Origin of the sequence: Parvibaculum sp. (assembly GCF_035325945.1) — a bacterium.
Lineage (GTDB): Bacteria > Pseudomonadota > Alphaproteobacteria > Parvibaculales > Parvibaculaceae > Parvibaculum.
The window spans coordinates 30,260-126,776 of sequence record NZ_DAOKYX010000006.1 but is presented as its reverse complement, the minus strand read 5'-3'; the positions used below and the strand labels follow the sequence as shown (position 1 = coordinate 126,776).

The window sequence follows — 96,517 nt, the reverse complement described above, 5'->3', positions numbered from 1 at the left end:
CGAAAATGCGGGCAGAGGAATAAAGCATTTTCAGGCGAAGTGGATACCGGTTCGCCGCGCTGGCGATCGTCCGGCCCCTGCCATTGCCAAATTGCGCCTTCCAGCGCAAGGTCGGCACGATTTCACCCGAGCGCAGCGAATATGAAGCCCCAGACCCCTCGCGCATCCCGCCTCGCCCCCGGCCTCTATGTCACGGCGACGCCCATCGGCAATGCTGCGGACATCAGTCTGCGCGGGCTCGAAGTGCTGCGCGAGGCCGATCTTGTTCTCTGCGAGGATACGCGGGTGACGGCGAAGCTCTTCGCCATTCACGGTATCTCGACGAAGATGGCGCCCTATCACGATCACAATGCCGCCGAGATGCGGCCGAAGATCCTGAACCGGCTCGCGGCGGGCGAGGCGATCGCACTTGTTTCGGATGCAGGTACGCCGCTCATCTCCGATCCCGGTTACAAGCTCGTGCGCGAGGCGGTGGAGGCCGGTCACATGGTGACCGCGCTGCCCGGCGCCTCCTCGGTGCTCGCCGCGCTCATGGTGTCCGGCCTTCCGACCGATCGCTTCCTTTTCGCGGGCTTCCTCTCCGCAAAGCGCGAGGCGCGGCGCAAGGAGCTTGCCGAGCTTGCGACGGTTCCGGCAACGCTCGTCTTTCTCGAAAGCGCGAACCGCCTCGCCGCCTCGCTTGCCGACATGGCGGAGGCGCTTGGCGAGCGCGAGGCTGCGGTTGCCCGCGAACTGACGAAGAAATTCGAGGAGGTGCGGCGCGGGCCGCTTGCCGAACTTGCGCGTCATTATGAGGAAGCGGGCGCGCCCAAGGGCGAGATCGTCATCGTCGTCGGCCCGCCAGCCGCCCGCGCGCCGCTCTGCGCGCATGAGATCGACGCCATGCTCGAAAACGCCCTTGCTCGCGCGAGCCTCAAGGATGCGGTGGCCGAAATCGTGGCGATGACGGGGCTTCCCCGCCGCGAGATCTATGCCCGCGCGCTCGCCCTTTCGCGGAACGGCGACTGATGCGGGGCCGTGCGGCGCGGGGCCGCGCCGCACATGAGGCGGGCTTGCGCGCGGAGGCGCTGGCCGCGCTCGTCCTTCGCCTCAAGGGCTATCGCATCCTCGCCCGGCGCATCAGGACCAGGGCCGGTGAAATCGATCTCATTGCCCGCCGTGGCCGGACGATCGCCTTCGTCGAGGTCAAGGCGCGCGCCGGTCTTGACGGCGCCGCCGAGGCGCTGCTGGCCCGCCAACGCGCCCGTCTCGTCCGTGCGGCCGAACTCTTCGTGGCTGGCCGCCCCGCCCTCTCCGGCCTCGACATGCGCTTCGACATGGTGCTGGTCGCGCCCCGTCGCTGGCCGCGCCATCTCGCCGATGCCTGGCGGCCCTGATCGATTCCGGCGACGGGCGGGGACATTCGGGCCCCGCGCCGCCATAATGTCGCCTCATGCGGATTGTCACCTCCGAACATGGATTCGTGTGACGAAAAGGGATGGAACCCATGCGCTATCTGCCGGAGCAGCTTTCCGCCTTCGCCGCCGGGCGGCGTTCGCTTGTAGGTGTGACGCTTCTCTCGGCGCTATGCGCCTCGGCCTGCGTGCCCCTCGTGATCGGCGCGGGCGCCACCGGCGGCGTGATGGCGGCTCAGGACAGGGGCCTCGAGCAGGGTGTCAACGACAATGAAATCGCCTTCGAGATCAATCGCAAGCTGGCGGAAAAGGATTCCAGGCTCTTCAGGCGCGTGTCCACGCAGGTTTCGCATGGCCGCGTCGTCCTGCTCGGCTTCGTCGAGAAGCCGGAGGATCGCGCCGCCGCCACCAAGGTCGCCTGGGGAGTTGGCGGCGTGAAACAGGTGATCGACGAATTGCAGGTCGGCCAGGGCCGCAGCTTCTCCGAAAGCACCGACGACACGCTCATCACGACCAAGCTCCGCGCCGCCATCACCGGCGACAACCGCATCGTCAGCATCAACTATTCGCTCGAGACGCTGCGCGGTACGGTCTATCTCATGGGCGTCGCACAGGATCAGGCGGAGCTCAATCGCGTCATCGCGCATGCGCGGGGAATCTCCGGCGTACGCAACGTCATTTCGAATGTTCAGGTAAAATCCTCCGCTGTCGCGCAATGAATCGCTAACGAATCCGGCCGCGATTTGATTGTTGGCCTTGCCGTCCCGCCGCCTCCCGCGCCATGATCCGGCATGGGCAAGGCGGAAGACGATATCGAGGCTGAACTGCGCGCGGCGGGCGAAGCGCCCGACGAAGACCTCGACCTCGCTTCGCTGGCACTCGCGCTTGCGCGTCTCGACAGACCCTCCGAACCTCTCGCGCCTTACCAGGATCATCTGGCGGAACTGGTGAATGCGGCGCGCGCGGCGCTCGGCAGCGCGGACCCCTCGCGTGCCGAGAATACCGCCATCGTCTCGGGCGCTCTCTCGGGCGTGCTCGCCGGCGAATTCGGCTATCGCGGCGACGAGATGAATTACGACGATCTCCGCAACGCCAATCTCATGTATGTGATCGACAGGCGCAGAGGCTTGCCGGTCACGCTCGGCATTCTCTATCTGCATGTCGGGCGCCTGCTCGGCCTCGATATTTGCGGGCTAAATTTCCCGGGCCATTTCGTGCTCAGGCTTCAGACCGGCGCGAGCGCGTCGATCATCGATCCCTTCAATCGCGGCGAAACGCTTTCTCCCGCCGATCTTCTTCGGCTGATCCGTGACATCGAGGGGCCGGGGGCGACGCTTTCGCCCGATGTCTATGCGTCCGTGACCTCGCGCGAAATTCTGCTGCGGCTCCAGAACAATATATTGAGCCGCGCCATCCGCCTCGGCGAACTCGATCATGCCCGCCTCGTCGTCACACGGATGATCTGGCTGGCGCCACGCCGCGCCGGCCTTCACTTCGAGCTGGGGCGCATCGAGGTCCATGCCGGACGCATGGCCGCCGCCGCCACCGCCTTCGAGATCTGCCGCAGCATGGCGTCGGACGATGGCGAGATGCGGATCGCCGGCATGGCCGAGGAGGCGCTGCGGCGCCTCAGGTCGAAGCTCAACTAGAGCGTTTCCAGCAGAAGAGGAAACCGCTTTTGCGGCTCGGAAGGGCGACGGCTCAGGATGTGCTAGAAGCCGTCCGGGCGCGGCATGGGCATGGATTGCATCGTCATGATGAAGGCGCGGATCGCCTCGCCCGTTCCGGTCAGAACCATTTCGACGCCGACGGTCGCCACGATGAGGCCCATGAGCCGCGTGATGACGGTCATGTTCGTCTGCCCGAGCGCGCGCACGATCTTGTGGGCCTGGCGGAACATCAGATAGGTCACGCCCGCGATCACCGCGAAGGCGCCGATCGAGACGAGCGTATAGGCAAAGCCCGGATGCGCCGAAAAGCTCACCGCCGTCGCGATCGTGCCCGGCCCTGCGATCATCGGCATGCCGAGCGGCGAGATGGCGACCGAAAGCCGGGCCTGCAGCACGTCGGGCGGCGGCGTGCCCTCTCCTTCCACCTGATGCGGAATATGCGCGGCCGAGGAGCGGCCCTGCAGCATCTGAAAGCCGATGATCGAGACGAGGATGCCGCCCGCGATCCGCAGCGCGGCGATGGTGACGCCGAAGGTCTCGAAGATGAGCTTGCCCGCGACGCTGAACAGGATGACCACGGTGAGCGCCGTCAGCACGCTGTTCTGGGCGATGAGCCGCTGGATGCGCTGATCCTCGCCGGATGTCAGCGCGATGAAGATCGGCGTGCTCGAAATCGGATTGGCAATGGCGAAATAGCCCGCAAGCGCGGTCAGGCCGAAAGTGACGAGATCGTTCATCCTGCGCGGTACTCCGGACATTCGCTGCCCGATGGTCGCCCGTCTCGCCTCATTGCGGGCCGCTTCCCATCTTGCAATGATCATATAGTAACGAAATACGCTAGAAGAACGCCATCGCCATCACCGCTATCAGAAGCCCGGAGCCTCCATGAGCCTCAAAGTCGCCATTCAGATGGACCCGATCCATACGATCAACATCAATGCGGATTCCACATTCGCGCTGGGTCTGGAGGCGCAGGCGCGGGGCCATGAGCTTTATTATTACGAGCCGCGCGAACTCTCCATGCGCGACGGGCGCGTCTATGCCCACGGCCGCTCGATGACGCTGCGCCGCGAGATCGGCAACCACTCGACGCTCGGCAGCCTCGAAAAGCTCGAACTCGAAAAATTCGACGTCGTGCTGATGCGTCAGGATCCGCCTTTCGACATGGGCTACATCACCGTGACCCATATGCTCGAGACGATCCATCCCCGCACGCTCGTGGTGAACGATCCGGCCGAGGTAAGGAACGCGCCGGAGAAGCTCTTCGCGATCCGCTTCGAGGGGCTCCTTCCGCCGACGCTCATCAGCCGCGACCCGCAGGAAATCCGCGCCTTCCGCCGCGAGTTCGGCGACATCATCGTGAAGCCACTGTTCGGCAATGGCGGCATGGGCGTCTTCCGCCTGCGCGAGGGCGACGAGAACCTGAACTCGCTGCTCGAAATGTTCGGCCAGATGAATCGCGAGCCCGTCATCGTGCAGCAATATCTCCCCGATGTGCGCAAGGGCGACAAGCGCATCATCCTGGTCGATGGAAAGCCCGTCGGCGCCGTCAATCGCGTGCCGGCGGCCGACGAGGCGCGCTCCAATCTCCATGTCGGCGGCATGGCGGAAAAGACCGTGCTGACGAAGCGCGAGCACGAGATCTGTGAGATCATCGGCCCCGATCTCAGGAAGCGCGGCCTCATCTTTGTCGGCATTGATGTCATTGGCGACTATCTGACCGAGATCAACGTCACCTCGCCAACCGGCATTCAGGAGATCGACCGCTTCGACCAGACCAACATAGCCGCCACCGTCTGGGACGCGATCGAGGCGCGGAGGTAGGAATGGGCACATCGGACAAGCGCACGCGCTATCGCGAGAACCTGCAAGGGGAAGTCGATGGCGCAAGCCTCTACCGGGCGCTTGCCGATGTCGAAACCGATCCGAAGCTCGCCGAGGTCTATCGTCGCCTCGCCGCTGTCGAGGAAAGCCACGCCAGATATTGGGAGAAGGAGCTTGCGCGGCTCGGCGCCCGCATTCCGGGGCTGAGGCCCGGCTTCAGGACCCGCGCGCTCGCCTTCCTCGCCCGGCGCTTCGGCCCGGCCTTCGTTCTGCCCGTCATCAACACGCTCGAACAGTCCGATAGCGACGGCTACGACAAGCAACCGGAGGCGGTGGCGGGTGGCCTGCCCCAGGCCGAGCGCAGCCATGCGCGTCTTCTCTCCGCCATCGCCAATCCGCGAACAGGTCTTGAAGGCGGCACGATCGCTCGGCTCGAAGGCCGCCATCGCGCCATGGGCGGCAACAGCCTTCGCGCTGCCGTGCTCGGCGCCAATGACGGCCTCGTCTCCAACCTCTCGCTCGTCATGGGCGTGGCGGGCGCCGAAGCCTCGAATGCCTCGATCCTGCTCACCGGCCTCGCGGGTCTCGTCGCGGGCGCCTGTTCCATGGCGATGGGCGAATGGCTCTCGGTCAATTCCTCCCGCGAGCTTTATCAGAAGCAGATCGCGACCGAGGCAATGGAGCTTGAGGAGGTGCCGGAGGAAGAGAAGGAGGAACTCGTCCTCATCTATCAGGCCAAGGGGCTTTCCGAGGCGGAAGCACGCGCTCTGGCGAACCAGCTCCTCTCCGACAAGTCGACGGCGCTCGACACGCTGGTGCGCGAAGAACTCGGCATCGATCCGAAGGAGCTTGGCGGCTCCGCCTGGGGCGCGGCGGGGGTTTCGTTCCTTCTCTTTTCCTTCGGCGCGATCTTTCCGGTCGCGCCCTATTTCCTTCTCGAAGGCGCTTCTGCGCTCCTTGCGAGCCTCGGGCTGAGCGGGCTGGCCCTTGCCGGGATCGGCGCGGGCACCTCGCTTTTCACCGGGCGCGGCGCCCTCTTCTCCGCCTTCAGGCAGCTCGCCATCGGCTTTGCCGCGGCGGGTGTGACCTATGGCATCGGCCATCTCGTCGGCGTTAGTCTCGCCGGATGAGTTCCCTTTTCGTTCTTGCGCGTGATTTCACCCTTGGCTAATGTCTTCCCATAAGCAGGGGGGCAGGCAGGGGCATGGTCGCGCATATCGAGACGGTGGCGTTTCTGGGTGTCGAGGCACGGCCGGTCGACGTTCAGGTTCAGATCGCGGGCGGCGTGCCCGCCTTTTCGATTGTCGGGCTCGCCGACAAGGCCGTGGGCGAGAGCCGCGAGCGTGTCCGCGCCGCCCTGTCCGCCATCGGCCTCGGCCTGCCGCCGAAGCGCATCACCGTCAATCTCGCCCCGGCCGATCTGCCCAAGGAGGGAAGCCATTACGACCTTCCCATCGCGCTCGGGCTCCTCGTCGCCATGGGCGTGCTTCCGGCGCAGGAACTCGAGCGCTATGTCGTCATCGGCGAATTGTCGCTCGATGGCGCGATCAATGCCGTGGCGGGCGCGCTTCCCGCCGCCATCGCCGCCAACGGGCGCGGCCGCGGCCTGATCTGCCCCGACGATTGCGGGCCCGAGGCCGCCTGGGCGGGCATGGGCGCCGACAATCCGGGCGGCGTGCTTGCGCCGCGCTCGATCATCCAGCTCGTCAATCATTTCAAGGGCACGCAGGTGCTGGCCGAGCCCCGGCCCATGAAGTCGGTGGAGGGCCGTGCCGTGCCCGATCTGCGCGACATCAAGGGACAGGAGAGCGCCAAGCGCGCGCTCGAGGTGGCGGCGGCAGGCGGCCACAACATGCTGATGGTCGGCCCGCCCGGCTCCGGCAAGTCCATGCTCGCCTCGCGCCTGCCCGGCATCCTGCCGCCGCTCTCGCCGCGCGAAATGCTCGAAGTGTCGATGATCGCCTCGATCGCGGGCGAACTCACCGCAACCGGCATGGGCCGGGCGCGGGCCTTCCGCGCGCCGCATCATTCGGCGTCCATGGCGGCCCTTGTCGGCGGCGGATTGCGGGCGAAGCCGGGCGAGGTTTCGCTCGCCCATCGCGGCGTGCTCTTTCTCGACGAATTGCCCGAGTTTCCACGCCAGGTGCTGGATTCGCTTCGCCAGCCGCTCGAGACGGGCGAGGCCGTGGTCGCCCGCGCCAATGCGCATGTGACCTATCCGGCGCGCTTCCAGCTCGTCGCGGCGATGAACCCCTGCCGCTGCGGGCATGCGGGCGATGCCTCGCGCGCCTGTCCGCGCGTGCCGCGCTGCGTCGCCGACTATCAGTCGAAACTTTCAGGACCGCTGCTCGACCGCATCGACATTCATGTCGAGGTGCCGCCCGTCTCGCCCGCCGATCTCGCGCTGCCGCCGCCGGCCGAGGGTTCGGCCGAAGTGGCGGCGCGCATCGCCGCCGCCCGCGAGGTTCAGGAGGCGCGCTATGCCGATGTCGCCACCGCCGGGGGGCCGAGCCTCAATGCCCATGTGGAAGGCGAATTGCTCGACAAGGTCGCTACCCCCGATGCGCCCGGCCTCGCGCTGCTGACGGAAGCAGCCGAGCGCATGCGTCTCACCGCGCGCGGCTATCACCGGGTGCTCCGCGTGGCCCGGACGCTCGCCGATCTCGACGGCGCGGAGCATGTCCGCCGCATCCATGTCGCCGAGGCGCTTGCCTATCGCGAGCCCGTCGCTGGCCGGCTCGGCGCGGCCGTCTGAACGTCACGGGCGGAGGGTGAAGGTCCCGTCCCTTACCTGAAACGGTAAGTTCAATGTGAAATACGTGGTATGATTCCGCCCGGAATTCCGTTCGTGGGCAATCCGGAGAGCCACGGGAAATGGGCATTCTCGCGCGGATACTCGCCGTCACGTTGCTTTGCGTTTCACTCGTTGCGTGCGCGCGGGCCGGCGAGGATACGGCTGAAGGGTTTTTCCTCGATATCGCGGATGGCCGGACGGCGGCGGCTGTCGCGCGTTTCTCGCCCACGCTGCATGAGAAGTTCAGCGAGGATGAGTTGCAATCCGTGGTCAGGCGCTGGTCGGGCGAGATGAGGTCCCATGGGGGCCTCGACCGGATGAGCCTCACCGGCGGTGTCGTGACCTACAGGCAACTCGCTCTTTATGACGTCGTGCTCACCTTCCGGGACGGGACGGCGAAGCGGGTGAAGACGTCCCTCATCCATGTGGATGGTAGCTGGTACATCAATACCGCCCTATGATGCGTATACGGCACAATCGGCCCTCGTCGTGATGGATTTGACGCGCCTTCATAGCGTCTTCGCTTGATTTTTCCCTCCGTGGACGTATCAATTCCCCCCTCTTCAACAAGGGTCTCGGGGGCCTCCATGCGGATCGGACGTATCGCACTCTGGTCGGGGGCTGCTGTCGCGGCTCTGGCCGCCATCGGCCTTCTGGCCGTCTTCCTTGTCTTTCCGCGCGTGTCGGCCGCGCCCGATCTGAAGATCGAGGCGACGCCCGAACTCGTCGCGCGGGGCGACTATCTCTTCAATCACGAGCTGGCCTGCACGGGCTGCCACACGCCCGAGATAGAGCCGCACCGCTATTCGCGGGTCTTCGACAAGGCCCGTATCGCCGCCGGCCGCCACATGGGCGGCGTGCCCGCCTTCCCAACCGAGGTCAACGCGCCGAACCTGACGCCGGCCGCGCTCGGCGACTGGACCGACGGCGAAATCTATCGCGCGATCGTTTCGGGCGTCGATCGCACGGGACGTCCGCTCTTCCCCGTCATGCCCTATCCCTTCTATCGCAGCCTCGACCCCGAGGATGTGAAGGCGGTCGTCGCCTATCTGCGCACGCTGCCGCCGGAGCCCGTGACGCTGGCGCCCGTCGAGCTGCCCATGCCTCTTCCGATCTTCATGCGCTTCGTGCCCGCCGATCCGGCGCCGCAAAGCCGGCCCGATCCGAAGGACGAGGTCGCCTATGGCAAGTATCTCGCTTTCGCGGCCTCCTGCTTCGAGTGCCATACGAAGCGCAATGAGCGCGGCGAGCCGGTCGGCACGCCCTTCGCGGGCGGCAACGAGTTTCCGATCCCCGGCGGCGGCGTCGCCCGCTCGGCGAACATCACGCCGGACGAGGAGACGGGCATTGGCGGCTGGTCGCGCGAAGCCTTCATCGCCCGCTTCCGGAACATGTCGCCGGACGCCGCGGAGAAGATCACGCCCGGCGCGCAGGACGTCGATACCGAAATGCCCTGGACCGCCTATTCGGGCATGAAGGACGAGGATCTCGGCGCCATCTACGCCTATCTGCGCACAGTGGCGCCGGCAGAGGGGAAGATCGCCACCTTCTCGCCCCCCGCGGAGGGAACGGCACAGTAGAAGCCCGCCAAGGCGCGAGGAGCGGTAACGCTTTGGAAAGCATGCCCGGCGCAACCTGATGCCTGAAAAAATCAGGCATCAGGGGCATGTTGCTTACCGTCGGACACCAGAGCCTGCTTGTCCTTCTGGGCACGGCGGGAGGGCTTGCGTTCAGCATCGGGGCCTGGCACCGCGCCTCGCGGCGCGCCCGCGCGCTTGCGGCCGAGGTCGGCACGGTCCAGGCCGAGATGGAGGCGCTGCGCGACGAGACATGGGCGCTTGCCGAGCGCGAGGAGCGCTATCGCGATCTCGTCCAGTCGCAGGGCGAAGTCGTGATGAGGCGCGACCTGCTCGGCCGCCTCACCTATGTGAACGACATTTTCTGCGAGACATTCGACCGGCAGCGCCCTGAAGTGATCGGCGCGGCCTTCGTGCCAGACCTGCCCGAAGGCGAGAAGCCGCGTCTTCTCGGATCATTCGCCGGGCTTGCGCTCCCGCCATATCGCATCCGCTTCGACCAGCGCGTGATGACCGCGCGCGGCCCGCGCTGGTTCGCCTGGGAAGAATTCGCGCTGCGCGACGAGGAAGGCAAGCTCAAGGAAATCCAGACGGTCGGACGCGACATCACCGATCGCAAGGAAACCGAGGAGCGTCTGGCGATCGCGCTCGACGAGGCGCAGGCCGCCAACCGCGCCAAGAGCCAGTTCCTCGCCGCCATGAGCCATGAGATCCGCACGCCCATGAACGGCGTGCTCGGAATGACCGATCTCCTGCTCGACACGAGGCTGACGCCTGCCCAGCGTTCCTATGCCGAGGCGGTGAAGCGCTCGGGCGAGGCGCTTCTCGCCGTCATCAACGATATTCTCGACTATTCCAAGATCGAGGCCGGCAAGGTTCAGATCGAGGAAGCGCCGTTCGATCTTCGCGCGATGATCGAAGGCGTGTGCGAGCTTCTGAGCCCGCGCGCCTTCGACAAGGCGCTCGAGATCGCCGCCGAGGTCGAGCCGCACATGCCCCTGCGGCTCATCGGCGACGAGACGCGCATCCGCCAGATCCTCATCAACCTCGCGGGCAATGCGATCAAGTTCACGAAGGAAGGCGGCGTGCTCATTCGCGCCCGGCTCGAAAGCCATTCCTACACGGACGATCTCGCGAACATCGTCATCGAGGTGGAGGATACCGGCATCGGCATGGAGGCCGACGAACTCGAAGTCATCTTCGAGGAATTCTCACAGAGCGATCAGAGCCATGCGCGCCGCTTCGAGGGCACCGGGCTCGGGCTTGCGATCAGCCGCCATCTCGTGACCGCGATGGGCGGCACGATCGATGTCGAAAGCGAGCCCGGCCGGGGCTCGGCCTTCCGCGTCCGGCTCGGCCTTGGTATCGCCGAGCCCGCCGCGCATCAGCGCGCGCCGCTCCGAGGCGTCCGCATCGTGATGCTCTGCGACCGGCCGGTTCTTGCCGCTTCGCTCGGCCGCGTGGCGAGCCTTGCGGGCGCCGGGGTGCGCCTTGCCGCGACGGGCGACGAGGTTGTCGCCATGCTTCGCGAGGAGTCCGCCGATATTCTCGTCTGCCCGGTCGACACGGCCGAGGGGCCGGGCGCCGACATCGTGGCGCGCGCGCGCGGCGAGGTGCCCGATCTTGCCGCCATCGTCCTTCTTCGCCCGCAGGACCGTGACCGCCTGCCCGCCCTGATCGGCCAGGAGGCGGCGCCCGCGATCTTTCCCGCCCTCTTCGACGGCTATCTCGTGCGCCCTGTGCGCGCCTCGTCGCTCATCGCGCGTATCGAGGCCCTTGCGGCGGGAGAAAGGCGTGCCATCGCTCGCATCGAGGCCATTGAACAGTATACGGAAGAAAAGGCGCAGGCCGATGCATCGCCCGCCGGCCCCTCTTCCGAATGGGGCATCGCCCTCAACATTCTCGTCGCCGAGGACAACGACATCAACGCGCTGCTCACGCGCACGCTTCTCGAGCGCGACGGTCACACGGTCCGCGTCGCGCGCAATGGCAGCGAGGTTCTCGACATGCTCGATAAGCCCGAGCCCGTCGACATCGTGCTCATGGACCTCCACATGCCGGGCATGGACGGTTTCGAGGCGACGCGCCTCATCCGCGCCCTTCCCGACAGCCGTTCGAGCCTGCCCATAATCGCGCTCACGGCCAATGCCATGGCGGATGATCGCCAGCTTTGCCTCTCCGCCGGCATGGACGACTATCTCTCCAAACCCGTCGTTCCCGATGCCCTCGCCCGCACGCTCGCCTACTGGTCGAACAGGCGCAGCCCGCTCGGCCACGCCGCCGTTTCCGGCGACGACGGGCTAAAATCCGGCGCGATCCCCTTTTGACTTCGCCGGAACGGGAAATGCTCTAGACTTCGCCGCGCGGGAATCCATGCGGGGAAGACATGTCGGCGGAAACGATGGAACGGACGAGCCTCGGGGCGCGCCTCGCCGCGGCTTGGGCGATCTACACTGAGAAGCGGCTCGTCATCATTCTGCTGCTCGGCTTCTCGTCCGGTCTTCCACTGGCGCTGACGGGTTCGACGCTATCGGGCTGGATGCGCGATGAGGGCGTCGATCTGAAGACGATCGGCCTCTTCTCTCTCGTGGGTCTTCCCTACGTTCTCAAATTCATCTGGGCGCCGGTCATCGATCATGTCCGCCTGCCGTTTCTCACCCGCAGGCTCGGCCGCCGACGCGGCTGGCTGGTGACGACGCAACTCGCGCTTGCCGTCTCGCTCGTGCTGATGGGTCTCGTCAATCCGGTCGCGACGCCCGTGCTGATGGCTTTCGCCGCGCTTCTCGTCGCCTTCTGCTCCGCGACGCAGGACATCGTCATCGACGCTTTTCGCGTTGAAAGCCTGCCGAAGGACGAGCAGGCGGCAGGCATGGCGAATTATGTCGCCGCCTATCGCATCGCCATGCTGGTTTCGACCGGCGGCGCCGTCAGCCTCGTCGCCTTTCTCCAGTCGCACGGCCTCATGCGCGAGATGGGCTGGTCGCTCGGCTATGCGGCGATGGCGGCGCTGATGGGCGTGGGCCTCATCGCGTCGCTTCTGGCAACCGAGCCCGACGCGGCCGATGCGCGAACGGAGCCCGTGGGGCTTCTTCGCCAGATCCGCCATGCGGTGATCGACCCCTTCGCGGATTTCGCGAAGAAGCGGCAATGGGCGACGATCCTCGCCTTCGTGGTCTTCTACAAGCTCGCCGATGCCTATGCCGGCCACATGCTCTTTCCGTTCGCCCTCGATATCGGCTTCGACAAGGCGACCTATGCGGGCATATCGAGCACGGTAGGCCTTGCCGCGGCGCTTGCCGGCGGCTTTGTCGGCGGCTGGCTCGTGAACGCGCTGGGTCAGACCCGCGCGCTCTGGATCGGCGGCATCATCCAGACCGTGTCAAATCTCGTTTTCTGCTGGCTGGCCTATATGGGGCCCGACCCCATGGCGCTCGGTATCGCCATCACGGTCGAGAATTTCACCGGCGCCATCGGCACGGTGGTCTTCGTGGGCTGGATTTCGAGCCTCTGCACGGCGCGCTCCTTCACCGCCACGCAGTTCGCGCTGCTGTCGGCGCTGGCGGCGGTCGGCCGGACTTTCATTTCGGCGTCGACGGGCTATGTTGCCGCCGCGATCGGCTGGGTGCCCTTCTTCATCTTCGCCACCGTGACGGGGATTCCGGGCCTCCTGCTTCTCTGGTGGCTCGGCCGCGCCAATGCCATCGAATCGGGCGAAGAGGCGACGGAAAGTGCCGGGACGGCATGAGGCCGTGGATTAATTATTGTTAATTCAACGCGCTGGCACTGTCACACGGATGCCGCAGGAATGCGCGAGTGTCGCGCATTCCTCCACTCGTCCTGTTCTTGGCTTCCGGGCGTGTTAATGAAAGGATGGCAAAAATGGCCAGCCACACGACGACGGCCAATATCGCGCCAGAACGGCTTCGCGCCGGGCTGACGGGCGCCATTGCCTCAAGTGCAGGCCTGGGGGATGGAGTGATTACGAGGTTCGAATCCATGACGTTGCCGCATGCGGATGCGACCGTCGCAGATCCGGAAGGCACGCGCGCGAAAGCGCCGGCCGGCGGCGCTCCGGCGAGCTTTGGCCGCAAGGGTACGCTGGAAGTGCGGCTTGCTCACACGGCGGGCGAGATCGATGCCGCGCAGGCGCTGCGCTACCGTGTCTTCTACGAGGAGATGTCCGCGAAACCCGACGACGAGGCGCGCCGGACGAAGCGCGACGTCGATCGTTTCGACAGCTTCTGCGACCATCTTCTCGTCTTCGACCATGCGCTTGCGAACGGCGCGGAGGGCGACGAGCTTCCGACCGAAGCCGTTGTCGGCTGCTATCGCCTGCTGCGTCAGGAGGTGGCCGAGCGTCATGGCGGCTTCTACACGGCGAGCGAATACGACATCGCGCCGCTTCTGGAGGGGCGCGGAAAGGGCCTGCGCTTTCTCGAGCTCGGGCGCTCCTGCGTGCTCGCGCCCTATCGCAACAAGCCGACCGTGGAGCTTCTCTGGCACGGCATCGCGCGCTATCTCGAAATCCACAATCTGGATGTCATGTTCGGTTGCGCGAGTTTCGAGGGCACCGACCCCGAGGCGCTGGCGCTGCCGCTTTCCTATCTCTACCACCATCATCTGACGCCGCCAGAATGGTATGTGCGGGCGCTGCCGGAGCGCTTCGCCGAGATGAATCTCATTCCGAAGGAAAAGATCAACCCGCGCGAGGCCTGGCGCGAGCTACCGCCCATGATCAAGGGCTATCTGCGCGCGGGCTGCTATATCGGCGACGGAGCGGTGGTGGACGAGCAGTTCGGCACGACCGACGTGCTGATCCTTTTCCCCGTTACCCAGATCGCGGAACGCTATCGCACGAAATTCGGCTCGACGAGCGCGGGCTGAGACCCGCGCCCGCCGGACGGAACGGCGTCGGCCTTATTTCACGACGGTGATCGTGATCTTCTTCGAGACGACCGGCGGATTGTGCGGGATGTGATTCGCATCGCCCATGATGAGCTGCAGCGTGTGCTTGCCGGGCGTGAGTTCGACAGTGGTTTCGGTCTGTCCGCCGCCGAAATGCTTGTGGTGTTCATCGGCGGGAAGCGGCTCGTCGAGCGCCTCGCCCGTCGGCACATCGGTGTCGATGAGAAGATGGTGATGGCCCGTATGCGGCTTGTCGACGCCCGCGGGCGCGACGCCGAGCCCCTTGAGCCCGAACACCACCGTGACGGGGCTCTTCACCTTGGCGCCGTCCTTGGGCGAGATGATGTAGGCCTCGGCGCCTTCCGGCCACTGTCCCGCCTTTTCCTCCGCCTGAAGAGCAGGGGCAGCGGCGAGGCCCGCCAGCATGAGCGCGGCGGCGAAAGTCGTGGATCTGATCGAGAGCATCGCATCCTCCCTTTTCATGAATGACGAATGGTCGTCCACAGACGGAGCGGAAGCAAGCTTCCGCCCGTCCCTGCGGCGCTGCATTGCGGAGGTGGCGGCCTCAGCGGTCGAGATTATAGGCCGCCAGCGCCGCCATGTTCACGAGGTCGGAAACGTTCGAGCCCATGGGCACGATCTGTACCGGATGCTTGAGCCCGACGAGCAGCGGGCCGATCAGCGTCGCATGGCCGAGCACCTTGAGCATCTTGGTCGAGATCGACGCCGAGTGGATCGCCGGCATGATGAGGACGTTCGCCGTGTCGGAAAGACGGCAGAAGGGATGAAGCGCCATGGCCTCGCGGCTCAGCGCAACATCGGCCGCCATCTCGCCCTCGAACTCGAAATCGACCTGCCGCGCCTCGAGGATTTCGACGGCCTCGCGCAGCCTTTCGGAGCGCTCCAGCATCGGATTGCCGAATGTGGAGGAAGCGAGCATGGCGACGCGCGGCTCATAGCCGAGACGGCGCGCGACCTCGGCCGTCTGCACGGCGATGTCCGCAAGCTCCTCTGCGGTCGGCATTTCATGCACGTTCGTGTCGGCGACGAGCACGGTCTGCCCGCGCGAGACGACGAGCGTCACGCCGATGACGCGGCGGCCTTCGATCGGATCGATGACGCGGCACACATCCTCGAGCGCGACCGCATAGTTGCGCGTGATGCCCGTCACCATCGCGTCGGCGTCGCCCGCCGCGACCATGCAGGCGGAGAAGACGTTGCGATCGTTGTTGACGAGGCGCACGCAGTCGCGCGCGAGGTAGCCCTTGCGCTGGAGCCGCTTGTAGAGCATCTCCGCATAGAAGGGATTACGGTCGGAAAGCCGCGCGTTGCGGATGTCGAGATCGGTGTTCGGATCGAGCCCGATATCGCTCAGCATCTGGCGGATCAGATCCTCGCGGCCGACCAGGATCGGATGGCCGAGCCCCGTATCGCGGAAGGTGATGGCGGCGCGGATGACGCGCTCTTCCTCGCCCTCGGCGAAGACGACGCGCTTGGGATCGCGCTTCACCTTGTCGACGATCACCTGCAGCATGCCCGCCGTCGGCGAAAGACGCGCCGAAAGCTGATTCTTGTAGGCGTCCATATCGACGATGGGATGACGCGCGACGCCTGAATCCATTGCCGCCTTGGCGACGGCCGGCGGAATCTCGCGGATGAGGCGCGGATCGAACGGAACCGGGATGATGTAGTTCGGACCGAAGCGCGGACGCTCGCCCTGATAGGCGACGGCGACTTCGTCGGGCACATCCTCGCGCGCGAGCTTCGCCAGCGCTTCGGCGCAGGCGATCTTCATCTCCTCGTTGATCGAGGTCGCGCGCACGTCGAGCGCGCCGCGGAAGATGTAGGGAAAGCCGAGCACATTGTTGACCTGGTTCGGATAGTCCGAACGCCCCGTCGCCACGATGGCGTCGTCGCGGATCTGCGCCACTTCTTCAGGCGTGATCTCGGGATCGGGATTGGCCATGGCGAAGATGATGGGCTTGTCGGCCATGGAACGGATCATCTTCGGCGTGAAGGCGCCCTTCGCCGAAAGGCCGAGCACGACGTCGGCGCCGTCCATCGCCTCTTCCAGCGTGCGCGCGTCGGTGGCGACGGCATGGGCCGACTTCCACTGGTTCATGCCTTCGGTGCGGCCCTTGTAGATGACGCCCTTGGTGTCGCAGAGAATGGCGTTCTCATGCGGCAGGCCCATCGCCTTGACAAGTTCGAGGCAGGCGATGCCCGCCGAGCCCGCGCCGTTGACCACGAGCTTGATCTTGGTGATGTCGCGGCCGGTGAGATAGAGCGCGTTGATGAGGCCGGCCGCCGTGATGATCGCGGTGCCATGCTGGTCGTCATGGAAAACCGGAATGTTCATCAGCTCGCGCAGGCGGCTTTCGATGATGAAGCAGTCGGGAGCCGAGACGTCCTCGAGATTGATGCCGCCGAAGGAGGGGCCGAGATAGCGCACCGCATTGACGAAGGCGTCCGCGTCCTTGGTGTCGATTTCGAGGTCGATCGCATCGACATCGGCGAAGCGCTTGAAGAGAACGGCCTTGCCTTCCATGACGGGCTTCGAGGCGAGCGCGCCGAGATCGCCGAGGCCGAGAATGGCGGTGCCGTTCGAGATCACGGCGATGAGATTGCCCTTGGCGGTGAAGTCATAGGCCGCGTCCGGGTTTTCGGCGATGGCGCGCACAGGCACCGCGACGCCGGGGCTGTAGGCCAGCGAGAGATCCCGCTGGGTGGCCATCGGTTTCGTCGGGGTGATTTCGAGTTTCCCGGGCTTGCCCTGGGAGTGGAAGAGGAGCGCTTCCTCGTCGGTGAACTGGCGGCGTTTCTTGCTCATGATGGCTTCGGACCCGGCGGGCGAGGCGCCCTGAAAATTATCCACAAAGCGGGGAGCCCGCTTTGTAGGCCCCCGGACCGCTAATAACAAGCCAAGTTGGTTGATTTTGGCCGAACGGATGGCGTTTATGGGCCCTCTTTCCGGACAGGAACGATCTGTTAGGCTGCGGCGCCATGTCCGAACCCGAGATCCTGCGCCCCGAGGCGCTTTCAGACACATCCGACGACGAGGCCGGGGCCGCGCGCCCGGAGGCGGCCTCGGCCGCGCCCTCGCCCTCGCCCGCCATCCCGGCGGATGCGACGCCCATGATGGCGCAATATCTCGAGATCAAGCGGTCCTGTCCCGACGCGCTGCTTTTCTACCGGATGGGCGATTTCTACGAGATGTTCTTCGAGGACGCGGTCCGCGCCGCCGAGGCGCTCGACATCGCCCTCACCAAGCGGGGCAAGCATCTGGGCGAGGATATTCCCATGTGCGGCGTCCCGGTCCATTCCCATGAGAGCTATCTCGAACGGCTCATTCGCCAGGGCTTCAAGGTCGCCGTCTGCGAGCAGATGGAAGACCCGGCGGAGGCGAAGAAGCGCGGCTCAAAATCCGTCGTCCGCCGCGATGTCGTCCGGCTGGTGACGCCGGGGACGCTGACCGAGGACACGCTTCTCGACGCCCGCGCGCATAACTATCTGGCCGCGCTGGCCCGCACCGGCTCCGACGCCGCCCTCGGGCTCGCCTGGGCGGACATATCGACCGGCACTTTCGAGGTGATGCCGGTCGAGGCGGGCGCGCTCGCCGCCGAGCTTGCAAGGCTCGATCCGGGCGAGCTTCTCGTCGCCGACGGTTTCTTCCGCGACGAGGCGATGAGGGCGCTTTTCGATCAGCAGAACGGAACGGTGACGGCGCTGCCCTCCATGCGATTCGATTCGAGCGCCGCCGAGCGCCGGCTGAAGTCCCATCTCGGCGTCGGCGCGCTCGACGGCTTCGGCAGTTTCACACGGGCCGAGATCGCCGCCATGGGCGCGTTGCTCGACTATGTGGAGCTGACGCAGGTCGGCCGCATGCCTGCCTTGAGGCCGCCGCGCCGTGTCTCCATGGGTGCCGCCATGGGCATCGACGCGGCGACGCGCGCCAATCTCGAGCTTGTGCGGACGCTGAAGGGCGAGACGCGCGGGAGCCTGCTTTCGGTCATCGACCGGACGGTGACGGGCGCGGGCGCGCGCGATCTCGCCACCCGCCTCGCCGCCCCGCTCACCGACCCGGAAGCGATCAATGCAAGACTCGACGCCGTCGAATGCCTGCTCGATCAGCGCGACCTGCGCTCCAGGCTTCGCGCGCGGCTGAAAGAAGCGCCCGACATGGCGCGCTCGCTCACGAGGATTTCGCTCGGCCGTGGCGGTCCGCGCGATCTTGCCGCGATCAGGGACGGACTCGAGGCGAGCCATGAGCTTGCGGAACTCCTCGACCGGATGCCCGCGAGCCTTGCGCCGCTTCCCTCCGCGCTCGTCGAGGCGGCCGCCGCGCTCAGGGGCGTCGCCGCCGCGCTTTGCGACCGGCTCGCCGTGGCGCTCGACCGGGAGCTTCCGCTCATTGCGCGCGACGGCGGCTTCATCGCGCCGGGATTTTCCGCCGCCCTGGACGAGCTTCGCACGCTCCGCGACGAAAGCCGCAGGCTCATTGCCGGGCTTCAGTCGAAATATGCGGACGAAACGGGCGTCTCCGTTCTGAAGATCCGGCACAACAACGTGCTCGGCTACTATATCGAGGTGGGGCCGAAACATGCCGAGCGCCTGCTCCGCGAGCCCCTGAACCAGACCTATATTCACCGCCAGACGCTGGCGAATGCCGTGCGCTTCACGACGGGCGAACTCGCCGGTCTTGCAAGCCGCATCGCGGAAGCGGGCGGCCGCGCTCTCGAGATCGAGCTTGGGCTCTTCGACGAGCTTGTCCGCGCCGTGCTTGAAAAGAGCGAAGCGATCGCTGCCGCCGCCGCCGCTCTCGGCGCGCTCGACGCGACGGCGGCCCTTGCCGAGCTTGCCGCCGAGCGCCGCTATGCGCGCCCCCGCGTCGACCGGAGCCTCGCCTTCCGCATCAGGGGCGGGCGTCACCCGGTCGTCGAGGCGGCTCTCGAGCGCGAAGCGAGCGCGCAGCCCTTCGTGCCCAATGATTGCGACCTCAGCGGCGACGACAGCGCCGGGCAGGGAGAGGCGTCTCCCAAGAGGCTCTGGCTGCTGACGGGCCCCAACATGGCGGGCAAATCGACCTTCCTGCGCCAGAACGCGCTCATCGCCATTCTGGCGCAGATGGGAAGTTTCGTTCCCGCCGAGGAGGCGCATATCGGCGTCGTGGACCGGCTCTTCTCGCGCGTCGGCGCGGCGGACGATCTCGCCCGCGGCCGCTCGACCTTCATGGTCGAGATGGTGGAGACGGCGGCGATCCTCAATCAGGCGGGGCCGCGCTCGCTCGTCATCCTCGACGAGATCGGCCGCGGCACGGCCACTTTCGACGGCCTGTCCATCGCCTGGGCGACAGTCGAGAACCTGCATGAGGTGAACCGCTCGCGCGCGCTCTTCGCCACGCATTATCACGAGCTGACCGCGCTCGCCGAAAAGCTGCCCCATCTCGCCAACGCCACCATGCGCGTGAAGGAATGGCAGGGCGACGTGATCTTCCTGCATGAGGTGGGGCCGGGTGCGGCCGACCGCTCCTACGGCATTCAGGTGGCGAAGCTCGCCGGGCTTCCGCCCGCCGTCATCCACCGGGCGCAGGCCGTGCTTTCGGCGCTCGAAAAGGGCGGACAGGGCGACAGGGCCCATGCGCTCATCGACGATCTGCCACTTTTTTCCGCCGTGGCCAAGCCCATGCGCGAGGAGCCCCGCGAAAGCGTTCTCGAAACGGAGCTTGCCGCGATCAATCCCGACGAGCTGACGCCGAGAGAGGCGCTGGACCTGCTCTATCGCCTGAAGACGCTGGCGCGGAAGGAGGGCGAAGGGCGCTGACGGCGGAGGATGACGCGGGGCCTACTTCCGCGCCACATAGATGCACTCGTCGCGCAGCAGGCCCCATTTCGCCTCTTCCTCGGGCTTGCGGCGATAGGGCTCGACCGTGAACCCCGCCGCTTCGAGCTTCTTCTGGAAGTCGCGTCCGTAAAAGCGCTTGTGATCGGTGCCGCCGAAATGGACGAAGCGCTCGTCCGGGTCGGTGATTGCCGGGTTCTCGTAGGTCTCCTCGCGCGACAGGTTGATCGGCACCGAGAAGAAGCCGATGCCGCCGGGCTTCAGCACACGGAACATTTCCCGCATCGCGGCCGCGTCGTCATCGACATGCTCGAAGACATGGTTGGCGATCACGACATCGAAGAAATCGTCCGGCCGGTCGATCTTCGTGATGTCGAGCCGGTACTTGGCGATGGGCGAATAGAGATCGGCGGGCTCGTAGTCGGGATTGTTCTTCAGCATCCGCATCAGCCATTTTTCCGGGCCGAATTGCAGAACCTTCTTTGTCGAAAGGTCGATCCCGTGCTCGAGCATGTAGAGCTGCATCAGCCTGTGCCGCTCGCGCGAGCCGCAATTCGGGCAGCGCGTGTCCCAGCGCGACGGGCGGCCGACCGAGAGAAAGATCCCGTGATAGCCGCAGACGGGGCAATCGCGCGCGATCTTCCTGCGCGAGAACTGGCCGCGATCCTTCCACCAGCCCTGAAGAATGCGGCTGAAGATTTTGCGTTTGTCGATCGGCTGAGAGGCGGGCAAGGGGCGGGTCCTGACTGTTTCGTGAAGGCAGGCCGCCAGTCTTGGCATTGGCTCCCGCTTGTCAAGAAACGTGAAGGCGCGCCGCCGCCAGCCCGCATCCCGTGCCGGCCGGAAGGGCTCAGAGCGTATGGGGAAGCGCGTCGGGTTTCACATACATGTCGGAAATCGCCGACTGCATGGCCTCCGCGCCGGCGACCGACTTGCCTGCGGCGCATTCCTGCCGGCCCGTATGGAATTCCTCGCTCGCCTTCTTCCAGTAGGGCAGCCCCTCCTTGAAGGGCATGAGAAAGTCGAACTGGCTGGTGAGCCGGCCGCAAAGCGCCTTTGCGTCGTCCGGCGAGGGCGCGTTGTTCGCGGCCACAGCGGGCAGCGCGGAAATGCTCAAGGATGCCGCGATGAGCGCCGCTGAAACATGGAGCTTCTTCATGATGACCTCCTTCCCCAGTCCCGTATTCGTTTGCCCGGCCAGACCACTCGGCCAGAGCGGCCGGCACGGCACGGGCGAGCGCGGAGGCGGAAGGAAAGGCCACGCGGGATCGCCCGTGCCTTTCGAGATTGGAACCGGCCCCGGCGGGAAGCGGGCCAAAATGCGGCAACAACATGGAATTGCATGAAATCGCCGCAATGAACCGGCCATGCGCCGCGCCGCCTCGCCCGGAAATGTCGAATTTCCCCGCCGATCAACACTATATTGGAGGTGGCGCGTTATGATGCGCCCGCTCCCTGCGCTTCGGGGGCGCGATGCCGGGTCCCTCCCGGCTCCATCTGGGAAACGGCGCAATGGCCCGCATGTTGCCGAGCCTCCTTGAAATCGTCGATCCGGACCGGCTGCGTTCGGAACTCGATGCCGTCGCCGCGCGCCATGAGGGCGACGGCGATGCCATGAAGCGCGCGCTGGTCGAGGTGCTGAAGCGCACGCTGGCGGCGGGCCGGGCCAAGGCGCGCGAGAGGCTGGAGCAGGGCGCCCATCGCGGCCGCATCTGCGCCCAGAACCTCTCCTATCTTCAGGACACGATCATCCGCGCGCTCTACGCCTTCACGACGCGCTATGTCTATCGCGTTTCCAATCCGAGCACGGCGGAGGGGCTCTGCGTTGCCGCCGTCGGCGGCTATGGGCGCGGCACGCTGGCGCCGGGCTCCGACATCGACCTGCTCTTCCTGCTGCCCTACAAGCAGACCCCCTGGGGCGAGAGCGTGGTCGAATACATGCTCTACGTGCTCTGGGATCTCGGCCACAAGGTCGGCCACTCCACCCGCTCGGTCAATGATTGCGTGCGGCTCGCGCGGGAGGATTTCACCATCCGCACGGCGCTTCTCGAGGCGCGCTATCTCATCGGCGACAAGTCGCTTTTCGACGAGCTTGAAAAGCGCTTCGACGCCGAGGTGGTGAAGGGCACGGGCAACGAATTCGTCGAGGCGAAGCTCGCCGAACGCGACGAGCGCCACGCGCGGGCCGGCGAAAGCCGCTATCTCGTCGAGCCGAATGTGAAGGACGGCAAGGGCGGCCTGCGCGATCTCAACACGCTCTTCTGGATCGGCAAGTATCTCTACCGCGTGAAGCAGCCTTCCGATCTCGTCGCGGCGGGCGTTTTCACGCGAACGGAATTCGCGACCTTCCGCAAGGCGGAGGATTTCCTCTGGGCGGTGCGCTGCGAATTGCACTTCCTGACCGGCCGCGCCGTCGATCGCATCACCTTCGATCTCCAGACCGAAATGGCCGACCGGCTGGGCTATCAGGGCCATCGCGGGCTGAAGGCGGTCGAGCGCTTCATGAAGCACTATTTCCTGATCGCCAAGGATGTGGGCGATCTCACGCGCATCTTTTGCGCCGCGCTCGAGGAACAGGAAAAGAAGAAGAAGCCCGGCATCGGCCGTTTCATGCAGGCGCTGCGCCGCAAGAAGAAAATGACCAAGGGCTTCAGGATCGAAGGCGGCCGCCTAGCCTTCGAGAACGACAAGCTCGTCGAACAGGACCCGGTCAATCTCATCCGCATCTTCCACCTCGCTGACCAGCACCTTCTGGAAATCCATCCCGATGCGCTCAGGCTCGTCACCCGCTCGCTCAAATATATCGGCGCCGAGCTTCGCGCCGACACTGAAGCGAACCGGCTCTTCTTCGAGATCCTCACCTCGCGCAAGGACCCGGAGCGCACGCTCCGCATGATGAACGAGGCAGGCGTTCTCGGCCGTTTCGTGCCCGATTTCGGCCGCATCGTCGCGCTGATGCAGTTCAACATGTATCACCACTACACGGCCGACGAACATCTCCTGCGCGCGATCGGCATCCTCTCCGAAACCGAAAAGTGCACCGAGCCCGGCGATCATCCGCTGGCGACCGAACTCATGGCCTCGATCAAGAACCGGGCCGTTCTCTATCTCGCGGTCTTCCTGCACGACATCGCCAAGGGCCGCGAGGAGGATCACTCGCATGCGGGCGAGCGCATCGCCGAGCATCTCTGCCCGCGCCTCGGCATGAGCCCCAGCGAAACGGAAACCGTCGCCTGGCTCGTCAGGAACCATCTCGTGATGAGCGACGTGGCGCAGAAGCGCGATATTTCGGATACGCGCACGGTGCGCGATTTCGCCAATATCGTGCAGAGCCCGGAGCGGCTGAAATTGCTCTTTATACTGACGGTCGTGGATATCAAGGCGGTCGGTCCCGGTGTCTGGAACGGCTGGAAGGCCCAGCTTCTGCGCGAGCTTTATTTCGAGACGCTGGCCGTTCTCCAGGGTGGTGACGCCCAGCTCAATCGCGCCGACCGCATCGTCGAGGCGAAGGCCGCGCTTGAAAAACGCCTGTCGGACTGGCCGCGGCAGGAATGGAACGCCTATGTCGCGCGTCACACAGAGGCCTACTGGCTCTCCTTCGATACGGATGTGCAGGAGCGCCACGCCCGCCTCATCGCTGGCGCGAAGGACGCGCTCACCGTCGCCGCCTTCTCCGAGCCGACGCGCGACGTGACCGAACTCACGCTCTATGCCGAGGACCATCCTGGCCTCTTCTCGCGCTTCGCCGGCGCCTGCGCCATCCTCGGCATGAACATCGTCGATGCCAAGATCTTCACCACGCGAGACGGCATGGCGCTCGATACGCTCTGGGTGCAGGATCAGCACGGCGGCGCGATCGCCGAGGAGCGCCGCGTGCAGCGCCTCGAGGCGACGATCCGCAAGGTGCTTGCGGGCGAGGTGCTGCCGCCCGACCTCATCGCCCAGCGTTTCAAGGGCGAGAGCCGGGCCGAAGCCTTCCAGGTCGCCCCGCAGGTCTATATCGACAACAACGCCTCCGACGTCTACACCGTCATCGAGGTGAACGGGCTCGACCGGCCGGGCCTTCTCCACGCGCTCACCAGGGCGCTCTTCCATCTCGGGCTTACCATCGCGTCTGCTCATGTCGCGACCTATGGCGAGCGCGCGGTGGACGTTTTCTATGTGAAGGATGTGATCGGCCAAAAGGTGACGAACGCCAACAAGGAGAAGGCGATCGAGCGCCATCTCCTCGACGCGCTGGCCGATCCCGTCAACAGGGCGCGGCCCGCCGGCGCGCGCCGCCGCGATACGAAGGCCGCGGCCGTATGAAACGGATGGGGCGCTCCTCTCGATGAATCTCTTCCGCTCAGCCGCCACTGTCGGCGGCACGACGTTCCTCTCCCGCGTGCTCGGCTTCGTGCGCGACATGATGGTCGCCGCCGCCATCGGCACCGGGCCGATCGCCGATGCCTTCATCGTCGCCTTCCGCTTTCCCAACATGTTCCGCTCGATCTTCGCGGAAGGTGCGTTCAACTCGGCTTTCGTGCCGCTCTTCGCCAAGCGCCTCGAAGGCGAGGGCGAGGCGTCTGCCCGCCGCTTCGCGGAGGATGCGACGGCGGTGCTCCTCGCCGCGCTTCTTATCCTCACCATCGCCTTCGAGATCGCCATGCCCTGGCTCATGTGGCTTTTCGCGCCGGGCTTCGGCGACGATCCGCAGAAGCAGGCATGGGCGGTGCAGTTCACGCGGGTGTGCTTTCCCTATCTTCTCTTCATCTCGCTGACGGCCGTGCAGACGGCGGTTCTCAATTCGCTGGGCAGGTTCTTCGCAGGGGCCGCCGCGCCCGTCATGCTCAATGTGACGATGATCGGGGCGCTTCTGCTGGTGGTGCCCTTGTCGGAAAATCCCGGCCTCGCGCTTTCCTGGGGCGTCATGGTGGCGGGCGTCATCCAGTTCGTCTGGCTCGCGATCTCCTGCCACCGGGCGGGCATGTCGCTGAGGTTGCGCCGTCCGCGCCTTACGCCCGAGGTGAAGCGGCTTCTCTCCCTCGGCGTGCCGGGGCTCATCTCGGGCGGCATCGGCCAGCTCAATCTCACCATCGGCACCATGATCGCCTCGCTCCAGGCGGGCGCCGTTTCCTGGCTCTATTACGCCGACCGCATCTATCAGTTCCCGCTCGGCATCATCGGCATCGCCATCGGCGTGGTGCTGCTGCCCGATCTGTCGCGGCGGCTGCGCGCGGGCGACGATGACGGCGCGCACAGAAGCCAGAACCGCGCCATCGAATATGCGATGCTGCTCACCGTGCCTGCGGCGGTGGCGCTCGCGGTCATTCCCTTCGACATCATCAAGGTGCTTTTCGAGCGCGGCCATTTCACCCGCGCCGACACCCATGCGACATCTCTCGCCCTGCTGATCTATGCTGTCGGCCTTCCCGCCTTCGTGCTCAACAAGGTCTTCTCGCCCGCCTTCTTCGCGCGCGAGGATACGAAGACGCCGCTGCGTTTCGCCGCCGTCTCCATCGCGGTCAACATCGTCTCGAGCTTCATCCTCTTCCAGTTCTTCGCCTTTGCGGGCATCGCGGCGGGAACGACCATCGCCGCCTGGACCAACACCGCCCAGCTCGGCCTGAGGCTCTGGAAGCACGGCCATTTCGTGCCGGACACGCAGCTTCTGCAGCGCCTGCCGCTGACGCTTCTCGCATCGGCGGGCATGGGCGGCGTGCTCTATGCGGGCTCGCGTGCGCTCGCGCCCTGGTTCGATCTGCACTTCCTCGCCAGCGTTTCGGTTCTGGGCGCGCTCGTCGTCGGAGGTATCGCCGCCTACGCGATCTTCTGCCAGCTCACTGGCGCGGCGCGCTATGCCGACATCGTCCGCCCGCTGCGGCGCGGCTGAACGGGCGGCGGAAAAGATTGCGGCCCCGGCCATGTCCCTCGCCGGAGCCGCTGGGGTGGCGCGGAGCGGAGGAAGGAGACCCCGTCCGCGCCGGACTCGCGATCAGATCTTCAGGCCGAGCCTTTTCGCCACGCCCGCGCCATAGGCGGGATCGGCCTTCGCGAAATGGCCCATCTGGCGGCGCTGGATTTCTTCCGGCACGCTCGCCATCGCGCCCGCGATCGACGTCATCAGCGCGTCGCGCTGCTTGTCGCTCATCAGGCGGAAGAGATCGCCCGCCTGTGTATAGTCGTCATTGCCCTCGCGGTGATCGTATCGGTCGGCATCGCCGGTAATCTTGAGCGGCGGCTCCTTGACGCTCGGGTCTTCCTTCGGTCCGCCGAAGGAGTTCGGCTCGTAATTCACGGCGCCGCCAAAATTGCCGTCGAAGCGCATCGCCCCGTCGCGGTGATAGGTATGCACGGGGCAGCGCGGACGGTTGACCGGCAGCGCATCGGCATTGACGCCGACGCGGTAGCGATGCGCATCCGCATAGGAGAAGATGCGGAATTGCAGCATCTTGTCCGGGCTGTGGCCGATGCCGGGCACGACATTGGCGGGCGAGAATGTCGATTGCTCGACTTCCGCATGGTAGTTGTCCGGATTGCGGTTGAGCTCCATCTCGCCGACTTCGATGAGCGGAAAATCCTTGTGCGGCCAGACTTTCGTCAGGTCGAAGGGATTGTAGGGTGTCTTCTCCGCCTGAGCTTCGGTCATGACCTGCACACAGACGCGCCACTTCGGATGGTCGCCGCGCTCGATCGCCTCGTAGAGGTCGCGCTGATGGCTCTCGCGATCATCGCCGATGAGCTTCGCCGCTTCCGCGTCGGTGAGGTTCTCGATGCCCTGCATGGTCTTGAAGTGGAACTTCACCCAGTGCCGCTCGTTCTTCGCATTGATGAAGCTGTAGGTATGCGAGCCGAAGCCATGCATGTGGCGCAGCGTTTTGGGAATGCCGCGATCGGAAAAGAGGATCGTCACCTGGTGCAGGCTTTCAGGGCTCAGTGACCAGAAATCCCACATCGCGGTCGGATTGCGCATGTTGGTGCGCGGGTCGCGCTTCTGCGTACGGATGAAGTCGGAGAATTTGTAAGGATCGCGCACGAAGAAGACCGGCGTGTTGTTGCCGACCAGATCCCAGTTGCCTTCATCCGTATAGAACTTGAGCGCGAAGCCGCGCACGTCGCGCTCGGCATCCGCCGCGCCGCGCTCGCCCGCCACCGTCGAGAAACGCAGGAACATGGGCGTCTCCTTGCCCACGGCCGAGAAGATGCTCGCCTTGGTGTATTTCGTGATGTCCCTGGTCACGCGGAAGGTGCCGAAGGCCGCCGAGCCCTTGGCATGAACGACGCGCTCGGGAATGCGCTCGCGGTTGAAATGGGCGTGCTTTTCGAAAAGCTGCCAGTCCTGCACGAGGAGCGGCCCTCTGGGGCCTGCCGTCAGCGCATTCTGGTTGTCGGGAACGGGAATGCCTGCGGATGTCGTCAGCCGCGCCGGTTTGCCCTGCTGGTCGCTCATGGCGTCCTCCTTGTTTAGAATTACTATAAGGTAGGAACCCCCATCCCCGCTGTCAACCTAATTTAGAATCATTCTTAAATGCGGTGGCAATCCATGGCCTTGCGGGAAATCGCACCGTTCCGCTCTGGGGATTGCCCCGGGGGATTGCCAATGCGGACGCGCCGCCGCATAACCCATGCGCGCTTCAGCGCCATGCCAAAAGTGACGGATTTCGCAATGGACCAGCCGACAAACCGCGTTTTTTCGGGCGTTCAGCCCACCGGGAACCTGCATCTCGGGAACTATCTCGGAGCCATCCGCAATTTCGTCGGCCTCCAGGATACGCATGAGTGCATCTATTGCGTGGTCGACATGCATGCGATCACCGTCTGGCAGGACCCGAGGGAACTCGCCGCGAATACGCGCGAAGTCGCCGCCGCCTACATTGCCGCCGGCATCGACCCGAAGCGCCACATCATATTCAACCAGTCCAAGGTTCCGGCCCATGCCGAGCTTGCCTGGGTTCTGAATTGCGTCGCCCGCATCGGCTGGCTCAACCGCATGACCCAGTTCAAGGACAAGGCCGGCAAGGACCGGGAGAAGGCATCCGTCGGACTCTACGCCTATCCGGTGCTGATGGCAGCCGACATTCTGGTTTATCGCGCGACCCATGTGCCGGTCGGCGAGGATCAGAAGCAGCATCTGGAACTTGCTCGCGACGTCGCGCAGAAGTTCAACAACGACTTCGCGGAGACGGGCGGCACGGACTTCTTCCCCCTGCCCGAGCCCCTCATCATGGGCCCGGCCACGCGCGTCATGTCGCTGCGCGACGGCACGAAGAAGATGTCGAAATCCGACCCTTCGGATTATTCGCGCATCACCCTGAAGGATACGGCCGACGATATCGCGCTCAAGATCCGCAAGGCCCAGACCGATCCCGAGCCGCTGCCGGAGACGGAAGAGGGGCTCGCGGGCCGTCCGGGGGCCGACAATCTCGTCGGCATCTATGCGGCGCTCTCGGGACGGAGCAAGAACGACGTGCTCGCCGAATTCGGCGGCAAGCAGTTCAGCATCTTCAAGCCCGCGCTCGCCGATCTCGCCGTCGCGAAACTTTCGCCCATTACCGGCGAAATGAAGCGCATGCTCGATCAGGATCGGAGCTATATTGACGAGGTGCTGGCGAGCGGCGCGGAGCGGGCGCATGCCATCGCCGATCCGATCTACAGGCGCGTGCGCGAGATCGTCGGCTTCATTTGAGGCGTGCGGACGAAATCGCGGGCTTGATCGCACGGATCGAATGCCCATCTCTGCCGCTCGGGAAGCGATGAGCGTCAGGAGCCTGTCACCCATGCCCTTGCGAGGCGGCCATGTCATTCCGTGATAATGTGGATCGTATGCGCGATTGGGGCCGGGAAGCCTTCGACGGCCTGCGCGACGGTTTGCGCCGCCGCTGGATGTATCGCAAGGGCCTGTCGTTCGGCGGCGCCGATGCGGGCGCGAAAGGCGCTGGCGACAGCTTTCTCTCCCGGCTCGATCAGCCGGGCTGGGCGGGTATCGCAAAGCGCGCGTTCGTCGCGCTCGCCGTCGTCGTCCTTCTCTACTATCCCATCGGCATGCTGATGGTGAACCGGATCGACGACGATCCGGATTTCACGCCGACCGGCGCCAATGCGATCGGCGAAGGCGGCAGTCAGGCGGTCGCCATGATGGCGGCGCTGATCGACCGCGAGGTCGACGAGAATTCCTGGACCGCGAACGATCCCTTCTTCCAGCCGGGCGCGCTCCTCGACAACATGCCGAACTTCCAGACCGGCATCATGAGCGCGCTGGCGCGTTTCGCCTTCGAGATGACGGATCAGGTGGGCCGTTCGCGCGGGTCGAGCGAGGCCGACGCCGATCTCCAGAAGGCGGCGGGGTTGCTGCAATATCCGGGTGATGTCTGGATCTGGAATCCGACCGTCTCGCTCGCGCCGCGCGCAAGCTCGGAATCGCAATACCGTCAGGCGCGCCGGGCGCTCCTCAGCTACAATGCGCGCCTCGTCCGGGGCGAAGCGCCCTTCGAGCGGCGCTCCGACAATCTGATGGCGACGCTGGAGCGTTTCGCGAGCGACCTCGGCTCGCAATCGGCGGTGATCGACACGGAAGTGCGCGAACACTCGCATGATTTCATCGACAGCAATGCCGACGATGTTTTCTACAACACCAAGGGCAAGCTCTATGGCTATTACATGATCCTGAAGGGGCTCGGTCAGGACTTCGCGCCCGTCATCAAGGAACGCGGCCTGCAGAAGAACTGGGCGCAGATGCTCGATACCTTCCGCGAGGCCGCCGCCCTCTCGCCATGGGTCGTCGTCAACGGTCCGCCCGACAGCCAGCTCGCGCCGAGCCATCTCGCCGCGCAGGGCTTCTACCTGCTGCGCGCCCGCACGCAGCTTCGCGAAATCGCCAATGTGCTGCTGAAGTAGCGCCGAAGCCCTACGGGCGCTGCCTTGCCGCCCGGCGGCCGAAATGGCAGCATGCGCCCCATGAACGAGCCGAATGTGACCGGGCAGCAATCTTCGACGAAGCGCCGCAAATTCCTCGTGGTCGCCGACGGCACGCCCGAATCCGCGATCGCGATCCATTTCGCGAGCCTGCGCGCCCGGCACACCAACGGCATCGTCACGCTCTTCACCGCCATCGATCCTGGCGAGACGGCGCAGCAATGGCTCGGCGTGCAGAAGATCATGCGCGAGGAAGCACGCGCCGAGGCCGAGAGCCTGCTCCACAAGCTCGCCGCCCAGGTGAATGAATATGCGGGCATCATGCCCGAACTTGTCATCCGCGAAGGCAGGCTCGCCGACGAGCTGGTGAAATTCATCGAGGACGACAAGAGCGTCGCCATCCTCGTTCTCGCCTCCGGCACCGGAAGCGACGGCCCCGGTCCGCTTGTCTCGACGCTCGCTGGCAAGGGCTTCCCGATCCCCGTGACAGTGGTGCCGGGCTCGCTCTCCGAAGAGGCGGTTCGGGAGCTTGCTTGATTCTGCGGCCCCGGCGGTCCATCTATAGCCCGGACCGGACCACGCCGCGGCAGGGCAAGCCCCTGATGCCATAAGGGTATTGCAACATGTTCATTCAGACCGAAGCGACGCCGAATCCGGCGACACTCAAGTTCATTCCCGGCCGCGAGGTCATGGGCGATGGCCGCGCCGTCGATTTCCCCGATGCGGAAGGCGCTCGCCGCTCGCCGCTCGCCATGCGGCTTTTCGCGGTCGATGGCGTCGCCGCCGTCTTCTTCGGTGCGGACTTCATCACCGTGACCAAGAGCGCGGGCGAATGGCAGCATTTGAAGCCCGCCCTTCTCGCCGCGATCATGGAGCATTTCACGGGCGGCGCGCCGATCCTCTTCGACGACACGCTGGAGGATGTCCACGCCGCGCATGAGGGCGAGGACGCCGAGATCGTGCGCGAGATCAAGGAAGTGCTCGATACGCGCATCCGCCCTGCCGTCGCGCAGGATGGCGGCGACATCACCTTTCAGGGCTATGAGGCGGGCATCGTCTATCTCAACATGCAAGGCTCCTGCGCGGGCTGCCCCTCCTCCACCGTCACGCTGAAGCGCGGCGTCGAGAACACGCTCAGGCATTACGTTCCCGAAGTGAAGGAAGTGCGCGCCGTCTGACCGATTGTTGCTCCGGGCGCGCATCACTGTTGCCGGGCACGGGGCTGGCAACGGCGCGCCGGGGCGCTATCTTCGGCGCATCCGCCTTTCACTCATCAGCCCGTTCATCCGCCAGGAGAGAGAGTTTTCATGAGCCGCATCTTGAGCGACGAAGCGCTCGACATCATTTTCCGCACCGCCCGCACGCAGAATGCCTGGACGGATGAGCCGGTTTCGGACGAAACGCTGCACAAGCTCTACGAACTGATGAAATGGGGCCCGACCAGCGCCAACTGTTCGCCCGCCCGCATCGTTTTCGTGAAGTCGAAAGAGGCCAAGGAAAAGCTCGCTCCGGCGCTTTCGGCGGGCAATCTGGAAAAGACCATGGCCGCGCCCGTGACCGCCATCGTCGGCTACGATGTCGAGTTCTACGAGCGGCTGGACTATCTCTTCCCCCACGATCTGACGGCGAAGACATGGTTCAACTGGTCGAAGGAATGGGCCGAGCAGACCGCGTTTCGCAACGGCTCGCTGCAGGGCGCCTATATGATGATCGCGGCCCGCTCTCTCGGTCTCGATTGCGGACCCATGTCCGGTTTCGATATGAAGAAGGTCGATGAAGCCTTTTTCGCGGGCACGACCGTCAAGTCGAACTTCCTCTGCAATCTCGGCCATGGCGATCCGAAGGGCGTATTCCCGCGCAGCCCGCGCCTTCCCTTCGACGACGCCTGCAAGATCGTCTGATCACGGAGCAGAAGCTGACCATCCTCGCCTTCGATACCGCGCAAGGGGCTCTCTCCGCCGCCATTCTCGGCGAGGAGGGCGATGTCCTTGCCCATCGCTTCGAGGCGCGGACGCGCGGCCATGCCGAGGCGCTGATGCCGCTGGTGGAGGAGGTGCTTGCCGATGCGGGGCTCGGTCTCGAGGCGATCGCCGCGCTCGCGGTGACCGTCGGGCCGGGAACCTTCACGGGGCTCAGGGTCGGCCTTGCGGCGGCGCGCGGCATCGCGCTTGCCCGCGCGCTCCCGCTTGTCGGCGTGACGACGCTCGAGGCGGTCGCGGCGCCGGTCGAGGCGCGGCCCGGTGAAACGGTCGCCGCCGCTTTCGATGCCCGCCGCGACGAGATCTACCTTCAGGCCTTCGATGCCGCCCATGCGCCGCTCTCCGACCCCATGCTCGTCGCGCTGGAGGATGCGGCCGCCCATGTGCCGGGCACGGCCGTCGTCATCGCCGGCACCGGCGCGGAGCTTCTCGCCGCGGAGCTGAAGGCGCGGGGTCTTGCCGCCCGCATCGCCCCGGCGGCGCCCCAGCCCGATGCGCTCTGGGTCGCCCGCATCGCGCGAGCGCGACTTGCCGCCCATGGGCCCGATCGTTTCCGCGCGCCGCCCGCCCCGCTCTATCTCCGGGCGCCGGATGCCAAGCTCCCGGGCGGTCGCGATCCGGCCCCCGATCCGGCTGAAGGGGACGCAAGGTCATGACGGATCTTTCCATCGTGCCTGCCGAAGCGGGCGCGGCGGAAAGCCTCGCGGCGCTCCATCGCGCCTCGTTCGACGAGCCCTGGGATGCGCCCTCCATCGCCGCCATTCTCGCCATGCCGGGCAGTTTCGCGCTCCTGGCGGTGCCGGACACGGACGGCGCCCGGAGCGCGTCGCCGGCCGGTTTCGTCCTGCTGCGTATCGCCGCCGACGAGGCGGAAATCCTGACCATCGCCGTCGATCCCGCCCTGAGGCGCGCGGGCGTCGGCCGTCGGCTTGTCGAGGCCGCGTCGGCGCTGGCGCTCGCCCATGGCGCCTCCGCCCTCTTTCTCGAAGTGGCCGAGGACAATGCCCCGGCCCTCGCTCTCTACGAGGGCGCGGGCTTCCGCACCGTCGGCACCCGGCCGGGCTATTACCGCCGCGCGGGCGGGGCAGTTTCGGCCTTCACCATGCGCCTCGATCTGGCCGGTTTCAGGCCGCAGGGGGCGGGCGCATAGCGCGGCGCCCGGCGGCGCTGGGTCCCGAGGTCGCAAAACTGTTATATTTCAGGTGCTTAGTATGCTATGAGGTGGGGCAGAGCGATTTGCCGCTTTCGTGACAAGACCACCCCTCAGAGCTATGATGACGGCAATGACGACGAACGACACCGCGACCGACAAGGCTCAGGCGCCATCCGCAGATGCGGAACGCATAGAAAATCTGTGCGTCGAAAAAGGCATGCGCATGACCGACCAGCGCCGCGTCATTGCGCGCGTGCTTTCCGTGGCCCATGACCACCCGGATGTGGAGGAGGTCTATCGCCGCGCTTCCAGGGTCGACAGCAAGATCTCGATCGCCACGGTCTATCGCACCGTGCGCCTCTTCGAGGAGGCCGGGATTCTGGAGCGGCACGATTTCCGCGACGGCCGCTCGCGCTACGAGCAGGTGACGGACGATCATCACGACCACCTGATCGACCTTTCGACCGGCAAGGTGATCGAGTTTCACAATGACGAGATCGAGCGTCTGCAGAAGGTCATCGCCCGCGAGCTTGGTTTCGATCTTGTCGATCATCGGCTGGAGCTTTATGGCGTTCCCCTCGACAGGGACAAGACCTCCGGGCCGAACGAGAACCGCAAGAAGGAATAGCCGGCGCTTGGGACCGACGGTGGCGTCGGCGTGAGGGACGGTCAACAGGAGATGCTCATGGGTCGCTTGCGCGCGAGCTTCCTACTCACCGGCTTCATTCTGTCCGCCCTGCTGCTGATGCCGGTTCAGGCCGTCGCCCTGAAATTCGGCCTTCCGCTGGCGAAGCGCCTGCCGAACCGCTATCACCGCTTCCTCTGCAAGCTGGTTGGCATCCGCGTCGTCACGCGGGGCGAGCCCTATGCGGGCGGCGCCTGCCTCATCGCGGCCAATCACACCTCCTGGCTCGACATTCCCGTCATGGCCTCGTTGCAGCCGAGTTCCTTCGTCGCCAAGAGCGAGGTTGCGGGCTGGCCCTTTTTTGGCACGCTCGCCCGGCTTCAGGAGACGGTCTTCGTCGAGCGCGAGCGGCGCACCCGAACGGCGGAATCGCGCAACGCCATCCATTCGCGTATCGCCGCCGGCGACCGTCTGGTGCTTTTCCCGGAAGGCACATCGAGCGACGGCAATCGCGTGCTCCCCTTCAAGAGCGCGCTGATGAGCGTCGCCCAGCTCACCATCGTCAATGGCGATGAAGACCGCGAGGACGATCTCGTGGTGCAGCCCGTCTCGGTCGCCTATGTGAAGCTTCACGGCCTGCCCATGGGCCGCCAGTTCCGCCCCTTCTTCGCCTGGTATGGCGACATGGAGCTTTTTCCCCATCTCTGGGAGGCGTTCTCGCTCGGGCCCATCGATGTCGTGGTCGAGTATCACAAGCCTGTGACGATCCGCGAAATTGGCAACCGGAAGGCGCTTGCCCTTTATTGCGAGGAGGCCTGCCGCCGCGGCGTTTCGCGGGCGCTTGTGGGCCGGTGGGACGCGGAGGAGGAAGCCGGCCGCATCGAGCCCTCTCGCCCGGCCGATGTGTCCATGCCCCGCGCCGCCACGCAGTAAATGGGTGCGTTGTCGCAAGGCCGCCTGATAGAGTGCAGCGAGAAGCAGACACCGGCCGGACGGCGGCCGGTCACGCGCAGGAGACGAGCTCTAACCTTGTATGAGAAGAAGACCGCGTATCCCGAATTTCAGCGCCGCGATCCGGCGGAACGGCGGGTTCGATGAGTGAACGGACCCCCTCCGCAGGAACCGCGCCGGAGCCATCGAGCCCGGAACCGTCCGCGTCGCAGAAGAAAATCTTCATCAAGACCTATGGCTGTCAGATGAACGTCTACGATTCCGCCCGCATGGCGGACGTCATGGCGCCTGAGGGCTATGTGGAAACGGCTTCCCCGGAAGACGCCGATCTCGTCATCCTGAATACCTGCCATATCCGCGAAAAGGCGGCGGAGAAGGTCTATTCCGAGCTTGGGCGGCTGCGCGAGCTGAAGGCGGAAAAGGCCGTGCGCGGCGAGGGCCTCGTCATCGGTGTCGCGGGCTGTGTCGCGCAGGCCGAGGGCAATGAGATGCGCCGGCGCGCGCCGGTCGTCGACATCATCGTCGGGCCCCAGACCTATCACCGCCTGCCCGATCTCGTCGCCCGCAGCGGCAATGGCGGCCCTGCGCTCGTCGAGACGGAATTCCCCGCCGAGGACAAGTTCGAGAGCCTGCCCGCGCCGGAAAGACGCAAGACCGTGGCGCGCGGGCCCACCGCCTTCCTCACCATTCAGGAAGGTTGCGACAAGTTCTGCACCTTCTGCGTCGTCCCCTATACGCGCGGCGCGGAATTCTCGCGGCCCGTCTCCCGCATCGCCGATGAGGCGCGCGCGCTCGTCGAGGCGGGCGTCCGCGAGATCACCCTTCTCGGCCAGAACGTCAACGCCTATCACGGCGAGGATGCTTCAGGCCGCTCTTCCTCGCTCGGCGCGCTGGTGCGCGAGCTTGCCGCGATCGACGGGCTCGACCGCATCCGCTACACGACGAGCCATCCGCGCGACATGGACGACGAGCTGATCTCCGCCCATGGCGAGATCGGCAAGCTCATGCCCTATCTGCATCTGCCGGTGCAATCGGGCTCCGATGCGATCCTCGACCAGATGAACCGTCAGCATACGGCGGAATTCTATCTGCGGATCGTCGAGCGCATCCGCGCCGCCCGCCCCGACATCGCGCTTTCCTCCGATTTCATCGTCGGCTTTCCCGGCGAGACGGAGGCCGATTTCGAGGCGACGCTCGCGCTCATCCGCGAGGTGCGATACGCGCAGGCCTATTCGTTCAAATACAGCCCCCGCCCCGGCACGCCCGCTGCGACCCGCGACGGACAGCTCCCCGAGGAGGTGAAGACCGAGCGCCTCCACCGCCTTCAGGCGCTGCTCTCCGAGCAGTCCGAGGCCTTCAACAAATCGCTCGCAGGCAAACGCCTGCCCGTGCTCTTCGACAGACGGGGCCGCGCGCCCGGTCAGCTCGTTGGCCGCAGCCCCTATCTTCAGCCCGTTCATCTCGACGGCGTGTCCGCGGACCTTTTCGGACAGATCGCCGATGTCGTGATCGAGGAAGGTTTGGCAAACAGTCTCCGTGGCCGCCTGGCGACAAGCGAGGCGGCTCCTGCCTGATGGAAAGGCCGGCCTGTTGGAAAGGCCCGCCTGGTGGAAAGGAAAGGGTGCAGTTGGGCGCAGCGAGCGGGATGAAGGCGTTCGGCGGTTCGAGGCGTGGTTCGGGGCGCGACCTTGCTCTGGGCCGGAATGACGGTGGGGGCGGCGGCGCCCCGGCGGACGGGGAGAGCCTCGTCATCGCCTTCGACGACAACAGGCTGTTGACGGAGCTTTTCGGAGAGCATGACCGCAATCTGGCCCGCATCGAGCAGAGCCTCGGCGTTCTCGCCAGTTCGCGCGGCAACAAGCTCGTCATCACCGGCGCGCCCGAGGCGCGCGCCCAGGCCGATCGCGTCCTTCGCGATCTCTATCAGCGATTGAAGTCGGGCCTCGAAGTCGGGGCCGGCGAGGTCGATGGAGCCATTCGCATGTCGCAGGTTCCCGGAGGCGGCAAGGAACAGGGCGCGGCCGCTGCCCGCCAGATCCACACCAAGCGGCGGCTGATCAGCCCGCGCTCGCCGGCGCAGGCCGCCTATATCGACGCGCTGATGAGGCACGAGCTTGTCTTCGGCATCGGCCCCGCGGGCACGGGCAAGACCTATCTCGCCGTCGCCGTCGCCGTGCAGATGCTGCTCCAGAAGCGCGTCGATCGCATCATTCTCTCGCGCCCGGCCGTCGAGGCGGGCGAGCGGCTCGGCTTTCTCCCCGGCGATCTCAAGGAAAAGATCGACCCCTATCTCCGCCCGCTCTATGACGCGCTCTACGACACGCTTCCCGGCGAGCAGGTGATGCGCGAGCTCGAATCGGGCGAGATCGAGGTGGCGCCGCTCGCCTTCATGCGCGGCCGCACGCTCGCCAATTCCTTCGTCATTCTCGACGAGGCGCAGAACACGACGCCCGTGCAGATGAAGATGTTCCTGACCCGCCTCGGCGAGAACAGCCGCATGGCGATCACCGGCGACCCCTCGCAGATCGACCTGCCGCTAGGCGCGAAATCCGGCTTGCGGGATGCGCTGGAAACCCTGGCCGATGTCGAGGGCATCGCCACCGTGCGCTTCTCCGAGGCCGACGTCGTGCGCCACCCCCTCGTGACGCGCGTGGTTAAGGCCTATAATGCCCGCGAGCGCGGGCTTCTCGACGCGCGTGGAGAGGATAAGGAATGACGCGCTCTTCGGTCCGCGCGCATCGTGCGCAGGACAGTCAGAGCCCCGTTTCCGGGCTCGAAATCGATATTCTGCGCGAAACCGGCGACTGGCCGGCCCCGGCGGAAGGCTGGGTTCGCCGGGCTGCCGAGCATGCCTATGTCGTCGCCGGCCCCTCGCAGGGGGCCGAGCTTTGCATCGTGCTCGCCGATGACGCCTTCGTGCGGAACCTCAACAGGACCTATCGCGGCATCGACAAGCCGACCAATGTGCTCTCCTTCCCGATGAGCGCCATGCCGGTCGCGGCGGGCGGCGAGCCCATGTGGGCGGGCGAGGGGCAGATGCTGCTTCTCGGCGATGTCGTGCTCGCGCAGGAAACGATTGCGCGCGAGGCGGCGGAGCAGGCCAAGAGCTTCGGCGACCACCTGTCGCACCTGGTGGTGCATGGCATCCTTCATCTCCTCGGGCACGATCACGAGGAAGATGCCGAGGCCGAGGAGATGGAAGCGCTCGAGCGCGACATTCTCGAAGACCTCGGCATCGCAGACCCTTACGCAGCGGAGCGCGCGCGCGGAGATGTCTGAAACGAAAGAACCTCCACAATCGGGCTCCAGAGCGAGCCTCGCCCAGCGTCTCCTTGCAACGTGGCGGCGCATGGCGGGCGCGCCCGCGGCGAGCGATCCGAGCCTGCGCGAAAGTCTCGAGGAAGCGCTGGAGAGCCGGGACGAGACGGGCCGCGCGCTCATGCCCGAAGAGCGCCACATGCTCGTCAACCTCCTGAGCTTCGGCAATCTGAGGGTCGATGACGTCATGGTGCCGCGCGCCGATGTCGTCGCCGTCGAGGAAGGCGACTCGCTGGAGGAGGTGCTTCGCATCTATCGCGAGGAAACCCATTCGCGCATGCCGATCTACCGCGAGACGCTCGACGATCCGATCGGCATGATCCACATCAAGGATGTCGTCGATTATCTGGCGCCGCTCGCCGAAGGCGGCGCGGGCGCGCAGATGAAGCCCTTTTCGCTGAAAGACATCAGGCGCGACGTTCTCTTCGTGCCGCCTTCCATGCCCGCGCTCGACCTTCTGGTGAAGATGCAGGCGACGCACATCCATCTTGCACTCGTCATCGACGAATATGGTGGCACGGACGGCCTCGTTTCGATCGAGGATCTCGTGGAAGAGATCGTCGGCGACATCGAGGACGAGCACGATATCGATGAGGGGCCCGCGCTTGCGCGGCGCGACGACGGAACGATCGACGCCGATGCGCGCGTGCCGATCGAGGATCTCGAGGCCATGATCGGCGCGACGCTTGTCGACGAGGAAAGCGAGGACGACATCGAGACGCTGGGCGGCCTCGTCTTCTCGCTGGTAGGCCGCATTCCCGTTCGTGGCGAACTCATCAAGCATCCGCTCGGTCTGGAATTCGAGGTGAAGGACGCGGACCCGCGCCGCATCAAGAAGCTGCGGATCCACCACGCGCCTCTCCCCGACGCGGCCGAGCCGCAGGAGGCGCAGGACGCGCCGGATCGGGCGGCGGGCTGACGGATGTTTCTCGATCGCGGGCTTCTGGCCACTCATTCCCTCATTGGCCGGCTGGCGCAGGGCGTTGCCGCGCTCAAGGGCTGGCGACGCCTCGTCGCCGCCTTTCTTGCCGGTGCCCTGAGCGTTCTCGCCTTGCCGCCGATCCAATTCCTCCCCATCTTCTTCGTCACCATTCCGCTGCTCGTCTGGCTGATCGACGGCACGGGCGTGGAAGAAAGGCTTTTCGCGCGCGAGGTTGCGAAGGCTGACCGCCGCCGCGCGCTGCGCGATGCCGCTTTCGTCGGCTGGTGTTTCGGCTTCGGCTATTTCCTCTTCGGCCTTTACTGGATCGGCTATGCCTTCATGGTCGAGGCGGAAAAATTCGCGGTCTTCATGCCTTTCGCGGTCACGCTGCTGCCTGCGGGGCTTGCGTTCTTCCCGGCCGTGGCCGTGGCGCTGGCGCGCCTCTTCTGGTTCGCCGGCTATGCCCGCATCGCGACGCTTGCGATCTCATGGACCGCGCTCGAATGGCTGCGCGGCCACATCTTCACAGGGTTCCCCTGGAACCTTTTCGGCGAAGGCTTCGCCTCATCCCCGGCCCTGATGCAATGGGCGGCGCTTTTCGGCGCCTATGGGCTTTCCTTCATCGCCATTCTCATCATGGGCGCGCCCGCGGCGCTCGATCCGCGCATGCGCGAAGAGGGCCTCGATGCATCGCGCGCGCCTGCTTCAGTTCGCCCGGTCCTGCTTCCGCTCCTGGTCGGCCTGCTCTCGCTCTCGCTTCTCTGGGCGGGCGGGCGTTTCCGCCTCGCCGCCGCGCCCGAGCCCGCCACGCCCGCCGACGGCATCATGCTTCGGATCGTGCAGCCGAATATTCCGCAGACGGAGAAATGGAAGCCGGAGCGCCGCATCGCCGTTCTCGGCGAATTCCTGCGCATGAGCGCCGAGCCCACGCCCGACGCGCCGGAAGGGCTCGGCCCCCGTTCGGTCGTCATCTGGCCTGAATCGGCGCTGGCGATCTTTCTTGCCCGCGAGCCTTATGTGCTCTCGGCCATTTCGCGGATGCTGCCCAGGGGCGCGCTTCTCATAGCCGGCAGCGTGCGCGGCGAGCCCGCGCCCGACGGCCCGCCCGATACGCTCCGGCATTTCTACAACAGCCTCTATGCGGTGAATTCCGACGGCCGGATCATCGCCACCTACGACAAGTTCCACCTCGTGCCCTTCGGCGAATATCTGCCCTATCGCCAGTGGCTGTCGCGGATCGGCCTGAGGAAGCTCACCCAGCTTCAGGGCAGTTTCGACACCGGGCCCGGCCCGCAGACGCTCGCGCTTCCCGGTCTGCCGCCGGTGAGCCCTCTCATCTGCTACGAGATCATCTTCGCCGACGGGGTCGTCGAACGGGGCGAGCGGCCGGGCTGGATCGTCAATGTCACGAACGACGCCTGGTTCGGCACATCGAGTGGGCCCTATCAGCATCTCTCGCAGGTCAGGCTTCGCGCCGTCGAGCAGGGGTTGCCTGTCGCACGCGCGGCCAATACGGGCATTTCCGCGGTCATCGATCCCTATGGGCGGATCGTTGCCGAAAGGGCGCTCAACACGGCCGGCGTGATCGATGCGCGACTGCCGGCCGCCCTCGCGCCCACGCCCTATGCGCGCTTCGGCGACTGGCTCCCGGTCCTGCTCCTCGCCGTCGCGGCCGGGCTCGTCGGCTGGAGCCGCCGGGTGGCGGGCCTGCGGTCGCTCCCGGCTGAATGAAACTCTTGCAGCCGGTGCCGACTGGGGGTTGTATTCTGATGCCGCGAAGCCGGTAAGGGTTGCAGGGATGCGGAGCCTGCCATGGTTTTCGCGGGCATCGGGGTGAGCTGTCGCCATGTGCGGGTGGCAGGGGGCGTGAGGTTCAGACTAAGGCCGCCTTTTCCCGTTGGAACGGCCAAAACGAGGTTCAGCCGTGCCGAGAAAAACTCCCGATCCGATCGACGTTCATGTGGGCGGCCGCGTGCGCATGCGGCGCATGCTGGTCGGCATGAGCCAGGAAAAGCTCGGCGAAGGGCTCGGGCTGACCTTCCAGCAGATCCAGAAATACGAGAAGGGCGCCAATCGCATCGGCGCGAGCCGGCTTTACCAGATCGGCCGCGTTCTCGGCGTGCCGGTCGAATTCTTCTATGAAGGGGTGCAGATCGAAGCCGCTTCGGAGGATGGCGGCTTCGCCGAGGCGGAGCCCGCCAATTTCGACCTCGACATGCTCTCGACCTCGGAAGGCATCCAGCTCAACAGCGCCTTCTTCGCCATCCGCGATCCGAAGGTGAGGAAACGCATCCTCGATCTCGTGAAGGCGCTGGGCGAGGCGGAGGGCAGGGAGGCGTCCGGAACGCCGGGCGAAGTCCGTCGCGAGGGCGGCGAAAGCGCGGGCGGCGCCGACGGCGCCGATTAGCCGCGCCCGGCGATCTGGCGGTTGACGGGAGTTGACCCCGCCGCCGTTCCTTGCAAAAACCGTCTGCGTTGCGACCGGGCCCCGCCCGTTCCGCTTGCCGTCGAGAGTTCATCCATCCGTCATTTCCTCATAAAGGGGTACGAGAATTGGCACGGTCTAACTACCTGTTCACCAGCGAATCCGTCTCCGAGGGACATCCGGACAAGGTCTGCGACCGCATCTCGGACTCCGTGCTCGATCTCTACCTCTCGGCCGACCCCTATGCGCGCGTCGCCTGCGAAACGCTGACCACGACGAACAAGATCGTGCTGGCCGGCGAGATCCGCGGCCCCGCCTCCATCACCAGGGAGAAGATCGAGGAAACGGCGCGCGAGGCCGTGAAGGCGATTGGCTATGAGCAGGCCGGCTTCCACTGGAAGAACGCCGATGTGGAAGTGCTGCTCCACGCCCAGTCGGCCGACATCGCACAGGGCGTCGATGCCAGTGGCAACAAGGATGAAGGCGCGGGCGACCAGGGCATCATGTTCGGCTATGCCTGCACCGAGACGGACGTGCTCATGCCGGCGCCGCTCATCTATTCGCATCGCATCCTGAAGCGCATGGCCGAAGACCGCCATTCCGGCAAGCGTCCCGAATTCGAGCCGGACGCCAAGAGCCAGGTGACGCTGCGCTATGAGGGCGGAAAGCCCGTGGGCGTCACCTCGGTCGTCGTTTCGACCCAGCACAAGGAAGGCGTCTCGCAGCAGGAGCTGCGCGAGCTGGTGCGCGCCTATGTGAAGGAAGTTCTGCCCGAGGGCTGGTTCCCGCCGGAAGACGAGTTCTACGTCAACCCCACCGGCAAGTTCGTCATCGGCGGACCGGACGGCGATGCGGGCCTCACCGGCCGCAAGATCATCGTCGACACCTATGGCGGCGCGGCGCCCCATGGCGGCGGCGCCTTCTCGGGCAAGGACCCGACGAAGGTGGACCGCTCGGCCGCCTATGCCGCGCGCTATGTGGCGAAGAACATCGTTGCGGCGGGCTTCGCGGATCGCGCGACGATCCAGCTCGCCTATGCGATCGGCGTCTCGAAGCCGCTCTCGATCTATGTCGATCTGCACGGCACCGGCAAGGTCGACGAGGCCGCCGTCGAGGCCGCGATCCCGCGCGTCATCGACCTCTCGCCGCGCGGCATCCGCGAGCATCTCCAGCTCAACCGGCCGATCTATGCGCGCACGTCTGCCTATGGCCATTTCGGCCGCGCGCCGGAAGCCGATGGCGGCTTCTCATGGGAGAAGACCGACCTCGCGGAAAAGCTCAAGGCGGAGATCCGCTGAAGCGTGAGCGCTGAAGACAAAGTCCGGCGCCGCCGCCACGTCTATGGCCGCGTCCATGGCAAGACACTGAGATCCCGTCAGGCGAATTTGATGGAGACCCTTTATCCAAGGGTCTCCATTTCGCTTGAGCCCGAGGCGATCGACCCCGCCGCGCTCTTTTCAGCGCGTGTGGACGAGGTCTGGCTCGAGATCGGCTTCGGCGGGGGCGAGCATCTCGCCTGGCAGGCCGCGCGCAATCCTCACATCGGCGTCATCGGCTGCGAACCCTTCATCAACGGGATCGCGAAGCTCGTCTCCGAGATCGACGAGCAGGGCCTCGCCAATGTGCGCATTCATGGCGACGATGCGCGCTTTCTGCTGGAGAAGCTGACGCCCGGCTCGATTTCGCGCATTTTTCTTCTCTACCCCGATCCCTGGCCGAAAAAGCGCCATAACAAGCGCCGTTTCGTGAATGCGGAGACACTGGCGCTCCTCGCCCGCGCCCTGAAGGAAGGCGGCGAATTGCGGATCGCAAGCGACATCCCCGATTACGTCGCCTGGACGCTCGCCCATATCCGCCGCCACAATCTTGCGGGCGAAAGCCGCTTCGAATGGCTGGCCGAAAGCCCGGCCGACTGGCGGGAGCGGCCCGAAGACTGGCTGCGGACACGCTATGAGGCAAAGGCCGTCCGCGAAGGCCGGACGCCCGCCTATCTGCGCTTTCGGCGCGAACGGGCGGCAGGCACTTGCGAAAAGCCTCATAAAAGCGCTATATAGGCGCCAGGTTAGCTAAGACGCTTCTCACATAGCGAAGATCATCCTCGATCTTCGAACTAAGCGAGTGGGTTGTCTCCGGAAACGGGGGCCCGCTTTTTTTGTTTCTGGAGAGCGGTTTCATCGAAGAGGTTTCATTGGCGGGTCTGAAGGCGGATGAAGGGATGACGGCTGCGGCGGCGGCTTCGAAGGCCGAGGCGCCGGACACGCATCTCCCGGACACGCATCTCATTGCCGCGGCCGGACAGCCGAGGCGGATCTTCGACCTGGTCAATGCCTCCGTCGAGGCGGCCGGCTTCGAGATCGTGCGCGTGCGTTTCGGTCTTCACGACGGGCGCACGCTGCAGATCATGGCCGAGCGGCCCGACGGCACGATCACGGTCGCCGATTGCGAGGAGCTGTCCAGGCTTCTCTCCGCCCTTCTCGACGTCGAGGACCCGATCCCCGGCGAATACAATCTCGAGATTTCCTCACCCGGGATCGACCGGGCGCTGACGCGGCCCAAGGATTTCGTCCGCTGGGCCGGTTTCGAGGCGAAGCTCGAACTCAGCGAGCCCATCGACGGCAGAAAGCGCTTTCGCGGCATTCTGCACGGCTTCGAGGATGGCGAGGTTCTGATCGAGCACGAGATCGAAGGTTTCGCGGAGCCGCAGGTCATCGGCCTGCCGTTCCGCCTTGTGGGTGAGGCGAAGCTCGTCATGAACGACGACCTCATCAATGAAAGTTTGAAGCGACAGGACCGCAAGGGTCCGACCGACGGAGAATAGACATGGCAGTCAGCGCCAACCGGCTCGAATTGTTGCAGATCGCGGATGCAGTCGCGCGCGAGAAGTCGATCGATCGCGAGGTGGTCATCGAGGCGATGGCCGAGGCGATCCAGAAGGCGGCCCGCTCGCGCTACGGCGCGGAGAACGAGATCCGCGCCCGCATCAATCCCCAGACCGGCGAGATCAGGCTCGTGCGCCTTCTCGAAGTGGTGGACGAGGTCGAGAACGACGCCGTCCAGATCGACCTCCGGGACGCGCAGCGCCGCAATCCGGCCGCCCAGCTCGGCGATCTGATCGAGGACGAGCTTCCGCCCGTCGATTTCGGCCGCATCGCCGCGCAGACGGCCAAGCAGGTCATCGTGCAGAAGGTGCGCGACGCCGAGCGCGAGCGCCAGTATGACGAATATCGCGACCGCATCGGCGAGATCGTCCACGGCATCGTCAAGCGCGTCGAATATGGCAACGTCATCGTCGATCTCGGCCGTGGCGAGGCGATCGTGCGCCGCGACGAGCTGCTGCCGCGCGAAACCTTCCGCAATGGCGACCGCGTCCGCGCCTATATCTACGATGTGCGCCGCGAGCAGCGCGGGCCGCAGATCTTCCTCTCGCGCACCCATCCCCAGTTCATGGCCAAGCTCTTCGGCCAGGAAGTGCCGGAAATCTACGACGGCATCATCGAGATCAAGGCGGTTGCCCGCGATCCGGGCTCGCGCGCCAAGATCGCCGTGCTCTCGAACGACAGCTCCATCGACCCCGTCGGCGCCTGCGTCGGCATGAGGGGCGCGCGCGTGCAGGCCGTGGTGAGCGAGCTGCAGGGCGAGAAGATCGACATCATTCAGTGGTCGCCCGACCATGCGACCTTCATCGTCAATGCGCTGGCGCCGGCCGAAGTCGTCAAGGTCGTGCTCGATGAAGACACGAAGCGTATTGAAGTTGTGGTCCCGGATGACCAACTATCCCTTGCGATCGGCCGCCGCGGGCAGAATGTGCGGCTCGCCTCGCAGCTCACCGGCTGGGACATCGATATTCTGACCGAAGCCGAGGAAAGCGAGCGCCGTCAGGCCGAGTTCCAGAGCCGCAGCGTGCTCTTTGCCGATGCGCTCGATGTGGACGAGGTCATCGCCCAGCTTCTGGCCTCCGAAGGTTTCTCCTCGATCGAGGAAGTGGCTTACGTGCCGCTCGACGAAATCGCCGAGATCGAAGGCTTTGACGAAGAGACGGCACAGGAAATCCAGAGCCGCGCTCTCGATTATATCGACCGGCAGAACGCCGAATATGACGAGAAGCGCAAGGAGCTCGGCGTCGAGGACGCGGTGGGCGAGATCGAGGGCGTTACGCCCCGCATGCTCGTCGCCTTCGGCGAGAACGACATCAAGACCGTCGAGGATCTCGCCGGTTGCGCGACCGACGATCTGACCGGCTGGAACGAGACGGTCAATGGCGAGCGCAAGCATCAGAAGGGCGTTCTGGAGGATTTCGACCTCGGCCCCGACGAAGCGAACATGCTGATCATGCGCGCGCGTCTCGCCGCCGGCTGGATCACGGATGAGGATCTGAACGCGCGGGACGTTGCGGCGGACGAAGGGGTGGACAACCCCGAGGACGAGAACGAGATCGAGCAGGACGCGCAGGCCTGACGAGGTCATGAGTACGGAGGCTGAAGCGGCGGGCAGGCAGGCGGAAGAGCGCCGCTGCATCGTGACCGGCGAGACGGGGCCGAAGGAAGGTCTCATCCGTTTCGTGATCGGTCCGCAGGCGAGCCCCGTTCCCGATCTCGGCGAGCGTTTGCCGGGCCGGGGCATCTGGGTTTCCGCCCGGCGCGAGGCGGTCGAAACGGCGATCCGCAAGGGCCTTTTTTCGAGGGCCGCGCGGATGAAGGTCGAGGCGTCCGAAGCGCTCGCCGATGAGGTGGAGCGGCTTCTGGCGAAGCGGGCGATGGAAGCCCTGGGGTTGGCCCGCAAGGCGGGTTGCCTCATCCTCGGCTTCGAGAAGGTAATGGCGGCGATCGGCAAGGGTGAAGTCGCCCTTTTGATCGAGGCCCGGGACGGCTCCGAAGATGGCGCCCGCAAGCTCGCGGGAGCCTTGAAGGCAAGGGAACAGAGCGGCGGAAAACACGCCACGCCGATCCTGAGCCCGCTCTGGACGGCCGAAATGGGTTTGGCATTGGGTCGCGCAAATGTGGTACATGCAGCCCTGACCCAAGGCAGCATGAAGAATAAGGTCTTGGCGGACCTCGCCAGGCTGGAAAGTTATGGGCGCAAGGAGCGCCCTGCGGAGCGCAGTTCCGGGTAAGTACCGGCAACGGTGGGATTGCATCCGATCAAAGCGAGAGATGTAGGACAGGCATGAACGACTCGGCGGATTCGAGTGAACGCAAACTGAAAGCTTCGGGCGGCAAGACGCTGAGCCTGAATCGGACGGTCGAGTCTGGCCATGTGCGCCAGAACTTCTCCCATGGCCGGTCGAAATCGGTTGTCGTCGAGAAGAAGAAGAAGCGCACGATCAATCCGGGCGCTGCTGCCGCTGCCGCGCGCGCCGAGCATGTGGAAGAGCCCGCGGCGCCTGCCGCCGCTGCTCCGGCCCAGGCTCCGGCTGCCGCACCTGCGCCCGCAGCGGCCCCCGCCCCCGCCCCTCAGGCGGCCGCGCCTGCGCCCGCTGCGGAGAAACCCGCCGCTGTCGCCGCAGCTCCTGCTGCGGCCGCGCCGAAGCCCGCGAGCCCTGCCCGCGCCGAGACGCCTGCCGCGCCTGCGCCCGCCGCTCGCGCCGAGGCTCCGCGTGCCGCTGGCGCGCGTCCCGCCGCTGGCGGCCGTGCTGCCGGCAAGCCCGCGCCGCGCCCCGCCGAGCGCGCGCGTTCCGGCGTCGTGCTGCGGACGCTGACCGAGGAAGAGAAGAATGCCCGCGCCCAGGCGCTCGATCTTGCGCGTTCGCGCGAGGGCGAGGAGCGCCGCCGCGCCGAGGAAGATGCGCGTCGCCGCGCCGAGGAAGATGCTCGCCGCAAGCGCGAGCGCGAAGAGGCAGCCGCCCGCGAGGCCGAGGAGGCCGCGCGCCGCGAGAGCGAGGAAGCTTCACGCCGCCGCGCCGCGGAAGAAGCCAAGCGCCGCCTCGACGAGGAAGCCCGCACGACCGGCACGCCGCGTGGCGCCGCGCTGTTGCAGGAAGAAGTCGCCGACGAGGAGGACAAGCCGAAGCGCGCTCACGGCGCTCCGGGCGTCGCGCCCAAGGTTCCGGCCACGCGCCGCAACGAGCCCAAGCGCCGCACCGGCAAGCTCACCATCACCAAGGCTTTTGATGACGATGGCGATCGCCAGCGCTCGCTCGCCTCGATGCGCCGCCGCGTCGAACGCGAGAAGAAGAGGCTCGCGGGAATTCACGACGCGCCGCAGAAGGTCGTTCGCGAAGTCGTCATTCCCGAGGTCATCACCATTCAGGAACTCGCGAACCGCATGGCGGAGCGCGCGGTCGACGTGATCAAGATCCTCATGAAGCAGGGGATCATGCACAAGATCACGGATGTGATCGACAGCGACACGGCGCAGCTCGTGGCCGAAGAACTCGGCCACACGGTGAAGCGCGTCGCCGAATCCGACGTCGAAGAAGGCCTTGTCGGCGAGGACGATCCGGAGAGCGCGAAGAAGCCGCGCGCGCCCGTCGTCACCGTCATGGGCCATGTCGACCACGGCAAGACCTCGCTTCTCGACGCGCTTCGCAAGACCGCCGTTGCGGCGGGCGAGGCTGGCGGCATCACGCAGCATATCGGCGCCTATCAGGTCGATATGGGCTCGGGGGCGAAGATCACCTTCCTCGATACGCCCGGCCACGCCGCCTTCACCGCCATGCGCGCCCGCGGCGCCAAGGTGACGGATATCGTCGTGCTCGTCGTCGCGGCCGATGACGGCGTCATGCCGCAGACGGTCGAGGCGATCAGCCACGCCAAGGCGGCCGGCGTGCCGATCATCATCGCCATCAACAAGATGGACAAGCCCGAGGCCGATCCGGCCCGGGTGAAGAACGAGCTTCTCCAGCATGAAGTCGTGGTCGAGGATTTCGGCGGCGAAACGCTCGCCGTGCCGATTTCGGCCAAGACCCGGATGGGCCTCGACAAGCTCGAGGAAGCCATTCTGCTTCAGGCGGAAATTCTCGACCTCAGGGCCAATCCGGATCGCGCCGCCGAAGGCATCATCGTCGAGGCGAAGCTCGATCGCGGCCGCGGCCCCGTGGGCACGGTTCTGATCGAGCGCGGCACGCTCCATGTCGGCGACATCATCGTCGCGGGCACCGAATGGGGCCGCGTGCGCGCGCTCATCAACGATCGCGGCGAGAACGTTGAAAGCGCCGGTCCGTCGGTTCCGGTCGAGGTGCTCGGCCTTGGCGGCGCGCCGGAAGCGGGCGACGTGCTCTCCGTCGTCGAGAGCGAGGCCCGCGCGCGCGAAGTCACCGAATACCGCGAGCGCGTCCAGCGCGAGAAGCGCACGGGCGGCGGCGTTCGCACCTCGCTCGACCAGATGCTCTCGCAGCTCAAGGAGCAGAACAAGAAAGAGCTGCCGATCGTCGTCAAGGCGGACGTGCAGGGCTCGGCCGAAGCGATCGTGCAGGCGCTCGAGAAGCTCGGCACCGACGAAGTCACCGCGCGTGTCATTTCGGCAGGCGTCGGCGGCGTGACGGAAAGCGACATCACGCTCGCCATCGCGTCGGGTGCGCCGGTCATCGGCTTCAACGTCCGCGCCAACACGCAGGCCCGCGATGCCGCGCGCCATGCAGGCATCGAGATCCGCTACTACTCGGTGATCTACGACCTCGTCGATGACATCAAGGCGGCGATGTCCGGCCTGCTCTCGCCCGAGCTTCGCGAAACCTTCCTCGGCAACGCGCAGATCCTCGAAGTGTTCAACATCTCCAAGGTCGGCAAGGTTGCCGGCTGCCGCGTGACCGAAGGCGTCGTGCGTCGCGGCGCGAGCGTGCGTCTCATCCGCGACAACGTCGTGGTCCATGAGGGCAAGCTGTCCACGCTGAAGCGCTTCAAGGACGAAGTGAAGGAAGTGCAGTCCGGTCAGGAATGCGGCATGGCCTTCGAGGCCTATCAGGACATGCGTGCCGGCGACATCATCGAGTGCTTCGAGGTCGAGGTGATCAAGCGCACCCTCGCCTGACGGGGGAGCGCGCGCAGCAAATGCGGTGCCGTTCCGGATGATCTCCGGGACGGCCTCCGGTTCCACCGGCGTATCTGACGGACTGAACGGCCGCCATGCACAGAAAATCCCGATCGAAACCAGGCCACCGCGAGACGCGCGGGCCGAGCCAGCGCCAGTTGCGCGCGGGCGAGCTTGTGCGCCGTGCGCTGGCCGAGATCATCGCGCGCGGCGACATTCAGGACCCGGAGCTTTCGGGCCGCGTCATCACCGTGTCGGAAGTGCGCGTGAGCCCCGATCTTCGCCATGCGGCCTGCTTCGTCGCGCCGCTCGGCGGTGGCGATGCGGCGGCGCTCGCAAGGGCGCTCACCCGCGTCAAGGCCTATCTGCGCGGCCAGCTCGCCCATGAGGTCACATTCAAGTTCATGCCCGATCTGACCTTCGAGCCCGACACCTCCTTCGACCGGGCCGAGGCGGTCGACCGGCTCCTTCATTCGCCGGCCGTCTCGCGCGATCTCGACCGGGACGAGAGCGGCGAGACGGAAGCGGACGAGGACTGATCTCCATGTCCCGGCGCAAGAAGGGCGAGGCGATCTCGGGCTGGGTCGTCGTCGACAAGCCCCTTGGCCTCACCTCGACCGATGTCGTCTCCCGCGTCCGCCGCCTCTTCAATGCGCAGAAGGCGGGCCATGCCGGCACGCTCGATCCGCTGGCGACGGGGGTGCTGCCCGTGGCGCTCGGCGAGGCGACGAAGACCGTTCCCTTCATGCTCGACGCCTCGAAGCGCTATCGCTTCACCGTCCGCTTCGGCGAGGCGACCGCGACCGACGATGCCGAAGGCGTCGTGACCGACACGAGCCCCGTCCGCCCCTCGGATGCCGAGATCGAGGCCGCCCTTCCCCGCTTTTCCGGCGAGATCGAGCAGGTCCCGCCTGTCTTCTCGGCCATCAAGGTCGGTGGCGAGCGTGCCTATGACCTCGCGCGGGCGGGCGAGACGGTGGAATTGAAGGCCCGCCGGGTGACGATCCATGAAATCCGCTTCACCGGGCGGCCGGACCCGGACCATGTCGAGCTTGAAATCCTTTGCAGCAAAGGGACTTACGTCCGCTCGTTGGCCCGCGACCTCGCTCGCGCGCTGGGCACGGTCGGCCATGTCTCGGCGCTCCGGCGGACCGCTCATGGCCCCTTCCGGGAGCAGTCCGCGATTCCGCTGGATAATCTGATGGCGTTCGGCCATATTGCGCCCGCTTCCGAAGCCTTTTCGAGGCTTCTTCTGCCGCTCGAGACCGCGCTGGACGACATCCCGGCCCTGGCCCTGAGCGCTGAAGACGCCAGCCGTTTGAGACGGGGCCAGGGAGTGTTATTGCGCGGACGCGACGCTCCGATTCTGTCGGGGCCGGTCCTGGCGACACACCGGGGAGAACCGGTGGCTCTGACTGAGTATGGCCAGGGCGAGCTGAGGCCCGTGCGCGTGTTCAATCTCGGTTCATAGGAGATAACCCGATGTCGATTACGCCGGAGCGTAAGGCTCAGCTGATCAATGAATTCGCCGGCAAGGCTGGCGATACCGGTTCGCCCGAGGTGCAGGTCGCGATCCTCACCGAGCGGATCACCAACCTCACCGAGCACTTCAAGCACCATGCGAAGGACAATCATTCCCGCCGTGGCCTGCTGAAGCTGGTGAGCCAGCGCCGTTCGCTGCTCGACTACGTCAAGAAGCACGATCAGGCGCGCTACGAATCCCTGATTTCCCGTCTGGGAATCCGGAGGTAAGAACGGGGTGCATGTATCCCCATGGCCTGAACCTCATCGCTCATTCCGCCGCTGCGGCATCGTCCGGATCGGCGGTATGGGCAGGTTTGGCCCGAAGAGACAATCGTCCGTCAACGAATCATGGCAAGCGGGTGGACCTTTCGGCCGTCGTCTCACGGCGTCAGGTCCCTCATGTGTTGGTGCGGCGTGATCGCACGCCCCCGCCTGCCTGATCCTTTTGTCCGGCCGCGATGACAGCGGCAGAAAAGTGCGCCGTCCGCCTGATGGTGGCAAGAACGCGAAATGCGCGGCGGCGCGGAACAGGAAATTGAATATGTTCGAAATCACACGCGAAGAAATTGAATGGGGCGGCCGCAAGCTCGTCCTCGAGACGGGCAAAGTCGCCCGTCAGGCCGATGGCGCTGTGCTCGCGACCTATGGCGAGACGACCGTGCTCGCAACCGTCGTCGGTGAGCGCAAGCCGAAGCCCGGCCTCGACTTCTTTCCGCTGACAGTGAATTACCAGGAAAAGACCTACGCCGCCGGCAAGATCCCCGGCGGTTTCTTCAAGCGCGAAGGCCGTCCGAGCGAAAAGGAAACGCTCGTCTCCCGTCTGATCGACCGGCCCATCCGACCGCTCTTCGCCAAGGGCTTCAAGAATGAAACCCAGGTGATCGCGACCGTGATCAGCCACGACATGGAGAACGATCCCGATATCGTCGCCATGATCGCGGTTTCGGCGGCGCTCACCATTTCGGGCCTGCCCTTCCTCGGGCCGATCGGCGGCGCGCGCGTCGGCTACTTCAACGGCGAATACAAGCTCAACCCGATGATCGACGAGATGGTCGAGAGCGATCTCGATCTCGTTGTCGCCGGCACGTCGGACGCCGTGCTCATGGTCGAATCGGAAGCCAAGGAGCTTTCCGAGGACGTCATGCTCGGCGCCGTCATGTTCGGCCATCGCGAGTTCCAGCCGGTGATCGACGCGATCATCCGCATGGCGGAGCGCTGCGCGAAGGAGCCGCGCGCTTTCGCGGCGAAGGACGAATCCGAACTCGAGGCCAAGGTGCGCGCGCTCGTCGAGGACGATCTGCGCGCCGCTTATTCCGTCAAGGACAAGGGCCATCGCCACGAAGCCGTCGCCAGCGCGAAGGACAAGGTGTTTGCCGCGCTCTGCAACCCGGAAGACCCCGACGCGCCCGCCGAGACGACCCTTGGCGGCGTCTTCAAGGCGCTCGAGGCCAATATCGTCCGCAATGCGATTCTCGACACAGGGCTGCGCATCGACGGCCGCGATGTGAAGACGGTTCGTCCGATCGTGTCGGAAGTGGGCGTGCTGCCGCGCACCCACGGCTCGGCGCTCTTCACCCGCGGCGAGACGCAGGCGCTCGTCGTCTCGACCCTCGGCACGGGCGAGGACGAGCAGTTCATCGACGCGCTGGAAGGCACCTACAAGGAAAACTTCCTGCTGCACTACAATTTCCCGCCCTACTCGGTGGGTGAGACGGGCCGCGTCGGCTTCACCGGCCGCCGCGAAGTCGGCCATGGCAAGCTCGCCTGGCGCGCCCTGCGTGCGGTGCTCCCGTCGAAGACCGAATTCCCCTACACGATCCGCGTCGTCTCCGAGATCACCGAATCGAACGGTTCGTCTTCCATGGCGACCGTCTGCGGCTCCTCGCTGTCGATGATGGATGCGGGCGTGCCGCTGAAGCGCGCCGTCGCGGGCATCGCCATGGGCCTGATCCTCGAGGGCGAGCGCTTCGCGGTGCTCTCCGACATTCTCGGCGATGAGGATCACCTCGGCGACATGGACTTCAAGGTCGCGGGCACGGAAGAAGGTGTCACATCGCTCCAGATGGACATCAAGATCACCGGCATCACCGAAGGCATCATGAAGCAGGCTCTCGCCCAGGCGAAGGACGGCCGCGTCCATATCCTCGGCGAGATGGCGAAGGCGCTGAACACGGCTCGCACCGAGCTTGGCGAGCATGCCCCGCGCATCGAGGTCATCACCGTTCCGACCGACAAGATCCGCGAAGTCATCGGCACCGGCGGCAAGGTCGTTCGCGAGATCGTCGAGAAGACGGGCGCGAAGATCGACATTTCCGACGACGGCACGATCAAGGTCGCGTCCTCGGACGGCGCGTCGATCAAGAAGGCGATCGACTGGATCCGCGGCATCGTCGCGGAGCCCGAAGTCGGCGCCATCTATGAGGGCACGGTCGTGAAGGTCGTCGATTTCGGCGCCTTCGTGAACTTCTTCGGCCCCCGCGACGGCCTCGTCCACATCTCGCAGCTCGCGGCGAACCGCGTCGAGAAGGTGAACGATGTGGTCAACGAGGGCGACAAGGTGAAGGTGAAGCTCCTCGGCTTCGACGAGCGCGGCAAGGTCCGCCTCTCCATGAAGCATGTGAACCAGGAAACGGGCGAGGAAATCCACTACGAGAACGAGCCCGAGCCGCAGCCGCGCGAGAAGCGCGAAGGCGGCGGTGGCGGCCGTCGCCGCCGCGAGCGCGACTGAGCCGCGGACTTCTGAGAAAAGCGCAAAGGGCGCCGGTTTATCCGGCGCCCTTTTTTATTGTGCGCGCGGATGAAGGAACGCTGTCCGCTCCGTTCAGATCGGGTTCAGCCTCGATGCCCTAGCCTTCGATCATCGCGAAAGACACCCGGGTGTTCGCCGGGCCATCGAAGGAGACAGCCAATGAAACATCTGCTCGCCGCCGCCGTCACCCTCTCCATTCTGGCCGCGCCGGCAATGGCGGCGCCCTATGGTCAGCACCCGGATTATTCGCCCCGCCCCGGCCAGAGCCAGGGCCACCCGGGTCAGGGCAACTGGAATCAGGGTGCGGTCAAGCCGCCCGCGCCGAAGCCGCAATATACCTATGACGGCAAGCGCTACGACGCCTATCGCGGGCCCGCCTGGAAGGCGCCGAAAGGCTACAATGCGCGCCACAAGTGGAAGCGCGGCGAGAAACTGCCGAAGATCTATCGCGACCGCGTCTATGTGATTGATTATCGCGCCTATCGGCTCAAGGCGCCGCCGCGCGGCTATCAGTGGGTGCGCGTCGACCGCGACATCTATCTCGCCTCGATGCAGAACGGCCTGGTCTCGCAGATCGTCTTCAACTTCTTCTACTGACGAGAGCTGCTGAAAGCACAAAGGGCGTCGGATCGACCGGCGCCCTTTTTAGTTAGGGTAGCGGTGTGAGGACGGGCGATCAGCTCCCGTTGCCGCCGTCGAAATCGCTCGCCTTCATCTCCTCGGCGCGCGGCATGCCGATGATGTTGAAGCCGCTGTCGACGTGATGGATCTCGCCGGTGACGCGGGCCGAGAGATCGGAGAGCAGATAGAGGCCCGCGCCGCCGACATGCTCGAGTTCGATCGTCTCCTTCAGCGCCGAATGGGTCTTGTTCCACTTGTGAACGAAGCGCGCATCGCCGATGGCTGAACCGGCCAGCGTCCGCATCGGGCCTGCCGAGATTGCATTGACGCGGATACCGTCGCGGCCGAGATCAGCGGCGAGATAGCGCACGCTCGCCTCGAGGGCGGCCTTGGCGACGCCCATGACGTTGTAGTTCGGCATGACGCGCTGCGCGCCCTCATAGGTGAGGGTCACCATGGCGCCGCCATCGGGCATGATTTCGGCGGCGCGGCGCGCGACATCGGTGAAGGAGAAGCAGGAAATATCCATCGAGCGCAGGAAGTTCTCACGCGTCGTGTCGACATAGCGGCCCTTGAGCTCGTTCTTGTCGGAATAGGCGATCGCGTGAACGACGAAATCGAGCTTGCCCCATTCCTTGCGGAGCGTTGTGAAGACGCTGTCGAGGCTTTCAGGGTCCGTGACGTCGCAGGGAACGAGAATCTTCGAGCCGACCGATTCCGCCAGAGGCTTCACGCGCCGGCCGAAGGCTTCGCCCTGAAAGGTGAAGGCCATTTCCGCGCCATGCGCCGCCAGCGTCTTGGCGATGCCCCAGGCGATCGAGTGATCGTTCGCCACACCCATGACGAGACCGCGCCGCCCTTTCATGAGCGGCCCGTCGAGCACCAGCCCCTCGCCTGCCTTCTGATCCGACCCGTGCATTCTGTTCCGACCTTTTTTGTTGACCGGTTGATCCGACCCGTCGCTCCTCAGCCGCCGTAGCGCTGGAAAGCGAGCGACGCATTGGTGCCGCCGAAGCCGAAGCTGTTGGAGAGCGCCAGATTGATTTCGGCGCCGTCGATCCGCTCCCGCACGATATTGGCATCGGCGACTTCGGGGTCGATCTCCTCGATATTGGCGCTGGCCGCGATGAAGCCGTTCTGCATCATCAGAAGCGTGTAGATCGCTTCGTGGACGCCGGCCGCGCCCTGCGCGTGGCCCGTCAGCGACTTCGTGGCGCTGATGGGTGGCGTCTTCGCGCCGAAGACTTCGTGGATCGCCTTGATCTCGGGAATGTCGCCGACCGGCGTCGACGTCGCATGCGGATTGATGTAGTCGACCGGCGCCTTCACACCCTGAAGCGCCAGACGCATGCAGCGCACGGCGCCTTCGCCCGAGGGGGCCACCATGTCGGCGCCATCCGCCGTCGCGCCATAGCCGACGATCTCGGCATAGATTTTCGCGCCGCGCGCCTTGGCGTGCTCAAGCTCTTCGAGCACGAGAATGCCGCCACCGCCCGAAATGACGAAGCCGTCGCGGTTCCTGTCATAGGCGCGGGAGGCTTTCTCCGGCGTGTCGTTATATTTGGACGACATCGCGCCCATTGCGTCGAAGAGGACCGAGAGCGTCCAGTCGAGTTCCTCGCCGCCGCCGGCGAACATCACGTCCTGCTTGCCCCACTGGATCATCTCGGCCGCATTGCCGATGCAATTGGCGCTGGTCGAGCAGGCCGAGCTGATCGAGTAGTTGATGCCCTTGGTCTTGAACCAGGTGGAGAGATTGGCCGAGCAGGTCGACGACATCGCCTTGGGAACGGCGAAGGGGCCGACCTTCTTCGGGCCCTTGCCGGGTTCGCGCGTGATGTCGGCCGCGGCGACGATCGCCTTGGTCGAAGGCCCGCCCGAACCGACGATGAGGCCGGTGCGCTCGTTGCTGACCTCGCCGGGCTCGAGCCCCGCGTCCTGGATCGCCTGCTCCATCGCGACGGCCGCATAGGCCGCGCCATCGCCCATGAAGCGCCGCGCGCGCCGGTCCACCGCCGCGTCGAGGTCGATCTTCAGGCTGCCATGAACCTGGCTGCGGAAGCCCAGCTCCGCATAAGTGTCGGCCCTGACGATGCCGGATCTGCCTTCGCGCAGGCTCGCCAGCACTTCCTGCGAATTATTTCCGATCGAGGAGACGATCCCCATGCCGGTGACGACCACTCGTCTCATGGCAGCCTCTCTTTTCGTTTGGATCAAATCCGCCGCACCCGATCAGGCCGGCTGTTCCGCTGTCTGCAGGCCGACTTTCATGTCGGTAATTGTATAGGCGAGTTCGCCATCCGCCAGAATGGTGCAGTCGGCCACGCCGAGCACGAGCTTCCGATTGATGACGCGCTTCAGCTGGATAATGTACTCGATCTTCTTCACCGCGGGCGTGACCATGGCGGAGAATTTCACCTCGCCGACGCCGAGCGCGCGGCCCTTGCCCTGCCCGCCGATCCAGCCGAGGAAGAAGCCGAGAAGCTGCCATGCGCCGTCGAGGCCGAGGCAGCCCGGCATGATCGGGTCACCCTCGAAATGGCAGGGGAAGAACCAGAGGTCCGGTGTGATGTCGAACTCGGCCTTGATGAGGCCCTTGTCGTGGTCGCCGCCCTTGTCCGAGATATGCGTGATGCGCGAGATCATCAGCATGGGCGGCAGAGGAAGCTGGGCATTGCCGGGGCCGAACATGCGGCCATGGCTGCATTCGAGAAGTTCCTCGTAGGTGTAACTGGATTTTTGCTCCGCCATTCCCGTCCGCTCGATTTTGCCCTTGCGTCGCCGCGTTTCCGCTGGCCCGGCAGGCTTATCTTGTATGAGGGGCAAGGCTCACCCCCTCCCCCGGTTTTTCAGTAGCGCGCTTCCTAACATATTAGGGGGGCGGGCGGAAACCCATCACCGGGATACATGACCGGGGTGCCGATTGGGCATGGGCATCTTGACAAAACTGTGTACAGGAATACATCTTCGATTTGTAATGATTAAAAACTAGCGCGGGATGCCCTCCGTCAAGGGGCGAAAGGAACAGATACGTGACGCAGGACCGGCCATATAGCCAGACGCTTGCTCGCTTGCGGGAAGCGGGACTCCGCCCCACGCGCCAGCGCCTCGCGCTCGGCCGCCTTCTGTTCGATGGCGGCGACCGCCATGTCACCGCCGAGGCGCTGCATGACGAGGCCCAGGCCGTGGGCGTCAGCGTCTCGCTCGCCACCGTCTACAACACGCTCCATCAGTTCACCGAGGCAGGGCTGCTGCGCGAGGTCGTCGTCGACAGCGCGCGGACCTATTTCGACACCAATACCAGCGACCACCACCACTTCTTCGTCGAGAATTCGGGGGCGCTGATGGACATCGACGGCGACAGGATCGCGATCAGCGGCCTTCCCGAGGCGCCCGAGGGCACCAATGTCGCCCGCGTCGATGTGATCGTCCGCCTGCAGGGCGCGACGCGCCATAGCGGCTGAGTTTTCCCGATAAATATTATTTAGAACGATTCTGATCTGTTGACCAAACAGTGGCCGGGGCACTATGCTCGGCGTTAACCGTCCTCCTTATCCCGGAGGCGGGGGCCGGAACAGGCGGGGCGCGCGCAAATGCTCCGTCCGGCCGTCAATTCAACAATTCGGCCGCCGGCTCCCTGCTGCAGGGCCGCCTGCGTCCGCAAACAAGGTGAGGAGTTGATCATGTCGTCGCTCGCAAAATCCAAAACGGTCGAGAATTTGAAGGCCGCCTTCGCCGGCGAGAGCCAGGCGAACCGCCGCTATCTCTATTTCGCCCAGAAGGCCGACATCGAGGGCTACAACGACGTCGCCGCCGTGTTCCGCTCCACCGCGGAAGGCGAGACGGGCCATGCCCATGGCCATCTGGAGTTCCTCGAGGCCGTGGGCGACCCGGCGACGGGCGAGCCCATCGGTGACACGAAGCTGAACCTCAAGGCCGCGATCGCCGGCGAGACGCACGAATACACCGACATGTATCCGGGCATGGCGCGCACGGCGCGCGAAGAGGGCTTCGACGAGATCGCCGACTGGTTCGAGACGCTGGCGAAGGCTGAGAAGAGCCATGCCGGCCGCTTCCAGAAGGCGCTGGACACTCTCGGCAGCTAATATCACTCAGGGGCGGGGAGGCGGACCCATCCGCCTCCCTTACCTTTCGCATTGATGGACGCGGAGAGCGGAGAATGAAAGAAGGCAGCACGGAAGCACCCATTCGCCATCCGATCGATTGGCAGAACCCCGAGTTCTACGATCTCGACAAGCTTGATGAGGAAATTCGCCGGGTCTTCGACATCTGTCACACCTGCCGGCGCTGCTTCAATCTCTGCGACAGCTTCCCGCGCCTCTTCGATCTCATCGATGCATCGCCGACGGAAGAACTCGACAGCGTGAAGTCGGAAGACTTCGTGCCCGTGGTCGAGGCCTGCACGCTCTGCGACATGTGCTTCATGACGAAGTGTCCCTATGTGCCTCCGCATGAATTCAACATCGACTTCCCGCATCTGATGCTGCGTTACCGCGCCGCCACTGCGAAGCGCGACGGCCATTTCCCCTTCGTGCCCGCCCAGCTCGGCCAGACCGACCGCAACGGCAAGCTTGCCGCTCCCGTCGCCGGTCTCGCAAACTGGGGTTCATCGCGATCGAACAAGCTGACGCGCCCGCTCCTCGAGAGCGTCGCCGGCATCGACGCGCGCGCCGAACTGCCGAAATTCTACGGCAAGACTTTCACCATGCGCGCGAAAGCGCAGGACAGGACCGGCGAGGCCGCACCGAAGGATGCGCCCGCAAAGGGCCGCAAGGCGGCGCTCTTCGCCACCTGCTTCGTCAATTACAACAATCCGCAGGTCGGCGAGGCCGCGCGCAAGGTGCTCGCGCATAATGGCGTCGAGACAGTCGTCGCCTATCCCGGCTGTTGCGGCATGCCCTTCCTCGAGCAGGGCAATCTTGCCAAGGTCGCCGAGCAGGCCGAAAAGGTCGCGCGCGACATGTGCGAATGGATCGACAAGGGCTATGACATCATCACGCTGACGGCGTCCTGCGGCCTCATGTTCAAGTTCGAATGGCCGCTCGTCCTGCCGGACAACGAGCATGTGCAGAAGCTCTCCCGCGCGACCTACGACATCGATGAATATGTCGTCGACATCGCGAAGAAGGAGGGGCTCGCCCCCGGCATGAAGCCGGTGGAAGGCGGCGTCACCGCGCATCTCGCCTGTCACGCGCGTGCCCAGAACATGGGCCCGAAATCGGCCGAGATGATGCGCCTCATTCCGGGCATCCAGGTCGATGTCGTCGAGCGTTGCTCCGGCCACGGAGGAACTTTCGGCGTGATGAAGGAAACCTTCGAGACGGCCATGAAGGTCGGCAAGCCCGCCGCCCGCAACGTCGCGAAGACCGGAAACAGATATCTGACATCCGATTGCCCGCTGGCCGGCAAGCATCTCGTGCAGGAGATCGAGGAGCTTGGCGAGCCGCAGCGTCCGCAAATGCAGCACCCGATCGAGATCATGGCCCGTTCCTGGGGTCTGATCGACTGAAGTCAGTGGAGTAGCGACATGCCCGCCAGCAAACGTCTCATCGAGCGCAGCGACATTCTTCCTGCCGACGTCTATGCGCGCGAGCGCGGCGAACGCCGTGCCCGCGTCACCGCGATGAAGAGGGCGCGGCGCGTGGCCGTCGGCCCGTTCGCCACCTTCTATTTCGAGAATTACGAGACGATGTTCCAGCAGGTTCACGAAATGCTGCACATCGAGCGTGGCGGCGAGGAGCAGATCGCCGACGAGCTTGCCGCCTACAATCCGCTGATCCCCAAGGGCGACGAGCTGGTGGCGACGCTCATGTTCGAGATCGACGATGAGGGCCGCCGCGACCGCGAGCTTCGCCGCCTGACAGGCGTCGAGGATCACGTCTATCTGGATGTGGGCGGGCTTCGTGTGACGGCTGTGCCCGAACAGGATGTCGAGCGCACCAAGGCGGACGGCAAGACTTCATCCGTCCACTTCCTGCATTTTCCCTTCAAGGTGCAGGAGATCGAGAAGTTCCGCGACCCCGCCGTGCAGGTGACGCTGGCGATCGCGCATCCGAATTACGGGCACATGGCGCTCATCGCCGGCGAGACGCGCGCCTCGCTCGCAGCCGATTTCGCATGAGCTGAGGAGCCGGGTTCGCCCTCGCGCTACTCGAAATTCTCGCCCCGGTATGTGCCCCAGATCGTATCGCGGCGCACCCAGCCCTCATAGCCGCTCGCCTTGATCTCGCACCATTCGTCCTTGCAGGCGGAAAGCTGGGCGACCACGCCCGGCTCGCCATAGGCGACGATGGGTGCCGACATGTTCGGCTGGGTGTGAAGCGCGACTGGCATTCCGTCGCCGGACTTGTTCTGGATGATCGCGGTGCGCCGCCCGTCCAGCATCGAGTGCCAGACCCAGCCGCTGTCGCCTTCGCGGTCGCGTATGCGCCGCCAGCGATCGGACTCGGCCGTGACCTCGACCGGCAGGCCCTTTTTCTCGAACACCCATTCGATCGGGTAATCGTCGCCCGGTCCCCGGCGCACATTGATTCGCCCCGACTTGAGGCTGACGAAGCGCGGCACGGGCAGGCCGGAAACGGGGCCGACGATCTTCTTCGCCGGCGCTTCGGCCTTGCCGGCGGGGGCGAGGAGCTGTGTCGGCGCCGCTGGCGCGCTTGTGCCGGATTTGGCGGCGGCGGGCAGGGCGGTCGCCGCGACGAGGACGAATGCAGTCGCCGCCGCGCGCCGCATGGGCTTTGCTCCGGCGCGATCCCGGGAAAAGAGCATGGCGGTTTTCCGTTTGGATTCAGAGCGGCATGGCCGGAAAATTTCGATGATGGCGGCTTTCTTTCGCATGACCTTCACACCTTTATGGCAAGGGCTCTGCGAGCGGGTCAAGGCGGCGGGCATCCATGCCGTCTCCAGAAGGCGCTTGGTCGCCCCCCGCGCGACCTGCTAGACAAGGGTTTGCCGGACGAGGTGAGGTTCCGCCACATTCCGGCAGGAGCTGATGAAAGAGGCCTTTCCGAGCATGACCAAGCAGAAGCCGCTCGTCATCGTCACACGCAAGCTTCCCGAGACGATCGAAGCGCGGATGGAAGAACTCTTCGATGTGCGTCTGAACAAGGACAATCATCCGATGAGCGCCGCCGAGCTTGCCGCCGCCATGAAGGAAGCCGATGTGCTCGTGCCGACGGTGACGGACCGCATCGACGCGAAGTTGCTGGCGCAAGCAGGACCGCAACTCCGCCTGATCGCGCAATTCGGAACCGGGGTCGACAATATCGATGTGGAAACGGCGCTGCGTCGCGGCATTACGGTGACGAATACGCCGGGCGTCCTCACCGAGGATACGGCCGACATGACGATGGCGCTCATTCTCGCCGTGCCGCGCAGGCTCGCGGAAGGCGCGCGCTATCTGCGCGATCACGAGGGCCAGTGGCCTGGCTGGTCGCCGACCTGGATGCTCGGCCGGCGTATCTTCGGCAAGCGTCTCGGCATCATCGGCATGGGCCGCATCGGCCAGGCGGTGGCGCGCCGCGCTCGCGCCTTCGGCCTCGAGATCCATTATCACAATCGCAAGCCGGCCAATGCTGTCATCGAGAAGGAACTCGAGGCGACCTATTGGGAGAGCCTCGACCAGATGCTGCCCAAGGTCGACATCATCTCGGTGAATTGTCCGCACACGCCCGCAACCTATCACCTGCTGAGCGCGCGGCGCCTGAAGCTCGTGCGTCCCGATGCCTATATCGTCAACACCGCGCGCGGCGAGGTGATAGACGAGGGCGCGCTTCTGCGCGCGCTGGAGGCGGGAGAGATTGCGGGCGCGGGACTCGACGTGTTCGAGAAGGAGCCGGTTGTCGATCCGCGCTTCCTCAAGCTCGGCAATGTGGTGCTGCTGCCGCATATGAGTTCGGCGACGATCGAGGGCCGCGTGGAGATGGGCGGCAAGGTCATCGTCAACATCAAGACCTTCATGGACGGCCACCGTCCGCCCGACCGCGTGATCCCCGCCATCATGTGACGCCAATCTATTCGTGTACGGACAGATCGCGGATCGTTGCGTGCTCGCCCGATAGCGGATTTTGCGGATCGTGCCTCAGCGTCAGCGTGCGGAAGCGCGTTTCGAGCGCATCGTAGATGAGAAGCCGTCCGGCAAGGCTCGTGCCCGCGCCGGTGATCTCCTTGATGACTTCGAGCGCCATGAGCGAGCCGACGACGCCGGTGAGCGCGCCGAGCACGCCCGCTTCCTCGCAAGCCGGGATGGCGCCGGGCGGTGGCGCCTCGCCCACGAGATCGCGATAATTGGGATAGGGTTTTCCTTCCGCGTCGCGCAGATGGGACTTGAAGGTCGAGACCTGCCCCTCGAAGGGGCCGACCGCGCCGGAGACGAGCGTCACCCCAGCGAGATGGCAGGCATCGTTGACGAGGAAGCGCGTCGCGAAATTGTCGCAGCCATCGGCGACGATGTCATAGCGCGAGACGATGTCGAGCGCGTTCCGCGCCGTCAGGCGCTCGCCATGCGTCTCGACCTTCACATCGGGATTGAGGCGGGCGAGCTGCGCCTTCGCGCTCTCGACCTTGGGCCGGCCGAGCGAGGCCGTGTCGTGGATGATCTGGCGCTGAAGGTTCGAGAGCGAGACGGCGTCATGGTCGATGACGCCGAGCGTGCCGACGCCCGCCGCCGCCAGATACATGAGGCAGGGCGCGCCGAGCCCGCCCGCGCCGATCACGAGCACGCGGGCCTTGAGGAGCTTCTGCTGGCCCTGTCCTCCGATCTCCTTGAGGACGATGTGGCGCGCATAGCGTTCGAGCTGGGCATCGGTCAGCGACATGGGCGTCCTTCTCCGCCTTCTTTGCGCCACGCCTCCGCGGTGCTGTCAATGGCCGCGTGGCCGGCCCCGCCGGGCTCAGCGCGGCGTGATGACGACCGTCTGGCAGACGCGGCCAAGCGGGCCCGCCTGATCGTGGAGCCTCGAATCGGTGAGGCCCACGCCCTCCCGCCGCCAGTCGGAGGCGGGCTCGACGCCGACCCAGGGGCCCACCGGCGGGCGCGACACATGCACCGTGATGTCGATATTGGGGAAGCCCCATGGCGGCGGCCAGAACTCGGTGCCGGAGAGCCAGTAGGGCGTACCATTGTCGCCGAAGGCGAAAAGCTGCGCGAAGGGCGCATCGAAGGCGACGAGGCGCCGCTTCATGCGACCCCATTTGATGCCGTTGCCGCCGTCGCGAATATCGAGCGCATCGAAGAAGGTGGTCCGCTGCTGCGGTCCGCGCGCGCCCCAGATGACGAGCGGCGAGGGGTCGAAAGGCGCAGGCGCCGCCTCGGCCCGCTCGAGTTCGGGCACGGAAAGCGGCTTGATGAAGGAGGCGCTGGCCTTGGCGTAGAGCTTGTCGCCTGCCCAGAGCGTCGCCTCCGCCATCGCCACGCGCCCGCCCGCGCGCAGCACCTCGATCTTCGTTTCGAGCCGTTCGAGCGGCGCGGGCCGCAGAATGATGACGGAGGCTGTCATCGGCGCGCCCCAGTCCTCTTCCCGCGCGCGCTCTTCCATCGCCGCGACGAGCAGGCCGGAGACGGCGCCGCCATGAAGCCCCCGGAAGGGGCCGGATGCCTCGACATGGGGCTCCCAATAGGCGCCGTCGCGCGAAAAGACGGGCTCGGCAAGGTCCGCGATGACGTTCATGGGGTCGGTTCCTGATCGGCCGGAGAGCGGCTCATGGCGCCCATGGGAGGGGCGGGGCCTCGGCCGGAAATTCGAGTTCAGACAGGCGGCAAGATGGGTTCCAAAAAAGAACCTGTCAAGCTAAGCTCGGGCCCGAAGGAGATCTCGATGCGTTGGGAAGACCTCGACCGCGAAAACTGCTCGCTTGCCCGCACCCTGTCGGTCGTCGGCGATCGCTGGACGCTGATGGTGCTGCGCGAGTGCTTTCTCGGCCAGCGCCGCTTCGAGCAATTCGAGGGGCGCCTCGGCATCGCCCGCCATGTGCTGGCCGACCGGCTGAAGAAACTCACCGAGGCGGGCGTGCTCGCAAGGACCGCCTATCAGGAGCGCCCGAGGCGCGAGGAATATCGCCTCACCGAAAAGGGCCGCGATCTTCACGCCGCCATGCTCGCGCTCATCCAGTGGGGCGACAAATATATGGCGGGCGAGGAGGGGCCGCCCATCGAGCGGGTGCACAAGGCCTGCGGTCACGTCATGGAAACGGTGCCCGTCTGCTCGGAATGCGGCGAGCCCGTCTCCGCGCGCGATGTCACCGTGAGAGCGGGTCCCGGCGCCGGCGAGGACACGCTGCCCCGCACCGCGCATGGGCGCTGAGCGTCAGGCCGAAGCCCCGGCTTCCGCTTCCGCCCCTTGCGCGTAGCGGTTGGCGATGACGCTCACGATCACGAGCTGGAAGAAGTGAAAGATCATCAGCGGCGCGAGGATGAGGCCGAGCGCCGGCGTCGCGCCGAAGATCACATGTCCGAGCGGCACGCCCGTCGCCAGTGATTTCTTCGATCCGCAGAAGAGGCAGGCGATCGTGTCCTCGCGATTGAAGCCGAGCAGCTTGCAGGGCACCCGCATCAATTCGTAGATGACGAAGAAGAGCGCGATCGAGATGACGGTCATGGTCACGACAAGCCAGGGGTCGTTCGCGCTCCAGATGCCCCCCACGATCGAATCGCTGGTCGAGTTGTAGACGATGGCGAGAATGACGGCGCGGTCGCAGAATTTGAGCCAGCCCGCATTGCGCACGGTCCATTCCGCAAGCCAGCGATGCGCGATCTGTCCGAGCACGGTCGGCAGCAGGACGAGCAGCAGGATTTTCACGATCACCGATTCGAGGGGCATGGAGACGCCGGTCGTTTCCATGAACCAGGCCATCAGAATGGGCGTGACGAAAATCCCGAGAAAGGCCGAGAGCGTCGCATTGAAGATCGCCACGGGAACATTGCCGCGCGCGAGAGAGGTCATGGCGACGGATGAGGAGACAGTGCTCGGCAGCGCCGCGAGATAGAAGAAGCCGAGCCATGCGTCGGGCGGCAGAAGCGGGCGCAGAAGCGGGCCGCAGGCCAGCATGACGAGCGGAAAGAGCGCGAAGGTGCCGAGCTGCACCACGATGTGCACGCGCCACTTGGCAAGCCCCTGTCGCATGCGTTCCGGCGCGAGCGTGAGCCCGTAGAGAAAGAAGACGATGGATATGCCGTAACTCGCGACCCACTCGACGCGAAGCGGCCCGCCCGTGACGCCGCCCTCGGGCCACAGGATGGCGGCGAGAACGACGAGGAGCAGCGCGGTGAGGAACCCGTCGAGCTTGAACCTGGCGAGCATGTCGGAACCTTCGGTCGCGTCCGGCCTTCGCGGACGGTCGATGCGCCCTCCGGCGCCGAAGCGCCGGAAGGCGAAGAGGGGGAGCGGCGGGCCGCGCCCGGAACGGTGAGGGATCAGAGCCCGTCGAAAAGCGCCGTCGAGAGATAGCGTTCGGCGAAGGAGGGAATGATCGCGACGATCGTCTTGCCCTTCATCTCCGGCCTCGTCCCGACCTCGATCGCGGCGGCGATGGCCGCGCCCGACGAGATGCCGCATGGAATGCCTTCCATCCGCGCCGCCTTGCGGGCCGTCTCGAAGGCCGTCTCATTGCCGATGGTGATGACCTCGTCGATGAGCGTCTTGTCGAGATTGCCCGGCGCGAAGCCCGCGCCGATGCCCTGGATCTTGTGCGGGCCCGGCTGGCCGCCGGAAAGAACGGGGCTGTCCTCGGGCTCGACCGCGACCATGCGCAGGCCGGGCTTCCTCGGCTTGAGGAGCGAGCCGACGCCGGTGAAGGTGCCGCCCGTGCCGATACCCGAGATGACGACATCGACCTTGCCGGCGGTGTCGTTCCAGATTTCCTCGGCGGTGGTGCGCTTGTGGATTTCCGGGTTCGCCGGATTGTCGAACTGCTGGGGGCTGACCGAATTGGGATGCTCGCGCATCAGCTCCTCGACCCGCGCCATCGCCCCCTTCATGCCCTTGTCGGCGGGCGTGAGTTCGATCTGCGCGCCGAGCAGCGCGAGCATCTTGCGCCGCTCGATCGACATGCTTTCCGGCATGCAGAGGATGAGCTTGTAGCCCTTGGCCGCGCAGACGAAGGCGAGCGCGATGCCGGTATTGCCGGAAGTGGGCTCGATGATGATCGTGTCCTGCCTGATCTTGCCCTCGCGCTCCAGCGCCTCGATCATCGCCACGCCGATGCGGTCCTTGACGCTGGCCAGCGGATTGAAGAATTCGAGCTTGAGCAGGATGTCGGCGACGACGCCCGCTTCCTTCGCCATCCGGTTGAGCCGGACGAGCGGCGTGTCGCCAATGGTCTCGGTGATGTTGTCGTAGATGCGACCGCGACCGGGCACTTTGTTCGTATCGCTCATTCTCGTCTCCTGAATGGGTGATGTCTCGTGGTCAGATGGTGAAGTCGGCCGTGGGCTGGGCGTTCGCCGCGCCGGTATTCTCCGCCCGGCGGCACAGATCGTCGATGGTGATCTTTTCGAGCCGCTCCATGAGGTCGCGCTGCACTTCTTCCCAGAGCGGCGCGATGACGCGCTCGCCAAGCTCGGAAGGACCGCTCGTCACGGGATCGTCGGAGGATTCCATCGCGCCGACGACACGCACCACCTCGCCGACCGTGATGCGGCGGCGTTCGCGCGCGAGCCTGTAGCCGCCGCGCGGGCCCCGCACGCCCTTCAGGATGCCGGCATGCACGAGCTGCTGCATCACCTGTTCGAGATAGCGCTGCGGAATGCCCTGACGCTTGGTGATTTCTTTCGATTGCACGGGATCGGGCCGCGCATTGATGGCGACATCGACGACGGCTTCGAGGGCGAGCCAGGTTTTCTTGGAAAGACGCAGCATGATTTCCCGCTTTCTCTCGGCTTCTCTTCAATTCTCCCGGGCTTCGATGCCGGTCGATCCGAAACCGCCCGCACCGCGAAGGGTGTCATCGAGCGTTTCGACCTCGGCAAGTTGAGCCTGTGTCACCGGCGCCACCACCATCTGCGCGATCCGCGCGCCGCGTGTGACGACGAAAGGCTCCGCCCCCAGATTCACCAGAATGACCTTCACCTCGCCCCGGTAGTCGCAATCGATCGTGCCGGGCGAGTTGAGCACGGTGACGCCGTTCTTGGCGGCAAGCCCCGAGCGCGGCCGCACCTGCGCCTCGAAGCCTCGCGGCAGGGCGATGGCAAGCCCCGTCGGCACCAGCGCCCGCGCGCCGGGGGCGAGCGTCAGCGGCTCGGCCTCGGGCAGCGCGGCGAGAAGGTCCATGCCGGCCGCGCCCTCCGTCTCGTAGCGGGGAAGGCTGAGCCCCTCGCCATGCGCCAGCCGCTGGACGGCGATGCGGACGGTATTCGTCATGCGCGGGAACCCTTCTCGGTGAAATGGCTGAGGATGCGGCGGACGAGGCGCTCGGCGACGGCCTGCTTCGGCAGCAGCGGCCAGTCTTCCTGTCCCTCGCCCGTGATGAGATGAACGGTGTTGAGTTCGCCGCCCATCACGCCCGTCTCCGGCGAGACGTCGTTGGCGACGATCCAGTCGCAGCCCTTGCGCTTGCGCTTGGCGATGGCGTGCTCGATCACCTTTTCCGTCTCGGCGGCAAAGCCGATCACGAGTTCGGGCCGCCCGCTCTTGAGGTGCGAGATCGTGGCGAGCACGTCCGGGTTCTCGACGAGCCTGAGTTCCGGCGCGCTTGCTCCCGGCTCTTTCTTGATCTTCTGCGAGGCATCGACATCGACGCGCCAGTCCGCCACGGCGGCGGCGCAGATCGCCACATCGGCCGGAAGCGCCGCTTCGCAGGCCGCGAGCATCTCGCGCGCCGTCTCCACGCGCCGCACATCGACGCCCGGCGGATCGGGAAGGATCGTCGGCCCGGAGACGAGCACGGTTTCGGCGCCGAGCCGCGCCAGCGCGGCGGCGATGGCGTGCCCCTGCTTGCCCGAGGAGCGGTTGGCGAGATAGCGCACCGGGTCGATCGGCTCATGCGTCGGGCCCGAGGTCACGAGCGCCTTGAGCCCCTTGAGCGGCTGTTCGCCCGAGAAGGCGAATTCCGAGAAATGGTTTTCGATGGCGGCGAGAATTTCCGCCGGCTCCGCCATGCGGCCGGGGCCGAATTCGCCGCAGGCCATGTCGCCTTCATTCGGTCCGATGAAGCCGATCCCGTCGGCCATGAGCTGTTCGATATTGCGCTGCGTCGCGCGGTGGTTCCACATGCGGACGTTCATGGCCGGGGCGATGAGCACGGGCTTGTCGGTGGCGAGAAGCACCGTGGTTGCGAGATCGCCGGCAAGGCCCGCCGTCATCTTCGCCATAAGATCGGCGGTCGCCGGCGCGACGACAATGAGATCGGCGGAACGCGAAAGCTCGATATGGCCGATTTCGGCCTCGGTGGTGAGGTCGAAGAGTTCCCGGAACACCTTGTCCCCGGTGAGCGTGCCGACCGACAGCGGGGTCACGAATTCCGCCCCCGCGGTGGTGAGGATCGCGCGCACGCTCGCGCCCTTGTCGCGCAGGCGGCGGATCAGTTCGAGGCACTTATAGGCCGCGATTCCACCCCCGATGATGAGCAGGATGCGGCGGTTGCGGAGCGTCGCGGCGTCACTCACTTGGCTGGTTCTCCGGCTTGGGCGGTTCTGCCCGGGCGCGTTCCGGCCGGGCAGGGGGAATATAGGGTTCTACGCAATGAATGTGGAGATAAAAAACGTCACACTGCAGGATCGGTAAATTTTGGCGCCGATATAGGTGCGAACCCGCCCTGGGGCGCTCAGACGAGCTGCAGGACGAGAAGGGCGAGCGCCGCGCCTGCAATGGCCCAGAGAATGGCGGGCCCGTAGGCGCCCTTCTTCTGGGCGCGGGCGATGGCGTCGGTCGAGTCGGGATGGAGCTTCAGCCCCTGCTCGTCGATACTGTCTGAAAAGAACCGCCCCATGCGTTCGGCTCGGTCGATGAGGGTCGGGAGCTGGCCGACGAGACGGCCGAGCTGGGCCGCGCCCGCCGCCGCCTCCTCGAGCCGCGTTTCGGGCGCGAGCCGCTCCATCATCCACGCCTTGAGCACGGGCTCCGCGCTCTCCCAGATATTGTGGTCGGGATCGAAATGCCGCGCGACGCCCTCGATCACCACCATGGTCTTTTGCAGCAGGATGAGTTCCGGCCGCGTTTTCATGTCGAATTGCTCGGTGACCTGAAAGAGCTGCGCGAGAAGCCGCCCCATGGAGACGTCGCGCGCTGGACGCCCGAAGATCGGCTCGCCCACCGCGCGCAGTGCCTGTGCGAAAGCGTCGATGCTCTTCGTGTAGGGCACATAACCCGCCTGGAAATGGATCTCCGCCACGCGGCGGTAATCGCGCAGCACGAAGCCGTAGAGAATTTCCGCCATCATGCGGCGCTGCGTTTCGTCGAGCCTTCCCATGATGCCGAAATCGACCGCGACGAGCGTGCCCGCCTGATCGACGAAGAGGTTTCCCTGATGCATGTCGGCATGGAAGAAGCCGTCGCGCAGCGCATGGGTGAGGAAGGACTGGATGACCTGCGTGCCGAGCCTCTTCATGTCGTGACCGGCGGCGATCAGTGCCTCGCGATCGGAAGCGGGAATGCCGTCGATCCATTCGAGCGTCAGCACGCGGCGTGCCGTGTGCTCCCAATCGACGGCGGGCACGCGGAAGCCCTTGTCCTTGGCAACGTTCTCGGCCATCTCGGACATGGCGGCCGCCTCGAGCCGCAGATCCATCTCGATCTTCACGCTTTCGGCGAGCGTTTCGACGATCTCGACCGGCCTGAGCCTGCGCGCGGGCGGATAGGCGCGGTCGATGAGTTCGGCCGCCCAGTGGAAGCTGTCGAGATCGCGCGCGAAGCTCGCCTCGATGCCGGGTCTGAGCACCTTGACCGCGACGTCGCGGCCATCGGGATGCGTCTCGTCGGGTAGCGTCCGCGCCTTGTGGACCTGCGCAATGGAGGCGGCGGCGATGGGCTCGCTCAGGGAAGCGAAAATGGCGCCGATGGGCTGGCCGAGTTCCTCCTCGATCGTTTCGCGCGCCTGCGCCATCGGAAATGGCGGCAGCCTGTCCTGAAGCCGCGTCAGATCGCGCGCGAGATCGGCGCCGATGATGTCGGGTCTGGTGGCGAGAAACTGCCCGAGCTTGATGTAGGAGGGGCCGAGCGCCTCGAGCGCGGTCGCAAGCCGCGCCGCCGGTTCCTCGCCGCTTTCCGCCCGCTCTTCCCAGGGCATGCGGAGCTTCGCCGCCGCGAGAAGCATGAGCAGCGCCGCGGGCATCTCGCCCCTCAGCTCAAGGGGAAAGAGCGCATCGTGCCGCGCGAGCACGCGGCCGGCGCGCACGAGGCGCGTGAGATTGCGAATGGAGCGGAACATCGGCGCGTCTTTCCCTTAAAGACGCCAGCCGGAATGCATCGCGGCGACACCGCCGGTCAGATTCCTGTATTGGACGCGCGCGAAGCCTTGCGCCTCGATCATGGATTTGAAGCGTTGCTGCGGCGGAAAACGGCGGATGCTCTCGACGAGATATTGATAGGGCTCGCCATTCCCCGTGACCCATTCGCCCATTTTCGGGATCGCGCTGAAGGAATAGGCGTCATAGATGCTGTCGAGCACGGGCACCGACACTTGCGAGAATTCGAGGCACAGGAAGCGCCCGCCCGGCTTCAGCACACGGAAGGCCTCTTCCAGCGCCTTTTCGACATGCGTCACATTGCGGATGCCAAAGGCGATTGTGTAGGCATCGAAGGAACGGTCGGGAAAGGGAAGCGCCTCCGCATTGCCGCAGGCGAATTCGACGCGCCCGCCGAATTGCTGTGCCTCCGCGCGGGCCCGACCGACGGCGAGCATGTGCGGGTTGATGTCGCAGACCGAGACATGTGCCCCGGGCCCCGCCCGTTCGAGAAAGCGGAAGGCGATGTCGCCCGTGCCGCCCGCAACGTCGATGAGCCTGAAGGGCCGCGCGCCGCGCGGCGGGTTGAGCCAGTCGATCATCGCCTGTTTCCAGGCGCGATGAAGCCCGCCCGACATGAGATCGTTCATGAGATCGTAGCGCGAGGCAACCTGCTCGAACACGTCGTGAACGAGCTTCACCTTTTCCGCTTCGGGAACGGTCCTGAAGCCGAAATGCGTCGTCGGCTCGCCGCTTTCTCCGGCGCTTTCCCCCGCATGGGGGCGGGCGTCCGGGGCGGATTGCGTGTTCATTTCTTCGATCCTGGCGTTCATCGGCCGGACCATAGCGCAGGCCCCGGAACGGCGCTACTTTCGCGGGCATAGTTTGCGAAGGACAAAATGCCCGAACTTCCCGAAGTCGAAACGGTCCGCCGGGGCCTTGCTCCCGCGCTGGAGGGCCGGCGCATCGCGCGCGTGCTCCAGCGCCGCCCGGACCTGCGCTATCCGCTGCCCGAACGCTTCGCCGAAAGGCTCGCGGGACGGCGCGTCGAGCGGCTGGACCGGCGCGCCAAGTATATTCTCGCCCGCCTCGAAGGCGACGAGGTGCTGCTCGTCCATCTCGGCATGTCGGGCCGTTTCACCATTCACGCGCCCGATGCGGCGGCGCCTGACGCGCCCGGCCGCTTTCATCACGATGCGGCGGCGGGCACGGGCGGGGCGCCGCACGATCATGTCGTTTTCGATATGGAGGACGGCACACGTATCGTTTATTCCGATCACCGCCGCTTCGGCTTCATGGATCTCATAGCCGGGGCCGCGCTCGATGCGAACCGCCATCTGAAGGATCTCGGGCCCGAGCCCCTCGGCAATGAATTTTCGGCGGCCGTTCTCGGCGACAGGCTGAAGGGACGTCGCGCGCCGATCAAGGCGGCGCTTCTCGATCAGCGAACGGTCGCGGGCCTTGGCAATATCTATGTCTGCGAGGCGCTGCATCGCGCGGGCGTCTCGCCCAATCGCGCGGCGTCGGGTGTGGCCGGCCCCCTGCGCGCCGAAAGGCTCGCCCGCGCCATCCGCGACGTTCTGACGGATGCGATCGCGGCGGGCGGCTCCACCTTGCGCGACTATGCGCATACGGACGGGGAACTCGGCTATTTCCAGCACGCTTTCGCCGTTTACGACCGCGAAGGCGAGCCCTGTTCAAAACCGGGATGCGGCGGTACGGTCATGCGTATGGTGCAGTCCGGCCGCTCGACATTCTATTGTCCGCAATGCCAGCGGTAGCGCCGGAGGTGACGGATTGGGGGATCGCTCTTCGATGAAGATCAGGGCCTTGGCTGCCGGACTTCTTTTCTGTCTTGCGGGTTTCGCATGGAGCGCGGTGGCTGAGACCGCCGGCTATCTCGACGCGATCGAGGACATGCCGCTCATGGAAGGGCTCCGCGAAACGGGCGATGGCGGCATCGTCTTCGACAAGCCGAACGGGCGCATCGTGCGCAGCGTCGCCAGCGGCCATGTCCCCGCTGCCGATGTCCGACGCTTTTACGCCGACACCTTGCCCCAGCTCGGCTGGACGCGGCAGAAGAAGCTCGAACTGATCAGGGATCTTCTCGTTTTCCGCCGCGAGGGCGAGCGCCTCGAAATTCAGACCGTGCCCGCGAAGGATGGCGGCACGGAAGTACGTTTCTCGATCGAGCCCGATTGATACGCGACCGGGCGAGCGGGAACATCGAAGCAGAGGAAGCAGGAATGGCCTACCAGAACATTCTGGTCGAGACGAAGGATGCGGTCGGACTGATCACGCTGAACAGGCCGGATGCGCTCAACGCGCTCAACAAGGCGCTGATGGACGAATTGTCGCTTGCGCTCGATGTCTTCGAGGCCGACACGGCCATACACTGCATCGTCATCACCGGCTCGCAGAAGGCTTTTGCCGCCGGCGCCGACATCAAGGAGATGCAGTCGAAATCCTACATGGATGTTTATGGCGAGGATTTCATCACCGCGAACTGGGAGCGGGTGACGCGCTGCCGCAAGCCCGTCATCGCGGCGGTCGCGGGCTTCGCGCTTGGCGGCGGCTGCGAGCTTGCGATGATGTGCGACTTCATCATCTGCGCCGACAATGCACGCTTCGGCCAGCCCGAGATCAAGCTCGGCGTCATGCCGGGCGCGGGCGGCACCCAGCGCCTGACGCGCTTCGTCGGCAAGTCGAAGGCGATGGAGATGTGCCTCACCGGCCGCATGATGGACGCCGCCGAGGCCGAGCGGTCGGGCCTTGTGAGCCGTGTCGTGCCGCTCGCCGAGCTTCTCGACGAGGCTTTGAAGGTCGCAGCCCAGATCGCCGCCATGTCGCTCCCCATCGCCATGATGACCAAGGAATCGGTCAATCGCGCCTATGAAACGACGCTGGCCGAGGGCGTGCGCTTCGAGCGGCGGCTCTTCCATTCGATGTTCGCGACGGAGGATCAGAAGGAAGGCATGGCCGCCTTCATCGAAAAGCGGCAGCCCGTCTTCAGGAATCGCTGAATTCGCCGGATTTCCCGGCCGGTTGACGAGGGCGCGCCCCCCGCGTATAACGCGCCCTCTCGGAAAGAGCGGGCCCGTGCCTTCGGCGCGCGGCTGCTTGTTCCGAAAAAGGCGCGAGGCCCCTTTGGCCGGAATTTGGTTCACCGGAAAATCGGTGTCTCGCGATCCAGCATGAATTTTGCGCCGGCATCGTGGGATGTCCGGTGAGACAAAGGTCAAGGATCGATGGCGAACACACCCTCCGCAAAAAAGGCAATCCGCAAGATTGCGGCCCGCACCGAGGTCAACAAGGATCGCCGTTCGCGCATGCGCACCTTCATCCGCAAGGTCGAGGAAGCGATCGCCAGCGGCAACAAGGAAGCTGCTGCCGCAGCTCTGAAGACCGCACAGCCGGAAATCATGCGCGCCGCGCAGAAGGGCGTGATCCACAAGAATACCGCCTCGCGCAAGGTGTCGCGTCTGGCATCGCGTGTGAAGGCGCTCGGCGCCTGATCCTATCCTGAGACGGCGCGTTCATACGCGCATGTTTGAAGCCCGCGAACATCGCGGGCTTTTTCATTTCGCGTTTTGCGATGATGTCGAATTTGTATCTGCGCGAGCGCTTTTTCGTCATGCCGCGCGCGCACGTGCATGCTCGCAAACGCGAAGTGACGCAACTTGCGAACATCATTGCGGATTCGTTCGCACACGTCGCTCGCGCGTTTCCGCGCTTGCGAATTTTCATGCGTGCGAACGCAATGAAAGCGTTGCAGATGCGTCTCCGGCGCGAACTTTTTTTGACGCCGCCGATTCTTCCGCTTGCCTCCCCGAGCCTCGGCGGGTATGGTTGAAGACCTCGGGGGTACTAATGAATACTGTCGTTTTTCAGTAAAAATTCGTCCAATCACAGTATTCGATTGTACCGTTTCGGGCAGCCAAAAGTATCCAGACAGTTTTGAGTGACGGGACGGCGAAATTCCACTAGGAATTGTCGCCGCACAGGAATGCGCGCTCATGACGACCGGGTGCGCGAAGCGAATGTTTGGGAGAGCCGCCGATGCCGGGCAAGACGAACGAAAACGCGACACCGCAGATCCTCGGCCAGAAGCCGGCGGACTACGCTGGCGACGTTTCCGTCGATGAGGCCTGGCGCGTGCTCTCCGGCAATCCTGACGCGGTTCTCGTCGATGTGCGCACGCGCGCGGAGTGGTCCTTCGTCGGCGTTCCCGATCTCGGCTCGATCGGCAAGGAGCCGCTTCTTTCCGAATGGCAGGTTTTTCCGGCCATGTCGCTGAACCCTTCCTTCGTGGCCGATGTTGCAGGCGCGCTGGGCGAGGGGCGTAAATCCGCGCCGGTGCTCTTTCTGTGCCGCTCGGGCGCGCGCAGCAAGGCGGCGGCCGTCGCGCTGACGCAGGCGGGCTTCGGCGCCTGTTACAACGTCGTCGGTGGTTTCGAGGGCGATCTGGACGAGACGCGCCACAGGGGGCGGCGCACCGGCTGGAAGGCGGGCGGGCTGCCCTGGGTGCAGAGTTAGACCGGGAGGGAGTGTGCCGGCCCTGGGATGGGCCGGAGGAGATTGGAAGATACGGACGGCCGGATTGGGGAATCCGGTTTCAAATTCCGGCGATGTGCGGGGCCGGAGTGAGAATGAGGGGTAGAGGTCGTGAACGAGAACAAGCAGGTTTCCACGGCAAAATCTGCGTTCAGATCGGCGGACGACGGGCTGGCTGGTCCGTCCGGGCTTCCGGAGGGAGCGTCTTTGGGCATCGGCGATACATCATCGCCAGAGAGTTTTTCGGAATCTGAATCGGGAATTGGAGTGGTGTCGGAAGCTGGGCTCAATGATCAGTGGCGGCGCGTGCGCGCGCGTCTTCATGCCGAGCTGGGCGAGGCGACCTTCAATAGCTGGTTCAGGCAGATCGAACTGATCGGCGTCGAAGGCAACCGCATCATGCTGGGCGTGCCGACGCGCTTCATCCGCAACTGGCTGCTTTCGCACTATGAGGAGCGCCTCTCGACGCTCTGGAGCGAGGAGAATCCCGCCTTCACGCGCATCGACGTGCTGGTGCGGACCCGTCCGGCCAATATGGCCGCCGGCGAGGCTCCGGCCGCGCCGAGGAGCGTGCCCGTCGCGGCGCGCGAGCGCGAAGCGAAGCCCGCGGCGTCGCCCGCGCCGGTGAGGATGCAGTCCGCGCCCGCACTCCAGGTGGCTCCTTCCGCCGCGCCCGTGCCCCCCGGCTTCGAGGATGCCGGCGTCGGCGCGCCGCTCGATCCGCGTTTCACCTTCGATGCCTTCGTCGTCGGCAAGTCGAACGAGCTTGCCCATGCGGCCGCGCGCCGCGTCGCCGAGGCGACCGACGTCACCTTCAATCCGCTTTTCCTCTATGGCGGCGTCGGCCTCGGCAAGACGCACCTCATGCATGCCATCGCTTGGGAAATCCGCCGCCGCCAGCCGGAGCGCAAGGTGCTCTACCTGTCGGCGGAAAAGTTCATGTACCAGTTCGTGCGTGCGCTGCGCTTCAAGGACACCATGGCCTTCAAGCAGCAGTTCCGCACGGTCGACGTGCTGATGATCGACGACGTGCAGTTCATCTCCGGCAAGGATTCGACGCAGGAGGAGTTCTTCCACACCTTCAATGCGCTGATCGACCACAACCGGCAGGTCATCATCTCCGCCGACCGCTCGCCCTCCGATCTCGAAGGCATCGAGGAGCGCATCCGCTCGCGCCTCGGCTGGGGGCTCGCGGCCGACATTCACCCGACCGATTACGAGCTTCGCCTCGGCATTCTTCAGGCCAAGGCGGAGGAGATGGCGAGCCGCGCCGGCCCCATGGTGACGATCCCGCCGGGAGTGCTCGAATTCCTCGCTCACCGCATCGTGTCCAACGTGCGCGAGCTGGAGGGGGCGCTGAAGCGCGTGGTCGCCTATGCCTCGCTCGTCGGCCGCCCGATCACGCTCGAAATGGCGCAGGATGTGTTGCGCGACCTTCTGCGCTGCAACGACCGCCGCGTCACCATCGAGGAAATCCAGCGCCGCGTGGCGGAATATTACAACGTCCGCCTCGCCGACATGCTCTCGGCACGCCGGGCCCGCGCCGTCGCGCGCCCCCGCCAGGTGGCGATGTATCTCTCCAAGCAGCTCACCACGCGCTCGCTGCCGGAGATCGGCCGCAAATTCGGCGGCCGCGACCACACGACGGTCATCCATGCCGTCCGCAAGATCGACGAATTGCGGGCCGCTGATTCGGGCATGGACGAGGATGTCGACCTGCTGCGCCGGATGCTGGAGGGCGGCGGCGGCTCGAGCTGAGCCGGGCCCCTGAAGCCTGTGAAATATACTTGCTGATTCAGGGGCTTACAGTCCGCCTCGAAGCATGTCCGAAGCGCCGAAAAACGTGCATCGCGCGCCGGTTCTGCTATACTTTCACCGAACATTTTCTGCGGATTTCCGGCATCTGCCGGGGCGCGCCCGGATGGACCCCGCAAAGGGGCCTGCAGGACCGTCTTCCGACTTCCTGGTTCCGTGTGCTCCCCGGGGACCGGACGCGCCCGCCACTTCTCGGCGTCTGGCGCGGAGCCTTCCCGGCAGCATTCGAAATGCGGATCGGATCCGGCGGAAAGCTGGTGCTGAAAGCGTCCATAGGCTGGGGCCGTGCGCCCAAACGGGGGACCGAAGAGAGACCATGAAGATCACGATCGAACGCGGCGCACTTCTCAAGTCTCTCAACCATGTGCAATCCGTCGTCGAGCGGCGCAACACCATTCCCATTCTCTCCAATGTGCTCATCAGGGCGGATAATGGGCAGTTGAGCCTGACGGCGACCGATCTCGATATCGAGGTGGTGGAAGCGATCGACGCCGATGTGGCGCAGAAGGGCGGCACGACCGCGCCCGCGCACACGCTTTACGACATCGTGCGCAAGCTGCCGGACGGCGCCCAGGTCGAGCTTTCGACAGGCGCCGATGAAGGCCGCCTCCAGCTCACGGCGGGCCGCTCGCGCTTCGCGCTCCAGGCGCTGCCGCAGGAGGATTTCCCCGCCATGGCGGCCGGGCAGCTCCCGCACCGCTTCGAGGTGCCCGCCGAGGCGATGCGCCGGCTGATCGACAAGACGCGCTTCGCGATCTCGACCGAGGAGACGCGCTACTATCTGAACGGCATCTATCTCCATGCCGTCGAGAGCGGCAAGACGCGGGCCCTGCGCGCTGTGGCGACTGATGGGCACCGGCTCGCGCAGGTCGATCACGACCTGCCCGAAGGCGCCTCCGGCATGCCGGGCGTCATCGTGCCGCGCAAGACCGTGCTCGAGCTTCAGAAGCTTCTCGAAGGCCATGCGGGCGCGATCTCGGTCGGCGTTTCGGAAACGAAGATCCGCTTCGAGTTCGCCGGCGTCGTTCTGACCTCCAAGCTCATCGACGGCACGTTCCCGGATTACGGACGCGTCATCCCGGCCGATAATGACAAGGTCCTGCAGGTGGACGGCAAGCGCTTCGCGGAAGCGGTGGACCGCGTTTCGACCATCTCGACCGAGAAGTCCCGCGCCGTGAAGCTCAATCTCGACGATGGCCGCCTGACCCTTTCGGTCACCAATCCGGATTCCGGCAGCGCCACCGAGGAGCTTTCGGTTTCCTATTCGAGCGCGCCGCTCGAAATCGGCTTCAACGCGCGTTACCTGCTCGACATCACCGGGCAGCTCGACGGCGCTGAGGCGACTTTTGCGCTTGCGGATTCAGGTTCGCCGACGCTCGTGCGCGACAGCGACGACGACAAGGCGATTTATGTGCTGATGCCGATGCGCGTCTAGGGCGTGGCCGCGGCCTGCTTTCGCTCGTGCCTTCGGGCATGGCGGCCTGCCGGAGGATCGCGCGTGAACCAGATGCTTTGAGTAGGACGGATCTTGTTGGCCCGAACGGGTGAGCACTTCGCGATCAGTGGCGACACCGGCGCTCCGGAGTCTTTTGGAGCGGCCGCCGCCTCACGCCTGAGCCGGCTCGTCGTCACCGACTTCCGCTCCTATGTCCGCGCCGAGATTGCGCTCGATGGCCGGCCCGTGGTGCTGACCGGCGAGAACGGCGCGGGCAAGACCAATCTTCTGGAGGCGATCTCGCTTCTTTCGCCGGGCCGCGGCCTTCGCGGCGCGTCCTATGCCGAGATCGCGCGCCAGGGCGGCGCGGGCGGCTGGGCCGTCGCCGCGACCGTGGAGACGCAGGAGGGCCCCGTCCGCATCGGCACCGGCATCGAACCGGGAAGTGAGGTGGCGAGGTCCCGGACCGTGCGCATCGACGGCGCGCCAGCGGCGGGGGCGGGCGCGCTTGCCCGCCATGTGCGCGTCGTCTGGCTGACGCCCGCAATGGACCGCCTCTTCCTCGAAGGGGCATCCGACCGGCGGCAGTTCCTCGACCGCCTCGTCATGGGCTTCGATCCCGCCCATGGCACGCGCGTCAACGCCTATGAACGGTCGCTGCGCGAGCGCAACCGGCTTCTTGCCGACGAGGCGCGCGACGATGTCTGGCTCGGCGCGCTCGAAGGCCAGATGGCCGAGCATGGCGTGGCGGTCGCCGCCGCGCGGCTCGATACGCTAGCGCGCCTCAGGGGCGCGATCGAGGCGGCGAACGAGGTTCACTTCCCCCGCGCCGCCCTCGCGCTCGAAGGCATGCTCGAAGCGGCGCTGGCCGAACGGCCCGCCGTTGATGTCGAGGACGAGTTCGCCCGCCATCTCGCCGCCTCGCGCGCGCGTGATGCCGCCGCCGGCCGCACGCTCGAGGGCCCGCACCGCTCGGACCTTCTGGTGCGCTATCAGGCGAAGGACCGCGAGGCGCGGCTTTGCTCGACGGGCGAGCAGAAGGCCCTGCTGATCGGCATCGTGCTCGCCAATGCGCGGCTCCTTGCCGCCCGCGGGCTCGCGCCGCTTCTGCTGCTCGACGAGATCGCGGCCCATCTCGATGAGGAGCGCCGCCGCGCCCTTTTCGAGGAGATCGTGGGCCTTGGTCTTCAGGCCTTCATGACGGGTACGGACCCGTTGCTCTTCGCCAGCCTCGGCTCGAGCGCGCAGTCGCTCGAGGTGAGGCGCGGCATCATCGGAATTCTGAATTGAAATGATCTGCTTCAAGATCGTCAGGAGTGCTCATGTCCGCCAATAACAGCCCGGAAGAATACGGCGCCGATGCGATCAAGGTCCTGAAGGGCCTCGACGCGGTGCGAAAGCGCCCCGGCATGTATATCGGCGACACGGATGACGGCTCCGGCCTTCATCACATGGTCTATGAGGTCGTCGACAATTCGATCGACGAAGCGCTCGCGGGCTATTGCGATACCGTCTCCGTGCGCCTCAACGCCGATGGCTCCGTCACCATCGCCGACAATGGTCGCGGCATTCCGGTGGCGATCCACAAGAGCGAAGGCGTTTCCGCCGCCGAGGTCATCATGACCCAGCTCCATGCGGGCGGTAAGTTCGACCAGAATTCCTACAAGGTTTCGGGCGGTCTGCATGGCGTCGGCGTTTCGGTCGTGAACGCGCTTTCCGACTGGCTGGAGCTTCGCATCTGGCGGCACGGCAAGGAGCACCGGATGCGCTTCGAGAACGGTGTGCCCAAGGGGCCGCTCGCCATCGTCGGCGATGCGCCGCTGAAGGAGGATGGCGAACCGCGCACCGGCACCGAGATCACTTTCCATCCCTCGGCGCAGACCTTCTCGAAGCTCGAATTCGATTTCGGCACGCTCGAACATCGCCTGCGCGAGCTTGCCTTCCTCAATTCCGGCATCAGGATCACGCTCTCCGATCATCGCGGCGTGGAGCCGAAGACGCTGCATCTGATGTATGAGGGCGGCCTGTCCGAATTCGTCCGTTTCCTCGATCGCATCAAGACGCCGCTCATCTCGAAGCCGATCTATGTCAAGGCGGAGCGCGACGGGATCAGCGTCGAAGCGGCGATGTGGTGGAACGACGGCTACCACGAGAACATGCTGTGCTTCACCAACAACATTCCCCAGCGCGATGGCGGCACGCATCTCGCGGGCTTCCGTGCCGCGCTCACGCGCGTCATCAACAATTACGCGAATGAAAGCGGTATCGCGAAGCGCGAGAAGGTGTCGCTGACGGGCGACGATGCGCGTGAGGGGCTCACCTGCGTGCTTTCGGTGAAGGTGCCCGATCCGAAATTCTCTTCTCAGACCAAGGACAAGCTCGTCTCGTCGGAAGTGCGTCCCGTGGTTGAAAGCCTCGTCAACGAGGCGCTGTCCTCATGGTTCGAGGAGCACCCCGCCGACGCGAAGACCCTCGTCGGCAAGGTCGTCGAGGCGGCGGCCGCCCGCGAGGCGGCGCGCAAGGCGCGCGAGCTGACGCGCCGCAAGGGCGCGCTCGATGTCTCGAGCCTTCCGGGCAAGCTCGCCGACTGTCAGGAACGCGATCCGGCAAAATCCGAACTCTTCATCGTCGAGGGCGATTCGGCCGGCGGCTCGGCCAAGCAGGCGCGCGACCGCGCCAATCAGGCCGTGCTCCCGCTGCGTGGCAAGATCCTCAATGTCGAGCGCGCGCGCTTCGACAAGATGCTGTCCTCGAACGAGATCGGCACGCTTATCACCGCGCTCGGAACAGGCATAGGCCGCGACGATTTCAATATCGAGAAGCTGCGCTACCACAAGATCATCATCATGACCGACGCCGACGTGGACGGCGCCCATATCCGCACCCTGCTGCTGACCTTCTTCTATCGTCAGATGCCGGAGGTCATCGAGCGCGGCCATCTCTATATCGCGCAGCCGCCGCTCTACAAGGTGCGCCGCGGCTCCTCCGAAACCTATCTGAAGGACGAGCGCTCGCTGGAGGACTATCTCGTCTCGACGGGCCTCGAGGACATGGTGCTGACGCTCCATGACGGCTCGCAGCGTTCGCGCTCCGATCTGCGCGACATCGTCGAGAAGGCACGCGCCATCCGCGCGGTGCTGAAGGGGCTGCCGCCCAAATATCCGCATTTCGTCGTCGAGCAGGCGGCGATCGCGGGCGCGCTGAACCCCAGCGCACTCGCCGAGAAGGAGCAGGCGCTTCAGGCCGCCGCCTATGTCGCCCGCCGCCTCGATCTCCTTTCCGACGAGACGGAGCGCGGCTGGGCGGGCGAGGTGACGTCCGATGGCGGCCTTGCCTTCCATCGCGACGTGCGCGGCGTGCGCGAGGATGTGCTGATCGACCCGCCGCTGATCGACAGTTCCGATGCGCGCCGTCTCGACGCCTATAAGGCCCATCTGCAGGAGGTCTATATCAAGGCCGCCACGCTGAGGCGCAAGGACGACACTCACGAGATCCGCTCGCCGACGCAACTTCTCGACGCGGTCTTCGCCGCCGGCACGAAGGGCATAACCATGCAGCGCTACAAGGGTCTCGGCGAGATGAACCCCGAGCAGCTCTGGGAAACGACGCTCGACAAGGAAGCCCGCTCGCTGCTTCAGGTGCGGGTGCGCGAACTCGACGATGCCGACGATCTCTTCGTGAAACTGATGGGAGACGTGGTCGAGCCGCGCCGCGACTTCATCCGCGAAAACGCGCTCAACGTCGCCAATCTCGACATCTGAGACGCCGTCACCGGACGCATATGAAAAAGGGAAGGACTTTCGGGTCCTTCCCTTTCTCTTTCGCCGGCCGATGCTCCGTCAGGCTGCCTTGACGGTGGAGAGGAAGCCTTCCACCTCCCGGCTCAGATCGCTCGAATTGCGCGCAAGCTCGCCCGCCGATTCGAGAACCTGTGTCGCCGCGACGCCCGTGTCGGACGAGGCCTGACGCACATCGGTGATGGAGCGCGAGACTTCCTCCGTACCCTGAGCGGCCTGCTGGACGTTGCGCGAGATTTCGAGTGTTGCCGCGCCCTGCTCCTCCACCGCGGCGGCGATCGTCTCGGCGATCTCGCTCATCTCCTGAATGGTCGAGCCGATCTCCTTGATCGCCGCGACGGCCTGCTGGGTGGCTTCCTGGATCTGGACGATCTGGCTGGAGATCTCGTCCGTCGCTCGCGCGGTCTGGGTGGCGAGCGATTTCACTTCGGAGGCGACGACGGCAAAACCCTTGCCGGCATCGCCCGCGCGCGCCGCCTCGATCGTCGCATTGAGGGCGAGAAGGTTCGTCTGGCCTGCAATGTCGTTGATGAGCTGGATGATCTCGCCGATCTTCTGCGCGCCACCCGCGAGATTCTGCACGACGCCGTCCGTCTGGCGCGCATCCTCGACGGCTCTGGAGGCGATCTTCGCCGAGGCCGAGACCTGCTTGGCGATCTCCTGGATCGAGGCGCTGAGTTCCTCGGTCGCGGTCGCTACCGTCTGCACATTGGCGGATGTCTGTTCGGCCGCCGAGGCAACCGTCAGCGCGCGGCTGTTGCCCTGTTCGGCGACGCTCGCCATCGAGGTCGCGGTCGCTTCCATTTCGGTCGCGGCCGCCGACAGAGCGCCGACCAGCGTGCCGACCTTTGCCTCGAAGGAGGAGGCGAGTTCCTGCATCGTCCGGCGCTTTTCGGCGGCGGCGCGCCGCTCGTCCTCCTCGCGCTCGCGCTTGACGCGCTCCATCTCGACCGCATTGTCCTTGAAGACCTGAACGGCGGCCGCCATCTGGCCGATTTCATCCTGCCGGTCGCGTGCCGGAACCTCGATCGCATGATCGCCGGCCGCGAGATGCCGCATCGCGTCGGTCATACGGCGGACGGGCTTGGCGAACGCATTGCCGACGAACCAGGCGATCGCCGATGCGGCAAGGAGCGTCAGCAGGCCGATGAGAAGGCCGGTCACGGTGAGCTTGCTCGTGGCGGCGAAAAGCGTCCCCTCCGGCACGGTGACGACGACCGACCAGGGCGTCGCCATGCCGTTGAGCATGATCGGCGCCGTGGCGCGGACGACGGCGGTGCCGGTCGAATCCTTCAGCGACGGGAAGAGCGCCTCCTTGCCCGCACCCGCGGCATCGACGATCGCCTGGTCGAGGCCCTTCTCCGCTGCCTTCTGACCGATCCAGTCGGCATGCCGGCTGGCGATATAGACGCCGCCATTGGAGACGACCGCGACATAGCCCGTGCCGAGCGGCTTGGCGTCGGCAACGAGCTCGCGCACGGAGCTGAGCTTGAGGTCCACGCCGCCCACGCCCGCAAACTGGCCGTGGACGCGGATCGGGAAGGCCATTGAGGTCATCAGCACCTGCTCGCCATCGACCTCATATGAATAGGGCTCGATTGCGATCGGGCGATTGGCGGCCTTGGGAAGCTGGTAGTAGTCGCCGATGCCCGGCTTGTCGTAATCGGCGAGCGCGACGAGCGAGATGTCGCCTGCGGCTCCGCGCACGAAATAGGGAATATAGCGGCCGGTTGCGTCGTGCCCGGACGTGTTGGCGAATTCGGCGTCCTGCCCGTCAAAGGCGTTGGGCTCGAAGCCGACCCAGGTGCCGAGGATTGCGGGGTGGTCCGCAAGCGTCTGTTTCAGGAAGGCATCGAAGCCCGCCCGGCTCGTGGCGCGGGATTCCGCGGCCGCCGAGGCGGCGCTGACGATCGTCTCGGCGATGGCGATGTCGGCGTTGAGAATATTGGAGATGCGCGCCGCCTGCTCACGCGCCTGCGTGCGCATGACTTCCAGCGCCTGTTCGTGCGCATAGCCGGAGCCGAGCAGCGTGAGCGTGCTCGCCGAAATGGCGACGGCGCCCGTCGCCACCAGCGCGATAATCAAGATCAGTCTGAGAGAAAGCGATTTCATGCCTTTTTTCCACCCCTGGAGCCGCTCGCCGATCCTTCGGCGAAAACGGCTGATGGATGGAGTTTTGGAAAGTTTCTTCTAGATTTCGTTAAATGGTCACAATTGCTCCCTCGCCCCGCTTGCATTTGCCGCGCTTTGTGGCAGGGGCGCGGTAGGTCGGGGCGGCACGCCCTGATTCGACCATGATTTTGTTTCATGTCGCGGGCGCCGCCGGCGGCGTTTGGCGGCGGGCCCGACGGGCTGCTATTTTGACACCGCAAATCAGACCCCGGAGCCCGGCTCGGCAGGCTTTACGCAAGGCGGATATGGCATCGCACAAGGAAAGGCGTGGAGCGGGCGGCGGCAGGGGCCGGGGCGAGGGGCCGGGCGACTGGATGCTGCGCTATGTGCCGGGGCTCGGCTCCGTGCGCATCGGCGTCGATGCCAACCGGGAGAGCCCGCGCGTTCCGCCCGGCAAGGCCGCGAAGGAGCGCCCGCCCAAGGAAAAATCAAAGCCCGCCAGGAAATCGTCGCGAGCAAAGGGCGGGGCGAAGGGGATCGTTCTCCGCGCCGATGCGAGCGCCCGTTCGGTGCCCATGCTCTCCGCGCTGGCGGATGGGCGCAAGAGTTCCCGTCAGGCCGCTTCGCAGCCTCGGGCGCGCAAGCGTTGGGGCGGCATGCGCCTCATGCGCGGCCTGTTCTACTGGGTGCTCATCCTCGGACTCTGGGGCGCGATCGGCGTCGGCGGGCTTCTTTTCTATTATGCGATGTCGCTGCCGGACACATCCGGCCTCTATGACGTCGCCCACACGCCCTCCCTCTCCATCGTCGCTGCCAATGGCGAGGCGCTAAGCCATCGCGGCGACCTGCTTGGCGGGCGCGTCGCGCTTTCCGATCTGCCTTCCTACGTGCCCGAGGCCGTCATCGCGACGGAGGATCAGCGCTTCTACTGGCATTTCGGCGTCGATCCGATCGGCCTTGCGCGCGCCCTCTACGAGAACTTTCGCGCGGGCACCGTCGTGCAGGGCGGCTCGACCATCACCCAGCAATTGGCCAAGAACGTCTTTCTGAAGCCCGATCGCACGATTCACCGCAAGATCCGGGAGATGCTGCTCGCGATCTGGCTCGAGGCCCGCTACTCGAAAGAGCAGATCCTGACGCTCTATCTCAATCGCGTCTATTTCGGCGGCGGCGCCTATGGCATCGAAGGCGCGTCGGAGCGCTACTTCAAGAAGGCGGCGCGCAACCTCACCCTTTCGGAAGCGGCCATGCTTGCTGGGCTTCTCAAGGCGCCCTCGCATTATTCGCCGACCAACGACATCGATCTCGCGCGCCGCCGCGCATCCATCGTTCTCAGCAACATGGTCAATGCGGGCTACATCACGCCCGAGATGGCGCGCGAGGCCAATGCCCGTCCCGCGACGCTCGAGGGCTATTCGAGTTCGGGCTCGATCAATTACTTCGTCGACTGGATCGCGGATGCGCTTCCCGGTTTCGCGGGCGAGCCCAATACGGATCTCGTTGTCCGCACCACCATCGACCCCGCCATGCAGCGCGTCGCGGAGGAAGTGGTGGCCAGGGCGCTTGCCGAAACCGGCGCCAAGGTCGGTGCCACACAGGCCGCTCTCGTCGCCATGACGCCGGACGGCGCGGTGCGCGCCATGGTCGGCGGCCGCTCCTATGCGCAGAGCCAGTTCAACCGCGCCGTGCAGGCTCAGCGTCAGCCCGGCTCCGCCTTCAAGCCGGTCGTCTATCTGGCGGCGATGGAGCATGGGCTCACGCCTGAAACCATGCGCATCGACAGGCCCGTCAGATATGGCAACTGGGCGCCGTCGAACTATTCCGGCCGATTCGACGGGCCGATGAGCCTGCGCCGCGCGCTGGCGGAATCGGTCAACACCGTCGCCGTTCAGGTGGCGCAGGAGGTGGGCGTGCGAAACGTCATCCGCGCCGCCCATCGCCTCGGCATTCAGGCGACGCTGCCGGCCAATCTCTCGCTCGCGCTCGGCACCTGCGATGTGAACCTGCTGGAGCTCACCGGTGTTTATGCCGCCTTCGCCAATGGCGGTTATGGCGTCATTCCGCATGGCATCGACGAGGTTCACTCGCGCGATGGCGACGAGCTCTATCGCCGCTCGGGCTCGGGCCTCGGCCGGGTGATGAACGACGAGGTTCTGGGCGAGATGAACTACATGCTGCGGGGCGTGATGATAGACGGCACCGGCCGCAAGGCGGCGCTCTCCGACCGGCCCACCGCAGGCAAGACCGGCACCAGCCAGGATTTCCGCGATGCCTGGTTCGTCGGCTACACGGCCGATCTCGTGGTCGGCGTGTGGGTCGGCAACGACAATCGCGCGCCCATGAAGAAGGTGACGGGAGGCAGCCTGCCCGCCACCATCTGGCATGATTTCATGGTCCGTACACAGACGGGCCTGCCGGTCGCCGACATTCCCGGCGCCTATCCGCCGAACCGGGGCGTGGCGCAAGCCGAGGAGCCGCAGCAGGCGCCGGCCGGCGATCAGGGCGAAGCCGATCCGAACCGCAGGCGCGACTGGGAGGAGCCGGGCTTCTTCGAGCGGCTGTTCGGCGCGTCCTCGAGCAACGAGCCGCCCTCGGCGCTTGCGCCCGGACACCCGAACGACAATCGCTGAGAGGCAGCGCGCGTCAGTCCGCCGCGATGTCGAGATAGGGTCCCGCGCCATAGCGATGGAGGCTCGGCCCGTTGACCTCGAGCCAGTTCTTCGCCGGTTCGTAATTGGGGAAGGCTTCCGCGACGAGCGCCCAGAAACGCGGCCCGTGGTTCATGTAGCGCAGATGCGCGACCTCATGCGCGGCGACATATTCGAGCACATGCGGCGGCGCCATGATGAGGCGCCACGAAAAGGAAAGCGCGCGCGAGGTCGAGCACGATCCCCAGCGGCTCGTCTGGTCGCGCATGGTGATGCGCGAGGGACGGACACCGAAGGTATCCGCATAGGCGAGCGCCTTTTCGTTGAGTTCGAGACGGGCCTGCGCCTTGAGCCAGTCGCCGACGCGGCGCTGCACGAAGGCCGGATGGCCGGTCACGCGGATCTCCGGCAGGCCGCCCGTTTCCGCGGCGCGCACGCGCCAGACCGGACCGCGCACGCTCTCGCCGACGCCCAGCGCCTCCGCGCGCCTGGCGCCGATATGGCGGATCAGATGTTCCTTGCCGCGAAAGGGAATATGCGCGCCGTTCTTGAAGGGAACGGGCGGGGGCACCTGTTCGAGACGCTCGGCGATCCAGTCGCGCTGCTCATGCGCGAAGAGAAGGGCCTGCGCCATGTTGCGTCTCGATGGCGATGTGACCTCGACGGAGCCCGCCGCCAGATCGACGCGCACGATGATGCGCCGCGCGCGCGGATTATGTCGGGCGGTGACGGGCACCTTGCGTCCGTCTATGTCGAGATAGTCGATATGCAGCGAAGCCGCCTTGGCGGATTTGGGCATGGGGTGGCGAACTCTTTCACCAGTCGACTGAGCGCCGCCGATGGCGGCCTGCGCGAGCCAGGATTGCCTCGAACGACGCGAAACGCATAGAGCCGAATCATGATCAAGCATGCCACGAATTTGCGCCGTCTTCGCGGGGCATCGTGGGGATGCCGAAACCTATTTGATGCGGGGCGTCACTTCCGCCGCTGGCCGCGCCCGGCGGCCTTCGTCCTTGGCGCGGATTGCGCTCCGTGGCGGTCCATGAAGGCGCGGACGCGAGGCGCGATCTCCTCGCGCCAGCGCGAGCCGTTGAAGACGCCATAATGCCCGGCGCCCGGTTGCTCCCAGTGATCGCGCATCGAGGGGGCAAGCGCGCTTGCGAGCTTGTGGGCGGCCCTGGTCTGGCCGACGCCTGAAATGTCGTCCTTCTCGCCCTCCACCGTCATGAGCGCCGTCCGCGTGATGGCCTGCGGACGGACGGGCCTGCCGCGATGCATGAACTCGCCCTTGGGCAGAAGGTGGCGGACGAAGACCTCGTCCACGGTCTGCAGATAGAACTCAGCCGTCATGTCCATGACGGAGAGATATTCGTCATAGAACTCCCGGTGCTTCTGGGCGCTCTCGCCATCGCCTTTGACGAGATGGTCGAAAAAGTCCCAATGCGCGTCCATGTGCCGGTCGAGGTTCATCGCCATGAAGCCCGAAAGCTGGACGAAGCCGGGATAGACCCGCCGCATGACGCCCGGATAGGGGAAGGGCACGGTGGTAATGACGTGGCGCTCGTACCATTCCGTCCCGCGTTCGGTCGCCAGCCGGTTCACTTCGGTCGGGCTTTCGCGCGTGTCGATCGGGCCGCCCATCAGCGTCATGCTGAGGGGGCTTGCCGGGTCCTTGTCCTCGTTCATGAGCGCGACGGCGGCGAAGACCGGCACCGAAGGCTGGCAGACCGCGAGCACATGAAGGTCGGGGCCGAGGGCCCGGCACATCTCGATCACATAATCGATATAGTCGTTGAGGTCGAAGCGGCCGAGCGCCAGCGGCACCATGCGCGCATCCGCCCAGTCGGTGATGTAGACCTCGCAATGAGGCAGCATCGCCTCGACCGTGCCGCGCAGAAGCGTCGCGTAATGGCCCGACATGGGCGCGACGATGAGAAGCTTCGGCTGGGCAAGGCCCCTGACGGCGGAAGGCTCGCGTTCGAAATGGATGACGCGGCCGAAGGAGCGCTCCCAGACGATGCGCTCGACCACGGGCACGGCGCGGCCGTCGATCTCGGTTTCGTCGAGGCCGAATTTCGGCTTGCCGTAACGCCGCGTCACATTCTCGAAAACTTCGAGCGCGGCCGCCCATGACTTGGCGCCGGGCGTCTCGGTGAAGGGATTGAGAGGATGGCGAAGGGCCCAGAGATTGAACTCGGCCGCCACGCGCAACGGCATCATGGCCGCATGATTGAGTTCATAAAACTGATAGAGCACCAAACACCTGCTTTCGACCCGCCCCGCGAATGGTGCGATGCAGCATAATATAGGGCTCCGCCGGGCGGGCAGCCAGGCAATTCTTGCGTGGTTTCAAGTCTTTGTAATCATTGGCATTTTTGTAGAGATGACGAGGAGGCCCGACCCGGACCTCCTCGTCTCGATCCTTTTCGGGGCTCAGGCCTTGCCCGCGAAGCGCTGCTTCTGCTCATCGGACGAATAGCGCCTGGCCACGCGGTTCGCGCCGCTGATCACCGCCTTGAAGGAGGCGGTGATGATGTTGGGGTCGATGCCGACGCCGAAAATGTCGCCCGGCACGCCGTTTTCCGCCACCTCGACATAGGCGACGGCCTTGGCGTCCGCGCCCTGTCCGATCGAGCGCTCCTCATACTGGCGCACGAGCACCGGCACGGCGAGCGCCTGCATCAGCGCGTCGATCGGCCCGTTGCCGAGGCCGGTCACGGTTTCCTCGACGCCGAAGCGGCGGATGCGGAGCCTGACGCCCTGCTGGCCGCCCTCGTCGAAGAGCGTATGGCCCAGATATTCGAGCGGCTCCTTCGCGGTCAGATATTCCTTCTCGAAAATGCCGTAGATCTCCGCCGCGGACACTTCCTTGCCGGTGTCGTCCGTCACCTTCTGGACGGCGGCCGAGAATTCCACCTGCAACCGGCGCGGCAGGGCGAGGCCATACTCCGTCTCCAGAAGATAGGAGATGCCGCCCTTGCCCGACTGGCTGTTGACGCGAATGATCGATTCATAGGTGCGCCCGACATCGGCCGGGTCGATCGGCAGATAGGGCACTTCCCAGATGTCGCCTTCCTTTCGCGCGGCGAAGCCCTTCTTGATCGCGTCCTGATGCGAGCCCGAAAAGGCCGTGAAGACGAGGTCGCCCACATAGGGATGGCGCGGATGAATGGGCAGCTGCGTGCAATATTCGACCGTGCGCGCGATCTCGTTGATCTGCGAGAAGTCGAGGCCGGGATCGATGCCCTGGCTGTAGAGGTTCAGCGCCAGAGTGACGAGATCGACATTGCCCGTGCGCTCGCCATGGCCGAAGAGGCAGCCCTCGACCCGGTCGGCGCCCGCCATGACGGCGAGTTCCGTCGCCGCCACCGCCGTGCCGCGGTCGTTATGCGGATGGACGGAGATGATGATGCCGTCGCGGCGCTTCAGGTTCCGGTGCATCCATTCGATCTGGTCGGCATAGATGTTGGGCGTCGCCATCTCGACGGTCGCCGGCAGATTGATGATGACCTTGCGCTCGGGGTTCGCGTCCCACACCTCGGTCACCGCATCGACGACTTCCTTGGCGAAGTCGAGTTCGGTGCCCGAGAAGACCTCGGGGCTGTACTGGAACGTCCAGTTGGTTTCCGGCTGTCCGGCCGCGAGTTCCTTGATCTGGCGCGCGCTTTCGGTCGCGATCGCCTTCACGCCCTGCTTGCCCTGATTGAAGACGATCTCGCGGAAGTTCGGCGCCGTCGCATTGTAGAAATGGAGAATGGCGTTCTTCGCGCCCTTGAGCGCCTCGAAGGTGCGCTCGATGAGTTCGGGCCGCGCCTGGGTCAGCACCTCGATATGCACGTCGCCCGGTGCCTTGTTCTCCTCGATCAGCTTGCGGATGAAGCCGAAATCGGTTTCGGAGGCGGCCGGAAAGCCCGCCTCGATATGCTTGAACCCGATCCGGACCAGCATCTCGAACATGCGCAACTTGCGGTCGGCGTTCATGGGCTCGAAGAGGGCCTGATTGCCGTCGCGCAGATCGGTGCTCATCCAGATCGGCGGCCTGGTGATGACGTTATTGGGCCAGCGGCGATCGGGCAGATCGATCGGCGGAAAGGCGCGATATTTCTCGGCAGGGTTCTTCAACATCATGTCTGTCTCCATGGAAAGGCGAAGGATGTGGCGGAGACGTGTCGTTGAAACACGGGACTGCCGGACTGCCACGGGCGCAAGGTCCGGCAGTCGGAGATAAGTCGCAAGCTGAAATTCGTTTTCATGACGGACCGCTGAAGGTCTTGCACAAGCGAGGCTCGCTCGCTGGCGCATCGGACGGAATATCGGAAACTATGGGTGAGATCGTTCTGTGTTCTGCGCTCAGGCGCAGAGAAGCCCGTGCTCCAGAAGGAGCGCGCCGGTAAGTGCGAGCGCTGCGGGCCGTTTCCTGTCCATGGACGGAAAATAGGGGCGGGGAGGGCCATTCGTCAAGTCGCGCCCGTGGAAACCTGGGTGGTCTCCCGTGCGCGGCGCCTGGAGCGCCGTCAGAGGTCCTCAGAGAAATGAGGCGATCTTCTCCGCCATCTGCTCCGGGCTCGTGCCGGGCGGGAAGAAGGTCAGGAACTTGCCGTCCGGCCCCATGAGATAGACGATCGAGGAGTGATCGACCGTATAGTCGTCGGCATGCGACTGGCCGTCCTCGGCCTCCTCCTTCACCTTTCCGTAATAGACCCGGTACTCCTTGGCGACGGCGGCGATCTGCTCGGGCGATCCGGTGAGGCCGATCAGGCGCGGATCGAACTGCCGGACATATTTCGAGAGGATTTCGGGCGTGTCGCGCTCCGGATCGACGGTGATGAAGACGGGCTGCACGTTTGCGGCCTTGTCGGCGAGTTTTTCCAGCGCGCCCGACATCACCTGCAATTCGGTCGGGCAGACATCGGGGCAGAAGGTGAAGCCGAAATAGATCAGCATGTATTTGCCGCGGAAATCGGCATCGGTGACGGCCTTGCCCGTCTGATCGACAAGGGTGAACGGGCCGCCGACCTTCGCTTCGCCGCTCGTCTGCACCTCTGCGCCGCCCTCGCCGGATGGCCCCTTGCTGACAAGGCCGCCGCTGGGCCCGAGCGCCAGCGCGATGATGGCGGCAAGCGCGAGCGCGGCGACGATGATGATCAGACGATTGCGCGTCATTTGAACTCCTTCGATCGCGGCCGGCCGATCGATCGCAAGCCGGGCCCGGGACGACGGGATTGTCCTTGAACACGGTTTAACCACAGCGGGGCGCGATGCGCAAAGCCGCGGGGGGTCGCGCGACAGGGATGACGGCTCGCATGATGCCGGCACCGGACCACCCAAGGGTTCCAATGCGCCGTTCTGTGGTTATTCTGTGCGCGTCACGGGCGAAGATGGCCCGGCGGCATGGGAGTGTGGGCGACGGGAGGAACGGGATGAGCGACGAATTGACACGCAAGGAGGGGTCCGCATCGGCCCTGCGGCGCGGGAGCCCTGTCCGTGCTGCCTTTGCCGCCGCCTCTCTTCTTGCTCTTTCGTGCCTTCTCTGGCCCGCCGGAGCCGCGCATGCTGCTGCCGATACGACGCCGGGTCAGAACATGCAGCTTCCCGACACCGAGATGGTCGAGGCGGCGCGAAGCGGCGACGTGCAGGGTATCCGCCGGGCGATCATGCGCGGGCTCTCGCCCAACGACACCGGGCTCGGCAAGGTGCCGGCGATCATCGAGGCCACTGCGGGCGGCCATCTCGAGGCCGTCAAATATCTGCTCGACAATGGCGCGAAGCCGGCACTGCGCGCCAGGGACGGGCGGACCGCGCTTTCGGTCGCCGCCCAGACGGGCCGGGCCGACATCGCGACCGTGCTGCTCGATGCGGGCGCCGATCCCAATCAGACGGCCGAGAACAACGACACGCCGCTCATGATCGCAACGCGCGCGCATCGCACCAATGTCGTGCTGGTGCTGATCGCCCGCAAGGCCGACATCGAGGATACGGACATTACCGGCCGCACCGCGCTCGATTTCGCCGAGGAGCACCACTTCGACGATATCGCCACCGTGCTCCGCAAGGCGGGCGCGAACTGAGGGCGGCGTCCGCCGCCCCCTTTCCCGGCGGCGCTTCCGCTCCTATCTTTCAGGGCAGGAAGCGGAGCGTCGTGGACGTTCCCCACCGAAACATGCCGAAAGCCAAGCGCCGGGCGCGAATGTGCAACAGGGCGGCCCGGGCCACGGCGGATTGCACTCAGGCAAGATGGACATATCCGACAAACTGCCTCCCCGCCTCAAGGTCGCCGTGAAAAGGGGAGCCGCGAAGAGGGGGCGGCAGAAACCCCCGGAGGGTGAAGCCGCTCAGGGGCGGCCCTTTCATCATCTGCCCGATGGCACCTTCCGCAATCCGAAGGGAAGCCCGAAGCGGAGCATGGGCAGGCTCAAACATGCCGGGCCCTTCTTCTACGAGATGCTGAAGATCGGCATGCGCAAGGTGGATGTGCCGGAGGGTCACGTGCTGCCGCGCGCCGAGGCCGTGCGTTCGCTCGGCGAACATGCGGCAGAGCCCGGCGACTTCCTCACCTGGCTCGGACATGCCGCCTTCCTCATCCGCATCGGCGGGCTCAATGTGCTCACCGATCCCTATCTGACGAGCTATGCGGGGCCCGCCGGCCTCGGCCCGCGACGCTTCGTCAAATGCGGCATCCCCATGTCGGCGCTGCCGCGCATCGACCTCCTCGTGGTCAGCCACAATCACTACGACCATCTCGACGAGCGCGCTCTCGCCCGCCTGCCCGACAAGGCGCATATGACCGTCGTCGTGCCGCTCAGGCTCGCATCCTTCTTCCACGAGCGCGGCTTTCCCAATGTCGTCGAACTCGACTGGCATGAGAGCCACAAGGTGAAGGGGGTGACCGTGACGGCGCTTCCCGTCGTCCATTGGTCGCGCCGCTCGGGCTTCGACACCAACCGCACGCTCTGGGCGGGCTTCGCGCTCAGGAGCAAGGATCACAATCTCTTCTTCGGCGGGGATTCGGGCTATGGGCCCGTCTTCAAGGAACTTGGCGCGCAATACGGGCCCTTCGATACCGCGCTTCTCGGCATCGGCGCCTATGAGCCCCGCGTGATGATGAAAGCCTCCCACGCCAATCCCGAGGAGGCGGTCCAGATGGGGCTCGATCTGCGCGCCCGCCGCCTCGTCGGCATGCATTGGGGAACCGTCCTCCTCACCGTCGAGCCGCCCTTCGAGCCGCCGGAACGCTTCCTCAAGGCGGGCGCCGAACAGGGCATCGCCCCGAACGATCTCTGGATCATGGCGATCGGCGAGACGCGCCCGCTCAAGGGCTGGCCCTCCAACGAATAGGCCCGGCACCGAACAGGCTCTGCGTTGTCTTGCACAGGTGAGAGGGCGCTCCGTTCGCGCTAGACTTGCCCATCGCAAACGAGCAGGGGACCGCACTGGCATGGCCATTGTCGAGGATCATGGAAGCATGCACTGGCTGAGGCGCCGGTTTCTCGCCGGCGGCAATGCCGCCACGCTCAGCATCAGCGACGATGCGGGCCGGGTGCGCCTGCAGACGCTGGTGCTCCTGCGCTGGCTTGCTCTTGCCGGCCAGCTTCTCGCCGTGCTCATCGTCAATCTGGGGCTCGGCTTTCCGCTGCCTCTCGGCCTCTGCCTTGCCGCCATCGCCGCCTCCGCCTGGCTCAATGTTTTTCTGACGCTGCGCTACCGCACCACGATCCGCCTGCCGGACTGGCAGGCCGCGGCCTATTTCGCCATCGACCTGATGCAGCTCGCCGTCCTGCTCTTCCTGACCGGCGGCCTCGAAAATCCCTTCGCGCTGCTCTTCATGGCGCCTGTCACCATTTCCGCGACGACGCTCTCGCTCAGAAGCACGATCCTGCTTCTGGCGCTTTCCATCGTCTATGTGACGCTGCTCGCCTTTTTCCACATGCCGCTGCCCTGGGTGCAGGGCGAGCCCTTCGCCATGCCGCCGCTCTATGTGCTCGGCATCTGGATCGCGATCACGCTCGGCCTTTGCTTCATGGCGGCCTATGCCTGGCGGATCTCGCAGGAATCGCGGCGCATGTCGGCGGCGCTGGCGGCGACGCAATTCGTGCTCGCGCGCGCCCAGCGCCTGTCCGCGCTCGACGGTCTGGCCGCCGCCGCCGCCCACGAGCTTGGCACGCCGCTCGGCACCATCTCGCTCGTCGCCAAGGAACTTCAGCGTGGCGGCATCGACCCCGCGGACATGAAGGAGGACCTCGAGCTTCTGCGAAGCCAGGCCGAGCGCTGCAAGGACATTCTCTCGCGCCTTTCGCGCGAGCCGAAAAGCGAGGACGCCATCTATTCGCGCCTGCCGCTTCATGTGCTGCTCGACGAGATCATCGCGCCCCATCGCGACATGGATGTGCGCTTCACCGTCTCGGTTGCGAAGGGCGACGCGGATGCCGACGAGCCGCTGATCTGGCGCCGTCCCGAAATCCTCTACGGTCTTGGCAACTTCATCGAGAATGCCGCCGACTTTGCCCGCTCCGAGGTCACGCTCTCCGTCCGCTACGACCGCAAGACCATCGCCATCTCGATCGCCGATGACGGGTCGGGCTTCGCGCCTGAGGTGATCGAGCGGCTGGGAGAGCCCTATGTGACCACGCGGCCGCGCGCGCCGCGCATGGGAAGGGGCGGCGAGCCCGGAAGCGAGCATGAGGGCCTCGGGCTTGGCTTCTTCATTGCCAAGACGCTTCTGGAACGCAGCCGTGCCCGTGTCGGCATCGCCAATCGCGACGATGGGACGCAGGGCGCCGTTGTCACCGTGGTTTGGCCGCGCGAGGCGATCGAGGCAGAATCGGCCTTCCCGATGCCGGCGTGAGCGCTTCGGGTTTCGACCGAAGCGTTTCCGCGCCGGAGCCGTTCGGAATCGCGACCGATCGAGAGGCCGGAGCATCCGTTTTGACGCCGTCGGAACGGGAAATGTTCTAGGGGGTTTCCCGGAGTTGGCCCTCTGCGGCCAATCGTCCTAAAATCGCCATGACAGGAAGCGGCATGAGGCCGTGGAACGCGAAGGAAGGCGAGCGAAGAGAAAATGGCAGAGAAGGCAGAAGATCAGGCCGCCGCGCCTTTCATCCCCGATGACCGGACGCTTCTTCTCGTCGATGACGACGCGCCGTTCCTGACGAGGCTCGCCCGCGCTATGGAGCAGCGCGGCTTCGAGGTGATGTCGGCTGGCACGATCCGCGAAGGCAAGGAGCTTGCGCGCGCGAGGAAGCCCGCCTTCGCCGTGATCGATCTCCGGCTCGAAGATGGCAACGGGCTCGATGTCGTGGCCGCCATTCAGGAGGCCCGGCCCGAGGCGCGCATCGTGGTGCTGACGGGCTATGGCAATATCGCGACGGCCGTCGCCGCCGTGAAGCTCGGCGCCATCGACTATCTTGCGAAACCTTCCGATGCCGACGCGATCGAGGATGCGCTTCTCGCGCGGGGCGGCGAAAAGGCGACGCCGCCGGAAAATCCGATGTCGGCCGATCGCGTGCGCTGGGAGCATATCCAGCGTGTCTACGAGCTTTGCGACCGCAACGTTTCCGAGACCGCGCGCCGCCTCAACATGCATCGCCGCACGCTTCAGCGCATCCTCGCCAAGCGCGCGCCGAAATAGGCGCGCTCTC

At 65.6% G+C, this 96,517-nt stretch carries 86 protein-coding genes; 62 read left to right on the top strand and 24 right to left on the bottom strand.

Features of this window, described 5'->3' with window-relative positions; all coding sequences use genetic code 11:
• The first annotated feature begins 141 nt into the window (after positions 1 to 141).
• The 4 genes from rsmI to PKA57_RS05560 all read left to right on the top strand — a co-directional run bounded on the left by rsmI (position 142) and on the right by PKA57_RS05560 (position 3,043).
• Positions 142 to 1,008, top strand: a complete 867-nt coding sequence (gene rsmI, locus PKA57_RS05575; RefSeq protein ID WP_324298351.1) for a 16S rRNA (cytidine(1402)-2'-O)-methyltransferase — start codon at positions 142 to 144, stop codon at positions 1,006 to 1,008.
• Positions 1,008 to 1,376, top strand: coding sequence for a YraN family protein (locus PKA57_RS05570; protein WP_324298349.1), 369 nt, complete (start codon positions 1,008 to 1,010; stop codon positions 1,374 to 1,376). The genes rsmI and PKA57_RS05570 overlap by 1 nt, the downstream gene beginning before the upstream one ends.
• Positions 1,377 to 1,486: 110 nt before the next feature.
• Positions 1,487 to 2,113 carry a BON domain-containing protein gene (locus tag PKA57_RS05565; RefSeq protein ID WP_324298347.1) on the top strand — a complete coding sequence of 209 codons (627 nt, stop codon included), beginning with the start codon at positions 1,487 to 1,489 and terminating at the stop codon, positions 2,111 to 2,113.
• Positions 2,114 to 2,185: 72 nt separating this feature from the next.
• Positions 2,186 to 3,043, top strand: a complete 858-nt coding sequence (locus PKA57_RS05560; protein ID WP_324298345.1) for a transglutaminase-like domain-containing protein — start codon at positions 2,186 to 2,188, stop codon at positions 3,041 to 3,043.
• Between the two features lie 62 nt (positions 3,044 to 3,105).
• Here the strand turns inward: PKA57_RS05560 and PKA57_RS05555 are convergent, their stop codons facing one another.
• Positions 3,106 to 3,801 (bottom strand): MarC family protein, encoded by a 696-nt coding sequence (locus tag PKA57_RS05555; protein WP_324298343.1) that lies wholly within the window; start codon positions 3,799 to 3,801, stop codon positions 3,106 to 3,108.
• Between the two features lie 148 nt (positions 3,802 to 3,949).
• Here PKA57_RS05555 and gshB point away from each other — a divergent pair, with 148 nt between their 5' ends.
• From gshB to PKA57_RS05515, 8 genes are all read left to right on the top strand, one after another.
• Positions 3,950 to 4,888, top strand: a complete 939-nt coding sequence (gene gshB, locus PKA57_RS05550; RefSeq protein WP_324298341.1) for a glutathione synthase — start codon at positions 3,950 to 3,952, stop codon at positions 4,886 to 4,888.
• Positions 4,889 to 4,890: 2 nt separating this feature from the next.
• On the top strand, positions 4,891 to 6,018 hold the full coding sequence (locus tag PKA57_RS05545) for a VIT1/CCC1 family protein (protein WP_324298339.1): 1,128 nt from the start codon (positions 4,891 to 4,893) through the stop codon (positions 6,016 to 6,018).
• Positions 6,019 to 6,092: 74 nt separating this feature from the next.
• Positions 6,093 to 7,643 carry a YifB family Mg chelatase-like AAA ATPase gene (locus PKA57_RS05540; RefSeq protein WP_324298337.1) on the top strand — a complete coding sequence of 517 codons (1,551 nt, stop codon included), beginning with the start codon at positions 6,093 to 6,095 and terminating at the stop codon, positions 7,641 to 7,643.
• Positions 7,644 to 7,762: 119 nt separating this feature from the next.
• The gene (locus tag PKA57_RS05535) at positions 7,763 to 8,143 is read left to right on the top strand and encodes a hypothetical protein (RefSeq protein WP_324298335.1); all 381 of its coding nucleotides are present in this window, start codon (positions 7,763 to 7,765) and stop codon (positions 8,141 to 8,143) included.
• Between the two features lie 126 nt (positions 8,144 to 8,269).
• Positions 8,270 to 9,262, top strand: a complete 993-nt coding sequence (locus tag PKA57_RS05530; RefSeq protein ID WP_324298333.1) for a c-type cytochrome — start codon at positions 8,270 to 8,272, stop codon at positions 9,260 to 9,262.
• 86 nt (positions 9,263 to 9,348) lie between these two features.
• Positions 9,349 to 11,586 carry a response regulator gene (locus PKA57_RS05525; RefSeq protein ID WP_324298330.1) on the top strand — a complete coding sequence of 746 codons (2,238 nt, stop codon included), beginning with the start codon at positions 9,349 to 9,351 and terminating at the stop codon, positions 11,584 to 11,586.
• A 59-nt stretch (positions 11,587 to 11,645) separates the two neighbouring features.
• Complete coding sequence (locus PKA57_RS05520) at positions 11,646 to 13,004, top strand: AmpG family muropeptide MFS transporter (RefSeq protein WP_324298328.1); 1,359 nt, start codon at positions 11,646 to 11,648, stop codon at positions 13,002 to 13,004.
• A gap of 251 nt (positions 13,005 to 13,255) precedes the next feature.
• A complete protein-coding gene (locus PKA57_RS05515) occupies positions 13,256 to 14,143 on the top strand; it encodes a GNAT family N-acyltransferase (RefSeq protein ID WP_324298326.1) in 888 nt (295 codons plus the stop codon).
• Between the two features lie 33 nt (positions 14,144 to 14,176).
• Here the strand turns inward: PKA57_RS05515 and PKA57_RS05510 are convergent, their stop codons facing one another.
• Both PKA57_RS05510 and PKA57_RS05505 read right to left on the bottom strand, forming a co-directional pair.
• Positions 14,177 to 14,620 (bottom strand): DUF4399 domain-containing protein, encoded by a 444-nt coding sequence (locus PKA57_RS05510; protein ID WP_324298361.1) that lies wholly within the window; start codon positions 14,618 to 14,620, stop codon positions 14,177 to 14,179.
• A gap of 109 nt (positions 14,621 to 14,729) precedes the next feature.
• Positions 14,730 to 16,994 (bottom strand): NADP-dependent malic enzyme, encoded by a 2,265-nt coding sequence (locus PKA57_RS05505; protein ID WP_324298325.1) that lies wholly within the window; start codon positions 16,992 to 16,994, stop codon positions 14,730 to 14,732.
• A gap of 305 nt (positions 16,995 to 17,299) precedes the next feature.
• Between PKA57_RS05505 and mutS the strand changes: the two genes are divergently transcribed.
• Positions 17,300 to 19,984 carry a DNA mismatch repair protein MutS gene (mutS, locus tag PKA57_RS05500; RefSeq protein ID WP_324298359.1) on the top strand — a complete coding sequence of 895 codons (2,685 nt, stop codon included), beginning with the start codon at positions 17,300 to 17,302 and terminating at the stop codon, positions 19,982 to 19,984.
• A gap of 21 nt (positions 19,985 to 20,005) precedes the next feature.
• Here mutS and PKA57_RS05495 read toward each other — a convergent pair whose 3' ends face one another.
• Positions 20,006 to 20,734, bottom strand: coding sequence for a methyltransferase domain-containing protein (locus tag PKA57_RS05495; RefSeq protein WP_324298323.1), 729 nt, complete (start codon positions 20,732 to 20,734; stop codon positions 20,006 to 20,008).
• Positions 20,735 to 20,852: 118 nt separating this feature from the next.
• On the bottom strand, positions 20,853 to 21,161 hold the full coding sequence (locus PKA57_RS05490; protein WP_324298321.1) for a hypothetical protein: 309 nt from the start codon (positions 21,159 to 21,161) through the stop codon (positions 20,853 to 20,855).
• Positions 21,162 to 21,514: 353 nt separating this feature from the next.
• On the opposite strand from PKA57_RS05490, the gene PKA57_RS05485 reads away from it, so the two are divergent.
• Entirely contained in the window at positions 21,515 to 24,310 is a 2,796-nt protein-coding gene (locus PKA57_RS05485; RefSeq protein ID WP_324298319.1) for a [protein-PII] uridylyltransferase, read from the top strand.
• Positions 24,311 to 24,332: 22 nt separating this feature from the next.
• Positions 24,333 to 25,874 carry a murein biosynthesis integral membrane protein MurJ gene (gene murJ, locus PKA57_RS05480; RefSeq protein ID WP_324298317.1) on the top strand — a complete coding sequence of 514 codons (1,542 nt, stop codon included), beginning with the start codon at positions 24,333 to 24,335 and terminating at the stop codon, positions 25,872 to 25,874.
• Positions 25,875 to 25,976: 102 nt separating this feature from the next.
• Here the strand turns inward: murJ and PKA57_RS05475 are convergent, their stop codons facing one another.
• Positions 25,977 to 27,431: a catalase gene (locus tag PKA57_RS05475; RefSeq protein ID WP_324298315.1), complete on the bottom strand. Its 1,455-nt coding sequence runs from the start codon at positions 27,429 to 27,431 to the stop codon at positions 25,977 to 25,979.
• A 216-nt stretch (positions 27,432 to 27,647) separates the two neighbouring features.
• On the opposite strand from PKA57_RS05475, the gene trpS reads away from it, so the two are divergent.
• From trpS to PKA57_RS05345, 26 genes are all read left to right on the top strand, one after another.
• Positions 27,648 to 28,667 (top strand): tryptophan--tRNA ligase, encoded by a 1,020-nt coding sequence (gene trpS, locus PKA57_RS05470; RefSeq protein WP_324298313.1) that lies wholly within the window; start codon positions 27,648 to 27,650, stop codon positions 28,665 to 28,667.
• Between the two features lie 110 nt (positions 28,668 to 28,777).
• The gene (locus tag PKA57_RS05465) at positions 28,778 to 29,875 is read left to right on the top strand and encodes a DUF2333 family protein (RefSeq protein ID WP_324298311.1); all 1,098 of its coding nucleotides are present in this window, start codon (positions 28,778 to 28,780) and stop codon (positions 29,873 to 29,875) included.
• Between the two features lie 60 nt (positions 29,876 to 29,935).
• Positions 29,936 to 30,430: a universal stress protein gene (locus PKA57_RS05460; RefSeq protein ID WP_324298309.1), complete on the top strand. Its 495-nt coding sequence runs from the start codon at positions 29,936 to 29,938 to the stop codon at positions 30,428 to 30,430.
• Between the two features lie 86 nt (positions 30,431 to 30,516).
• Entirely contained in the window at positions 30,517 to 31,071 is a 555-nt protein-coding gene (locus tag PKA57_RS05455) for a NifU family protein (protein ID WP_324298307.1), read from the top strand.
• Positions 31,072 to 31,200: 129 nt separating this feature from the next.
• Positions 31,201 to 31,794, top strand: a complete 594-nt coding sequence (locus PKA57_RS05450; protein WP_324298305.1) for a malonic semialdehyde reductase — start codon at positions 31,201 to 31,203, stop codon at positions 31,792 to 31,794.
• Positions 31,710 to 32,528 carry a tRNA (adenosine(37)-N6)-threonylcarbamoyltransferase complex dimerization subunit type 1 TsaB gene (tsaB, locus tag PKA57_RS05445; protein WP_324298357.1) on the top strand — a complete coding sequence of 273 codons (819 nt, stop codon included), beginning with the start codon at positions 31,710 to 31,712 and terminating at the stop codon, positions 32,526 to 32,528. The genes PKA57_RS05450 and tsaB overlap by 85 nt, the downstream gene beginning before the upstream one ends.
• Positions 32,525 to 33,022, top strand: coding sequence for a GNAT family N-acetyltransferase (locus PKA57_RS05440; protein WP_324298303.1), 498 nt, complete (start codon positions 32,525 to 32,527; stop codon positions 33,020 to 33,022). The genes tsaB and PKA57_RS05440 overlap by 4 nt, the downstream gene beginning before the upstream one ends.
• 133 nt (positions 33,023 to 33,155) lie before the next feature.
• A complete protein-coding gene (locus PKA57_RS05435; protein WP_324298301.1) occupies positions 33,156 to 33,653 on the top strand; it encodes a Fur family transcriptional regulator in 498 nt (165 codons plus the stop codon).
• Between the two features lie 57 nt (positions 33,654 to 33,710).
• Positions 33,711 to 34,583: a lysophospholipid acyltransferase family protein gene (locus PKA57_RS05430; protein WP_324298299.1), complete on the top strand. Its 873-nt coding sequence runs from the start codon at positions 33,711 to 33,713 to the stop codon at positions 34,581 to 34,583.
• A 161-nt stretch (positions 34,584 to 34,744) separates the two neighbouring features.
• Positions 34,745 to 36,175 carry a tRNA (N6-isopentenyl adenosine(37)-C2)-methylthiotransferase MiaB gene (gene miaB, locus PKA57_RS05425; protein WP_324298297.1) on the top strand — a complete coding sequence of 477 codons (1,431 nt, stop codon included), beginning with the start codon at positions 34,745 to 34,747 and terminating at the stop codon, positions 36,173 to 36,175.
• A gap of 47 nt (positions 36,176 to 36,222) precedes the next feature.
• Entirely contained in the window at positions 36,223 to 37,317 is a 1,095-nt protein-coding gene (locus PKA57_RS05420; RefSeq protein ID WP_324298295.1) for a PhoH family protein, read from the top strand.
• Complete coding sequence (ybeY, locus tag PKA57_RS05415; RefSeq protein WP_324298293.1) at positions 37,314 to 37,880, top strand: rRNA maturation RNase YbeY; 567 nt, start codon at positions 37,314 to 37,316, stop codon at positions 37,878 to 37,880. The genes PKA57_RS05420 and ybeY overlap by 4 nt, the downstream gene beginning before the upstream one ends.
• Positions 37,873 to 38,838 carry a hemolysin family protein gene (locus PKA57_RS05410; RefSeq protein WP_324298291.1) on the top strand — a complete coding sequence of 322 codons (966 nt, stop codon included), beginning with the start codon at positions 37,873 to 37,875 and terminating at the stop codon, positions 38,836 to 38,838. The genes ybeY and PKA57_RS05410 overlap by 8 nt, the downstream gene beginning before the upstream one ends.
• A 3-nt stretch (positions 38,839 to 38,841) precedes the next feature.
• Positions 38,842 to 40,572 (top strand): apolipoprotein N-acyltransferase, encoded by a 1,731-nt coding sequence (lnt, locus tag PKA57_RS05405; protein ID WP_324298289.1) that lies wholly within the window; start codon positions 38,842 to 38,844, stop codon positions 40,570 to 40,572.
• 247 nt (positions 40,573 to 40,819) lie between these two features.
• Positions 40,820 to 41,248, top strand: a complete 429-nt coding sequence (locus tag PKA57_RS05400; RefSeq protein WP_324298355.1) for a helix-turn-helix domain-containing protein — start codon at positions 40,820 to 40,822, stop codon at positions 41,246 to 41,248.
• A gap of 146 nt (positions 41,249 to 41,394) precedes the next feature.
• The gene (gene metK, locus PKA57_RS05395; RefSeq protein WP_324298287.1) at positions 41,395 to 42,564 is read left to right on the top strand and encodes a methionine adenosyltransferase; all 1,170 of its coding nucleotides are present in this window, start codon (positions 41,395 to 41,397) and stop codon (positions 42,562 to 42,564) included.
• A 90-nt stretch (positions 42,565 to 42,654) separates the two neighbouring features.
• Entirely contained in the window at positions 42,655 to 43,320 is a 666-nt protein-coding gene (trmB, locus tag PKA57_RS05390) for a tRNA (guanosine(46)-N7)-methyltransferase TrmB (RefSeq protein ID WP_324298285.1), read from the top strand.
• 134 nt (positions 43,321 to 43,454) lie between these two features.
• Complete coding sequence (gene rimP, locus PKA57_RS05385; RefSeq protein ID WP_324298283.1) at positions 43,455 to 44,084, top strand: ribosome maturation factor RimP; 630 nt, start codon at positions 43,455 to 43,457, stop codon at positions 44,082 to 44,084.
• 2 nt (positions 44,085 to 44,086) lie between these two features.
• A complete protein-coding gene (nusA, locus tag PKA57_RS05380) occupies positions 44,087 to 45,721 on the top strand; it encodes a transcription termination factor NusA (RefSeq protein ID WP_324298281.1) in 1,635 nt (544 codons plus the stop codon).
• Positions 45,722 to 45,728: 7 nt separating this feature from the next.
• Entirely contained in the window at positions 45,729 to 46,376 is a 648-nt protein-coding gene (locus PKA57_RS05375) for an RNA-binding protein (RefSeq protein WP_324298279.1), read from the top strand.
• 53 nt (positions 46,377 to 46,429) lie between these two features.
• Positions 46,430 to 49,231: a translation initiation factor IF-2 gene (gene infB / locus PKA57_RS05370; RefSeq protein ID WP_324298277.1), complete on the top strand. Its 2,802-nt coding sequence runs from the start codon at positions 46,430 to 46,432 to the stop codon at positions 49,229 to 49,231.
• A 95-nt stretch (positions 49,232 to 49,326) separates the two neighbouring features.
• Positions 49,327 to 49,770, top strand: coding sequence for a 30S ribosome-binding factor RbfA (gene rbfA, locus PKA57_RS05365; RefSeq protein ID WP_324298275.1), 444 nt, complete (start codon positions 49,327 to 49,329; stop codon positions 49,768 to 49,770).
• 5 nt (positions 49,771 to 49,775) lie between these two features.
• Complete coding sequence (gene truB, locus PKA57_RS05360) at positions 49,776 to 50,702, top strand: tRNA pseudouridine(55) synthase TruB (RefSeq protein WP_324298273.1); 927 nt, start codon at positions 49,776 to 49,778, stop codon at positions 50,700 to 50,702.
• 11 nt (positions 50,703 to 50,713) lie between these two features.
• Complete coding sequence (gene rpsO / locus PKA57_RS05355) at positions 50,714 to 50,983, top strand: 30S ribosomal protein S15 (RefSeq protein WP_324298271.1); 270 nt, start codon at positions 50,714 to 50,716, stop codon at positions 50,981 to 50,983.
• A 313-nt stretch (positions 50,984 to 51,296) separates the two neighbouring features.
• Positions 51,297 to 53,483, top strand: coding sequence for a polyribonucleotide nucleotidyltransferase (gene pnp, locus PKA57_RS05350; RefSeq protein ID WP_324298269.1), 2,187 nt, complete (start codon positions 51,297 to 51,299; stop codon positions 53,481 to 53,483).
• 180 nt (positions 53,484 to 53,663) lie between these two features.
• Positions 53,664 to 54,101, top strand: coding sequence for an RcnB family protein (locus tag PKA57_RS05345; RefSeq protein ID WP_324298267.1), 438 nt, complete (start codon positions 53,664 to 53,666; stop codon positions 54,099 to 54,101).
• A 79-nt stretch (positions 54,102 to 54,180) separates the two neighbouring features.
• On the opposite strand, the gene fabI is transcribed toward PKA57_RS05345, so the two are convergent.
• From fabI to fabA, 3 genes are read right to left on the bottom strand one after another with little or no spacing between them, the layout of a single operon-like run.
• The gene (gene fabI, locus PKA57_RS05340) at positions 54,181 to 55,044 is read right to left on the bottom strand and encodes an enoyl-ACP reductase FabI (RefSeq protein ID WP_324298265.1); all 864 of its coding nucleotides are present in this window, start codon (positions 55,042 to 55,044) and stop codon (positions 54,181 to 54,183) included.
• Positions 55,045 to 55,091: 47 nt separating this feature from the next.
• Entirely contained in the window at positions 55,092 to 56,315 is a 1,224-nt protein-coding gene (gene fabB, locus PKA57_RS05335; RefSeq protein WP_324298263.1) for a beta-ketoacyl-ACP synthase I, read from the bottom strand.
• 42 nt (positions 56,316 to 56,357) lie between these two features.
• The gene (gene fabA / locus PKA57_RS05330; protein ID WP_324298261.1) at positions 56,358 to 56,876 is read right to left on the bottom strand and encodes a 3-hydroxyacyl-[acyl-carrier-protein] dehydratase FabA; all 519 of its coding nucleotides are present in this window, start codon (positions 56,874 to 56,876) and stop codon (positions 56,358 to 56,360) included.
• A 281-nt stretch (positions 56,877 to 57,157) separates the two neighbouring features.
• On the opposite strand from fabA, the gene irrA reads away from it, so the two are divergent.
• From irrA to PKA57_RS05310, 4 genes are all read left to right on the top strand, one after another.
• Positions 57,158 to 57,589, top strand: a complete 432-nt coding sequence (gene irrA, locus PKA57_RS05325; protein ID WP_349254745.1) for an iron response transcriptional regulator IrrA — start codon at positions 57,158 to 57,160, stop codon at positions 57,587 to 57,589.
• A gap of 219 nt (positions 57,590 to 57,808) precedes the next feature.
• Positions 57,809 to 58,231 (top strand): rubrerythrin family protein, encoded by a 423-nt coding sequence (locus tag PKA57_RS05320; protein WP_324298257.1) that lies wholly within the window; start codon positions 57,809 to 57,811, stop codon positions 58,229 to 58,231.
• A 74-nt stretch (positions 58,232 to 58,305) separates the two neighbouring features.
• Positions 58,306 to 59,655, top strand: a complete 1,350-nt coding sequence (locus tag PKA57_RS05315; RefSeq protein ID WP_324298255.1) for a heterodisulfide reductase-related iron-sulfur binding cluster — start codon at positions 58,306 to 58,308, stop codon at positions 59,653 to 59,655.
• 18 nt (positions 59,656 to 59,673) lie between these two features.
• Entirely contained in the window at positions 59,674 to 60,267 is a 594-nt protein-coding gene (locus PKA57_RS05310) for a DUF3501 family protein (protein WP_324298253.1), read from the top strand.
• Between the two features lie 26 nt (positions 60,268 to 60,293).
• Here the strand turns inward: PKA57_RS05310 and PKA57_RS05305 are convergent, their stop codons facing one another.
• Entirely contained in the window at positions 60,294 to 60,914 is a 621-nt protein-coding gene (locus tag PKA57_RS05305; RefSeq protein ID WP_324298251.1) for an SH3 domain-containing protein, read from the bottom strand.
• Between the two features lie 244 nt (positions 60,915 to 61,158).
• Here PKA57_RS05305 and PKA57_RS05300 point away from each other — a divergent pair, with 244 nt between their 5' ends.
• Positions 61,159 to 62,151, top strand: coding sequence for a D-glycerate dehydrogenase (locus PKA57_RS05300; RefSeq protein WP_324298248.1), 993 nt, complete (start codon positions 61,159 to 61,161; stop codon positions 62,149 to 62,151).
• Positions 62,152 to 62,158: 7 nt separating this feature from the next.
• Here PKA57_RS05300 and moeB read toward each other — a convergent pair whose 3' ends face one another.
• Both moeB and PKA57_RS05290 read right to left on the bottom strand, forming a co-directional pair.
• Positions 62,159 to 62,962 carry a molybdopterin-synthase adenylyltransferase MoeB gene (moeB, locus tag PKA57_RS05295; RefSeq protein WP_324298247.1) on the bottom strand — a complete coding sequence of 268 codons (804 nt, stop codon included), beginning with the start codon at positions 62,960 to 62,962 and terminating at the stop codon, positions 62,159 to 62,161.
• A gap of 75 nt (positions 62,963 to 63,037) precedes the next feature.
• The gene (locus tag PKA57_RS05290) at positions 63,038 to 63,814 is read right to left on the bottom strand and encodes a thioesterase family protein (RefSeq protein ID WP_324298246.1); all 777 of its coding nucleotides are present in this window, start codon (positions 63,812 to 63,814) and stop codon (positions 63,038 to 63,040) included.
• A 147-nt stretch (positions 63,815 to 63,961) separates the two neighbouring features.
• Here PKA57_RS05290 and PKA57_RS05285 point away from each other — a divergent pair, with 147 nt between their 5' ends.
• Positions 63,962 to 64,447 carry a helix-turn-helix domain-containing protein gene (locus PKA57_RS05285; RefSeq protein WP_324298244.1) on the top strand — a complete coding sequence of 162 codons (486 nt, stop codon included), beginning with the start codon at positions 63,962 to 63,964 and terminating at the stop codon, positions 64,445 to 64,447.
• 3 nt (positions 64,448 to 64,450) lie between these two features.
• Here PKA57_RS05285 and PKA57_RS05280 read toward each other — a convergent pair whose 3' ends face one another.
• From PKA57_RS05280 to ubiE, 7 genes are all read right to left on the bottom strand, one after another.
• The gene (locus PKA57_RS05280) at positions 64,451 to 65,443 is read right to left on the bottom strand and encodes a bile acid:sodium symporter family protein (protein ID WP_324298242.1); all 993 of its coding nucleotides are present in this window, start codon (positions 65,441 to 65,443) and stop codon (positions 64,451 to 64,453) included.
• Between the two features lie 113 nt (positions 65,444 to 65,556).
• Positions 65,557 to 66,519 (bottom strand): cysteine synthase A, encoded by a 963-nt coding sequence (cysK, locus tag PKA57_RS05275; protein ID WP_324298240.1) that lies wholly within the window; start codon positions 66,517 to 66,519, stop codon positions 65,557 to 65,559.
• A gap of 31 nt (positions 66,520 to 66,550) precedes the next feature.
• Positions 66,551 to 67,000 (bottom strand): Rrf2 family transcriptional regulator, encoded by a 450-nt coding sequence (locus PKA57_RS05270; protein WP_324298238.1) that lies wholly within the window; start codon positions 66,998 to 67,000, stop codon positions 66,551 to 66,553.
• A 27-nt stretch (positions 67,001 to 67,027) separates the two neighbouring features.
• Positions 67,028 to 67,501: a dUTP diphosphatase gene (dut, locus tag PKA57_RS05265; protein WP_324298236.1), complete on the bottom strand. Its 474-nt coding sequence runs from the start codon at positions 67,499 to 67,501 to the stop codon at positions 67,028 to 67,030.
• Positions 67,498 to 68,745 carry a bifunctional phosphopantothenoylcysteine decarboxylase/phosphopantothenate--cysteine ligase CoaBC gene (gene coaBC, locus PKA57_RS05260; protein WP_324298234.1) on the bottom strand — a complete coding sequence of 416 codons (1,248 nt, stop codon included), beginning with the start codon at positions 68,743 to 68,745 and terminating at the stop codon, positions 67,498 to 67,500. Before coaBC ends, dut begins: the two co-directional genes overlap by 4 nt.
• Positions 68,746 to 68,903: 158 nt before the next feature.
• Positions 68,904 to 70,505, bottom strand: a complete 1,602-nt coding sequence (ubiB, locus tag PKA57_RS05255; RefSeq protein WP_324298232.1) for a 2-polyprenylphenol 6-hydroxylase — start codon at positions 70,503 to 70,505, stop codon at positions 68,904 to 68,906.
• A gap of 15 nt (positions 70,506 to 70,520) precedes the next feature.
• Positions 70,521 to 71,333, bottom strand: coding sequence for a bifunctional demethylmenaquinone methyltransferase/2-methoxy-6-polyprenyl-1,4-benzoquinol methylase UbiE (ubiE, locus tag PKA57_RS05250; RefSeq protein WP_324298230.1), 813 nt, complete (start codon positions 71,331 to 71,333; stop codon positions 70,521 to 70,523).
• A gap of 87 nt (positions 71,334 to 71,420) precedes the next feature.
• Here ubiE and mutM point away from each other — a divergent pair, with 87 nt between their 5' ends.
• The 10 genes from mutM (at position 71,421) to gyrB (ending at position 82,086) form a co-directional block, all read left to right on the top strand.
• Complete coding sequence (gene mutM / locus PKA57_RS05245) at positions 71,421 to 72,302, top strand: bifunctional DNA-formamidopyrimidine glycosylase/DNA-(apurinic or apyrimidinic site) lyase (protein WP_324298228.1); 882 nt, start codon at positions 71,421 to 71,423, stop codon at positions 72,300 to 72,302.
• 97 nt (positions 72,303 to 72,399) lie between these two features.
• The gene (locus tag PKA57_RS05240) at positions 72,400 to 72,723 is read left to right on the top strand and encodes a hypothetical protein (RefSeq protein WP_324298226.1); all 324 of its coding nucleotides are present in this window, start codon (positions 72,400 to 72,402) and stop codon (positions 72,721 to 72,723) included.
• 44 nt (positions 72,724 to 72,767) lie between these two features.
• On the top strand, positions 72,768 to 73,544 hold the full coding sequence (locus tag PKA57_RS05235; protein ID WP_324298224.1) for an enoyl-CoA hydratase: 777 nt from the start codon (positions 72,768 to 72,770) through the stop codon (positions 73,542 to 73,544).
• A 225-nt stretch (positions 73,545 to 73,769) separates the two neighbouring features.
• Positions 73,770 to 74,036 carry a 30S ribosomal protein S20 gene (rpsT, locus tag PKA57_RS05230; RefSeq protein ID WP_324298222.1) on the top strand — a complete coding sequence of 89 codons (267 nt, stop codon included), beginning with the start codon at positions 73,770 to 73,772 and terminating at the stop codon, positions 74,034 to 74,036.
• Between the two features lie 35 nt (positions 74,037 to 74,071).
• Positions 74,072 to 74,374: a hypothetical protein gene (locus tag PKA57_RS05225; RefSeq protein ID WP_324298221.1), complete on the top strand. Its 303-nt coding sequence runs from the start codon at positions 74,072 to 74,074 to the stop codon at positions 74,372 to 74,374.
• 206 nt (positions 74,375 to 74,580) lie between these two features.
• Entirely contained in the window at positions 74,581 to 75,057 is a 477-nt protein-coding gene (locus PKA57_RS05220; RefSeq protein ID WP_324298218.1) for a rhodanese-like domain-containing protein, read from the top strand.
• Positions 75,058 to 75,342: 285 nt separating this feature from the next.
• Positions 75,343 to 76,833: a chromosomal replication initiator protein DnaA gene (gene dnaA / locus PKA57_RS05215; RefSeq protein WP_324298216.1), complete on the top strand. Its 1,491-nt coding sequence runs from the start codon at positions 75,343 to 75,345 to the stop codon at positions 76,831 to 76,833.
• A 373-nt stretch (positions 76,834 to 77,206) separates the two neighbouring features.
• Positions 77,207 to 78,325: a DNA polymerase III subunit beta gene (dnaN, locus tag PKA57_RS05210; protein WP_324298214.1), complete on the top strand. Its 1,119-nt coding sequence runs from the start codon at positions 77,207 to 77,209 to the stop codon at positions 78,323 to 78,325.
• A gap of 123 nt (positions 78,326 to 78,448) precedes the next feature.
• Entirely contained in the window at positions 78,449 to 79,615 is a 1,167-nt protein-coding gene (gene recF / locus PKA57_RS05205; RefSeq protein WP_324298353.1) for a DNA replication/repair protein RecF, read from the top strand.
• Positions 79,616 to 79,647: 32 nt separating this feature from the next.
• Positions 79,648 to 82,086 (top strand): DNA topoisomerase (ATP-hydrolyzing) subunit B, encoded by a 2,439-nt coding sequence (gene gyrB / locus PKA57_RS05200; RefSeq protein ID WP_324298212.1) that lies wholly within the window; start codon positions 79,648 to 79,650, stop codon positions 82,084 to 82,086.
• A 78-nt stretch (positions 82,087 to 82,164) separates the two neighbouring features.
• Here gyrB and PKA57_RS05195 read toward each other — a convergent pair whose 3' ends face one another.
• On the bottom strand, positions 82,165 to 84,234 hold the full coding sequence (locus PKA57_RS05195; RefSeq protein WP_324298209.1) for a methyl-accepting chemotaxis protein: 2,070 nt from the start codon (positions 84,232 to 84,234) through the stop codon (positions 82,165 to 82,167).
• Positions 84,235 to 84,539: 305 nt separating this feature from the next.
• Here PKA57_RS05195 and PKA57_RS05190 point away from each other — a divergent pair, with 305 nt between their 5' ends.
• Positions 84,540 to 86,864 (top strand): penicillin-binding protein 1A, encoded by a 2,325-nt coding sequence (locus PKA57_RS05190; protein ID WP_324298207.1) that lies wholly within the window; start codon positions 84,540 to 84,542, stop codon positions 86,862 to 86,864.
• Between the two features lie 13 nt (positions 86,865 to 86,877).
• On the opposite strand, the gene PKA57_RS05185 is transcribed toward PKA57_RS05190, so the two are convergent.
• The 4 genes from PKA57_RS05185 to PKA57_RS05170 all read right to left on the bottom strand — a co-directional run bounded on the left by PKA57_RS05185 (position 86,878) and on the right by PKA57_RS05170 (position 92,045).
• Positions 86,878 to 87,681: a SprT family zinc-dependent metalloprotease gene (locus PKA57_RS05185; protein WP_324298205.1), complete on the bottom strand. Its 804-nt coding sequence runs from the start codon at positions 87,679 to 87,681 to the stop codon at positions 86,878 to 86,880.
• A 176-nt stretch (positions 87,682 to 87,857) separates the two neighbouring features.
• Positions 87,858 to 89,138, bottom strand: coding sequence for a polyhydroxyalkanoate depolymerase (gene phaZ, locus PKA57_RS05180; protein WP_324298203.1), 1,281 nt, complete (start codon positions 89,136 to 89,138; stop codon positions 87,858 to 87,860).
• A 177-nt stretch (positions 89,139 to 89,315) separates the two neighbouring features.
• Complete coding sequence (gene leuA, locus PKA57_RS05175; protein ID WP_324298200.1) at positions 89,316 to 91,010, bottom strand: 2-isopropylmalate synthase; 1,695 nt, start codon at positions 91,008 to 91,010, stop codon at positions 89,316 to 89,318.
• 396 nt (positions 91,011 to 91,406) lie between these two features.
• Positions 91,407 to 92,045, bottom strand: a complete 639-nt coding sequence (locus PKA57_RS05170) for an SCO family protein (RefSeq protein ID WP_324298198.1) — start codon at positions 92,043 to 92,045, stop codon at positions 91,407 to 91,409.
• A 257-nt stretch (positions 92,046 to 92,302) separates the two neighbouring features.
• On the opposite strand from PKA57_RS05170, the gene PKA57_RS05165 reads away from it, so the two are divergent.
• The 4 genes from PKA57_RS05165 to PKA57_RS05150 all read left to right on the top strand — a co-directional run bounded on the left by PKA57_RS05165 (position 92,303) and on the right by PKA57_RS05150 (position 96,507).
• A complete protein-coding gene (locus PKA57_RS05165) occupies positions 92,303 to 92,950 on the top strand; it encodes an ankyrin repeat domain-containing protein (protein WP_324298196.1) in 648 nt (215 codons plus the stop codon).
• A 334-nt stretch (positions 92,951 to 93,284) separates the two neighbouring features.
• The gene (locus PKA57_RS05160; RefSeq protein ID WP_324298194.1) at positions 93,285 to 94,217 is read left to right on the top strand and encodes an MBL fold metallo-hydrolase; all 933 of its coding nucleotides are present in this window, start codon (positions 93,285 to 93,287) and stop codon (positions 94,215 to 94,217) included.
• Positions 94,218 to 94,317: 100 nt separating this feature from the next.
• Positions 94,318 to 95,724 carry an ActS/PrrB/RegB family redox-sensitive histidine kinase gene (locus PKA57_RS05155; RefSeq protein WP_324298192.1) on the top strand — a complete coding sequence of 469 codons (1,407 nt, stop codon included), beginning with the start codon at positions 94,318 to 94,320 and terminating at the stop codon, positions 95,722 to 95,724.
• Positions 95,725 to 95,937: 213 nt separating this feature from the next.
• Positions 95,938 to 96,507 carry an ActR/PrrA/RegA family redox response regulator transcription factor gene (locus PKA57_RS05150; protein WP_324298190.1) on the top strand — a complete coding sequence of 190 codons (570 nt, stop codon included), beginning with the start codon at positions 95,938 to 95,940 and terminating at the stop codon, positions 96,505 to 96,507.
• The last annotated feature ends 10 nt before the right edge of the window (positions 96,508 to 96,517 follow it).

What these genes read in the sequence shown, in the direction of transcription:
- rsmI (WP_324298351.1), top strand. Translation starts at nt 142, where the DNA reads ATGAAGCCCCAGACCCCTCGCGCATCCCGCCTCGCCCCCGGCCTCTAT.
- PKA57_RS05570 (WP_324298349.1), top strand. Translation starts at nt 1,008, where the DNA reads ATGCGGGGCCGTGCGGCGCGGGGCCGCGCCGCACATGAGGCGGGCTTG.
- PKA57_RS05565 (WP_324298347.1), top strand. Translation starts at nt 1,487, where the DNA reads ATGCGCTATCTGCCGGAGCAGCTTTCCGCCTTCGCCGCCGGGCGGCGT.
- PKA57_RS05560 (WP_324298345.1), top strand. Translation starts at nt 2,186, where the DNA reads ATGGGCAAGGCGGAAGACGATATCGAGGCTGAACTGCGCGCGGCGGGC.
- PKA57_RS05555 (WP_324298343.1), bottom strand. Translation starts at nt 3,801, where the DNA reads ATGAACGATCTCGTCACTTTCGGCCTGACCGCGCTTGCGGGCTATTTC.
- gshB (WP_324298341.1), top strand. Translation starts at nt 3,950, where the DNA reads ATGAGCCTCAAAGTCGCCATTCAGATGGACCCGATCCATACGATCAAC.
- PKA57_RS05545 (WP_324298339.1), top strand. Translation starts at nt 4,891, where the DNA reads ATGGGCACATCGGACAAGCGCACGCGCTATCGCGAGAACCTGCAAGGG.
- PKA57_RS05540 (WP_324298337.1), top strand. Translation starts at nt 6,093, where the DNA reads ATGGTCGCGCATATCGAGACGGTGGCGTTTCTGGGTGTCGAGGCACGG.
- PKA57_RS05535 (WP_324298335.1), top strand. Translation starts at nt 7,763, where the DNA reads ATGGGCATTCTCGCGCGGATACTCGCCGTCACGTTGCTTTGCGTTTCA.
- PKA57_RS05530 (WP_324298333.1), top strand. Translation starts at nt 8,270, where the DNA reads ATGCGGATCGGACGTATCGCACTCTGGTCGGGGGCTGCTGTCGCGGCT.
- PKA57_RS05525 (WP_324298330.1), top strand. Translation starts at nt 9,349, where the DNA reads ATGTTGCTTACCGTCGGACACCAGAGCCTGCTTGTCCTTCTGGGCACG.
- PKA57_RS05520 (WP_324298328.1), top strand. Translation starts at nt 11,646, where the DNA reads ATGTCGGCGGAAACGATGGAACGGACGAGCCTCGGGGCGCGCCTCGCC.
- PKA57_RS05515 (WP_324298326.1), top strand. Translation starts at nt 13,256, where the DNA reads ATGACGTTGCCGCATGCGGATGCGACCGTCGCAGATCCGGAAGGCACG.
- PKA57_RS05505 (WP_324298325.1), bottom strand. Translation starts at nt 16,994, where the DNA reads ATGAGCAAGAAACGCCGCCAGTTCACCGACGAGGAAGCGCTCCTCTTC.
- mutS (WP_324298359.1), top strand. Translation starts at nt 17,300, where the DNA reads ATGATGGCGCAATATCTCGAGATCAAGCGGTCCTGTCCCGACGCGCTG.
- PKA57_RS05490 (WP_324298321.1), bottom strand. Translation starts at nt 21,161, where the DNA reads ATGAAGAAGCTCCATGTTTCAGCGGCGCTCATCGCGGCATCCTTGAGC.
- PKA57_RS05485 (WP_324298319.1), top strand. Translation starts at nt 21,515, where the DNA reads ATGGCCCGCATGTTGCCGAGCCTCCTTGAAATCGTCGATCCGGACCGG.
- murJ (WP_324298317.1), top strand. Translation starts at nt 24,333, where the DNA reads ATGAATCTCTTCCGCTCAGCCGCCACTGTCGGCGGCACGACGTTCCTC.
- PKA57_RS05475 (WP_324298315.1), bottom strand. Translation starts at nt 27,431, where the DNA reads ATGAGCGACCAGCAGGGCAAACCGGCGCGGCTGACGACATCCGCAGGC.
- trpS (WP_324298313.1), top strand. Translation starts at nt 27,648, where the DNA reads ATGGACCAGCCGACAAACCGCGTTTTTTCGGGCGTTCAGCCCACCGGG.
- PKA57_RS05465 (WP_324298311.1), top strand. Translation starts at nt 28,778, where the DNA reads ATGTCATTCCGTGATAATGTGGATCGTATGCGCGATTGGGGCCGGGAA.
- PKA57_RS05460 (WP_324298309.1), top strand. Translation starts at nt 29,936, where the DNA reads ATGAACGAGCCGAATGTGACCGGGCAGCAATCTTCGACGAAGCGCCGC.
- PKA57_RS05455 (WP_324298307.1), top strand. Translation starts at nt 30,517, where the DNA reads ATGTTCATTCAGACCGAAGCGACGCCGAATCCGGCGACACTCAAGTTC.
- PKA57_RS05450 (WP_324298305.1), top strand. Translation starts at nt 31,201, where the DNA reads ATGAGCCGCATCTTGAGCGACGAAGCGCTCGACATCATTTTCCGCACC.
- PKA57_RS05440 (WP_324298303.1), top strand. Translation starts at nt 32,525, where the DNA reads ATGACGGATCTTTCCATCGTGCCTGCCGAAGCGGGCGCGGCGGAAAGC.
- PKA57_RS05435 (WP_324298301.1), top strand. Translation starts at nt 33,156, where the DNA reads ATGACGACGAACGACACCGCGACCGACAAGGCTCAGGCGCCATCCGCA.
- PKA57_RS05430 (WP_324298299.1), top strand. Translation starts at nt 33,711, where the DNA reads ATGGGTCGCTTGCGCGCGAGCTTCCTACTCACCGGCTTCATTCTGTCC.
- miaB (WP_324298297.1), top strand. Translation starts at nt 34,745, where the DNA reads ATGAGTGAACGGACCCCCTCCGCAGGAACCGCGCCGGAGCCATCGAGC.
- ybeY (WP_324298293.1), top strand. Translation starts at nt 37,314, where the DNA reads ATGACGCGCTCTTCGGTCCGCGCGCATCGTGCGCAGGACAGTCAGAGC.
- PKA57_RS05410 (WP_324298291.1), top strand. Translation starts at nt 37,873, where the DNA reads ATGTCTGAAACGAAAGAACCTCCACAATCGGGCTCCAGAGCGAGCCTC.
- lnt (WP_324298289.1), top strand. Translation starts at nt 38,842, where the DNA reads ATGTTTCTCGATCGCGGGCTTCTGGCCACTCATTCCCTCATTGGCCGG.
- PKA57_RS05400 (WP_324298355.1), top strand. Translation starts at nt 40,820, where the DNA reads ATGCGGCGCATGCTGGTCGGCATGAGCCAGGAAAAGCTCGGCGAAGGG.
- trmB (WP_324298285.1), top strand. Translation starts at nt 42,655, where the DNA reads ATGGAGACCCTTTATCCAAGGGTCTCCATTTCGCTTGAGCCCGAGGCG.
- nusA (WP_324298281.1), top strand. Translation starts at nt 44,087, where the DNA reads ATGGCAGTCAGCGCCAACCGGCTCGAATTGTTGCAGATCGCGGATGCA.
- PKA57_RS05375 (WP_324298279.1), top strand. Translation starts at nt 45,729, where the DNA reads ATGAGTACGGAGGCTGAAGCGGCGGGCAGGCAGGCGGAAGAGCGCCGC.
- infB (WP_324298277.1), top strand. Translation starts at nt 46,430, where the DNA reads ATGAACGACTCGGCGGATTCGAGTGAACGCAAACTGAAAGCTTCGGGC.
- rbfA (WP_324298275.1), top strand. Translation starts at nt 49,327, where the DNA reads ATGCACAGAAAATCCCGATCGAAACCAGGCCACCGCGAGACGCGCGGG.
- truB (WP_324298273.1), top strand. Translation starts at nt 49,776, where the DNA reads ATGTCCCGGCGCAAGAAGGGCGAGGCGATCTCGGGCTGGGTCGTCGTC.
- rpsO (WP_324298271.1), top strand. Translation starts at nt 50,714, where the DNA reads ATGTCGATTACGCCGGAGCGTAAGGCTCAGCTGATCAATGAATTCGCC.
- pnp (WP_324298269.1), top strand. Translation starts at nt 51,297, where the DNA reads ATGTTCGAAATCACACGCGAAGAAATTGAATGGGGCGGCCGCAAGCTC.
- PKA57_RS05345 (WP_324298267.1), top strand. Translation starts at nt 53,664, where the DNA reads ATGAAACATCTGCTCGCCGCCGCCGTCACCCTCTCCATTCTGGCCGCG.
- fabI (WP_324298265.1), bottom strand. Translation starts at nt 55,044, where the DNA reads ATGCACGGGTCGGATCAGAAGGCAGGCGAGGGGCTGGTGCTCGACGGG.
- fabB (WP_324298263.1), bottom strand. Translation starts at nt 56,315, where the DNA reads ATGAGACGAGTGGTCGTCACCGGCATGGGGATCGTCTCCTCGATCGGA.
- fabA (WP_324298261.1), bottom strand. Translation starts at nt 56,876, where the DNA reads ATGGCGGAGCAAAAATCCAGTTACACCTACGAGGAACTTCTCGAATGC.
- PKA57_RS05320 (WP_324298257.1), top strand. Translation starts at nt 57,809, where the DNA reads ATGTCGTCGCTCGCAAAATCCAAAACGGTCGAGAATTTGAAGGCCGCC.
- PKA57_RS05315 (WP_324298255.1), top strand. Translation starts at nt 58,306, where the DNA reads ATGAAAGAAGGCAGCACGGAAGCACCCATTCGCCATCCGATCGATTGG.
- PKA57_RS05310 (WP_324298253.1), top strand. Translation starts at nt 59,674, where the DNA reads ATGCCCGCCAGCAAACGTCTCATCGAGCGCAGCGACATTCTTCCTGCC.
- PKA57_RS05305 (WP_324298251.1), bottom strand. Translation starts at nt 60,914, where the DNA reads ATGCTCTTTTCCCGGGATCGCGCCGGAGCAAAGCCCATGCGGCGCGCG.
- PKA57_RS05300 (WP_324298248.1), top strand. Translation starts at nt 61,159, where the DNA reads ATGACCAAGCAGAAGCCGCTCGTCATCGTCACACGCAAGCTTCCCGAG.
- moeB (WP_324298247.1), bottom strand. Translation starts at nt 62,962, where the DNA reads ATGTCGCTGACCGATGCCCAGCTCGAACGCTATGCGCGCCACATCGTC.
- PKA57_RS05290 (WP_324298246.1), bottom strand. Translation starts at nt 63,814, where the DNA reads ATGAACGTCATCGCGGACCTTGCCGAGCCCGTCTTTTCGCGCGACGGC.
- PKA57_RS05285 (WP_324298244.1), top strand. Translation starts at nt 63,962, where the DNA reads ATGCGTTGGGAAGACCTCGACCGCGAAAACTGCTCGCTTGCCCGCACC.
- PKA57_RS05280 (WP_324298242.1), bottom strand. Translation starts at nt 65,443, where the DNA reads ATGCTCGCCAGGTTCAAGCTCGACGGGTTCCTCACCGCGCTGCTCCTC.
- cysK (WP_324298240.1), bottom strand. Translation starts at nt 66,519, where the DNA reads ATGAGCGATACGAACAAAGTGCCCGGTCGCGGTCGCATCTACGACAAC.
- PKA57_RS05270 (WP_324298238.1), bottom strand. Translation starts at nt 67,000, where the DNA reads ATGCTGCGTCTTTCCAAGAAAACCTGGCTCGCCCTCGAAGCCGTCGTC.
- dut (WP_324298236.1), bottom strand. Translation starts at nt 67,501, where the DNA reads ATGACGAATACCGTCCGCATCGCCGTCCAGCGGCTGGCGCATGGCGAG.
- ubiB (WP_324298232.1), bottom strand. Translation starts at nt 70,505, where the DNA reads ATGTTCCGCTCCATTCGCAATCTCACGCGCCTCGTGCGCGCCGGCCGC.
- ubiE (WP_324298230.1), bottom strand. Translation starts at nt 71,333, where the DNA reads ATGAACACGCAATCCGCCCCGGACGCCCGCCCCCATGCGGGGGAAAGC.
- mutM (WP_324298228.1), top strand. Translation starts at nt 71,421, where the DNA reads ATGCCCGAACTTCCCGAAGTCGAAACGGTCCGCCGGGGCCTTGCTCCC.
- PKA57_RS05235 (WP_324298224.1), top strand. Translation starts at nt 72,768, where the DNA reads ATGGCCTACCAGAACATTCTGGTCGAGACGAAGGATGCGGTCGGACTG.
- rpsT (WP_324298222.1), top strand. Translation starts at nt 73,770, where the DNA reads ATGGCGAACACACCCTCCGCAAAAAAGGCAATCCGCAAGATTGCGGCC.
- PKA57_RS05220 (WP_324298218.1), top strand. Translation starts at nt 74,581, where the DNA reads ATGCCGGGCAAGACGAACGAAAACGCGACACCGCAGATCCTCGGCCAG.
- dnaN (WP_324298214.1), top strand. Translation starts at nt 77,207, where the DNA reads ATGAAGATCACGATCGAACGCGGCGCACTTCTCAAGTCTCTCAACCAT.
- gyrB (WP_324298212.1), top strand. Translation starts at nt 79,648, where the DNA reads ATGTCCGCCAATAACAGCCCGGAAGAATACGGCGCCGATGCGATCAAG.
- PKA57_RS05195 (WP_324298209.1), bottom strand. Translation starts at nt 84,234, where the DNA reads ATGAAATCGCTTTCTCTCAGACTGATCTTGATTATCGCGCTGGTGGCG.
- PKA57_RS05190 (WP_324298207.1), top strand. Translation starts at nt 84,540, where the DNA reads ATGGCATCGCACAAGGAAAGGCGTGGAGCGGGCGGCGGCAGGGGCCGG.
- PKA57_RS05185 (WP_324298205.1), bottom strand. Translation starts at nt 87,681, where the DNA reads ATGCCCAAATCCGCCAAGGCGGCTTCGCTGCATATCGACTATCTCGAC.
- leuA (WP_324298200.1), bottom strand. Translation starts at nt 91,010, where the DNA reads ATGATGTTGAAGAACCCTGCCGAGAAATATCGCGCCTTTCCGCCGATC.
- PKA57_RS05170 (WP_324298198.1), bottom strand. Translation starts at nt 92,045, where the DNA reads ATGACGCGCAATCGTCTGATCATCATCGTCGCCGCGCTCGCGCTTGCC.
- PKA57_RS05165 (WP_324298196.1), top strand. Translation starts at nt 92,303, where the DNA reads ATGAGCGACGAATTGACACGCAAGGAGGGGTCCGCATCGGCCCTGCGG.
- PKA57_RS05160 (WP_324298194.1), top strand. Translation starts at nt 93,285, where the DNA reads ATGGGCAGGCTCAAACATGCCGGGCCCTTCTTCTACGAGATGCTGAAG.
- PKA57_RS05155 (WP_324298192.1), top strand. Translation starts at nt 94,318, where the DNA reads ATGGCCATTGTCGAGGATCATGGAAGCATGCACTGGCTGAGGCGCCGG.
- PKA57_RS05150 (WP_324298190.1), top strand. Translation starts at nt 95,938, where the DNA reads ATGGCAGAGAAGGCAGAAGATCAGGCCGCCGCGCCTTTCATCCCCGAT.